This is a genomic window from Pseudonocardia sp. CA-107938 (genome assembly GCF_050936315.1).
In the GTDB taxonomy this organism is placed as follows: Bacteria; Actinomycetota; Actinomycetes; order Mycobacteriales; family Pseudonocardiaceae; genus Pseudonocardia.
Genome location: NZ_JBNJNA010000002.1, coordinates 111003 through 218071 on the forward strand (window position 1 = coordinate 111003; position 107069 = coordinate 218071).

At 73.0% G+C, this 107069-nt stretch carries 126 protein-coding genes, 1 pseudogene and 1 riboswitch (2 of these 128 cut by a window edge); of the genes and pseudogenes, 64 read left to right on the top strand and 63 right to left on the bottom strand.

What is annotated here, in order from left to right; all coding sequences use genetic code 11:
• The 3 genes in view from ACQEVB_RS33305 to nadD are tightly spaced (at most 13 nt apart) and all read left to right on the top strand, a layout consistent with a single transcriptional unit that may run on beyond the window.
• Window positions 1-544, top strand: the 3' portion of a protein-coding gene (locus ACQEVB_RS33305; protein WP_432981111.1) for a TetR/AcrR family transcriptional regulator. Its footprint begins 29 nt before the window's first position; the window shows 544 of its 573 coding nt (coding positions 30-573); the start codon falls outside the window, past its left edge; it ends in the stop codon at window positions 542-544.
• Window positions 545-554: 10 nt separating this feature from the next.
• Window positions 555-1175: an alpha-ketoglutarate-dependent dioxygenase AlkB gene (locus ACQEVB_RS33310; RefSeq protein ID WP_432981114.1), complete on the top strand. Its 621-nt coding sequence runs from the start codon at window positions 555-557 to the stop codon at window positions 1173-1175.
• Window positions 1176-1188: 13 nt separating this feature from the next.
• Window positions 1189-1797 (top strand): nicotinate-nucleotide adenylyltransferase, encoded by a 609-nt coding sequence (nadD, locus tag ACQEVB_RS33315; RefSeq protein WP_432981117.1) that lies wholly within the window; start codon window positions 1189-1191, stop codon window positions 1795-1797.
• Between the two features lie 4 nt (window positions 1798-1801).
• Here the strand turns inward: nadD and ACQEVB_RS33320 are convergent, their stop codons facing one another.
• Together ACQEVB_RS33320 and ACQEVB_RS33325 are read right to left on the bottom strand one after the other, a co-directional pair.
• The gene (locus ACQEVB_RS33320; protein ID WP_432981120.1) at window positions 1802-2470 is read right to left on the bottom strand and encodes a class I SAM-dependent methyltransferase; all 669 of its coding nucleotides are present in this window, start codon (window positions 2468-2470) and stop codon (window positions 1802-1804) included.
• A 13-nt stretch (window positions 2471-2483) separates the two neighbouring features.
• On the bottom strand, window positions 2484-2885 hold the full coding sequence (locus ACQEVB_RS33325; protein ID WP_432981123.1) for a hypothetical protein: 402 nt from the start codon (window positions 2883-2885) through the stop codon (window positions 2484-2486).
• Between the two features lie 186 nt (window positions 2886-3071).
• Between ACQEVB_RS33325 and ACQEVB_RS33330 the strand changes: the two genes are divergently transcribed.
• A complete protein-coding gene (locus ACQEVB_RS33330) occupies window positions 3072-4244 on the top strand; it encodes a sensor histidine kinase (RefSeq protein ID WP_432981126.1) in 1173 nt (390 codons plus the stop codon).
• Window positions 4241-4876, top strand: coding sequence for a response regulator (locus ACQEVB_RS33335; RefSeq protein WP_432981129.1), 636 nt, complete (start codon window positions 4241-4243; stop codon window positions 4874-4876). The genes ACQEVB_RS33330 and ACQEVB_RS33335 overlap by 4 nt, the downstream gene beginning before the upstream one ends.
• A 1-nt stretch (window position 4877) precedes the next feature.
• Here ACQEVB_RS33335 and ACQEVB_RS33340 read toward each other — a convergent pair whose 3' ends face one another.
• Window positions 4878-5231, bottom strand: coding sequence for a VOC family protein (locus tag ACQEVB_RS33340; protein WP_432981132.1), 354 nt, complete (start codon window positions 5229-5231; stop codon window positions 4878-4880).
• A 93-nt stretch (window positions 5232-5324) separates the two neighbouring features.
• Here ACQEVB_RS33340 and rsfS point away from each other — a divergent pair, with 93 nt between their 5' ends.
• The 6 genes from rsfS (at window position 5325) to ACQEVB_RS33370 (ending at window position 11938) form a co-directional block, all read left to right on the top strand.
• Window positions 5325-5705 (top strand): ribosome silencing factor, encoded by a 381-nt coding sequence (rsfS, locus tag ACQEVB_RS33345; RefSeq protein WP_432981135.1) that lies wholly within the window; start codon window positions 5325-5327, stop codon window positions 5703-5705.
• Entirely contained in the window at window positions 5702-6319 is a 618-nt protein-coding gene (locus ACQEVB_RS33350) for a histidine phosphatase family protein (protein ID WP_432981138.1), read from the top strand. Before rsfS ends, ACQEVB_RS33350 begins: the two co-directional genes overlap by 4 nt.
• A 7-nt stretch (window positions 6320-6326) precedes the next feature.
• Window positions 6327-7067 carry a diglucosylglycerate octanoyltransferase gene (octT, locus tag ACQEVB_RS33355; RefSeq protein WP_432981141.1) on the top strand — a complete coding sequence of 247 codons (741 nt, stop codon included), beginning with the start codon at window positions 6327-6329 and terminating at the stop codon, window positions 7065-7067.
• A 10-nt stretch (window positions 7068-7077) separates the two neighbouring features.
• A complete protein-coding gene (locus tag ACQEVB_RS33360; protein WP_432981144.1) occupies window positions 7078-7926 on the top strand; it encodes a DegV family protein in 849 nt (282 codons plus the stop codon).
• Window positions 7927-8133: 207 nt separating this feature from the next.
• Complete coding sequence (locus ACQEVB_RS33365; RefSeq protein ID WP_432981147.1) at window positions 8134-9006, top strand: ComEA family DNA-binding protein; 873 nt, start codon at window positions 8134-8136, stop codon at window positions 9004-9006.
• Between the two features lie 541 nt (window positions 9007-9547).
• On the top strand, window positions 9548-11938 hold the full coding sequence (locus ACQEVB_RS33370; protein ID WP_432981150.1) for a DNA internalization-related competence protein ComEC/Rec2: 2391 nt from the start codon (window positions 9548-9550) through the stop codon (window positions 11936-11938).
• 26 nt (window positions 11939-11964) lie between these two features.
• On the opposite strand, the gene thrC is transcribed toward ACQEVB_RS33370, so the two are convergent.
• Window positions 11965-13233: a threonine synthase gene (gene thrC, locus ACQEVB_RS33375; protein WP_432981153.1), complete on the bottom strand. Its 1269-nt coding sequence runs from the start codon at window positions 13231-13233 to the stop codon at window positions 11965-11967.
• Window positions 13234-13240: 7 nt separating this feature from the next.
• Window positions 13241-13357, bottom strand: a riboswitch (SAM riboswitch).
• Window positions 13358-13468: 111 nt separating this feature from the next.
• On the opposite strand from thrC, the gene holA reads away from it, so the two are divergent.
• Window positions 13469-14428: a DNA polymerase III subunit delta gene (gene holA / locus ACQEVB_RS33380; RefSeq protein ID WP_432981156.1), complete on the top strand. Its 960-nt coding sequence runs from the start codon at window positions 13469-13471 to the stop codon at window positions 14426-14428.
• A 73-nt stretch (window positions 14429-14501) separates the two neighbouring features.
• Here the strand turns inward: holA and rpsT are convergent, their stop codons facing one another.
• Complete coding sequence (rpsT, locus tag ACQEVB_RS33385) at window positions 14502-14765, bottom strand: 30S ribosomal protein S20 (protein ID WP_432981159.1); 264 nt, start codon at window positions 14763-14765, stop codon at window positions 14502-14504.
• 269 nt (window positions 14766-15034) lie between these two features.
• Between rpsT and ACQEVB_RS33390 the strand changes: the two are divergent.
• The 3 genes and pseudogenes from ACQEVB_RS33390 (at window position 15035) to ACQEVB_RS33400 (ending at window position 18466) form a co-directional block, all read left to right on the top strand.
• Window positions 15035-16674: pseudogene (locus ACQEVB_RS33390) on the top strand (circularly permuted type 2 ATP-grasp protein).
• Window positions 16674-17618: an alpha-E domain-containing protein gene (locus ACQEVB_RS33395; protein ID WP_432981162.1), complete on the top strand. Its 945-nt coding sequence runs from the start codon at window positions 16674-16676 to the stop codon at window positions 17616-17618. Before ACQEVB_RS33390 ends, ACQEVB_RS33395 begins: the two are co-directional and overlap by 1 nt.
• A 2-nt stretch (window positions 17619-17620) precedes the next feature.
• Window positions 17621-18466 (top strand): transglutaminase family protein, encoded by an 846-nt coding sequence (locus ACQEVB_RS33400; RefSeq protein WP_432981164.1) that lies wholly within the window; start codon window positions 17621-17623, stop codon window positions 18464-18466.
• Between the two features lie 45 nt (window positions 18467-18511).
• Here ACQEVB_RS33400 and ACQEVB_RS33405 read toward each other — a convergent pair whose 3' ends face one another.
• From ACQEVB_RS33405 to ACQEVB_RS33415, 3 genes are all read right to left on the bottom strand, one after another.
• Window positions 18512-20416 carry a GGDEF domain-containing protein gene (locus ACQEVB_RS33405; RefSeq protein ID WP_432981167.1) on the bottom strand — a complete coding sequence of 635 codons (1905 nt, stop codon included), beginning with the start codon at window positions 20414-20416 and terminating at the stop codon, window positions 18512-18514.
• Between the two features lie 412 nt (window positions 20417-20828).
• Window positions 20829-21020, bottom strand: coding sequence for a hypothetical protein (locus ACQEVB_RS33410; RefSeq protein ID WP_432981170.1), 192 nt, complete (start codon window positions 21018-21020; stop codon window positions 20829-20831).
• Between the two features lie 4 nt (window positions 21021-21024).
• Entirely contained in the window at window positions 21025-21930 is a 906-nt protein-coding gene (locus ACQEVB_RS33415; protein WP_432981173.1) for an SPFH domain-containing protein, read from the bottom strand.
• Between the two features lie 139 nt (window positions 21931-22069).
• On the opposite strand from ACQEVB_RS33415, the gene lepA reads away from it, so the two are divergent.
• Together lepA and ACQEVB_RS33425 are read left to right on the top strand one after the other, a co-directional pair.
• A complete protein-coding gene (gene lepA / locus ACQEVB_RS33420; RefSeq protein WP_432981176.1) occupies window positions 22070-23917 on the top strand; it encodes a translation elongation factor 4 in 1848 nt (615 codons plus the stop codon).
• A complete protein-coding gene (locus tag ACQEVB_RS33425) occupies window positions 23917-24666 on the top strand; it encodes a class I SAM-dependent methyltransferase (protein ID WP_432981179.1) in 750 nt (249 codons plus the stop codon). Before lepA ends, ACQEVB_RS33425 begins: the two co-directional genes overlap by 1 nt.
• A 6-nt stretch (window positions 24667-24672) precedes the next feature.
• Here the strand turns inward: ACQEVB_RS33425 and ACQEVB_RS33430 are convergent, their stop codons facing one another.
• Window positions 24673-25368: a nucleotidyltransferase domain-containing protein gene (locus tag ACQEVB_RS33430; RefSeq protein ID WP_432981182.1), complete on the bottom strand. Its 696-nt coding sequence runs from the start codon at window positions 25366-25368 to the stop codon at window positions 24673-24675.
• Window positions 25369-25482: 114 nt separating this feature from the next.
• On the opposite strand from ACQEVB_RS33430, the gene ACQEVB_RS33435 reads away from it, so the two are divergent.
• From ACQEVB_RS33435 to ACQEVB_RS33445, 3 genes are read left to right on the top strand one after another with little or no spacing between them, the layout of a single operon-like run.
• Window positions 25483-26046: a Uma2 family endonuclease gene (locus tag ACQEVB_RS33435; protein WP_432981185.1), complete on the top strand. Its 564-nt coding sequence runs from the start codon at window positions 25483-25485 to the stop codon at window positions 26044-26046.
• A 40-nt stretch (window positions 26047-26086) separates the two neighbouring features.
• Entirely contained in the window at window positions 26087-26476 is a 390-nt protein-coding gene (locus tag ACQEVB_RS33440) for a hypothetical protein (RefSeq protein WP_432981187.1), read from the top strand.
• Window positions 26477-26518: 42 nt separating this feature from the next.
• Window positions 26519-27187: an MOSC domain-containing protein gene (locus ACQEVB_RS33445; RefSeq protein WP_432981189.1), complete on the top strand. Its 669-nt coding sequence runs from the start codon at window positions 26519-26521 to the stop codon at window positions 27185-27187.
• Between the two features lie 65 nt (window positions 27188-27252).
• Here ACQEVB_RS33445 and ACQEVB_RS33450 read toward each other — a convergent pair whose 3' ends face one another.
• Together ACQEVB_RS33450 and ACQEVB_RS33455 are read right to left on the bottom strand one after the other, a co-directional pair.
• Window positions 27253-27639: a MarR family winged helix-turn-helix transcriptional regulator gene (locus ACQEVB_RS33450; RefSeq protein ID WP_432981192.1), complete on the bottom strand. Its 387-nt coding sequence runs from the start codon at window positions 27637-27639 to the stop codon at window positions 27253-27255.
• Window positions 27640-27808: 169 nt separating this feature from the next.
• The gene (locus tag ACQEVB_RS33455; RefSeq protein WP_432981195.1) at window positions 27809-28774 is read right to left on the bottom strand and encodes a zinc-binding dehydrogenase; all 966 of its coding nucleotides are present in this window, start codon (window positions 28772-28774) and stop codon (window positions 27809-27811) included.
• Window positions 28775-28817: 43 nt separating this feature from the next.
• Between ACQEVB_RS33455 and ACQEVB_RS33460 the strand changes: the two genes are divergently transcribed.
• Genes ACQEVB_RS33460 through ACQEVB_RS33470 form a run of 3 tightly spaced genes read left to right on the top strand, consistent with a single transcriptional unit; the run spans window position 28818 to window position 29895 of the window.
• On the top strand, window positions 28818-29030 hold the full coding sequence (locus tag ACQEVB_RS33460; RefSeq protein WP_432981198.1) for a hypothetical protein: 213 nt from the start codon (window positions 28818-28820) through the stop codon (window positions 29028-29030).
• A complete protein-coding gene (locus ACQEVB_RS33465) occupies window positions 29030-29506 on the top strand; it encodes a ribonuclease domain-containing protein (protein ID WP_432981201.1) in 477 nt (158 codons plus the stop codon). The genes ACQEVB_RS33460 and ACQEVB_RS33465 overlap by 1 nt, the downstream gene beginning before the upstream one ends.
• A gap of 11 nt (window positions 29507-29517) precedes the next feature.
• Complete coding sequence (locus ACQEVB_RS33470) at window positions 29518-29895, top strand: barstar family protein (protein ID WP_432981204.1); 378 nt, start codon at window positions 29518-29520, stop codon at window positions 29893-29895.
• A 17-nt stretch (window positions 29896-29912) separates the two neighbouring features.
• Here ACQEVB_RS33470 and ACQEVB_RS33475 read toward each other — a convergent pair whose 3' ends face one another.
• Window positions 29913-30479 (bottom strand): GNAT family N-acetyltransferase, encoded by a 567-nt coding sequence (locus ACQEVB_RS33475; protein WP_432981207.1) that lies wholly within the window; start codon window positions 30477-30479, stop codon window positions 29913-29915.
• Between the two features lie 58 nt (window positions 30480-30537).
• Window positions 30538-30984 carry a carboxymuconolactone decarboxylase family protein gene (locus ACQEVB_RS33480; RefSeq protein WP_432981210.1) on the bottom strand — a complete coding sequence of 149 codons (447 nt, stop codon included), beginning with the start codon at window positions 30982-30984 and terminating at the stop codon, window positions 30538-30540.
• Window positions 30985-31073: 89 nt separating this feature from the next.
• Between ACQEVB_RS33480 and ACQEVB_RS33485 the strand changes: the two genes are divergently transcribed.
• The gene (locus ACQEVB_RS33485; RefSeq protein WP_432981213.1) at window positions 31074-31946 is read left to right on the top strand and encodes a sigma-70 family RNA polymerase sigma factor; all 873 of its coding nucleotides are present in this window, start codon (window positions 31074-31076) and stop codon (window positions 31944-31946) included.
• On the opposite strand, the gene ACQEVB_RS33490 is transcribed toward ACQEVB_RS33485, so the two are convergent.
• On the bottom strand, window positions 31939-32502 hold the full coding sequence (locus ACQEVB_RS33490) for a TetR/AcrR family transcriptional regulator (protein WP_432981216.1): 564 nt from the start codon (window positions 32500-32502) through the stop codon (window positions 31939-31941). The two genes, ACQEVB_RS33485 and ACQEVB_RS33490, sit on opposite strands and share 8 nt — an antisense overlap.
• Before the next feature lie 54 nt (window positions 32503-32556).
• Between ACQEVB_RS33490 and qcrB the strand changes: the two genes are divergently transcribed.
• Window positions 32557-34068, top strand: a complete 1512-nt coding sequence (qcrB, locus tag ACQEVB_RS33495) for a cytochrome bc1 complex cytochrome b subunit (RefSeq protein ID WP_432981219.1) — start codon at window positions 32557-32559, stop codon at window positions 34066-34068.
• 128 nt (window positions 34069-34196) lie between these two features.
• On the opposite strand, the gene ACQEVB_RS33500 is transcribed toward qcrB, so the two are convergent.
• Window positions 34197-35036 carry an NAD-dependent protein deacetylase gene (locus tag ACQEVB_RS33500; protein WP_432981222.1) on the bottom strand — a complete coding sequence of 280 codons (840 nt, stop codon included), beginning with the start codon at window positions 35034-35036 and terminating at the stop codon, window positions 34197-34199.
• 52 nt (window positions 35037-35088) lie between these two features.
• On the opposite strand from ACQEVB_RS33500, the gene ACQEVB_RS33505 reads away from it, so the two are divergent.
• The 5 genes from ACQEVB_RS33505 (at window position 35089) to ACQEVB_RS33525 (ending at window position 37719) form a co-directional block, all read left to right on the top strand.
• Complete coding sequence (locus tag ACQEVB_RS33505) at window positions 35089-35652, top strand: TetR/AcrR family transcriptional regulator (RefSeq protein WP_432981225.1); 564 nt, start codon at window positions 35089-35091, stop codon at window positions 35650-35652.
• Window positions 35649-36227 (top strand): hypothetical protein, encoded by a 579-nt coding sequence (locus ACQEVB_RS33510; RefSeq protein WP_432981228.1) that lies wholly within the window; start codon window positions 35649-35651, stop codon window positions 36225-36227. The genes ACQEVB_RS33505 and ACQEVB_RS33510 overlap by 4 nt, the downstream gene beginning before the upstream one ends.
• Window positions 36206-36799, top strand: coding sequence for a TIGR03086 family metal-binding protein (locus ACQEVB_RS33515; RefSeq protein WP_432981231.1), 594 nt, complete (start codon window positions 36206-36208; stop codon window positions 36797-36799). The genes ACQEVB_RS33510 and ACQEVB_RS33515 overlap by 22 nt, the downstream gene beginning before the upstream one ends.
• A 64-nt stretch (window positions 36800-36863) precedes the next feature.
• Window positions 36864-37187: a DMT family transporter gene (locus tag ACQEVB_RS33520; RefSeq protein ID WP_432981234.1), complete on the top strand. Its 324-nt coding sequence runs from the start codon at window positions 36864-36866 to the stop codon at window positions 37185-37187.
• Window positions 37180-37719, top strand: a complete 540-nt coding sequence (locus ACQEVB_RS33525; protein WP_432981237.1) for a TetR/AcrR family transcriptional regulator — start codon at window positions 37180-37182, stop codon at window positions 37717-37719. Before ACQEVB_RS33520 ends, ACQEVB_RS33525 begins: the two co-directional genes overlap by 8 nt.
• Here the strand turns inward: ACQEVB_RS33525 and ACQEVB_RS33530 are convergent.
• The 3 genes from ACQEVB_RS33530 to ACQEVB_RS33540 all read right to left on the bottom strand — a co-directional run bounded on the left by ACQEVB_RS33530 (window position 37709) and on the right by ACQEVB_RS33540 (window position 41311).
• A complete protein-coding gene (locus tag ACQEVB_RS33530; protein ID WP_432981240.1) occupies window positions 37709-38485 on the bottom strand; it encodes an enoyl-CoA hydratase-related protein in 777 nt (258 codons plus the stop codon). The two genes, ACQEVB_RS33525 and ACQEVB_RS33530, sit on opposite strands and share 11 nt — an antisense overlap.
• Window positions 38486-38494: 9 nt before the next feature.
• Window positions 38495-40390: an ABC transporter ATP-binding protein gene (locus ACQEVB_RS33535; protein WP_432981243.1), complete on the bottom strand. Its 1896-nt coding sequence runs from the start codon at window positions 40388-40390 to the stop codon at window positions 38495-38497.
• Between the two features lie 123 nt (window positions 40391-40513).
• Complete coding sequence (locus tag ACQEVB_RS33540; RefSeq protein ID WP_432981246.1) at window positions 40514-41311, bottom strand: helix-turn-helix domain-containing protein; 798 nt, start codon at window positions 41309-41311, stop codon at window positions 40514-40516.
• 88 nt (window positions 41312-41399) lie between these two features.
• On the opposite strand from ACQEVB_RS33540, the gene ACQEVB_RS33545 reads away from it, so the two are divergent.
• Together ACQEVB_RS33545 and ACQEVB_RS33550 are read left to right on the top strand one after the other, a co-directional pair.
• Window positions 41400-41792, top strand: coding sequence for a PaaI family thioesterase (locus ACQEVB_RS33545; protein ID WP_432981249.1), 393 nt, complete (start codon window positions 41400-41402; stop codon window positions 41790-41792).
• A 178-nt stretch (window positions 41793-41970) separates the two neighbouring features.
• Window positions 41971-42696 (top strand): DUF2382 domain-containing protein, encoded by a 726-nt coding sequence (locus ACQEVB_RS33550; RefSeq protein ID WP_432981252.1) that lies wholly within the window; start codon window positions 41971-41973, stop codon window positions 42694-42696.
• Window positions 42697-42724: 28 nt separating this feature from the next.
• Here ACQEVB_RS33550 and ACQEVB_RS33555 read toward each other — a convergent pair whose 3' ends face one another.
• Both ACQEVB_RS33555 and ACQEVB_RS33560 read right to left on the bottom strand, forming a co-directional pair.
• Entirely contained in the window at window positions 42725-44263 is a 1539-nt protein-coding gene (locus tag ACQEVB_RS33555; protein ID WP_432981255.1) for a 5-oxoprolinase/urea amidolyase family protein, read from the bottom strand.
• Entirely contained in the window at window positions 44263-45024 is a 762-nt protein-coding gene (locus ACQEVB_RS33560) for a LamB/YcsF family protein (RefSeq protein ID WP_432981258.1), read from the bottom strand. Before ACQEVB_RS33560 ends, ACQEVB_RS33555 begins: the two co-directional genes overlap by 1 nt.
• Window positions 45025-45129: 105 nt before the next feature.
• Between ACQEVB_RS33560 and ACQEVB_RS33565 the strand changes: the two genes are divergently transcribed.
• The gene (locus ACQEVB_RS33565) at window positions 45130-45831 is read left to right on the top strand and encodes a GntR family transcriptional regulator (protein ID WP_432981261.1); all 702 of its coding nucleotides are present in this window, start codon (window positions 45130-45132) and stop codon (window positions 45829-45831) included.
• 83 nt (window positions 45832-45914) lie between these two features.
• On the opposite strand, the gene ACQEVB_RS33570 is transcribed toward ACQEVB_RS33565, so the two are convergent.
• Window positions 45915-46349, bottom strand: coding sequence for an Hsp20/alpha crystallin family protein (locus tag ACQEVB_RS33570; protein ID WP_432981264.1), 435 nt, complete (start codon window positions 46347-46349; stop codon window positions 45915-45917).
• Window positions 46350-46451: 102 nt separating this feature from the next.
• On the opposite strand from ACQEVB_RS33570, the gene ACQEVB_RS33575 reads away from it, so the two are divergent.
• Both ACQEVB_RS33575 and ACQEVB_RS33580 read left to right on the top strand, forming a co-directional pair.
• Window positions 46452-47255 (top strand): N-formylglutamate amidohydrolase, encoded by an 804-nt coding sequence (locus ACQEVB_RS33575; protein WP_432981267.1) that lies wholly within the window; start codon window positions 46452-46454, stop codon window positions 47253-47255.
• 116 nt (window positions 47256-47371) lie between these two features.
• Window positions 47372-49255, top strand: a complete 1884-nt coding sequence (locus tag ACQEVB_RS33580; protein WP_432981270.1) for an FAD/NAD(P)-binding protein — start codon at window positions 47372-47374, stop codon at window positions 49253-49255.
• Here ACQEVB_RS33580 and ACQEVB_RS33585 read toward each other — a convergent pair.
• Entirely contained in the window at window positions 49252-50070 is an 819-nt protein-coding gene (locus ACQEVB_RS33585; protein ID WP_432981273.1) for an LLM class F420-dependent oxidoreductase, read from the bottom strand. The two genes, ACQEVB_RS33580 and ACQEVB_RS33585, sit on opposite strands and share 4 nt — an antisense overlap.
• An 86-nt stretch (window positions 50071-50156) precedes the next feature.
• Between ACQEVB_RS33585 and ACQEVB_RS33590 the strand changes: the two genes are divergently transcribed.
• Window positions 50157-50510, top strand: a complete 354-nt coding sequence (locus ACQEVB_RS33590) for a hypothetical protein (RefSeq protein ID WP_432981276.1) — start codon at window positions 50157-50159, stop codon at window positions 50508-50510.
• Here the strand turns inward: ACQEVB_RS33590 and ACQEVB_RS33595 are convergent.
• From ACQEVB_RS33595 to ACQEVB_RS33625, 7 genes are all read right to left on the bottom strand, one after another.
• Window positions 50491-51339: a class I SAM-dependent methyltransferase gene (locus tag ACQEVB_RS33595; RefSeq protein ID WP_432981279.1), complete on the bottom strand. Its 849-nt coding sequence runs from the start codon at window positions 51337-51339 to the stop codon at window positions 50491-50493. The genes ACQEVB_RS33590 and ACQEVB_RS33595 overlap by 20 nt on opposite strands.
• Window positions 51340-51379: 40 nt before the next feature.
• On the bottom strand, window positions 51380-52483 hold the full coding sequence (locus ACQEVB_RS33600; RefSeq protein WP_432981282.1) for a YeiH family protein: 1104 nt from the start codon (window positions 52481-52483) through the stop codon (window positions 51380-51382).
• The gene (locus ACQEVB_RS33605) at window positions 52480-52617 is read right to left on the bottom strand and encodes a hypothetical protein (protein WP_432981285.1); all 138 of its coding nucleotides are present in this window, start codon (window positions 52615-52617) and stop codon (window positions 52480-52482) included. Before ACQEVB_RS33605 ends, ACQEVB_RS33600 begins: the two co-directional genes overlap by 4 nt.
• A gap of 111 nt (window positions 52618-52728) precedes the next feature.
• Window positions 52729-53607 carry an ABC transporter permease gene (locus ACQEVB_RS33610; RefSeq protein WP_432981288.1) on the bottom strand — a complete coding sequence of 293 codons (879 nt, stop codon included), beginning with the start codon at window positions 53605-53607 and terminating at the stop codon, window positions 52729-52731.
• The gene (locus tag ACQEVB_RS33615; RefSeq protein ID WP_432981291.1) at window positions 53597-54373 is read right to left on the bottom strand and encodes an ABC transporter ATP-binding protein; all 777 of its coding nucleotides are present in this window, start codon (window positions 54371-54373) and stop codon (window positions 53597-53599) included. The genes ACQEVB_RS33610 and ACQEVB_RS33615 overlap by 11 nt, the downstream gene beginning before the upstream one ends.
• Before the next feature lie 7 nt (window positions 54374-54380).
• Window positions 54381-55451 carry an ABC transporter substrate-binding protein gene (locus ACQEVB_RS33620; protein ID WP_432981294.1) on the bottom strand — a complete coding sequence of 357 codons (1071 nt, stop codon included), beginning with the start codon at window positions 55449-55451 and terminating at the stop codon, window positions 54381-54383.
• A 645-nt stretch (window positions 55452-56096) separates the two neighbouring features.
• Window positions 56097-56693 (bottom strand): TetR/AcrR family transcriptional regulator, encoded by a 597-nt coding sequence (locus ACQEVB_RS33625; RefSeq protein WP_432981297.1) that lies wholly within the window; start codon window positions 56691-56693, stop codon window positions 56097-56099.
• A 109-nt stretch (window positions 56694-56802) separates the two neighbouring features.
• Here ACQEVB_RS33625 and ACQEVB_RS33630 point away from each other — a divergent pair, with 109 nt between their 5' ends.
• Both ACQEVB_RS33630 and ACQEVB_RS33635 read left to right on the top strand, forming a co-directional pair.
• On the top strand, window positions 56803-58341 hold the full coding sequence (locus tag ACQEVB_RS33630; RefSeq protein ID WP_432981300.1) for an FAD-dependent monooxygenase: 1539 nt from the start codon (window positions 56803-56805) through the stop codon (window positions 58339-58341).
• Window positions 58338-59564, top strand: coding sequence for a cytochrome P450 family protein (locus ACQEVB_RS33635; RefSeq protein WP_432981303.1), 1227 nt, complete (start codon window positions 58338-58340; stop codon window positions 59562-59564). Before ACQEVB_RS33630 ends, ACQEVB_RS33635 begins: the two co-directional genes overlap by 4 nt.
• A gap of 244 nt (window positions 59565-59808) precedes the next feature.
• Here the strand turns inward: ACQEVB_RS33635 and ACQEVB_RS33640 are convergent, their stop codons facing one another.
• From ACQEVB_RS33640 to ACQEVB_RS33675, 8 genes are all read right to left on the bottom strand, one after another.
• Window positions 59809-60225 carry a DUF998 domain-containing protein gene (locus ACQEVB_RS33640; protein WP_432981306.1) on the bottom strand — a complete coding sequence of 139 codons (417 nt, stop codon included), beginning with the start codon at window positions 60223-60225 and terminating at the stop codon, window positions 59809-59811.
• Window positions 60226-60471: 246 nt separating this feature from the next.
• Window positions 60472-61182 carry a sirohydrochlorin chelatase gene (locus tag ACQEVB_RS33645; RefSeq protein WP_432981309.1) on the bottom strand — a complete coding sequence of 237 codons (711 nt, stop codon included), beginning with the start codon at window positions 61180-61182 and terminating at the stop codon, window positions 60472-60474.
• A complete protein-coding gene (locus ACQEVB_RS33650; RefSeq protein WP_432981312.1) occupies window positions 61179-62438 on the bottom strand; it encodes a sulfate adenylyltransferase subunit 1 in 1260 nt (419 codons plus the stop codon). Before ACQEVB_RS33650 ends, ACQEVB_RS33645 begins: the two co-directional genes overlap by 4 nt.
• A 1-nt stretch (window position 62439) precedes the next feature.
• Window positions 62440-63387 (bottom strand): sulfate adenylyltransferase subunit CysD, encoded by a 948-nt coding sequence (cysD, locus tag ACQEVB_RS33655; RefSeq protein ID WP_432981315.1) that lies wholly within the window; start codon window positions 63385-63387, stop codon window positions 62440-62442.
• Window positions 63384-64085, bottom strand: coding sequence for a phosphoadenylyl-sulfate reductase (locus tag ACQEVB_RS33660; protein ID WP_432981318.1), 702 nt, complete (start codon window positions 64083-64085; stop codon window positions 63384-63386). The genes cysD and ACQEVB_RS33660 overlap by 4 nt, the downstream gene beginning before the upstream one ends.
• Window positions 64082-64228 carry an Insertion element protein gene (locus tag ACQEVB_RS33665; RefSeq protein ID WP_432981321.1) on the bottom strand — a complete coding sequence of 49 codons (147 nt, stop codon included), beginning with the start codon at window positions 64226-64228 and terminating at the stop codon, window positions 64082-64084. The genes ACQEVB_RS33660 and ACQEVB_RS33665 overlap by 4 nt, the downstream gene beginning before the upstream one ends.
• Window positions 64225-65889, bottom strand: coding sequence for a nitrite/sulfite reductase (locus ACQEVB_RS33670; RefSeq protein WP_432981324.1), 1665 nt, complete (start codon window positions 65887-65889; stop codon window positions 64225-64227). Before ACQEVB_RS33670 ends, ACQEVB_RS33665 begins: the two co-directional genes overlap by 4 nt.
• A gap of 87 nt (window positions 65890-65976) precedes the next feature.
• Window positions 65977-66063 (bottom strand): putative leader peptide, encoded by an 87-nt coding sequence (locus ACQEVB_RS33675; RefSeq protein ID WP_432985420.1) that lies wholly within the window; start codon window positions 66061-66063, stop codon window positions 65977-65979.
• A 94-nt stretch (window positions 66064-66157) separates the two neighbouring features.
• Here ACQEVB_RS33675 and ACQEVB_RS33680 point away from each other — a divergent pair, with 94 nt between their 5' ends.
• From ACQEVB_RS33680 to hemW, 4 genes are all read left to right on the top strand, one after another.
• Window positions 66158-66919, top strand: coding sequence for a VOC family protein (locus tag ACQEVB_RS33680; RefSeq protein ID WP_432981327.1), 762 nt, complete (start codon window positions 66158-66160; stop codon window positions 66917-66919).
• The gene (locus ACQEVB_RS33685) at window positions 66919-67551 is read left to right on the top strand and encodes a nitroreductase family protein (RefSeq protein ID WP_432981330.1); all 633 of its coding nucleotides are present in this window, start codon (window positions 66919-66921) and stop codon (window positions 67549-67551) included. Before ACQEVB_RS33680 ends, ACQEVB_RS33685 begins: the two co-directional genes overlap by 1 nt.
• A 71-nt stretch (window positions 67552-67622) precedes the next feature.
• The gene (locus ACQEVB_RS33690; RefSeq protein ID WP_432981333.1) at window positions 67623-68192 is read left to right on the top strand and encodes a L,D-transpeptidase; all 570 of its coding nucleotides are present in this window, start codon (window positions 67623-67625) and stop codon (window positions 68190-68192) included.
• 184 nt (window positions 68193-68376) lie between these two features.
• Window positions 68377-69516, top strand: coding sequence for a radical SAM family heme chaperone HemW (gene hemW, locus ACQEVB_RS33695; protein ID WP_432981336.1), 1140 nt, complete (start codon window positions 68377-68379; stop codon window positions 69514-69516).
• Between the two features lie 105 nt (window positions 69517-69621).
• Here the strand turns inward: hemW and ACQEVB_RS33700 are convergent, their stop codons facing one another.
• Genes ACQEVB_RS33700 through ACQEVB_RS33710 form a run of 3 tightly spaced genes read right to left on the bottom strand, consistent with a single transcriptional unit; the run spans window position 69622 to window position 70953 of the window.
• Entirely contained in the window at window positions 69622-70227 is a 606-nt protein-coding gene (locus ACQEVB_RS33700) for a hypothetical protein (RefSeq protein WP_432981339.1), read from the bottom strand.
• 28 nt (window positions 70228-70255) lie between these two features.
• On the bottom strand, window positions 70256-70393 hold the full coding sequence (locus ACQEVB_RS33705; RefSeq protein WP_432981342.1) for a hypothetical protein: 138 nt from the start codon (window positions 70391-70393) through the stop codon (window positions 70256-70258).
• On the bottom strand, window positions 70390-70953 hold the full coding sequence (locus ACQEVB_RS33710; protein ID WP_432981345.1) for a hypothetical protein: 564 nt from the start codon (window positions 70951-70953) through the stop codon (window positions 70390-70392). Before ACQEVB_RS33710 ends, ACQEVB_RS33705 begins: the two co-directional genes overlap by 4 nt.
• A 59-nt stretch (window positions 70954-71012) precedes the next feature.
• Between ACQEVB_RS33710 and hrcA the strand changes: the two genes are divergently transcribed.
• The 4 genes from hrcA to ACQEVB_RS33730 all read left to right on the top strand — a co-directional run bounded on the left by hrcA (window position 71013) and on the right by ACQEVB_RS33730 (window position 75220).
• Window positions 71013-72050 carry a heat-inducible transcriptional repressor HrcA gene (gene hrcA / locus ACQEVB_RS33715; protein ID WP_432981348.1) on the top strand — a complete coding sequence of 346 codons (1038 nt, stop codon included), beginning with the start codon at window positions 71013-71015 and terminating at the stop codon, window positions 72048-72050.
• A gap of 51 nt (window positions 72051-72101) precedes the next feature.
• On the top strand, window positions 72102-73250 hold the full coding sequence (dnaJ, locus tag ACQEVB_RS33720; protein WP_432985423.1) for a molecular chaperone DnaJ: 1149 nt from the start codon (window positions 72102-72104) through the stop codon (window positions 73248-73250).
• Between the two features lie 16 nt (window positions 73251-73266).
• Complete coding sequence (locus ACQEVB_RS33725) at window positions 73267-74004, top strand: 16S rRNA (uracil(1498)-N(3))-methyltransferase (RefSeq protein WP_432981351.1); 738 nt, start codon at window positions 73267-73269, stop codon at window positions 74002-74004.
• A gap of 439 nt (window positions 74005-74443) precedes the next feature.
• Window positions 74444-75220, top strand: coding sequence for an alpha/beta hydrolase family protein (locus ACQEVB_RS33730; RefSeq protein ID WP_432981354.1), 777 nt, complete (start codon window positions 74444-74446; stop codon window positions 75218-75220).
• A 2-nt stretch (window positions 75221-75222) separates the two neighbouring features.
• Here the strand turns inward: ACQEVB_RS33730 and ACQEVB_RS33735 are convergent, their stop codons facing one another.
• Window positions 75223-75540, bottom strand: coding sequence for a hypothetical protein (locus ACQEVB_RS33735; protein WP_432981357.1), 318 nt, complete (start codon window positions 75538-75540; stop codon window positions 75223-75225).
• A gap of 109 nt (window positions 75541-75649) precedes the next feature.
• On the opposite strand from ACQEVB_RS33735, the gene ACQEVB_RS33740 reads away from it, so the two are divergent.
• Complete coding sequence (locus ACQEVB_RS33740) at window positions 75650-76183, top strand: isochorismatase family protein (RefSeq protein ID WP_432981360.1); 534 nt, start codon at window positions 75650-75652, stop codon at window positions 76181-76183.
• Here the strand turns inward: ACQEVB_RS33740 and ACQEVB_RS33745 are convergent.
• Window positions 76173-76715 carry a CGNR zinc finger domain-containing protein gene (locus ACQEVB_RS33745; RefSeq protein WP_432981363.1) on the bottom strand — a complete coding sequence of 181 codons (543 nt, stop codon included), beginning with the start codon at window positions 76713-76715 and terminating at the stop codon, window positions 76173-76175. The genes ACQEVB_RS33740 and ACQEVB_RS33745 overlap by 11 nt on opposite strands.
• Before the next feature lie 80 nt (window positions 76716-76795).
• Between ACQEVB_RS33745 and ACQEVB_RS33750 the strand changes: the two genes are divergently transcribed.
• The 4 genes from ACQEVB_RS33750 to ACQEVB_RS33765 all read left to right on the top strand — a co-directional run bounded on the left by ACQEVB_RS33750 (window position 76796) and on the right by ACQEVB_RS33765 (window position 81442).
• Window positions 76796-78001, top strand: coding sequence for an MFS transporter (locus tag ACQEVB_RS33750; protein ID WP_432981366.1), 1206 nt, complete (start codon window positions 76796-76798; stop codon window positions 77999-78001).
• Window positions 78002-78078: 77 nt separating this feature from the next.
• Window positions 78079-79110: a PhoH family protein gene (locus ACQEVB_RS33755; protein WP_432981369.1), complete on the top strand. Its 1032-nt coding sequence runs from the start codon at window positions 78079-78081 to the stop codon at window positions 79108-79110.
• A 106-nt stretch (window positions 79111-79216) separates the two neighbouring features.
• Window positions 79217-80797: an alpha/beta hydrolase gene (locus ACQEVB_RS33760; protein WP_432981372.1), complete on the top strand. Its 1581-nt coding sequence runs from the start codon at window positions 79217-79219 to the stop codon at window positions 80795-80797.
• 63 nt (window positions 80798-80860) lie between these two features.
• The gene (locus ACQEVB_RS33765; RefSeq protein ID WP_432981375.1) at window positions 80861-81442 is read left to right on the top strand and encodes a hypothetical protein; all 582 of its coding nucleotides are present in this window, start codon (window positions 80861-80863) and stop codon (window positions 81440-81442) included.
• Between the two features lie 84 nt (window positions 81443-81526).
• Here ACQEVB_RS33765 and ACQEVB_RS33770 read toward each other — a convergent pair whose 3' ends face one another.
• From ACQEVB_RS33770 to ACQEVB_RS33785, 4 genes are all read right to left on the bottom strand, one after another.
• On the bottom strand, window positions 81527-82378 hold the full coding sequence (locus tag ACQEVB_RS33770) for an alpha/beta fold hydrolase (RefSeq protein ID WP_432981378.1): 852 nt from the start codon (window positions 82376-82378) through the stop codon (window positions 81527-81529).
• Window positions 82379-82407: 29 nt separating this feature from the next.
• Complete coding sequence (locus ACQEVB_RS33775; protein WP_432981381.1) at window positions 82408-83064, bottom strand: phosphotransferase; 657 nt, start codon at window positions 83062-83064, stop codon at window positions 82408-82410.
• 5 nt (window positions 83065-83069) lie between these two features.
• The gene (locus tag ACQEVB_RS33780; protein WP_432981384.1) at window positions 83070-84299 is read right to left on the bottom strand and encodes a D-arabinono-1,4-lactone oxidase; all 1230 of its coding nucleotides are present in this window, start codon (window positions 84297-84299) and stop codon (window positions 83070-83072) included.
• Window positions 84300-84458: 159 nt separating this feature from the next.
• Complete coding sequence (locus ACQEVB_RS33785; RefSeq protein ID WP_432981387.1) at window positions 84459-85112, bottom strand: TetR/AcrR family transcriptional regulator; 654 nt, start codon at window positions 85110-85112, stop codon at window positions 84459-84461.
• A 57-nt stretch (window positions 85113-85169) separates the two neighbouring features.
• Between ACQEVB_RS33785 and ACQEVB_RS33790 the strand changes: the two genes are divergently transcribed.
• From ACQEVB_RS33790 to ACQEVB_RS33815, 6 genes are all read left to right on the top strand, one after another.
• Window positions 85170-86102 (top strand): nuclear transport factor 2 family protein, encoded by a 933-nt coding sequence (locus ACQEVB_RS33790; protein WP_432981390.1) that lies wholly within the window; start codon window positions 85170-85172, stop codon window positions 86100-86102.
• A gap of 344 nt (window positions 86103-86446) precedes the next feature.
• On the top strand, window positions 86447-86983 hold the full coding sequence (gene ybeY, locus ACQEVB_RS33795) for an rRNA maturation RNase YbeY (protein ID WP_432981394.1): 537 nt from the start codon (window positions 86447-86449) through the stop codon (window positions 86981-86983).
• A 16-nt stretch (window positions 86984-86999) separates the two neighbouring features.
• Window positions 87000-88361 carry a hemolysin family protein gene (locus ACQEVB_RS33800; RefSeq protein WP_432981397.1) on the top strand — a complete coding sequence of 454 codons (1362 nt, stop codon included), beginning with the start codon at window positions 87000-87002 and terminating at the stop codon, window positions 88359-88361.
• 12 nt (window positions 88362-88373) lie between these two features.
• Window positions 88374-89594: an L-2-hydroxyglutarate oxidase gene (gene lhgO, locus ACQEVB_RS33805; RefSeq protein WP_432981400.1), complete on the top strand. Its 1221-nt coding sequence runs from the start codon at window positions 88374-88376 to the stop codon at window positions 89592-89594.
• Window positions 89594-90508, top strand: a complete 915-nt coding sequence (gene era / locus ACQEVB_RS33810) for a GTPase Era (RefSeq protein ID WP_432981403.1) — start codon at window positions 89594-89596, stop codon at window positions 90506-90508. The genes lhgO and era overlap by 1 nt, the downstream gene beginning before the upstream one ends.
• Window positions 90508-91467 carry a hypothetical protein gene (locus ACQEVB_RS33815; protein ID WP_432981406.1) on the top strand — a complete coding sequence of 320 codons (960 nt, stop codon included), beginning with the start codon at window positions 90508-90510 and terminating at the stop codon, window positions 91465-91467. The genes era and ACQEVB_RS33815 overlap by 1 nt, the downstream gene beginning before the upstream one ends.
• A gap of 266 nt (window positions 91468-91733) precedes the next feature.
• Here the strand turns inward: ACQEVB_RS33815 and ACQEVB_RS33820 are convergent, their stop codons facing one another.
• The 3 genes from ACQEVB_RS33820 to ACQEVB_RS33830 form a co-directional block, all read right to left on the bottom strand.
• Entirely contained in the window at window positions 91734-91883 is a 150-nt protein-coding gene (locus ACQEVB_RS33820; RefSeq protein ID WP_432981409.1) for a hypothetical protein, read from the bottom strand.
• A 169-nt stretch (window positions 91884-92052) separates the two neighbouring features.
• Window positions 92053-92808: a HugZ family protein gene (locus ACQEVB_RS33825; RefSeq protein ID WP_432985426.1), complete on the bottom strand. Its 756-nt coding sequence runs from the start codon at window positions 92806-92808 to the stop codon at window positions 92053-92055.
• A 2-nt stretch (window positions 92809-92810) separates the two neighbouring features.
• Complete coding sequence (locus ACQEVB_RS33830; RefSeq protein ID WP_432981412.1) at window positions 92811-93458, bottom strand: DUF4190 domain-containing protein; 648 nt, start codon at window positions 93456-93458, stop codon at window positions 92811-92813.
• A gap of 72 nt (window positions 93459-93530) precedes the next feature.
• Between ACQEVB_RS33830 and recO the strand changes: the two genes are divergently transcribed.
• Window positions 93531-94274, top strand: coding sequence for a DNA repair protein RecO (recO, locus tag ACQEVB_RS33835; RefSeq protein WP_432981415.1), 744 nt, complete (start codon window positions 93531-93533; stop codon window positions 94272-94274).
• Between the two features lies 1 nt (window position 94275).
• Here the strand turns inward: recO and ACQEVB_RS33840 are convergent, their stop codons facing one another.
• From ACQEVB_RS33840 to ACQEVB_RS33850, 3 genes are read right to left on the bottom strand one after another with little or no spacing between them, the layout of a single operon-like run.
• Window positions 94276-94686: a type II toxin-antitoxin system VapC family toxin gene (locus ACQEVB_RS33840; RefSeq protein ID WP_432981418.1), complete on the bottom strand. Its 411-nt coding sequence runs from the start codon at window positions 94684-94686 to the stop codon at window positions 94276-94278.
• On the bottom strand, window positions 94683-94919 hold the full coding sequence (locus tag ACQEVB_RS33845) for a FitA-like ribbon-helix-helix domain-containing protein (protein ID WP_432981421.1): 237 nt from the start codon (window positions 94917-94919) through the stop codon (window positions 94683-94685). The genes ACQEVB_RS33840 and ACQEVB_RS33845 overlap by 4 nt, the downstream gene beginning before the upstream one ends.
• 18 nt (window positions 94920-94937) lie before the next feature.
• Complete coding sequence (locus ACQEVB_RS33850) at window positions 94938-95528, bottom strand: DedA family protein (protein ID WP_432981424.1); 591 nt, start codon at window positions 95526-95528, stop codon at window positions 94938-94940.
• 101 nt (window positions 95529-95629) lie between these two features.
• On the opposite strand from ACQEVB_RS33850, the gene ACQEVB_RS33855 reads away from it, so the two are divergent.
• Both ACQEVB_RS33855 and ACQEVB_RS33860 read left to right on the top strand, forming a co-directional pair.
• Window positions 95630-96415, top strand: coding sequence for an isoprenyl transferase (locus tag ACQEVB_RS33855; protein ID WP_432981427.1), 786 nt, complete (start codon window positions 95630-95632; stop codon window positions 96413-96415).
• A gap of 11 nt (window positions 96416-96426) precedes the next feature.
• Window positions 96427-96810 (top strand): hypothetical protein, encoded by a 384-nt coding sequence (locus ACQEVB_RS33860; protein ID WP_432985429.1) that lies wholly within the window; start codon window positions 96427-96429, stop codon window positions 96808-96810.
• Here ACQEVB_RS33860 and ACQEVB_RS33865 read toward each other — a convergent pair.
• Genes ACQEVB_RS33865 through ACQEVB_RS33875 form a run of 3 tightly spaced genes read right to left on the bottom strand, consistent with a single transcriptional unit; the run spans window position 96794 to window position 98195 of the window.
• Window positions 96794-97384: a hypothetical protein gene (locus ACQEVB_RS33865; RefSeq protein WP_432981430.1), complete on the bottom strand. Its 591-nt coding sequence runs from the start codon at window positions 97382-97384 to the stop codon at window positions 96794-96796. The genes ACQEVB_RS33860 and ACQEVB_RS33865 overlap by 17 nt on opposite strands.
• A gap of 11 nt (window positions 97385-97395) precedes the next feature.
• The gene (locus ACQEVB_RS33870; protein ID WP_432981433.1) at window positions 97396-97827 is read right to left on the bottom strand and encodes a Fur family transcriptional regulator; all 432 of its coding nucleotides are present in this window, start codon (window positions 97825-97827) and stop codon (window positions 97396-97398) included.
• Window positions 97824-98195 carry an ArsR/SmtB family transcription factor gene (locus ACQEVB_RS33875; RefSeq protein WP_432981436.1) on the bottom strand — a complete coding sequence of 124 codons (372 nt, stop codon included), beginning with the start codon at window positions 98193-98195 and terminating at the stop codon, window positions 97824-97826. The genes ACQEVB_RS33870 and ACQEVB_RS33875 overlap by 4 nt, the downstream gene beginning before the upstream one ends.
• Window positions 98196-98304: 109 nt before the next feature.
• Here ACQEVB_RS33875 and ACQEVB_RS33880 point away from each other — a divergent pair, with 109 nt between their 5' ends.
• Complete coding sequence (locus tag ACQEVB_RS33880) at window positions 98305-98634, top strand: antibiotic biosynthesis monooxygenase family protein (RefSeq protein WP_432981438.1); 330 nt, start codon at window positions 98305-98307, stop codon at window positions 98632-98634.
• A 67-nt stretch (window positions 98635-98701) separates the two neighbouring features.
• Window positions 98702-99343 carry a hypothetical protein gene (locus ACQEVB_RS33885; RefSeq protein ID WP_432981441.1) on the top strand — a complete coding sequence of 214 codons (642 nt, stop codon included), beginning with the start codon at window positions 98702-98704 and terminating at the stop codon, window positions 99341-99343.
• A 76-nt stretch (window positions 99344-99419) separates the two neighbouring features.
• On the opposite strand, the gene ACQEVB_RS33890 is transcribed toward ACQEVB_RS33885, so the two are convergent.
• Window positions 99420-100070, bottom strand: a complete 651-nt coding sequence (locus tag ACQEVB_RS33890; protein ID WP_432981444.1) for an SRPBCC family protein — start codon at window positions 100068-100070, stop codon at window positions 99420-99422.
• Window positions 100063-100398, bottom strand: coding sequence for an ArsR/SmtB family transcription factor (locus ACQEVB_RS33895; protein WP_432981447.1), 336 nt, complete (start codon window positions 100396-100398; stop codon window positions 100063-100065). Before ACQEVB_RS33895 ends, ACQEVB_RS33890 begins: the two co-directional genes overlap by 8 nt.
• Window positions 100399-100530: 132 nt before the next feature.
• Between ACQEVB_RS33895 and ACQEVB_RS33900 the strand changes: the two genes are divergently transcribed.
• On the top strand, window positions 100531-101928 hold the full coding sequence (locus ACQEVB_RS33900; RefSeq protein ID WP_432981450.1) for a glycine--tRNA ligase: 1398 nt from the start codon (window positions 100531-100533) through the stop codon (window positions 101926-101928).
• A 3-nt stretch (window positions 101929-101931) separates the two neighbouring features.
• On the opposite strand, the gene ACQEVB_RS33905 is transcribed toward ACQEVB_RS33900, so the two are convergent.
• From ACQEVB_RS33905 to ACQEVB_RS33930, 6 genes are read right to left on the bottom strand one after another with little or no spacing between them, the layout of a single operon-like run.
• Complete coding sequence (locus ACQEVB_RS33905; RefSeq protein ID WP_432981453.1) at window positions 101932-102504, bottom strand: DUF3558 domain-containing protein; 573 nt, start codon at window positions 102502-102504, stop codon at window positions 101932-101934.
• Window positions 102489-102929 carry a hypothetical protein gene (locus ACQEVB_RS33910; protein ID WP_432981456.1) on the bottom strand — a complete coding sequence of 147 codons (441 nt, stop codon included), beginning with the start codon at window positions 102927-102929 and terminating at the stop codon, window positions 102489-102491. The genes ACQEVB_RS33905 and ACQEVB_RS33910 overlap by 16 nt, the downstream gene beginning before the upstream one ends.
• A 55-nt stretch (window positions 102930-102984) precedes the next feature.
• On the bottom strand, window positions 102985-103605 hold the full coding sequence (locus ACQEVB_RS33915) for a maleylpyruvate isomerase family mycothiol-dependent enzyme (RefSeq protein WP_432981459.1): 621 nt from the start codon (window positions 103603-103605) through the stop codon (window positions 102985-102987).
• 37 nt (window positions 103606-103642) lie between these two features.
• Window positions 103643-103843 carry a hypothetical protein gene (locus ACQEVB_RS33920; RefSeq protein WP_432981462.1) on the bottom strand — a complete coding sequence of 67 codons (201 nt, stop codon included), beginning with the start codon at window positions 103841-103843 and terminating at the stop codon, window positions 103643-103645.
• A gap of 54 nt (window positions 103844-103897) precedes the next feature.
• On the bottom strand, window positions 103898-104896 hold the full coding sequence (locus tag ACQEVB_RS33925) for a hemolysin family protein (protein ID WP_432981465.1): 999 nt from the start codon (window positions 104894-104896) through the stop codon (window positions 103898-103900).
• Window positions 104893-106197 carry a hemolysin family protein gene (locus tag ACQEVB_RS33930; protein WP_432981468.1) on the bottom strand — a complete coding sequence of 435 codons (1305 nt, stop codon included), beginning with the start codon at window positions 106195-106197 and terminating at the stop codon, window positions 104893-104895. The genes ACQEVB_RS33925 and ACQEVB_RS33930 overlap by 4 nt, the downstream gene beginning before the upstream one ends.
• Window positions 106198-106362: 165 nt before the next feature.
• Here ACQEVB_RS33930 and ACQEVB_RS33935 point away from each other — a divergent pair, with 165 nt between their 5' ends.
• Window positions 106363-107069: the 5' portion of a sensor histidine kinase gene (locus ACQEVB_RS33935; RefSeq protein WP_432981471.1), read on the top strand. Its footprint extends 406 nt past the window's final position; the window shows 707 of its 1113 coding nt (coding positions 1-707); its start codon is at window positions 106363-106365; its stop codon lies beyond the right edge, outside the window.

Below are 107069 nucleotides of genomic sequence, written 5' to 3' on the forward strand. Positions count from 1 at the left end.
CCGCGACCGGATCCTCGCCGCGGCCGAGGAACTGTTCGCCGAGCGCGGGTTCGAGGCCACGCCGATCTCGCGCATCGCCGACCGGGCCGGGGTCCCCAAGGGGCTGGTGCACTACTACTTCACCCGCAAGCCCGACCTGCTGGAGGCGCTGGTCCACCGGCTGCCCGACGAACGGGTCCCGCTCGACGAGGTCGTCGTCGCCGGTGACGTCGTGGAGAGCCTGCGCCGGCTCGTCGCCGTGCTCGACGCGACCCTCGACTCGTCGGCGGTGCTCTCCCACCTGCTCTGGCGCGAGGCCGACACCCACCCGGCCGTCCTGGCTGCCCTGCAGGCCCGCTTCGAGCGGTTCGTGACCGTGATCGGGGAGGTCATGTCGGCTGCCCTGCCCAGGTGTCGGGCCGACGTCGACAGTGCGGCGCGCCTGCTCGCCTCGGCCCTGTCCTACCGGCACTCCGTGGCTCGTCACGAGGGCGACGATCCGGCGATCGACCGCGAGCTGCGCTTCCTCGCGACAGGGCTCGAACTTTCGTTCGAATCGAGCTAGTCTCGGTGAGGTGACCTCCGACCTCGCGTGGCAGCCGTCGCTGCTCGACGGCGCGGGCACCGTGGGTTTCGACCCGACGATGCGCTGGCTGCGTCGCCGCCACCTCGGCGACGGCGCATGGCTCGACGTGGTGCCGGGCTGGTGCACCGGTGCCGATCTGCTGTTCGCACGGCTGCTCGACGACACGCCGTGGAAGGGGCCGCGCGAGGTGCGGATGTACGACCGCATGGTCGCGGAACCCCGGCGCACGCACCGCTGGCACGCCGGGTCGGGTCCGGCCGCGCCCGACCCGCTGCCGGCCATGGCCGCCGTGCTCGGGGAGCGGTACGGCGTCGCGTTCACCCAGATCGGCGCCAACCTCTACCGCGACGGTGCCGACAGCGTCGCCTGGCACGGCGACCGGGTGGCCCGCGAGCTGCCGGAGGCGGTGGTGGCGCTGGTGTCGCTCGGCGCGGTGCGGCCGTTCCGGCTGCGACCCACCGGCGGCGGCCCGAGCGTCGGGCTGCTCCCCGGCCCGGGCGACCTGCTCGTGATGGGCGGCAGCTGCCAGCGCACGTGGCAGCACAGCGTGCCGAAGACCCGGGTCGCGGCACCGCGGATCAGCATCCAGTTCCGGCACGTCTACCAGTAGATACGCTGCACGGATGCAGCAGGCGAGCACGCGACGCAAGGTCGGCGTGATGGGCGGCACCTTCGATCCCATCCACCACGGCCACCTCGTCGCGGCCAGCGAGGTCGCCGACCGCTTCGGGCTCGAGGAAGTGATCTTCGTGCCGACGGGTCAGCCGTGGCAGAAGCTCGACCACGAGGTGACACCGGCCGAGGACCGCTACCTCATGACCGTCGTGGCCACCGCGTCCAACCCCCGGTTCTCCGTGAGCCGCGTCGACATCGACCGCGACGGGCCCACCTACACCGCCGACACGCTCACCGACCTGCACGCGCAGCTGCCGGGCTCCGAGCTGTACTTCATCACCGGCGCCGACGCGCTCGCGCAGATCCTGTCCTGGCACAAGGTCGACGAGCTGTTCGCGATGGCGCACTTCATCGGCGTCACCCGGCCCGGCTACGAACTCGGCGACGATCACCTGCCGGCCGGGTCGGTGACACTCGTGGAGGTGCCGGCCATGGCGATCTCGTCCACCGACTGCCGCGGACGCGTGGCTCAGGGGCGGCCCGTCTGGTACCTCGTGCCGGACGGGGTCGTGCAGTACATCTCCAAGCGGCACCTGTACGAGAAGCCGGAGGGCTGACCGTTCACTTCGTCCAGGCGATGGTGTGGCGGAAGCCGATGCTGTGTCGCATCGTGGCCCCGGGCATGACGTCGACGACGATCCTGCGCAGCTCGTCGAACGGCACGGTCGGGTCCCGCACTGGGAACGGCGGCGGCTGCGGCCCGCCGGTGCTCGGCCAGGGGTGCTTGACGAAGCCGATGACGGGGTTGCTGATGATCGACGCGAGGTCCCACGCGTGGTCCCGGACGGTCCGGGGCGGGGCGAGCCCGACGGCGAGGAACCGGCCGCCGGGCGCGAGGAGCCGGCGCACCTCCCGCAGGGCGGGCCCGACGTCGAGGTGGTGCAGGACGGCGATCATGGTCACGAGGTCGTACGGGCCGTCGGCTGCGGTCCACGCGCCGTCCTCGACGGTGACGTTGGGCAGCCCTGCGCACCGCGCAGCGGCGGTCTCCCGCATCGTCGGGTCGGCGTCGTTCCCGTGCACGGCGGCGAAGCGCGGGGACAGCGCCGCCAGCAGCTCGCCCCGGCCGCACCCGACGTCGAGTGCCGCGCGGCGCCGTGCGGGGAGGTTCGCCAGGATCCAGCTGTGGAAGTGGTCGTTGTGGCTCCACGGGTGGCGCGCGTTGAGGCGCGCCATCGCCGTGGCCGCGCGCCCGCTGGCCAGCGTGCCCGCCAGCCGTCGCAACGCCACGGCCACATTCTGGTCAGCGGGCGAACAGCGCCCGCACCGACGTCCGGTTCACCAGGAGCACGACCCCGGCCAGCAGCACCCCGCACAGAGTCTGTTCGATCCGCAGCCAGACCGGGAACGCCCCGGGGATCGCGACGATCACGACGATCGCCACCAGCATGATCGCGCTGACGAGCCGCAGCCGCAGGAACCCGCGGGCCGACCCACCGGCCGCCTGCGCGGCGAACAGCACCGTCAGCAGGGCGCTGACGAGCACGATCGAAGCCCGCACCCACGCGGCGTCCGTGGCGACGGCCGCGTCGTCGCGCATCACCACCAGCACCGCGACGGCCACCGCGGACAGCGCGGCGTAGGCGGCGAGCAGCATCCGCGCACCCCGCAGGGCCGTGCGCGTGGACTCGGTCCGAACAGTCATGGCGTCCTCCCCGATCTCGGCGATCCAACGCGTCGATCGTCGGCGCGGGGAGGTGCGACGCGCATCGGAGCACGGATGGAACCCGACGGTGTCGACCCTGGTCGGAGACCTCCGACCAGGGTCGGACGTGGCGCGTCCGACCGCAGGGCGATGCCGCCGGGTGTACCGCGGTCGTATCGTCGCGCCATGGGGGTCGAGCGGGATGCCGAGGCGGCGCTCGACGGTTTGCGTAGCTCGGGCGCGCACTGGCGCACGTTCGACCGGTGGCTGCGCCTGCTCGCACCGCTGTTGCTGCTGCCGTTCGTCGGCGCCGCAGCGGTGACGGTGCCGCGGCCGGGCACGTCGGGGACGGGGTTGGTCGTCACGATCGCCGTCGTCGCGTTCGTCGTGGGTGTGCTCGGTGCTGAGATCGCCGCCGGACGCGGTGGGCCGGCCTTCGCGGTCGCCACCCTCGCCCAGCTGGCGGCGGCGGCCGTGCTCACCTGGCTGCAGCCCGGAGGTCCTGGGGTCGTCGGGCTGGTCGTGGCCGTGGTCTACCTGGCCCGTCTCGTACCGAGCAGCGCCGCGATCCCGCTCGTCGTCACGGGCTTCGCCGTCGTCGTCGTCCTGGCCTGGGTCACCGGCCGCGGCGACCTGGGTGCCGTCGCCGTCCTGGTGGCCGCGTTCGGGCTCCTGATCCTCGCCTTCCGGCTCAACGCGGCGAACCGGCGCGCCGAGCAGCTGCTCGCCGACCTCACCGAGTCGCAGGCCGAACGGGAGCGGGCCGCGGGCCTGGCCGAGCGCCAACGGCTCGCCCGGGAGATGCACGACGTGCTCGCCCACTCGCTGTCCGGGCTGATGCTCCAGCTCGAAGGGGCGCGCATGCTCGCCGCCGCCGATCCCACCGATCCGCGGCTGCCCGCAGCGCTGGATCAGGCCCACCACCTGGGGCGGGCCGGGCTGACCGAGGCCCGGCGGGCCATCGGCATGCTCCGCGACGACGAGCTGCCAGGGCCGGACCGGATCGCTGCCCTCGCTGCCGACTTCGAGCGCGACCACGGAATCCCGTGCCGCCTCACCGTCACCGGCGAGGAGCACCTCCTCGGATCCGAGGCCCGGCTCGCGCTCTACCGGGTCGCGCAGGAGGCGCTCACCAACGTCGGCCGGCATGCGCGACCCGAGCGGGTCGAGCTGCACCTGTACCACGGACCGGACCGGACCCGGCTCACCGTCACCGACATCGGCGCGCCACCTGCGGACGCAGGCCCGGGCGGCTACGGCCTGACCGGCATGCGGGAACGGGCCGAGCTGCTCGGCGGCACCCTCTCCGCAGGCGCCACGGCGGACGGGTTCCGCGTCGAGCTGGTGGTGCCGGCATGACGATCCGCGTGCTCGTCGCCGACGACCAGCGCGTCGTCCGCGAAGGCCTCACGATGGTGCTCGGACTGCTGCCCGACGTCGAGGTCGTCGGCGCGGCGCCCGACGGAGAGGCGGCCATCGCGATGGCTGCCGAGCTGCGTCCCGACGTGGTGCTCATGGACCTGCGCATGCCGCGCTGCGACGGCGTCGAGGCCACCCGCCGGCTGCGCGCCGAGCAGCCCGACGTGCGGGTCGTCGTCCTCACCACGTACTCGGACGACCGCTCCGTGCTGGACGCACTGCGTGCCGGCGCGCGCGGCTACCTCACCAAGGACGCCGGTGGTGCCGAGATCCACCAGGCGCTGCGCCACGTCCTCGACGACCGCGCGGCCATCGACCCCGCCGTCGCCCACCACCTCGTCGACGCCGTGGTGGAGTCGCGGCCGCCGCAGCCCGGCCCGGACGGGCTGACCCCGCGCGAGGTTGAGGTGCTCGGGCTCGTCGCGAAGGGCCTGAGCAACGCCGAGATCGCGCACCGGCTCGTGCTGAGCGAGGCCACGGTGAAGAGCCACCTGACCCACCTGCTCGCCAAGACCGGCGCGCGGGACCGAGCCCAGGCCGTCGCCTACGCCTACCGGCAGGGGCTCGCCTGAGTCACAGGTCGTAGGCCACCGGGTGGCGCGGCTGGTAGAGCGCCAGGCGGCCGCAGCCCGGGATCATCAGGTGGGTCAGCCGGCCGAACCCGGCCTCGACGACGCTGGTGAACTCCACGCCCTTCGCCGTCAGCTCCGCCATCGTCGCCGCGAGGTCGTCGCACATCAGGTACAGCTCGTGTGCGCCGGCGGCGTCCGGGGCTGCCGGATGGAAGGCCAGCTCCGCGGGTGGAGAGCGGAAGATCAGCCAGCCGTCGCCTGCGTCGACGTGCGGGAGGCCGAGCACGTCGGAGAAGAACGCACGCGCTCGCGGTGCGTCCGAGGCGAACACCACGGCGTGCAGACCGATGATCATCGTGACCTCCTCCGACCCGACCTGCGGGACGCCGACGTGGGGCTGGGAGGATAGCGGTCGAACAGCAGGAGGATCACCGATGGCGGTAACAGCGTGACGGCGAGCAGCGAGGCTCTGCAGATGGCACGGGTGGCGGTGGCGGCAGCCGCCGACAAGCTCGCCCAGGACATCGTGGCGCTCGACGTGTCCGACCAGCTCGTGATCACCGACTGCTTCGTGATCGCGTCGGCCCCGAACGAGCGGCAGGTCCAGGCCATCGTCGACGAGGTCGAGGAGAAGCTGCGGCTGCACGGCGCCAAGCCCACCCGCCGCGAGGGCACCCGCGAAGGTCGCTGGGTGCTGCTCGACTTCGTCGACCTCGTCGTGCACGTCCAGCACAGCGAGGAACGCGGCTTCTACGGCCTGGACCGGCTGTGGAAGGACTGCCCACGGCTCGACTTCCCTGAGGCCCGCACCACCGCGGAGGGGTCATGACGATGCGCCGGCTCGTCCTGCTGCGGCACGGCCAGACCGAGCACAACGTGGCCGGTCGCATGCAGGGCCACGTCGACTCGGTGCTGACCGAGCTCGGCCGGGAGCAGGCAGCAGCGGTGGCCCCGACCGTCGCGGGCCTGCGCCCCGACCGGCTGGTCAGCTCCGACCTGTCCCGGGCCGTCGACACCGCGGAGCTGATCTCCGCCGCCACCGGGTTGCCCCTCAAGCTGGACCCGCGCCTGCGGGAGACCCACCTCGGGGAGTGGCAGGGCCTGACCGTCGACGACATCGAGGCGGCCTGGCCGGGCGCGATCGCGCACTGGCGGGCCGACCCCGAGTGGGCTCCGCCGGGTGGCGAGTCGCGGCTCGAGGTCGTGCGCCGGTCACGGCCCGTCGTCGAGGAGCTTGACGAGGAACTGGCCGGTGGGCCCGACACCACCGTCGTGCTCGTCGCGCACGGCGGGCTCATCGCCGGGCTGGTCTGCGGCCTCCTGGCCCTGCCGACCACCGCCTGGCCGTCCGTCGGCGGGATCGGCAACTGCAAGTGGGCCACCCTGGCGCGGCGCCCCGACCACCCCCGCTGGCGCCTCGCCGGCTACAACGTCGGCGTCTGACGCGCACGTGCCGGTGCTGCTCGTGCTCGGCGACTCGCTGGCCTTCCACGGACCCGAGCGCGGCGAGCCCGCCGACCACCCCCTGATCTGGCCGAACGTCGCCGCAGGCGCGCTCGGTGGCCGGGCCGAGCTCGTCGCCGGCATCGGCTGGACGGCACGGCACGCCTGGCACGCCGTCACCCACGACCCGCGGATCTGGGCCGCCGTGCCGCACGCCGACGCGCTCGTCCTCGGAGTCGGCGGCATGGACACGCTCCCGTCACCGCTCCCGACCGCGCTGCGCGAGCTCATCCCGACGCTGCGCCCCGACGCGCTGCGGCGCGCCGTCCGCACGGGGTACCTGGCGGCCCAGCCGCGGCTGGCCCGGGCGCTCGCCCACCTGCCGGGAGGCGGGCCGGTCGCGCTGCCGCCCCGGCTCACCGTCGCCTACCTGGACCGGTGCCGCCGGGCCGTCCTGGCACTGCGTCCCGACATCCCCGTCGTCGCGTTCCTGCCGCCGCTGCACCGCGCCGCCGCGTACGGCGGCGTCCACGTCGGCCGCCCGGCCGCCGACGCAGCCACGCGTGCCTGGGCCGCAGCGCACGGCGTCACCCTGCTCGACCTGCCCGAACTCGTCGGCGAGCACGTGCTCAGCGGTGCCGGCAACCCTGACGGCATGCACTGGGGATGGGCCGGGCACGCCGCCGTCGGCGCCGCGCTGGCGGACGTGTTGCGGACCTCATTGGATGTGCGGCAGGCGCACACCTAGGGTCGGGCTCGTGCCTGTTGCCGTGGTGACCGACTCGACCGCCTACCTGCCCCCCGGCGTCGCCGCCGCACGGGGCATCCGCACCGTCGCCCTCGAGGTGCGCCTCGGCGACCGCATCGGCCGCGAAGGCATCGAGATCGGCACTGCCGAGCTCACCGCCGCTCTCGCGGACCGCAAGCTCGACGCGCAGACCTCCCGACCGTCCCCGGCCGAGTTCGCCGCCTGCTACGAGCAGACGCTGCGCGCGGGCGCGGACTCGATCGTGTCCGTGCACCTGTCCTCCGAGCTCTCCGGCACGTGGGAGGCCGCCCGCATCGCCGCCGACCAGGTGGACCCGACCCGGATCCGCGTCGTCGACTCGCGGTCGGCGGCGATGGGGCTCGGCTTCGCCGTGCTCGCCGCCACCGACGCCGCCACGTCCGGGCAGAGCGGCGCCGCCGTCGAGTACGCGGCAGCGTCGGTCGCCAGGCGCTGCCAGGCGTTCTTCTGCGTCGACTCGCTCGACCGGCTCCGTCGCGGCGGAAGGATCGGTGCCGCGGCCGCGCTGCTCGGCACCGCGCTCGCCGTCAAACCACTCCTGCACGTCGAGGAAGGGCGGATCGTGCCGCTGGAGAAGGTGCGCACCACCGCACGGGCCACGCAGCGGCTCGTCGACCACGCGGTGGCCGCCGCAGGCGACGGTCCGGCCGACGTCGCCGTGCACCACCTCGCCGCCGCCGAGCGGGCCGATCAGGTCGCGCGGGCGCTGAGCGAGCGCATGACGACCTCCCGGCTGGTCGTCTCGGAGATCGGCGCGGTGATCGGCGCGCACGTCGGGCTGGGCGCGCTTGGCGTCGTCGTGGTGCCCAAGAACGGCTAGGAAACCGCAGTTCGCGGGCCACTCTCGGGGGATGCACACGCCACCGACAGTTCTGGCCCGCGGTGGCCGAGTTGTCCCCAACTCGTCGGTACATCCACAAGTTGATCAGGGGGTCTCCCGGCGGCGGGATTGCGGTCCTACCGTCGATGCGTGGCGATAGAGACGCAGGACACAGGCACCCGTGATCCCCGGGAGCGGCTGGCATCGATGCTGGGATCGGCAGTCGCCGACCCGTTCGGTGATCGGCTGCGAAGTCCCTACGACGAGCCTCCCGGTCGGCCGCCGCCCGCGCCCGACGATCCGGGTTCGGCATGGACGGCATGGGTCGAGGAGTCCGTCGGTGAGCGGTCCGCCGTCCCACCACCTCGGGCTGCGCCGGCCGCGTCCGGCCCCCGCGCCTGGCTGCCCGCAGCGCTGCGCGGCGCGCGGATCGATCCTGGACGCCGTGGCGCTGCCTTACTGGCGGTCGTCGCTGTTGCCGCCGCGCTGATCGCGGGCCTGTTCGTCTGGGGTGGGCGCCCGCGTACCGAACCCGTGGCGGCCCTGCCGGTGGTGTCGGTCGCCGAGACGCACAACTCCGGCTCCCCGCCGGCGTCCGGCGCACCGACGGCCACCCCGACACCGACCCCGGTCGTCGTCAGCGTCGTGGGCAAGGTCGTGCGGCCCGGGCTCGTGTCGATGACCGACGGTGCGCGGGTGGCCGACGTGCTCGCCGCGGCCGGCGGGTCGCAGCCCGGCGTCGACCTGAGCCAGCTCAACCTCGCCCGTCGGGTGGGCGACGGCGAGCAGATCGCCGTCGGCGTCCCGGCGGCGCCCGACGCGCAACCCGCCGCCGCGGCAGCGGTCGGTGGTGGCGGTCCGTCCGGCTCGGGTGGCTCTGCACCGTCCGGGCCGATCGACCTCAACAGCGCCGGCGTCGACCAGCTCGACACCCTGCCGGGCGTCGGTCCCGTCACCGCACAGCGGATCGTGGAGTGGCGTGGCCGCAACGGCCGGTTCGCCCGCATCGAGCAGCTGCGCGAGATCGACGGGATCGGCGAGCGCCGCTACGAGCAGCTCCGGGGACTGGTGCGGGTATGAGCGCCCAGCAGGGTCCGGTGCGGCGGCCTGTCCGCGGTTCGGGCGGCGAGCGCGCCGGCGGGGCAGATGGTCGAGGGTGGATCGGCGAGGCGAGCCGCAGCCCATCGCGGGCGTCGGTGCCCTCGCTGCCGGTGGCGGCTCCCGGCCGCACGCGGACAGGCGGTCAGGGGCGGGGCGCGATCCTGCCGCGGACGCATCCGTCGTCACCTGACGTGGGCGGCGCTCCTGCTGGCCTCCGCCCAGGAGCGGGCAGCGGTTGGTGTGCGACGTGGTCTCCGCTGCACGCCCTTGCGGGTGCCCGGCCGGGCACGGCATGTGCGGGCCCGGCGGGGGAGCGCGCCGAAAGGACCTCGCCGGGGCTCCAGTGGCGGTCGGGGTCTTCGCGGCCAGGTCGGCCGGTCCAGCGGGCGGAGTGGCTGGGCAGTGCCGTGGCTGACAGCCGTCAACGTCACGGCGGCCACGGACTGCCCGGTCGATCGCCGGTGCTGGCAGGCCCGTTCCCGAAGACGAGGTTCAGCCCCCTCTGCGTCGGAGGATGGTCGTGACCAGCGTTGCGGTGCTCACGAGAGCGGAGGGTGGGCATCCGGCCGATCTTCGGCTGGTGCCGGCGGGGTTGGCCGCGTGGCTGGTCGTCGTCGCGACGGTGGGGCCGGGGCCGGCCACAGGAACGGTCGTCGGCATCGCGACCGCCGTGCTGGCGGTGCTCGCAGCGGTCGGCGGCTGGTGGTTCGCGCGGCCGGTGCTGCTGGCGGTCGCCGGGTGTGCGGCCGCGGCCGCGGTGGTGGCGAGCGCGCACGGGTGGTCGGCGGGGCACCATCCCCTGCGGGCGCCGGCCGAGCGGGCGGCGGCTGCGGAGCTGCGGGTCGTGCTCCGCGACGATCCGCACATCATCCGCGGCGGGTTCCCGGGTGCGCCCCAGGTCGCGGTACCGGCCGAGCTGGTGGCCGCCGCTGTCGACGGCGAGCACTGGGCCCTCGGCGGACGTGTGCTCCTGCTCGCGCCGGCCGCGGAGTGGGCAGAGCTGCTGCCCGGTCAGGAGGTCGGTGCCGTCGGTCTCCTGGCGCCACCGGCCCGATCCGATCTCACCGTGGCCGTCCTGCGCGTGCGCGGCCCGCCGCACGCGGTGTCGGCGCCGCCGTGGTGGCAGTCGGCAGCAGGCGAGCTGCGCGCCGGCCTGCGCGAGGCGTCCTCAGCGGCCCTGTCCCCGGCCGCGGCCGGGCTGCTGCCCGGGCTCACGGTCGGCGACCGCAGCCGGCTCTCCGCCGAGGTCGACTCCGACTTCCGAGCCGCCGGGTTGACCCACCTCCTTGCGGTGTCCGGAGCCAACCTGGCGATCCTGACGGGTGCGCTGCTGTGGCTGCTCCGCCGGATGCGCGTCGATCCACGGGTGATCGCTGCCGTCGGTGCCCTCGTCGTGGCCGGCTTCGTGGTGCTGGCGCGGCCGTCGCCGAGCGTTCTGCGGGCTGCGGTGATGGCGGGTGTGGTGCTGCTGGCGCTCGGCCTCGGCCGGGCCCGGGCCGCGATGCCGGCGCTGGCCGTGGCCGTGCTGGTGCTGGTGATGTCCGATCCGGCCTTGGCCGTCGATGCCGGGTTCGCGCTCTCCATCACGGCGACGGCGGCGCTGGTGCTCGTCGCGCCCGGCTGGGCGGAGGCGCTGCGGCGCCGTCGGGTGCCTGCGCCGCTGGCCGAGGCGATCGCCGTCGCGGCGGCGGCCTGTGTGGCCACCGCGCCGTTGATGGCCGGGCTGAGCGGCACGGTGAACCCGGCGTCGGTCGTGGCGAACCTGCTGGTCGCCCCGGCCGTGCCGATCGCGACGGTGCTGGGGGTGCTGGCCGCGCTCGTGTCACCGGTCGCGCCTGTGGTCGCCCAGGTCGGTGCCTGGCTGGCCGGCCCGGCGATCGAGTGGATGATCGTCGTCGCCGACCGAACTGCCGCGCTCGACGGGTTCGCGGTCGGCTGGCCGGGTGGCACCGGCGGGGCGGTGCTACTGGCCGCCCTGCTGCTGGTGGTCGTGTGGCTGGCACGGCTGCGCCGGGTCCGGGTCCTGCTCGTGGCAGTGGTGCTCGGAGCCGCGTTGGTGCTGGTGCCGACCAGGTTCGTCCCGGTCGGCTGGCCACCGACGGGCTGGAGCATGGTGGCGTGCGACGTGGGCCAGGGCGACGCGCTGGTGCTCGCGACGGGCGAGCCGGGGTGGGCGGTCCTCGTCGACGCCGGACCCGACGAAGGTCTGGTCGATGCCTGCCTCTCCCGGCTGGGCGTGCAGGCGCTGGCGCTCGTGGTGCTCACACACCTGCACGCCGACCACGTCGGAGGCCTGGCGGGGGCCGTGCGCGACCGGCCCGTCGGTGCGGTGGCGGTGGGGCCGGGCCGCGAGCCGTTCTGGACGTTGCGTGCTGCGGCGCGCACGGCCGCGGCGGCCGAGGCCCCGTTCGCCGAGCTGCGACCCGGACAGCGCCTGGCGTGGCCGGCGCTGGTGCTCGACGTGCTCGGACCGCGGCACCCGGCCGCGGTCGTCGACCCCGACGACGGCACCGCCGTCAACGACACGTCCGTCGTGATGCGGGCGAGCACCCCGGCCGGCACCGTGCTCCTCACCGGTGACGCGGAGCTAGCCGGTCAGGCCGACCTGATCCGCTCCGGCGTCGACCTGCACGCCGACGTGCTCAAGCTCCCGCACCACGGATCGCGCAGCACGGGCATGCCGTTCCTGCAGGCGGTGCGCCCACGAGCCGTACTGGTCAGCGTCGGGGCCGGCAACAGCTACGGGCACCCCAACCGGGCGCTCCTGGCCGGTCTGGAGCAGGCCGGTGCCACCGTGCGCCGCACCGACGTCTCCGGCGACACCGCTGTGGTCGCCGGAGACCTGGGCGGCGACGGCTCCCGCCTCGGGCTCGTGAGCCGCGGCTCACCCCTGCCGGCGGCGCGGCGATGAACGCGCGCCGGCCCGGCAGGCGGCGATCAGCTGCGACCCTCCAGCGCCGCGCGCACGGCGGCGCTGGTCGCCGGCACCGTCGCGGTCGGGCCGACCTGCCCCGACACCGCGTCGAGGGTCTTGAGACCATCGCCGGTGATCAGCAGCACGGTCTCGGCGTCGGGATCGAGCTTGCCCGCTTCCACGAGCTTCTTGGTGGTGGCCACCGTGACCCCGCCTGCGGTCTCGGCGAACACGCCCTCGGTGCGGGCGAGCAGCCGGATCCCGGCCACCACCTCCTCGTCGCTCACGTCCTCCACCGCGCCGCCGGTGCGGCGCACCGCGTCGAGCACGTAGGGGCCGTCGGCGGGGTTGCCGATGGCGAGGGAGCGGGCGATGGTGTCGGGTCGCACGGGGGTGTGGACGTCGTGGCCCTCTCGGAACGCGGTGGCGACGGGCGAGCAGCCCGTCGCCTGGGCGCCGAAGATCGTGTAGGGGGTGGCCTCCACCAGGCCGAGCTTGCCGAACTCGGTGAAGCCCTTGTCCACCTTCGTCAGCTGCGAACCGGAGGCCACCGGGATCACGATCTGCTCGGGCAACCGCCACCCGAGCTGCTCGGCGACCTCGAAGCCGAGGGTCTTGGAGCCCTCGGCGTAGTAGGGCCGCACGTTGACGTTCACGAACGCCCAGTCCTCGTGCTCGGCCGCGAGCTCGGTGGCGAGCCGGTTTACGTCGTCGTAGTTGCCGTCCACGGCGAGGAGGGTGCCGTCGTACACGGCCGTGGTGAGCACCTTGGCCTGCTCGAGGGAGGAGGGCACGAGCACGACGGAGTCCCAGCCGGCGCGGGCGGCCGCGGCAGCCACGGCGTTGGCGAGGTTGCCGGTGGACGGGCAGCACAGCACGGTGAATCCGAGCTCGCGGGCGGCGGCGAGTGCGACGGCCACCACGCGGTCCTTGAAGGAGTGCGTCGGGTTGCCGGTGTCGTCCTTGATCCACAGGTTGCGGATGCCGAGCGCTGCGCCCAACCGGTCGGCCTTGATCAGCCTGGTGAGGCCGGGCTCGGTGTTGGGGTGCTGCTGCACGGTGGAGGGCACGGGCAGCAGTTGCTGGTAGCGCCAGATCGACTTCGGTCCGGCCTCGATGGAGGCGCGCGTCACGTCGCCGAAGTCGTAGGCGATCTCGAGCGGGCCGAAGCACTGGCTACAGGCGAACTCGGCGGCCAGCGGCGTCTGGTGGCCGCACTCGCGACACGACAGCGCCCGGGCAGGACCGAGATCGAAGGAGGTGGACGTGCCGAGGTCAGCCGTCAGCGACATGAGAGTCTCCTCATCTTTCCCGCCGTGGCGGGTCGGAATTGGCACCGTGCTCGCCGCGCTAGCGCGCGCGTCACCGGTTGCCGGGGCTTCAACGGGCCGTTCCCTCTGCCCCTCTGGATGAGCCATGTGAAGTTTGCCCACAACCGTACGTCATGCCGCGCCGCCTTCCCAAGCGGCGATCCAGGATCTGGGAGCCGCGTCACGGCGAGCGACGGGCATGCGCGAGCATGGGGCCATGGCTCTCGCACCTGTGCAGCTCGTCCTCGGCGAGGAGGAGCTGCTGGTCGAGCGGGCGGTCGAGGAGATCGTCGCCCAGGCCCGTGCCGCGGATCCGGCGGCGGAGCTGCGGCGTTACCGCACCACCGACCTGTCCCCGGGGGAACTGGCGGAGAGCCTGTCCCCGTCGCTGTTCGCGGAGGCGCGGGTGATCGTGCTGATGGCGGCGCACGAGGCGGGCAAGGACCTGGCTGCGGCGATCGTCACGCAGGCCGCCGATCCCGCGGAGGGGATCGTGCTGGTCGTGCAGCACGTCGGCGGTGCTCGCAACAAGGCGCTGGCCGACGCCCTGCGCAAGGGCGGCGCGGCCGTCACGACGTGCGAGAAGGTCACCCGGTACGAGGAGCGCGCCGACTTCGTGCGCAGCGAGGTCCGCCGCACCGGTGGCAAGATCGCGCCCGCGGCGGTGGGGGCGCTGATCGAGGCAGTCGGCAACGACCTGCGCGAGCTGGCGGCTGCGGCCGGCCAGCTTGTGGCCGACACGGGCGGCTCGGTCGACGAGAAGGCGGTGCGGCGCTATCACCGGGGGCGCGCGGAGGCGTCCGGGTTCGCGGTTGCCGACAAGGTGGTGGCGGGCGACCGGGCCGGCGCCCTGGAGGCGCTGCGCTGGGCGCAGGTGCTGGGGGTGCCGTCGGTGCTGGTCGCCGACGCACTGGCCGACGCGATGCGCACGCTGGCCAAGGTCGGGTCGGCCGGTCGCGGGGACCCCAACCGGCTCGCCGGCACGCTCGGCATGCCGCCGTGGAAGATCCGCAAGGCGCAGCAGCAGGTGCGCAGCTGGCGACCGGAGGCGCTGGCCGAGGCGTTCGCGGCAGCAGCCGAGGTCAACGCGGACGTGAAGGGCGTCGCCGCCGACGCCGACTACGCGCTGGAGCGGGCCGTGCTGCGCATGTGTGCTGCCCGGGAACGCCGCGCCTGAACCCGCGAACAGTCCGAACCACGACACGACAACGGCGCCGCCCCACGGGAGTGGACGGCGCCGTCGGGTGGGGTCAGGAGGAGCTGGCCGCCTGCTTGGCCATCGCCGACTTGCGGTTGGCGGCCTGGTTCTTGTGGATGACGCCCTTGCTGGCGGCCTTGTCCAGCGCGCGGGCGGCGGCCCGCTGCAGCTCGGTGGCCTTCTCGGTGTCGCCCGCGGCGACCGCCTCACGGAAGCGGCGCACGGCGGTGCGCACGGCGGAACGGACCGACTTGTTGCGCTGGCGGCGCTTCTCGTTGGTCTTGACCCGCTTGATCTGGGACTTGATGTTGGCCACGCGTTTGCCTCGAGTCTCTTCCTGCCGCTGGTTCGTTCGCTGGCTCCGGCGGCGGGGATGGTTCGTGCGAGCACGCCGGGCGCTCGGTCGTCCATGTTAACAGCGGGCTGCGGGGGCCTCGAAATCAGCCTGTCATCTGGTCTGCCGCGATCTCCTGGGTGAAGATGACCACCCGGTGCGCGGGCTGGGCGACCGGGCCGAACGTCGAGGAGGTCCTGTGCCGCGAGCGACCCAGAAGCCGGTCGAGAAGCAGTCGCCGTCCCGGCCGGCTGCCCAGAAGGGCGGTCAGCGGCAGAAGAGCAGCAAGAAGAGCAAGGTGGCCGATTCGGCGCTGTTCGAGGGCTACCTGAAGCCGGAGCGTCCGCACGCGGCGGCCTACGACGAGATGTTCTCCGCCGACGGGGAGATCCGCCCGCCGTACCGGGCGCTGCACGACGCGATCGCGCCGACGGCCGCGGCCGACCTCGCCGCCCGCTCGGAGGCGCTGGACCGGGCGTACGTCGACCAGGGCATCACGTTCTCGTTGTCGGGCCAGGAGCGGCCGTTCCCACTGGACATCGTGCCGCGGGTGATCTCGGCGAGCGAGTGGTCGAAGCTGTCGAAGGGGATCGTGCAGCGGGTCCGCGCGCTCGAGGCGTTCCTGGCCGACATCTACGGCGACGGCGAGATCGTGCGCGACGGGCTCGTCCCGCGCCGCCTGATCACCACGTGCGAGCACTTCCACCGGGCGGCGGCCGGGCTGTCGCCGCCGAACGGCGTGCGGATCCACGTCGCCGGGATCGACCTGGTGCGCGACGAGGAGGGCACCTTCCGGGTGCTGGAGGACAACCTGCGCAACCCGTCCGGGGTGTCGTACGTGATGGAGAACCGCCGCACGATGGCGCGGGTCTTCCCGGACCTGTTCAACCGGCAGCGCGTGCGCGCAGTGGCGGACTACTCGACGCACCTGCTGCGCGCGCTGCGCCGAGCCGCACCCGCGAACGCCGCCGACCCGACGGTGGTGGTGCTCACGCCGGGCGTCTACAACTCGGCGTACTTCGAGCACTCGCTGCTGGCCCGGCAGATGGGTGTGGAGCTGGTCGAGGGCCGCGACCTGTTCTGCCGCGACAACCTCGTCTACATGCGCACCACCCAGGGTGAGCAGCAGGTGGACGTGATCTACCGGCGGATCGACGACGAGTTCCTGGATCCGCTGCAGTTCAACCCGTCGTCGGTGCTGGGTGTCGCCGGCGTGCTCAACGCGGCGCGCGCCGGCAACGTGGTGATCGCGAACGCGGTGGGCAACGGGGTGGGCGACGACAAGCTCGTCTACACCTACGTGCCCGAGATGATCAGCTACTACCTGGGCGAGAAGCCGATCATCGCGAACGTCGACACGTTCCGCTGCTGGCTCGACGACGAGTGCCAGCACGTGCTGGATCGGCTCGACGAGCTGGTGCTCAAGCCGGTGGAGGGCTCGGGCGGCTACGGCATCCTGTTCGGTCCGAACGCGTCGGCCGAGCAGCTGAAGGAGGCGCGCCGCTCGATCCTGGACGATCCGCGCGGGTGGATCGCGCAACCGGTGGTGCAGCTGTCGACGGTGCCGACGAAGGTGGAGGACCGCCTGGTGCCGCGGCACGTGGACCTGCGCCCGTTCGCGGTGAACGACGGCGAGGACGTGTTCGTGCTGCCCGGTGGTCTGACCCGGGTGGCGTTGCCGGAGGGCAGCCTGGTGGTGAACTCCAGCCAGGGCGGTGGCAGCAAGGACACGTGGGTGCTGGCCGGACGCTCGGCCGAGGCCGAACGGGAGCTGGGTGAGGCCGGGCTGGCGACGTCGGCGCCGCCGAGCTCGCACGCCACCGAGCACGGCCCGGAGCTGACATTCCCCCAGCAACAGCAGCAGCAACAGCAGCAGGGGAGGGGTGCCTGATGCTGGCGCGCAACGCGGAGTCGCTGTACTGGATCGGTCGGTACGTGGAGCGGGCCGACGACACGGCCAGGATCCTCGACGTGTCCGTGCACCAGCTGCTGGAGGACGCGACGATCGACGCGGACCGCGCGGCCCGCACGCTGCTGTCGGTGCTGGGGGTGGCCGCGCCCGCCGACGAGGTGCTCGACGCTTGGTCGTTGACGGAGATCGTCGGCTACTCGGGGGAGCAGTCGGGGTCGATCGTGCGGTCGATGTCGAGTGCGCGGGAGAACGCGCGGGGCGCCCGCGAGGTGGTGAGCGCCGAGATGTGGGAGTGCCTGAACGCGACGTGGAACGCGCTGCCCGAGCGGCAGCGCTACGCCCGCTGGGCCGGCCCGCACGCGTTCTTCACCTACGTGGAGGACCGGGCAGCGATGTTCAACGGGCTGGCCGCGTCCACGATGAGCCGGGACGACAGCTGGCGGTTCTACCTGTTGGGACGCTCGGTGGAGCGGGTCGACATGGTGGTGCGGTTGCTGATGTCGCGGGTGTCGGACCGGGCGTCGTCGCCCGGCTGGTTGACGGTGCTGCGCAGCGCGGGCGCCGCCGACACCTACCTGCGCACGTACCGGGGCGCGCTGGACGCCGGACGGGTGGTGCAGTTCCTGCTGATGGACCGGTTGTTCCCGCGTTCGGTGTTCCACGCGCTGCGGCAGGCGGAGAGCTGCCTGGCGGAGCTGGACAGCCGCCCGTCGCAGCGGATCGGGGCGAAGGCCGAGGCGCAGCGGCTGCTCGGGCGGGCGCGCAGCGAGCTGGAGTTCCTCCGCCCGGAGGATCTGCTGGTGGACCTGTCGGCGCGGCTGGTGGGCCTGCAGACGTGCATCCGCGAGACCGGTGAGGCCGTGTCGCAGCAGTACTTCCACACGTCGCCGTGGGTGGCGTGGACCGCGCCGGAGGTGGTGTGAACGTGGCCGGCTGGCGGATCCGCATCGTGCACGCGACGGGCTACTCGTACGAGTCGCCGGTCGTCGAGTCGTACAACGAGGCGCGACTGACCCCGCGCAGTGACGCGCGGCAGAACGTGATCGTGAGCCGGGTCGAGACGTCCCCGGCCACCCGCGCCTACCGCTACACCGACTACTGGGGCACCGCGGTCACCGCGTTCGACCTGCACGCGCCGCACACCGAGCTGGTGGTGACGGCGACGTCGGTGGTGGAGACGGCCGACCCGTTGCCGGCGGTGCGCGCCGCGGGCTGGGACGAGCTGGCGGGCGACGACGTGCGCGACCGGTTCGCGGAGATGCTGGAGTTCACCGGCTACGTGGGCCAGGACCCGGAGCTGGCGAAGGCCGCGGCGGAGCTGTGCCGCGGACTCGATCCGGTGGAGTCGGTGCTCGCGGCGTGCCGGTGGGTGCGCGAGCAGCTCGACTACATCCCGGGCAGCACGGGCGTGCACACGTCGGCGTTGGAGGCCTGGCAGTCCCGCGCCGGGGTGTGCCAGGACTTCGTGCACCTGACCCTGCTGCTCCTGCGCGAGATGGGCATCCCGGCCCGGTACGTGTCGGGGTACCTGCTGCCGCGCAAGGACACCGAGGTGCGGCAGACGGTGCAGGGGGAGAGCCACGCCTGGATCGAGGCGTGGACGGGCGGCTGGTGGGGCTACGACCCGACCAACGACCTGGAGATCGGCCACCAGCACGTGTGGGTCGCGGTGGGCCGCGACTACGCGGACGTGCCGCCGCTCAAGGGCATCTTCTCCGGGCAGGCGGCGTCCGCGCTGGACGTCAGCGTGGACATGACCCGCCTGGCCTGACCTCCGGCGCACGACGGCGTGGCTGCCAGGCGGGCGGGGCGAGCGTCAGCCGAAGCGGCGGGCCCGGTCGGCGGGGCGGACGCGGCCGGGGTGGCGGTGGCGGGCACTGGGCGCGTCGGGGAGGCCGGCGCCGACGACGGTGTTGCCGCCGGCGTGCTTGGCCCGGTACATGGCGGCGTCGGCGGCGGCCAGCGCGATGGTGGGGTCGACGCCGAACGGTGCGGCGGCGACGCCGACGCTGAGGGTGACGCCGGCCGCGATGTCGTAGGGGAGCGCGGCCACGGCCTCCGTCGCCCTGGTCAGCGCGGAGACGGCGACGGGCAGTTGGGTGGCGGGCATGACGACGACGAACTCGTCGCCGCCGTAGCGGGCCACCATGTCCTGGCCGCGCCCGCCGGTGCGGAGCGCGGTGCGCAGGCAGGCGGCGATCTCGCGGAGCACGGTGTCGCCCGCGGCGTGCGACTGTGCGTCGTTGACGGTCTTGAACCCGTCGAGGTCGATCAGAGCGATCGTGCACGGCTGGCCGGACGGGCTGGAGGTGACCTCGGCGAGTCGCAGGTCCAGTGCCCGCCGGTTGGGCAGACCGGTCAGCGGGTCCTGCAGGGCCTGCGCGGCGACGGCGGACAGCTCGGAGAGCTCGTGGCCGTGTTCCCGCACGATGCGCTGGTGCTCGGTGTGGCTGCGCAGCGCGGTGAGCCGGGCCTCGCGCAGCGCCCACAGCTCGTTCTCCAGCGCAGCCGCGTAGCGGTGGGCGGCGGACCCGTCGGCGCCGGTGGCGGGGTGGTCGCCGTGCACGATCCGGTCGAGCGCGGCGACCTCCCGGTGCAGCGCCAGGTACAGCACCGACTCGCTGGTGGGTCCGCGGCCGTTCCCGCCCTGCAGGTCGTCGCGCAGCGCGACGAGGAGGGCGAGCGCGTCGTCGGCGCGGTTCGCGGCTTGCAGGCAGCGCGAGGTGGCGATGCCGAGGACGATCCGGTCGTCGTGGAAGTGCGCCTTGTCGTGCAGGGCGGTCAGCATGTCGAGCTGGTGCGGGCCGGGGTGGTGCAGGGCGAGCGCGGCGCCGATGATCGAGCACTCTTCGACGGCGGTCGGCGGGTCGCCGGCGGGCTCGGGATGCAGGGCGGTCGACCACAACGCGGCCGCGGTGCGGGCCGTCTGAGCTGCGCCGACGAACCGGGTGGCGGCGGCCGCGGCCCGGCCGGCCCGTTCCAGCCGCAGCGCCCACGACAGCTGCAGCCGCACCCGGTTCAGCTGGTTGATCAGCCGTTCCATCGGGGTGCCCCACGTGTCGGAGAGCGTGACGGCGCGGCGCGACACGTCGTCGGCGAGCTCGTGTGCTCCCAGCTTGAGCAGGACGATGACCAGGCCGTTGAGGGTGCGGGACAGCCGCCGGAACCAGTCGGCCGCGGCATCGTCGGGGAGGTCGTCCGGCGGCGAGTCGGCGACCTCGCCCAGTGTGGTGAGCGCGACGGCCGTGTCGACGAGTGCGTTGTCGCCGAAGCCGAACCGCATGGTGCGCAGCGCCCGGAAGACCGCCGCCTCGCCGAGCCGGACGGCGTCGCCGTCGCCCTCGGCGAGCCGACCGAACTCGCTGAGCTTCGCGTCGATGTCCGCGACGGCGACGGCGCCGTCGTCCTCGTCGTCGGGCACGAGCACGACGCTGATCGCGATGCGCAGCAGCTCGGCCAGCAGGGACGGCCGGTCGCGGGTGCAGGCGAGGAGGGCGTCGAGACCGCGACGGGCCTCGATGCGGCCGGTGTGCCCGGCACGCTGGTACCAGACGAGCATCCCCGACGCCCGGGAGCGGATCTCCGCGTCGGTGAGGTGGGGAGCGTCCTCCGCGCAGGTGCAGCGGGGTCCGCCGAGGATCAGCGGGCAGGGGCCGGCGGCGCGGGCACGGTTGCCAGGGCCTCGTGTCGGGCCTGCGGTCGATGGGTGTGTGGGTGTCACCCGTCGCCCCCTCGGATGGACGGTACGGCGTGGGCGTCGCCGGCGAGTGGCCGGTGACGGGACGCCGGCCCCCGACGACCCAGCGCAACATCTCGGTGCTCCATCGTGGCACGCCCACGGCCGATCGCGGGAGGGTGAATCAGGAATCCGTGCACAGTTCGAACCGTGGGTGATCTCACAGTTACCCCGTGTGGGTAGCTGCTTCGCCCGTCTCCTCGGTGCAGCGCGCCGACGACGTGCGCAGGCTCATGCAGTTCTACGGCCGTGCCGAGGGCAATGGCGCGCGACCTGTGTCGGGGTGGCTCCCACCGAAGTCGGTGTGCTCCTGCGCGACACGAAGGGTCACGGCGCCAGCCCTCGCGAAGATCAACTGACGACAATTTGCCCTTGATCACCGCCACCTCGCCCGGCCTCATCCCGGCGGGCGGCCCCGTGGGCGGGGGGACTTCGCGTCCTTCGGCAGCCGGCCGGCCTCGGCCAGTGCTTGGCGCAGCAGGAAGTCGATCTGGGCGTTGGTGCTGCGCAGCTCGTCGGCCGCCCACTTCGCGAGGGCGTCGTGGACGGCCGGGTCGAGCCGCAGCAGGAAGCTCTTGCGATCCGGCACCGGTTCAGTGGTAGAGCGAGCCGGTGTTGACGATCGGCTGGGTGGCGCGGTCGCCGCACAGCACGACGAGCAGGTTGGACACCATGGCGGCCTTACGTTCCTCGTCGAGGTCGACGATCTCGCGTTCGGACAGCTTGTCGAGCGCCATCTCGACCATGCCGACGGCGCCCTCGACGATCCGTCCGCGGGCCGCGACGACCGCCCCGGCCTGCTGGCGCTGCAGCATGGCGCCGGCGATCTCGGGCGCGTAGGCGAGGTGGGTGAGCCGCGACTCGATGATCCGCACGCCGGCCGACTCGACGCGCGCGGCGATCTCCGCGGAGAGCTCCGAGGTGATCTCGTCGGCGTTGCCGCGCAGGGAGAGGGTGTCGTCGGCGTGGGCGTCGTAGGCGTAGCTGGTGGCGATGTGCCGGATGGCGGTCTCGGTCTGGGTGTGCACGAAGTCGACGAACGAGTCGACCTCGAAGACGGCCCGTGCGGTGTCCTCCACCTGCCAGACGACGACGGCGGCGATCTCGATGGGGTTGCCGTCGAGGTCGTTGACCTTCAGGACGGCCGTCTCGTGGTTGCGGATCCGGGTGGACACGCGCCGCTTGGTGGTGAAGGGGTTGACCCAGTGCAGGCCCGGCCGGCGCACGGTGCCGGTGTAGGAGCCGACGAACTGCACGACCTTGGCCTCGCCCGGTGCGACCGTGAACAGCCCTCTGAGCAGGATCGCGCCGAGCACGGCGACCAGGATCCCCAGCACGGTGACCGCGGCGTCGCCCGTGGCGGCGAGAGCGATGCCGCCGGCGAGGACGGCGAGACCGCCGAGCAGGCCGAGGAACCCGTTGACCGAGCTGGCCCGCCGCTCCGCGACCGCGGGCTCTGGCATGTGGACGCCGCTGTCGGCGGCGGGGTGGACGGTCATCGCGCTCTCCTGTCTCGCTGGCCGATGATGTCACCACTATAGCAAAGTGATATCAGATTGTCGCGCGGCCAGGACCTGCGCGAAGCCCCTGGCCGGACATGGGACGATGGAGGTACCCGCATCCCGAGAAGGAATGTCCTTGACCTCGTTCGCCGACCAGACCTTCACCGATCCCGCGAAGATCCGGAACTTCTGCATCATCGCCCACATCGACCACGGCAAGTCGACGCTGGCCGACCGGATGTTGCAGCTCACGGGCGTCGTCGACGAGCGGCTCATGCGCGCGCAGTACCTCGACCGCATGGACATCGAGCGCGAGCGCGGCATCACGATCAAGGCCCAGAACGTGCGGTTGCCGTGGGAGGTCGGTGGCGAGCAGTACGTGCTGCACATGATCGACACGCCCGGCCACGTCGACTTCACCTACGAGGTCAGCCGCGCGCTGGAGGCGTGCGAGGGCGCGATCCTGCTGGTCGACGCCGCACAGGGGATCGAGGCGCAGACCCTGGCCAACCTGTACCTGGCCATGGAGAAGGACCTCACGATCATCCCGGTCCTCAACAAGATCGACCTGCCGGCGGCCGACCCCGACCGCTACGCCGCGGAGATCGCGCACATCGTCGGCTGCGAGGTCGACGACGTGCTGCGGGTGAGCGCGAAGACCGGGGTCGGGGTGGCCGACCTGCTCGACGAGGTCGTCGACCTGGTGCCGCCACCCGTCGGCGACGCCGACGCGCCCGCCCGCGCGATGATCTTCGACTCGGTCTACGACACCTACCGCGGCGTCGTCACCTACATCCGGGTGGTCGACGGGCGGATCGTGCCCCGCGAGCGGATCAGGATGATGTCCACGGGCGCGACCCACGAGCTGCTCGAGGTGGGCATCGTCTCGCCGGAACCGAAGCCGTCGAAGGGGCTGGGGGTCGGCGAGGTCGGCTACCTGATCACCGGGGTGAAGGACGTCCGGCAGTCGAAGGTCGGCGACACCGTCACCACCCTGCGGAACGGCGCCACCGAGGCGCTCACCGGCTACCGCGAGCCGCGGCCGATGGTCTACTCCGGGCTCTACCCCGTCGACGGCTCGCAGTACCCGGACCTGCGCGAGGCGCTGGACAAGCTGCAGCTCAACGACGCCGCGCTCACCTACGAGCCGGAGACGTCGGCGGCTCTGGGCTTCGGGTTCCGCTGCGGCTTCCTCGGCCTGCTGCACCTGGAGATCACCCGCGACCGGTTGGAGCGCGAGTACGGGCTCGACCTAATCTCCACCGCGCCCAACGTCGTCTACCGCGTCGTGAAGGACGACGGCACGGAGATGACCGTCACCAACCCGTCGGACTGGCCCAGCGGCAAGGTCGCCGAGGTCTACGAGCCCGTCGTCAAGGTCACGCTGATCGCGCCGTCCGAGTTCATCGGCGCGATCATGGAGCTGTGCCAGAGCCGGCGCGGCCAGCTCGGCGGCATGGACTACCTGTCGGAGACCCGTGTCGAGCTGCGCTACACGATGCCGCTCGGGGAGATCATCTTCGACTTCTTCGACTCGCTGAAGTCACGCACCCGCGGCTACGCCAGCCTCGACTACGAGGAGGCCGGCGAGCAGGCGGCCGACCTGGTCAAGGTCGACATCATGCTGCAGGGCGAGCCGGTGGACGCCTTCTCCGCGATCCGGCACAAGGACGACGCGTACTCCTACGGCAACATGATGGCCACGAAGCTGCGCGAGCTGATCCCGCGCCAGCAGTTCGAGGTGCCCATCCAGGCCGCGATCGGCTCGCGGATCATCGCCCGCGAGACCATCCGCGCGATGCGCAAGGACGTGCTCGCGAAGTGCTACGGCGGCGACATCACCCGCAAGCGCAAGCTCCTGGAGAAGCAGAAGGAGGGCAAGAAGCGCATGAAGACCATCGGCCGGGTCGACGTGCCGCAGGAGGCCTTCGTCGCTGCCCTCTCCACCGACGCGGCCGCGGCGGACCAGAACAAGAAGAAGTAGTGCCCGACCGCCACTTCACCGATCCGCGCCTGGTCGCGGTGTACGACGCCGTCGACGGCGAGCGCGTCGACCTCGATCCCTACGTAGCGATGGTCGAGGAGTTCGGGGCGCGCCGGGTGCTCGACATCGGCAGCGGCACCGGCGTGTTCGCCACCCGCCTCGCGGCCCGGGGGATCGACGTGGTCGGCGTCGATCCGGCGCCGGCGTCGGTGGCGTACGCGCGGGCCCGGCCCGGGGGCGACCGGGTGCGCTGGATCGAGGGCGACGCGACCGCGCTCCCGCAGTTCACCGTCGACATGGTGACGATGACGGGCAACGTGGCGCAGGCGATCGTCGACGACGAGGCGTGGCGCACGACCCTGCGTCGGTGCTGGTTGGCGCTGCACGACGACGGCCGACTGGTGTTCGAGACCCGCGACCCGGACGCGCGGGGCTGGGAGGACTGGACGCCCGAGGCGACCCGCCGGACCGTGCACGTCGACGGGATCGGCGAGGTCACGAGCTGGACCGAGCTGACCTCCGTGGAGCTGCCGCTCGTCTCGTTCCGCGGCACCTGGCGGTTCGCCGACGGCACGGAGCTGACCTCGGACTCCACCCTGTGCTTCCGCGACTACGACGAGGTGGTCGCGGAGCTGCAGGACGCGAGCTTCGTGGTCGAGGAGGTGCGCGACGCCCCGGACCGGCCCGGGCTGGAGCTCGTGATCGTCGCCCGGCCGGAGCGCGAGGGCGACTTCGACTACGACTGGTGACGCTGGTCAGCCGGGCTCGTAGTAGTGCCGTCGCACGGCCAGCAACCATGCCTCGACGGCGGTGACGTCGGGCTCGGCGGGCAGCACCGTCGGCTCCGTGCGGAACACCTCCTCGGCCTGCGCCAGCACCGGCTCCGCCGCGGACGGGTCGGCGGCGACCTGCTCGCCGAAGTCGAGGTAGGCCTGTGGGTCGACCACTCGCACCACCACCTCACCCGTGCGCCAGACGTGCGTGCCCTGCGTGATCAGCCGCCGCAGGTGCCGGGCGTGCTTCGCGATCCGCGACCGCGGCACGTCCGGGAACCGCCCGGCCGCGGTGAGGCGCTTGAACTGCTGGCCGGCGTAGCCGAGGTAGGCGTCGCGGTAGCGGGCCGCCGACCGGAACGCGTGCCGCAGCCCGACCACCTGCACGCCGAGCGGGGTGCGCTCGTCCCAGACGTCCAGCCACAACCGCTCGGTGACCGTCGGGTTCCCGGCCAGGCAGAGCGCCGCGAACTTGCCGGCCTCGTGCAGGACGACGTCGGGATCGTGGCGGGCGATGGTGGCGGCCTTGCCCGTCGGCAGGTGCAGGCCGTGGAACGCGACGGTCGGCGCGGCGTACACGCCGAGCCGGTCGATGTCGGATCCGGGCCGGTCCAGGCCGTACGCGGTCGAACCGACCACGCCGGCGAGCAGCACCTCGCGGACCCGCTCGTCGTTCATGGCGCCAGGATCCCCGGCGCGGCACCCATGAGCGATCGGTTTGCGGATCAACGGAACCGCCCGGCCGCGGGAGCCGTCTGTACCTCCCGACGGAACGAGGGGACCATGGGAGCCATGACGCAGCAGGTGTCGATCCCGTCCGGTCGCCCGTTCACGGTGGCGGACCTGGAGGCGATGCCCGATGACGGCAACCGGTACGAGCTCATCGACGGTGCGCTCATCGTGAGCCCCGCACCGAACTGGGGACACCAGGAGATGTGCGGGGCGGTCTACGTCCTCCTGCGGGCGCACTGCCCGCGGGATCTGCGGGTGATGATCGCGCCGTTCGCAGTCCAGACCGCGTACGACAGCGAGGTCCAGCCCGACGTGCTGGTGGCCCGCTTCGCCGACCTGCGCTCGAAGCACCTGCCGGTGGCGCCGCTGCTGGCGGTGGAGGTCCTGTCGCGGAGCACCGCGCTGCTGGATCGCAACACGAAGAAGGCGCACTACGCGCGGATGGGCGTGCCGTCGTACTGGCTGCTCGATCCCACCGAGCCCGGCTCGCTCACGGTGTTCGCGCTGCGCGACGGGCAGTACGCGGAGATCGCGCACCTCGTCGGCGACGAGGAGTTCCTGGCCGTCGACCCGTTCCCGGTCACGGTGGTGCCGGCCCGGCTCCTGGACGGCACCCGCCCCTGAACCGCCCCCGAACCGCCCGCGCGTGCGTCACGATGGGGTGGTGAACGCCGACACGATCCTGCCGCCGATCGGTCCCGCGTCGCCGGGCCAGACCACGTTGGCCGCCGCGGTGCTCCTGATCGTCCTGGTCATCGGGTTCTTCACCGGCCGCGCGAAGAACCGGTTCGGTCTCCTGCTCGGCGGGTTGATCGCGCTGGTGGTGGCCGGGGTGGCGCTCACCGCGCTGGCCGGCGTCCGGTTCGCGGACCGGGCCGCGTGGTTCGGTGCCCTGCTGCCGCTGACGGTGCCGCTGCTCGTCGCGTTCCTCGCGGGCTGGCTGGGTGCGCGGGCCGGCTGGTTCGCCCGGCTCGCCATCCTGCTGGTGGCCGTGCTCGTGCTGGCCGCGTTCCCGTACGCGGCGGTCACGGCGCGGATGGCGGCGGTCGGCTGAAATCACGCCTGGCGCCGCGGTTCGCGATGGCAGGCTGAGGGCATGCCCGCACAGTCCGGCACGGTCGTTGCCGTCAACCTCGCCGTCGTCCGCACCGACGAGTTCACGCGCGTGAAGAGCGGTCGCTCCGGCATCGACAAGCGCCCGGTCGACCACCCGGTCCTGCTCGACGTGCTCGGCGTCGAGGGCGACACGATCTGCGACACCGCCAACCACGGCGGCGCCGACCAGGCCGTCTACGCGTACTCGACCGTCGACCTGGCGTTCTGGGCGGCCGAGCTGGGCCAGGAGTTCACCCCGGGCGGGGTCGGCGAGAACCTCACCCTCGATGGCATCGACTGCTCGGGCGCGGTCGTGGGCGAGCGCTGGCGCATCGGAGACGCGGAGGAGGGTCCGATCCTGCAGGTGCGCGGCCCGCGCATCCCGTGCCGGGTGTTCGCCGGGTTCCGGCAGACGCCCGACCTGGTCAAGCGCTTCCTCGCCGCCGGCCGGCCCGGCAGCTACCTCGCCGTCGATCGGCCGGGGTACGTGCGGGCGGGCGACAGTGTGACCGTGCTCGACGTACCCGAGCACGGCACCACGGTCGCGGACGTCATGGCCGCCTACGCCGGCGACCGGACCCGGCTGGAGAAGCTGACCGCGGCGCGCGATCACCTCTCGGCGGAGAAGCGGGAGTGGTTCGACCGGATCGTGGCCCGGCTGTCGGCCTGAACCAGGCCCGACATGACGGGGCCGGCTGCCCACGAGGGGTCAGCCGGCCAGGGGACTGCTCGGGTTCAGCTCGCGGTGGCGAGCACTTCGAGGAGCTCCGCGAGGTGCGCCCGTTCCGTGGTGGCGGGGGCGCCGATGACGGCTCCGGCGTCGCGTTCGACGCGGCCGCAGACGCGCTCGACGACGGCCCGGCCGTCGGCGGCGAGGTGCACGAGCACCCGTCGCCGGTCGAGGGGGTCGGTACGGCGGAAGGCGAGCTGCGCGGCGACCAGGCGGTCGACCACGCGGGTGGCGGTGGGAGCGGGCAGCGCGGTGTGCGAAGCGATCTCGCCCATGCTGCGACCGCCGCCGCGGGCGAGCATCAACAGCACTCGCCAGCCGTCGCGGCTCACCCCCTCGGCACCGGTGACGGGGGTCAGTGCGGTCGCGACTGCGCGGTCCAGACGGTCCAACAGATCGACGAGACCTGCGACGCGCGGCGCCGGGATGGGTAGCGTTCCCGGCGCCATTCGACTAGGTGGCTCAGACACGGTCACACACTGTACGTCGTCTCCAGTTCGCAAAGGATGGCGAACTGGAACAAAACCGAGACGAACGGCGTCTTGACAGCGCCGAACGGTCTCAGCGCGTGAGTACGATCTTGCCAGCAGTGTGACCTTCGACCATTGCGCGGAAGCCGTCGGCGGCCTTCTCCATGGGCAGCTCGAGCCCGATCTCAGGCCGGATGCCGCTCGTCACGACGAACGCGAGCAGGTCCACGAGCTCCGCGCGCGTGCCCATCGTGGAGCCCACGACGCGCATCTGCTGGAAGAAGATCCTGGCCAGATCCTCCTTAGGGCCGAACCCGCTCGTTGCGCCGCACGTCACGACGATCCCGCCGGGTTTGAGCGACTTGAGCGAGTGCGCCCACGTGGCCTCGCCCACACTGTCCATCACCGCATCGACGCGCTCGGGCAACCGCTCGCCGGACGCGAACGTCGCGTGCGCGCCGAGCCGCTCCGCGAGCGCGCGCTTCTCGTCGTCACGCCCCGTGACCCACATCCGCAACCCGGCCGCCCGGCCGAGCTGGACGAGCGCCGTCGACACCCCGCCCGACGCGCCCTGCACGAGCACCGTCTGCCCGGGGCGCACGCCGGAGCGGGTGAACAGCATCCGGTACGCCGTGAGCCACGCCGTGCCCATGACGGCGGCCTGCGCGGTGGAGAGCCCGTCCGGGATCGGCACGACGTTGCGCCGCGGCACGACGACGGTGTCGGCCATCGTGCCCTGCAGCTTCTCGGTGAGCAGGGTGCGCTTCGGGTCGAGCGTCTCGTCGCCGCGCCAGTCCGGGTCGCCGACCACCGGGTAGAGCGCGACCGGGGTGCCGTCGTCGAGCGTGCCGGCGCCGTCGCAGCCCAGGATCATCGGGAACTGCTCGGCCTTGATGCCGACGCCGCGCAGCGTGAACACGTCGTGCATGTTGAGGCTCGCCGCGGCCACGGTGACCGCGACGTACCCGTCCGGGACCTGCGGATCGGGGCGCTCGCCCACGACCAGGCCGTCGAGCGGGGCGTCCGGGTTCGGTGCGGAGGCGTAGACGGCGAACATGCTCGCGAATGTAGTGCTTCGGCGCCCGGTCTACTGTGTGGGCGTGATCAGGGCCCTCGTCGACTGGTGGGACTCGGTCGAGCTGTGGCTCACCCAGCTCGCGTTCCCGCTGCAGGTGCTGCTGGCCGCGGTGGTGCTGCTGCCGCTGTGCTGGTTCGCCGCTGCCGGCGCCGACCGGCTCCTCGACGGGGTCACCGATCTCGTGCTGGCCAAGGTGCGCGGCCGCCGCTCGACCCCGCCGGAGGGCCGGTCCTGATGCTCGGGACGAGGGCCGTCCGGATCGTCGCCGGGCTGCTCGCCGTCCTGCTGGTGCTCGCCGGCATCGCCTACCTCGTCCGGCCGGCCGGCGGGGCGCCCGCGCAGCAGGTGCAGCCGGCCGCCTGCGCGGTCCGCGCCGATCCCGTGCCCGGTGCCGCCGAGTCCGGGCTGCCGGTGCAGCCGCTGTGTGCCCTCCCGGCCGAGGTCGCGCGCACGTGGCAGCTGATCGCGGCCGACGGCCCGTTCCCCTACGAGCGGGACGGGATCGTCTTCAACAACCGCGAACGGCTCCTGCCCCAGCGGCCGAGCGGCTGGTACCACGAGTACACGGTCCCGACGCCGGGGTCGAAGGACCGCGGCGCGCGCCGGCTGGTCACCGGTGGGTCACCCGGCCCGGACCGGCAGGTCTTCTACTCCGGCGACCACTACCGCAGCTTCGTCGTCGTCGACGTGACGGCGGGAGCGACGTCGTGAGGGGTGGGGTCGTGCGCACGTCGATGGACGCGAGCGCGGCGGCGGCCGAGGCACGGTCCCGCGGAGCGGTCGTCGGGGTCGTCGGGCCGGCTGCCCGTCCGGGGGACCTCCTCACGCAGATCGGCCGGGAGCTGCAGTTCCCCGACTACTACGGGCACAACCTCGACGCGCTCGAGGAGTGCCTGGCCGACCTGTCGTGGCTGCCCGACGGCGAGGTCGTGCTGGTCTGGGACGGCGCCGACGACCTGCGCCGCGCCGACCCGACCGGCCACGCCGCGCTGCTGGAGGTGCTCACCGCGGCGGTCGAGGAGCGCGCCGGGACCCACCGCCCGCTCCAGGTGGTGCTCCCCAGCCCACCGGCGAACGCGACGAGAACGACCTTGCCGTGATCAACAGGGCTTGTTGATCACGACAAGGTCGTTCTCGACGGGGCGGTGTGCGGCCGGCGGTCGCGCGCGAGCATCACGAAGAGGGCGACGTCGTGGTACTCGCCGTCCTCGTGGAAGCGCTCGTGGAAGGTGCCCTCGCGCCAGAAGCCGAGCCGGCGCAGCATCCTGATCGACGCCGCGTTGACGTCGTTCGTGTGCGCCTCCACCCGGTTGAGGCGCAGGTCCGCGAAGCCGTGGTCGAGCACGGCGCGCATCGCCTCGGACATCAGCCCCCGGCCCCACAGCTGCCGCGCCAGGTCGTATCCGATCGCGGCGCGGGCGTGTGCGGCGACGACCTCGTTGTAGCCGAGCAGGCCGCGCACGGTGTCGTCGCCGCGCAGGGTGAGCCCCCAGTGCCGGGCGCCGATCGTGCGGTGCTCGGCGGCCAGCCGTTCGATCAGTTCGGCGGCCTGCGCCGGCTCGGTCAGCGGCGGGTCGTTCCACCGCTGCTCCACCGGGTCGCTGCGGAAGGCGTAGAGCGCGTCCGCGTCCGCTGCCGCCAGCGGGCGCAGCACCAGCCGTTCGGTCTCCAGCACGGGGATCACGGCGGGAGTGTGGACCGGCGCTCCGACCGCGTTCCACGGCGGGGCGCCGGTCGATCTCCTACCACTTCTGGCCGGACGGCTGGCGCGTGGCGCAGTTGAGCCGGTTCCACACGTTGATGCCGGCGATCGACAGGAGCAGGGCGGACAGCCCCTTCTCGTCGTAGACGTCGGCGGCGGCGTCCCACACCGCGTCCGGGACGGCGTCGGGGTTGTCCGCGATCCGGGTCACGCTCTCCGCGAGCGCCAGCGCGGCGCGCTCGGCGTCGGAGAAGCGCGGCGACTCGCGCCACGCCCCGACGGCCCAGATCTTCTCGTCGGGCTCGCCGGCCTCCTTCATCTCGCGGGCGTGCATCTCCACGCAGACGCTGCAGCCGTTGATCTGGCTCGCGCGCAGGTGCATCAGGTGGTGGGTGGTGGCCGGCACGGTGGTGACCGTCATGATCGCCTTGTGGAGGTTCTGCAGCGCCTTCATCGCGTCGGGAAGGACGAAGACGGGGCTGGTCATGCGAGCCTGCATCGGGATCTCCTGTGGTGTCACACCCGGCGTCTCCGGGCGGTCATGGAGGTGACCCGCCGCGACGGAAGGATGTGACAGTGCAGGACGAAGATTTCTGGCTGGATCGCTTCGAGGAGCATCGGCCCAGGTTGCGGGCCGTCGCCTACCGCATGCTCGGCTCGCACGCCGAGGCCGACGACGCCCTGCAGGAGACCTGGCTGCGCATCTCCCGCGCGTCCGGGCGGGAGGTGGAGAACGTCGCCGGCTGGTTGACCACGATCGTCTCGCGGCAGTGCCTCAACATGCTGCGGGCGCGCAGCACCCGCCGCGAGGAGGCGCTCGACACGCACGTGCCCGACCCCGTCGTCAGCGACGGCCCGGCGGGCGACCCGGCCGAGCAGAACGCGCTCGCCGACACCGTCGGCATCGCGCTGCTGGTGGTGCTCGACTCGCTGGAGCCGGCAGAGCGGCTCGCCTTCGTGCTGCACGACATGTTCGGGCTGCCGTTCGAGGACATCGCACCGCTGGTGGAGCGCACCCCGGCGGCGGCCCGGCAGCTCGCCAGCCGCGCGCGGCGGCGGGTGCAGGGCCGGTCACTGGACGGGCGGCCGGACCCGGTGCGGCAGCGCGCGGTCGTCGACGCGTGGGCGGCCGCGTCGCGCGCAGGCGACTTCGAGGGCCTGCTCTCACTGCTGCACCCCGACGCCGTGCTACGCGTGGACGCCGGGGCCGGTTCGCCGCTCAGCAGGCTCGTGCGCGGGGCCGCGCAGATCGCGGGGTCGGCGGTCGCGTTCCGCCGGATCGGTGCCGTCGACGCCCGGATCGCACTGGTCAACGGGTTGCCCGGCATCGTGACCTCGATGCACGGCCGGGTCGTGTCGGTGCTCGCCTTCACGGTGGTGGACGGGCTGGTCACCGAGATCGACATCCTGAACGACCGGGAGCGGCTGGCCGCGCTCGGGATCAGCTGAGCATCCCGTCGAGGAACTCGCGGAAGACGGCGGTGAGCTCGTCGATGCTCATCGCCGGCTCCGCGGCGACGCAGACGTGGAAGACCAGGCCGTCCACGAACGCGTTCAGCTGTCGGGCGTGCCGGTCTGGTGCGGTCGACCCGATGGTCGTCAGCACGTCGTGAGCTGCCCGCCGCAGGGCGGCGCCCGCCCGGTTCATCTCCTGCTGCAGCTCGGGTCGACGGACGGCCTCCATGGCGAGCTCGTAGCGCGCGATCATGCGGGTCCGGTCGCTCATGAGCAGGGCGTCGACGGCCTCGGCGAGCAGCCGCGCGAGGTCGGCCGTCCGGGTGGGGAGGCGGTCGGTGATCGCGCCGAAGGCGGCGGCGTTGAGATCGATGAACCGCTCGACCGTCAGCGTCAGGAGCGCTGCGCGGGTGCGCGCGATGTTCGACGTCGAACCGGTCGGGAGGCCGGCCCGGTGGTCGACCGCGCGGTGGGTGAGCGCGCGGCTGCCCTGCTCGCCGAGCACGGCGATGGCCGCGTCGGCGATCACCTGCGCCCGCTCCGTCAGCACCGGGGAACCCTACCGGGCTCGCCGCGGTCAAACTACAGATGTAGTCTGCTGGTCATGGGGACGATCGACGAGCTGGACCAGCGGTTCCACCCGGCCGCGGGGATGCGCAGGCAGTTCAACAAGGTCTTCCCCACCCACTGGTCGTTCATGCTGGACGAGGTCGCGCTCTACAGCTTCATCGTGCTGCTGCTCACCGGGGTGTTCCTCGGGTTGTTCTTCGACCCCTCGATGGCCGAGGTCAAGTACGAAGGCTCGTTCGACAACCTGCGCGACGTGTGGATGAGCCGCGCCTACGCGTCGACCCTGCACATCTCGTTCGACGTGCGCGGCGGGCTGTTCATCCGCCAGGTGCACCACTGGGCAGCGCTGCTGTTCATGGGCGCGATGGTCGCCCACATGCTGCGCACGTTCTTCACCGGCGCGTTCCGCAAGCCGCGCGAGACCAACTGGGTGCTCGGCGTGCTGCTGCTGTTCATCGGGTTCTTCGCCGGGTTCACCGGCTACTCGCTGCCCGACGACCTGCTGTCCGGCACCGGCCTGCGGATCGCGTCCGGGTTCACGCTCTCCGTCCCCGTCGTCGGCACGTGGGCGCACCACATGCTCTTCGGCGGGGAGTTCCCGGGCACGGAGGTCATCCCGCGGCTCTACATCATCCATGTGCTGCTCCTGCCGGGCATCCTGCTCGCGCTGATCGCCGCGCACGTCGGGCTCGTCTGGTACCAGAAGCACACCCAGTTCCCCGGCGCCGGTCGCACCGAGCAGAACGTCGTCGGGGTGCGGATCCTCCCTGCGTTCGCGGCCAAGGGTGGTGCGTTCTTCGCCGTCACCGTCGGGGTGATCGCGCTCATGGCCGGGCTGCTGCAGATCAACTCGATCTGGAACTTCGGTCCCTACGTGGCCGGCCACATCTCCGCCGGGTCCCAGCCCGACTGGTACGTGCTGTTCAGCGACGGCATGCTGCGGATCTTCCCGGCCTGGGACGTCACGATCGGCGACTACTCGATCCCCAGCGCGTTCTGGGCGAGCCCGCTGTTCCTGCCGCTCATCCACGTGCTGCTGGGCGCGTACCCGTGGATCGAGCGGCGGCTCACGGGTGATCGCGAGCGGCACAACCTGCTGCAACGGCCGCGCGACGCACCCGTCCGCACGTCGCTCGGGGTGATGGCGGTGACGTTCTACGTCGTGCTGGCGCTCTCGGCGACGAACGACTGGATCGCCTACTTCTTCGACGTCTCCCTCAACGCCACGACGTGGGCCGGCCGCATCGGCGTGCTCGTGGCGCCGCCCCTGGCGTACTGGGTGACCTACCGGGTCTGCCTCGGCCTGCAGCGCGCCGACCGGGACGTCCTGGAGCACGGCATCGAGACCGGCGTCATCAAGCGGCTCCCGCACGGCGCGTTCATCGAGGTGCACCAGCCGCTGGCGGACCGCCCCCTGACGTACCAGGGTGCCCCGGTGCCGAAGCGCATGAACCAGCTCGGCGCGGGCGGCCGAGCAGTCCCCGGCTCGCTTCTCTCGCCGGACCCGCCGGCGGAGACGTCAGCCCTGGAACGGTCCCACCGGTGACGCTGGGTCACCCACAGCACCCCGGGGTACGCGTCGAGAACGAACTTACGGTGATCAACAGGCCCTGTTGATCACCACAAGTTCGTTCTCGACGGAAAACCTGGGCCCGGGGTGACCGAGGGTGAGGGTCAACCGAGGTGGGCGGCCAGCTGCTCCAGGGTTTCCGAGCAGCCGGCGTCCACCCGCAACGTGGCGAGGGGGTCGCCGCGGGTCTCGCCCCGGTTGACGATCACGACGGGCGTGCCCTGCTTCGCCGCGTGCCGCACGAACCGCAGGCCCGACATCACCGTCAACGACGAGCCGGCCACCAGCAGCGCGCCGCCCGCGGCGCCGACGTCCTCGACGAGCGCGTACGAGCGCGCCACCCGCTCCTTCGGCACGTTCTCGCCGAAGAAGACGACGTCCGGTTTGAGCACGCCGCCGCAGTCGAGGCACGGCGCGGTACGGAAGCCGTCGGTCGCCTCCAGCACCGCGTCGCCGTCGGGGGCGGCCTCGATGGCCGCGCCCGCCGCCTCGACGAAGCCGGGGTTGAGCGCCGTCAGCCGCTCCTGCAGCCGCGCCCGCGAACCGGTGCGCCGGCAGCCGAGGCAGACGACCGCGTCGATGCGGCCGTGGAGATCGACGACGGTGCGCTGGCCGGCGGCACCGTGCAGCCCGTCGACGTTCTGGGTGATCACCCCGCGCAGCCGCCCGGTCCGTTCCAGCTCGACGAGCGCGCGATGCCCGGCGTTCGGCTCCGCGTGTGCCATCCGGGCCCAGCCGACGTGGCTGCGCGCCCAGTAGCGGCGCTGCGCCACCGGCCCCGACACGAACTCCTGGTACGTCATCGGCGTGCGCCGGGGTGATCCCGGGCCGCGGTAGTCGGGGATGCCCGAGTCGGTGGAGAGGCCCGCCCCGGTCAACGCCACCAGCGGACGACCGGCCAGCACCCCGAGTGCCGCGTCGACCGGTTCCTCCAGCACCTGCACCGTTCCAGGCTAACCCTGGCGGCGTGAAACTAATGCTGTTAGTATTTCACCTATGGTTGTTCGAGCGGGGTTGACCACGGCGAAGGTCGTGGACATCGCCCTGGAGGTGATCGACGAGCACGGCCTCGACGGGCTGACGCTCGCGATCGTCGCCAAGCGCGCCGGGGTCGCCACGCCGTCGCTCTACAACCACGTGGCGAGCCTCGGCGAGCTGCGTGGCCACGTGGGCGTGCGCCTGCTGGACGAGATGACCGGCCGGTTCACGGCAGCCGTGCTCGGGCTCTCGGGCGACGCGGCCGTCGAGGCGCTCGCGCACGAGTACCGCGCCTACGTCCAGGAGCACCCGAAGCGCTACGCGGCCATGCCCATGGACCCGATGCACGACCCGCTCCAGCAGGCCGCCGGCACGCAGCTCGTGCAGGTCATGCTCGCGACGCTGCGCGGCTACGGCCTGACCGGCTCGGCGGCCATCCATGCCACCCGTCGCCTGCGGGTGATCGTGCACGGGTTCGCGTCGATCGAGTCCGGCGGCGGGTTCGGCCTCCCCGAAGGCCTCGACGACACCTACGACCAGCTCATCCGCATGTACCTCGACGATCTCAGGAGAACGACGTGAGAATCCCCTTGGCCGCCGCCGGGCTGCTCTTCCTGCTCTACCCCGCCCTCCGGCCGTGGGAGGACGAGTCGACCCCGGCCGGCGCCGCTGCCGCGATGGGGTCGCAGGCGTGGGTCTGGTCCCACCTGTTCGCCATGATCGGGTTCATCCTGGTGCCGATCGCGCTGCTGGGCATCCGCCGGGCCGCCGCCGTCACGTTCTGGGTGGGCGCCGGGCTGACGCTGCCGTACTACGGCGCCGAGGACTTCGCGCTCCACGAGATCGCCGCGCAGCCCAACCTGGTCCAGCTGGCCGAGGCCGTGCGCTACAACCCGGTCGCCGTCACGACCTTCGCGCTCGGGCTGGTGACCATGGCCGTCGCCGGGATCATGGTCGCGCTGGCCGAGCGGACGGCGGCGGCGTGGGTGTTCGCCGCCGGGTTCGCGCTGTTCCTGCCGCAGTTCTTCGCCCCGCCGGCGTTCCGGATCGCGCACGGGGTGCTCGTGCTGGTCGGGTGCGTGTGGCTGGCGCGTTCGTCCAATCCACGCGGCTCCCGTCGCGACAGCATGGACACATGGATCACGCAGACCACATGAAGGACAGCGTCGAGGTCGCCGTGGCCGCCATCCGCGCGGCCGACCCGGCCCGCTTCGACGACCCGACACCCTGCACGGAGTTCACGCTCGGCAAGGTCGTCAACCACCTCGCGTTCGGTCTCCTGCTGGCCGAGCTGGCCGGGCGCAAGCAGGAGTGGGACGCCGACTGGGACCCGAACGGCACCGCTCCGTACCTGGTCGGACATCCCGAGTCCGAGTGGGCCCGGCTCGCCGCCGAGCAGGGCGAGCGGGTCGTCCGGGCCTGGGCGGAGCCGACGGCGTGGGACGGCGACGCGCCGTTCGGTGGCGCCACGATGCCGGCGCCGGCGGTCGGCTCGATGATGACCGCCGAGTTCGTCCTGCACGGCTGGGACGTGGCCCGTGGCGCGGGCGCGCGGCTCGCCGAGGTGTCGCCCGATCTCGCGGCGACGGTGCTGGAGGGTGTGCGCGCGATCGCCCCGATGGGCCGCGACGGCGGCTGGTTCGGCGCGGAGGTGCCGGTCGGCGCCGACGCGACCACGCTGGACCGGGCGCTGGCCGAGTCGGGCCGCGACCCGGGCTGGACGGCCTGACCCTGGAAGTTGAGCGATCGCTCCAGTAGTATGTGGAGCGATCGCTCAACAAGGGAGTGGCCTCGTGTGGTTCTGGCTGTTCGGCGCGATCGCCGCGGAGGTCTTCGGCACGATCTCCCTCCGCTTCGCCGAAGGCTTCACCCGGCCGCTCCCGTCGGTGTTCGTCGTGCTCGGGTACGGGTTCGCGTTCTTCGCTCTGTCCCAGGCGCTGGTACGCGGCATGCCGGTCGGCGTCGCGTACGGCACGTGGTCGGCGCTGGGGGTGCTGCTCGTGGCCGGCATCGGTGCCGCGTTCCTCGGGGAGTCGCTGACCTGGGTGCAGGTGGGCGGTCTCGTGCTCGTCGTCGCCGGAGTCCTGGCGTTGGAGCTGGGCGCGCAACATGCCTGAGGTCGACGGCCGACGCCGGCGCGGCCAGGAACGCCGCCGCGCCCTGCTCGACGCGGCACTGGCCGTCATCGGCCGGGACGGGCTCGCGGCCGTGTCGCAGCGCTCCGTCGCCGCGGAGGCCGGGGTGCCGCCCAGCGCCGTGTACTACTACTTCGCCACGCTCGACGACCTCGTCGACGCCGCACTGGTCGAGGTGAACGACCGGTGCATCACCGAGCTGCGGGACGCCGCCACCGCTGCCGATCCGGTGCGCGCGGTCGCCGCGGCCACCGTCGACGCCGGCCGGCGCACCCGCGGCGAGGCGCTGGCCGAACTGGAGCTGTGGCTGCTGGCCGCCCGCACCCCGCGGCACGCCCCGGAGCTGCAGCGATGGGACGCCGAGCTGGAAGCGGTCGCGGCCGCCCTCACCGACGACCCCGTCGCCGTCGACGCCGTGACCGCCGCGCTGACCGGCTACTACTGGCAGGCCGCGACCGGCGACGGGTACGACGTCGACCGACTGGAGGCGATCCTGCGGCGGCTCACTCGGTGAGCACGGCCCAGGCCGGGGGGCGCTTCTCCGCGAACGCGCGGATCCCCTCCTGGCCCTCCTCGCCCGCGAAGTGCGCGGCCGACAGCTCCAGCATCGCGGCGAAGCGCTCCGCCATCGGCGCGGACCGGTCGCCGCGCAGCATCTCCTTCGTCGCCGCCAGCGCCCCCGGGGCGCCGAGCCGGAACATCTCGGCGTAGCGGGCGACCTCCGCGTCGAGCCCGTCGGCCGGCACGGCGCTGTTGACCAGCCCGATCTCCGCGGCCCGCACGCCGTCGAACGTCTCGCCGGTGAGGAACAGCTCGTGCCCGGCCCGTGGCGACAGGCGCGGCAGCACCACCACCGAGATCACCGCCGGCACCACACCGATCCGCACCTCCGTGAACGCGAACGTGGCGTCCTGCGCCGCCACGGCCACGTCGCAGGCCGCGATGATCCCGACCCCGCCGGCCCGCGCCGGCCCGGCCACCCGCGCGACGACGGGGGTGGGTGACTCCCAGATCAGCTGCAGGATCCGCGGCACCTCGGTGATGCCCTGCTGCTGAGCACTCGCCCCGCGGGACTCCTTGAGGTCCATCCCCGAGCAGAACACCCGACCCGTGTGCGTCAGCACGATCACCCGGGCGGCCGGGTCCGCGATCGCCGACTCCAGGTGCGCCAGCAGCTCCCGGCGCAGCTGCGCCGACAGCGCGTTGCGGTTGTCGGGGGAGTCGAGGGTGATCGTCGCGACGCCCGCGGCGACGTCGAGGTGGACCAGTTCGGAGCTCACGCGAGGAACCTACCCGTCCCCGTAGGCCCGGGCCTGCAGGTCGAACAGCTCCGCGTAGAGCCCGCCACGCGCCATCAGCTCCGCGTGGCGGCCCTGCTCGACGAGCTTGCCGTGGTCGAGAACCAGGATCTGGTCGGCGGTGCGCACGTTCGCCAGCCGGTGGGTGACGAGGATCGTGATCCGACCGGCCGTGGTCGACGAGGCCGCGGCGAGCCCGCGCAGCGACGTGAACACGGCGTGCTCGGCGCGGGCGTCCAGCGCCGCGGTGGGCTCGTCGGCCACGACGACGGGGGCGTCGCGGTAGAGCCCGCGCGCCACGGCGATGCGCTGCCACTGCCCGCCGGACAGGTCGTGCCCGTCCTGAAACTCCCGCGACAGCACGGTCGTCCAGCCCGCCGGCAGGTCGGCGACGACGGTGTCGGCGCCCGAGCGCTCAGCTGCGGCCGCCAGCCGGGTGCCGTCGTCGGGATCGTCGATGCGGCCGATCCGCACGTTGTTCTCCGCGGTCATCGGCCAGCGCAGCGGGTCCTGCAGGACGACGGCGACCCGCTCGTGCAGCACCGGTTCGGCGATCGTGCGGGTGTCGTGCCCGTCCCAGGAGACGCTGCCGGTGGTGGGCAGGTACAGGCCGGTGACCAGCTTCGCGAGCGTGGACTTGCCCGAGCCGTTCTCGCCCACCAGCGCGATCGTCTCGCCGCGGCGCAGCGTGACCGAGATGCCGTCGACGGCGGGCTCGTCCTTGCCGTGGTAGTGGAAGGTGACGTCGGTGAGCGCGATCGTCTCCGGGCCGAGGTCCGTGGGGATCGCCTCGGCCGGACGCCGGCGCGCGGCGGCGTCGACGAGGCAGTCGCGCAGCATGCCGATGAAGAAGCTCGACTCGAACAGGTGGTTGGCCTGGAAGATCATCCGGCCGGTGGCCTGGGTCGCGGTGCGCATGGCGACCACGGCGGTGCCGGCGAGTGCCAGCGGGAGCACCTCCAGGTAGAGCAGGACGGCCAGCAGGGCGAACGCCAGTCCGGCGCCGATCCCGCCGAGGGCGCGGCCGACCAGGCGCACGACCGTCTGCGCGCGCTCCAGCCGGACCTCCTCCGCGGCGACGGCGTCATTGATGCGCCGGTGCTCGGCGATCAGGATCGACTGCGCGGTGAAGGCACGCACCTCGGCAGCCGGGTCGCGCTGCATGATCAGCGCGCCGGTGATGTTCCGCCGGCGCCATCGCGAGTTGTTGCGCAGCACCGAGTCGAACATCATCCGGGCCGACCGGACGGACGCCCAGCCCTGCGGGATCGTCGCCAGCAGCACCGCCGGGGCCAGCAGGGGGTGGAGCAGCCCGGCCGTGACCACGGCCGCGGTCGCCGACACCACCTGCGAGATCAGGTCGGACGTGTCCTCCGCGGCGCTGCGCAGCCGGTTCGGCCCCTGCACCGACGCGCGATCGACGAGCTCGGCGAAGTCGGCGTCGTCGAACGCGGCGAGCTCGACCCCGATGACGGCGGCGTGCACCTCGTCGTGCGCCTGCTGCTCGATGCGCGGCACCAGCGAGCCCTGCACCGCTCCGATCGCCGCGTCGAGCAGGCCGCGGCCGGCCAGCGCCGCCACCACGACCGCGACGGCCGGCAACGCGGCGACCACCCGCTCCGGCGTGGGACCGGCCTGCAGGAGCCGCGTGAACACGTCGGCGGTGGCGAGCAGCCCGAACGCCGTCACGACGCCGGCGGCCAGCTGCAGCACCGCGACGGCCACGGTGAGCCCGGGCGCGGCCCGCCACGCCCATCCCGCGACGTAGCGCGCCGTGCGCGGCGCGGCAGCGGCCACCGCGAGCGGGCTGGCCGAGGCCGTGTTGACGTAGCCCTCCGCCCATTTCGGCGTCCGCAGGTCGTCGACACCGATCAGCGGAGCAGCCACACGTCGAGTATGCGGCCGGACACCGACAGTTCGGGGGCGGTTGAGTGACCTCGCAGAGGTTGAGGCGTCGTCGCAGAGGTTCGAACTCCTGCGAGGACGACCTCGCCTCTGCGAAGTGCCCTCCTAGCCGAACCGCCGCCGGAGGTAGCGCGCGGTGGCGTCGTCGGCGGCGAAGAACGTCTCCACGGCGACCTCGTCGAGCGTCACGTCCAGCGGGGCACCGAGCACCGAGATCGTCGAGAAGAACGTCAGCGGCCCGTCGGGATGGCGCAGGCGCAGGGGCAGCACGATCCGGTCCCGCGGGTGGGCGTTCGGGTCGATGCCGGCGTCGCGGCAGTACCCGACCAGCTCCGCGAGCAGTGCCCGCAGGCCCGTCGTCGCTGCCCGCTCGGCCTGCCGGCGCAGCCTCGCCAGCAGGTGCGCGGCGTACTCGGCCAGGTCCTCGACGTGCGGGGCGAGGCCGCGCGGGTGCAGGCTCGCGCGCAGCACGTTCGGCGTGCCGGAGAGCAGCGCAGGATCCACCAGCTCGACGAACACGGCCGCTGCCCGGTTGGCCGACACCATGTTCCACGAGCCGTCCACCAGCACCGCCGGGTTGGGCTCGTGGCCGGTGAGGATCTGGTCGAGCGAGCGCCGCACGTCCGACAGCTCGTCGTCGGCGAGGCCGTGCTCGGTGTAGGCCGGCGCGTAGCCGGCCGCGATCATCAGCTCGTTGCGGCCACGCAGCGGCACGTCCAGCTCCTCCGACAGGTGCAGCACCATCTCCCGGCTCGGCCGCGACCGGCCCGTCTCCAGGAACGACAGGTGCCGCGCCGACACGGCTGCGGCCAGGCCCAGGTCGAGCTGGGTCAGCCGGCGGCGCTGCCGCCACTCGCGCAGCAGCGGACCGAACGCTGTGCCGGGCAGGGTCGCGGTCGTCATGGCGGCGACGTTATCCGTGGGTGGTGCGCCGCTCCATGACCTCGGAGGTCATGGACGGGCGTCGCTCCCGCCCGCCACCATGATCGGCATGGACGATCTGCACGCCGCGATGCCCTTCACCCAGCTCCTCGGTGCCACCACGGTGGCCGTCTCGAAAGAGGAGGTGCGGCTGCGGCTGGACTGGGACGCGACGCGCACGACCGCGGGCGGCGCGCTGCACGGCGGCGCGCTGATGGGGCTCGCCGACGCCGGTGGCGGTCTGTGCGCGTTCCTCAACCTGCCCGAGGGCGCGGTCGGCACCGCCACCATCAGCTCGGCCACCAACTTCCTCCGCGGCGTCCGCGACGGCCACGTCGAGGCGGTGTCCCGACCGCTGCAGGTGGGCCGCACCGTGATCGTCGTCGACACGGAGATCACCGACGCGAGCGGCCGGCTCGTCGCCCGCGTGACGCAGACGCAGGCGGTGCAGCGGCCCACCTGAGGACACCGACGGGTGATCGTGCCGACCCCGACCTGATCACGGGCTGGTCGCCGCCTCGGCCGTGTGGGCGAGGTGTGATCACTCGATCCGAGCGTGCCGGCCCGGCACCGGCATGGCTGCGGCCGGGAAGGTGAACTCCCTCGGTGTCCGCTCATCAGCGAGCCGAGGAGAGCACAGCATGATCACCCAGGACATGATCCAGGACGTCGTCGGTGCCCAGGCGATCGGTCGGGACGGCCAGAAGATCGGCCGGGTCGGCCAGGTCTACGTCGACGAGCAGAACGGGGCGCCGAAGTGGGCCACCGTCAACACGGGTCTGTTCGGCATGAACGAGACGTTCGTCCCGCTGGATCACGCCGACGTGCGCGACCACGACCTGCGGCTCGCCGTGACGAAGGACCAGGTGAAGGAGGCACCCCGGGTCGACGACGCGGGCGACCACCTCGCCGAGTCCGAGCAGAGCCGGCTGGAGCGCTACTACGCCGCGTGGACCGGCGGCGAGGCCTTCGGGGACGGGCGCCGGGGCCGCGACGACGGCATGACCCGCTCCGAGGAACGCCTGCGCGTGGGCACCGAGCGCACCGAGACCGGCCGGGTGCGGCTGCGCAAGTACGTCGTCACCGAGAACCAACAGGTGACGGTGCCGGTCAGCCACGAGGAGGTCCGCGTCGAGCGCGAACCGATCCGCGACGGCGAGCACCGGGGCCGGATCGGTGACGAGCAGCAGGAGGTCACCCTGCACGCCGAACGGCCGGTGGTCGACAAGGACGTCGAGGCCGTGGAGCGCGTGCGGCTGGGCACCGAGACCGTCACCGAGGACCGCACCGTCTCCGAGGAGGTGCGCAAGGAGCGCATCGAGGTCGACGACCCGCAGGACCGGATCCGGAAGGACCGGCGCACCTGACGGACGGGGCCCCGCGGCTGTCCGCCCGCTACGGGGCCTCGTCGACGAGCTGGAAGCGCACCTGCTGGCCGGGCCGCACCTGCGCGGCCCGGTCCACGTCGGCGTCGACGACGACGGCGACGACCGGGTAGCCGCCCGTCACGGGGTGGTCGGCGAGGAACAGGACCGGTTCCCCGCCGGGCGGCACCTGGATCGCTCCGCGCACCATGCCCTCGCTGGGCAGCTCCTCGTCGCGGCAGCGGGTGAGGTCGCCACCGGCGAGCCGCATGCCCACGCGGTCGCTGCGGTCGGAGACCGTCCAGGTGGAGCCGTGCAGCCGGCCGGGGTCGCGCACCCAGTCCGCGCGCGGACCGAGCACCGCGCGCAGGGTGACGGTGCCGCCGGGCGGCGGGGCGACCGGGACCACGTCGAGGAGGGGGTGGTCGGCAGGCTCCGGCCCGATCGGCAGCACCGCGCCGGGTGCGAGCGGGGCCGGGCCGAACCCGGCCAGCACATCGGTGGAGCGCGACCCGAGCACCGGGGCGACCGCCACCCCGCCGCGGACGGCCAGGTAGGTGCGCAGACCGGTGGGCGGTGTGCCCAGCCGCAGGGTCTGGCCGGCGCGCAGCCGCACGAGGGAGTGGTGGCCGACCGGTCGCCCGTCGACGGTCGCCGGGGCCGCCGCGCCGGTCAGCGCCACCAGCAGCGGGGCCCGCAGGTCGGCGCCCGCCCGGACGGCCAGCCCGCCGAACGTCACCTCGATCGCGGCGGCGTCCTCGGGATTGGCGACGATGCGGTTGGCCAGCCGCATCGCGCAGCGGTCGGCTGCTCCGGAGGCACCGACCCCGGTCGCGGCGTGCCCGGGTCGGCCGAGGTCCTGGACCAGCGCCTGCGCGCCGGTGGCCAGCACCTCCAGCACGCGCGGGCCCTCGATCGCCGTCTCCGGTCCATCGTGCGGCTCCGGTCGGCCGGCCAGCTCGTCCACCTGCACGAACTGCACCTTCGCCCCCGGCTGCAGGAGCGCGGGCGGGTCGCGCTCGGCGTCCCACAGGGTCGCGTCGGTGCGTCCGATCAGCTGCCAGCCGCCCGGTGACTCGCGCGGGTAGATGCCGCTGAACTCCCCGGCCAGGCCGACCGCGCCGGCCGGTACGCGGGTCCGCGAGGTGTCGCGGCGGGCGACCGTGAGCCGCTCGTCGCCGCCCGCGAGGTAGGCGAAGCCGGGGGCGAACCCGCCGAAGCCGACGGTCCACGGCGTGCCGGTGTGCGCAGCGACGACCTCCGCAGGCGACAGCCCGGTCAGTCGGGCCACGTCGTCGAGGTCGGGCCCGTCGTAGACGACCGGGATCTCGACCGTCTCGCCGCTCTCGCGCGCGGCGGCGACGTCGACGGGCAGGTCGAGGACCAGCTTGCGCAGCTCGCGCAGGTCGGTGCCGGGCGCGGTGCGCAGTAGGACGGTGCGCGCCGCCGGCACCACGTCGACCACCCCGGTGAACCGGGCCTCGCGCACGGCCGCGGCCAGAGCCAGCACCTCGTCAAGCTTGCCCACCTCCACCAGGAGGCCGGCGTCGGCGCAGAGACGGGCGTCCATCACGGTCCCGCGAACGCGGTGACCTCGACGCCGGCGTCGCGCAGCTTCCCGCGCACCGCGGCCGCCATCGCGACGGCACCGGGGGAGTCGCCGTGCACGCACACGGAGTCGGCCTCGACGGCGACGTCCGTGCCGTCCACGCTGGTCACGACGCCCTCGGTGACCATGCGCAGCACCCGGTCGGCCACGACGTCGGGGTCCTCGAGCAGCGCGCCGGGTGCCGAGCGGGGCACGAGGGTGGCCGCGGAGGTGTAGCCGCGGTCGGCGAAGCACTCCCGCACCGTGCGCAGCCCGGCGGCCTCCGCGGCTTTCAGGAACGCGGAGCCGGGCAGGCCCAGCACCGGCAGCGTCGGGTCGTAGGCGACTATCGCGGCCACGACGGCGTCCGCCTGTGCCTCGTGGTGGACGATCGCGTTGTAGAGCGCCCCGTGCGGCTTGACGTAGCGGACGGCGGTGCCGGTCACGCGGCACATGCCGTCGAGGGCGCCCAGCTGGTAGACGATGTCGTCGGTGAGGTCGCCGGCCGGCATGTCGATGAACCGGCGGCCGAACCCGGCCAGGTCGCGGTAGCCGACCTGGGCGCCGACGACGACCCCCCGCTCGGCGGCGGCCGCGCAGGTGCGGCGCAGCGTGCTCGCGTCGCCGGCGTGGAAGCCGCACGCGACGTTGGCCGAGCTGACCAGCGCCAGCATCGCCTCGTCGTCGCCGAGCCGCCAGCGGCCGAAGGACTCTCCGAGATCGGAGTTCAGGTCGATCCGCATCAGCTCTGCTCCCCGCGTCGGTGATGAAAGCGTTCCGGCGAGCATAAGGATTGTTGAACAATCCTACAAGAGGGCATGTGAACGGCGAGGACTACCATCGACCTCGTGACCGTCGTCGAACCCGCCTCCGGATCCATCGCGCAGCTCGGTCAGGCCAGGTCCGCGGTCACCGGCAGCACCACGGCCGAGCGCGCCGCCAACGCGGTCCGCGAAGAGGTCGTCGAAGGCCGGCTCCGGCCCGGCACCAGACTGCCCGACACCGAGCTGGCCGAAGCGCTCGGGGTCTCCCGCAACACCATGCGCGAGGCCATGAGCCAGCTCGTCACCGAACGGGTGCTCGTGCGCCACCCCAACCGCGGCGTCTACGTCGCCACCCCCGAGGTGGACGACGTCCGCGACGTCTACCGCGCGCGCCGGCTCATCGAACGCGCCGCCCTGCGCTGGGGGCAGGACCTCGACGCCGTCCGGCTGGCCGCGCTGCGCGCCGCCGTGACCGAAGGGCAGGAGGCCGTCGCCGCCGGCGACTGGACCGGCGTCGCCAGCGCCAACCAGCACTTCCACCGCGCCCTCGTCGGGCTCGCCGGCAGCCCGCGGCTGGAGCAGCAGATGGCCCTGCTGCTCGCCGAGATGCGGTTGATCTTCCACCGCATGCCCGGGGTGCGGGAGTTCCACGAGCCGTTCGTCGGCGGCAACGACGGCATCTGCTCACTGCTGGAGGCCGGCGACCGTGAAGGGGCCGAGCGGGCCCTGATGGACTACTTCGACGAGGCCGAGGCGCAGCTGCTGGAGTCGTACGCGCGGCTGTAGTCGCGCGGGACCGGATCGCAGCAAAGCCACTTCCGCGCAGGTTCCTGCACGGAAGTGGCTCTGCTGCAACGACGGGGTCGGCCTTACGCGGCCGGCCGCTCCTGCGCCGGCTGCTCCCCTGACGTCACCGCGATGCGCGTCGCCGTGCTCGGGCGGGCGTGCGCGCCGGCCACGCGGACGGACAGGACGCCGGCGTCGTAGCTCGCCGTGACTGCGTCAGCGGTGACGTGCGTGGGCAGCGCGAACGACCGCGCGAAGGACCCGTAGCGGACCTCGCGCAGGATGCGCCCGGACTGCTCGTCGGACCGCTCGTCACGGCGCTCGCCGCGGACGACGAGGCGGCCGCGGTCGATCTCGACCGTGACGTCCTTCTCGACGTCGACGCCAGGGACCTCCAGGCGCACGACGGCGTCGTCGCCGTCGCGCACGACCTCGGCGGCCGGGGTGAACCGGGCGGGGACGAGGCGGTCGAACTCGGCGAACGGGTCGCGCCGGGTCCACAGGGAGAGGGTGCTCATGATGACTCCACTGGTGCTCGGGGGTCGGTGCCTCCGACCCGACACCTTCCTCAACATGAGCGTGGTCCGCTCAATTCCCTTCAGTCCCCTAGACTGCGATCCGTGCTCGTCCCCGGCGATCCCCGCAGCCCCGTCCTGCTGCACGTGCCGCACGCGGGCACCGAGGTCCCCGGCTGGGTCCGCGACCACCTCCTGCTCGACGACGCAGAGCTCGCCACCGAGCTGGCAGCGCTCACCGACCACCGGACCGACGCACTGGCCGCCGCGGCCGCCGACGCCGCACGGGTGCGGCCGTTCGTTCTGGTCAACCCGATCTCCCGGTTCGTCGTCGACGTCGAGCGCTTCCCGGACGAGCGCGAGGAGATGGCCGCGGTCGGCATGGCCGCCGTCTACACGCACGGCACCCGCGGGCAGCGCATCCGCGCCGACGACCCAGCGCACCACGCGGCCCTGCGCGCCGCCTTCTACGAGCCGTGGGCCGCTGCGGTGCGCCACGCCGTGGCCGACCGGCTGGCCGCGGTCGGGCGGGCCGTGCTGGTGGACGTGCACTCCTACCCGCGCGCGCCGCTGCCCTACGAGCTGCACGCCGACGGCCCGCGCCCGCCGGTGTGCCTCGGCACCGACGCGTTCCACACCCCGCCGGAGCTGCTCGCCGCCGCCCGCGCCGCGTTCGGCGCCGGCACGACCCTGGACTCCCCGTTCTCCGGCGTCTACGTGCCGCTCGCGCACCTCCACCGCGAGCCGCGGGTGCACGCGATCATGGTCGAGATCCGCCGGGACGGGTACCTGGTCGAGCCCGCCGGCCCCGCAACGGACGGGTTCACCGCGCTGGCCGGCGCGCTCACGCGGCTCGTCGACACGATGACGGCGCTCACTCCACTCGTGGACGGCGGATCTCCGGGTTAGAGTCGAGTGGATGGGTACGCAGCTCACGCGGAGATGGCACGTCGATCTCTGCCGTACCCACGCAGCTCTCGCACCGACCGGCTGACCGTGCCCGTCGTGCGTCGAGAGGACCTGCCATGCCCGCCATCGCCGTGATCGGCGCGGGGCCCCGCGGTACCGGCATCGTGGAGCGCCTGGCGGCCAACCTCCCCGAGCTGGGTGGCGGCCCGCTCGACGTGCACCTGATCGACCCGTACCCGCCGGGTGCCGGCCGGATCTGGCGGCACGCGCAGTCACCGTTGCTGGCCATGAACTCGATGGCCGCCGACGTCACGATGTACACCGACGAGTCGGTGGTGTGCGAGGGCCCGATCCGGCCCGGACCGTCGTTCTGGGACTGGGCGCGCGAGCACGCCGACCCCGACACGTTCGAGCCGGAGCTGGCCGCCGAGCTGCGCGCGGTCACGGCGTCGACGTTCCCGAGCCGGCGCCTGCAGAGCCGCTACCTCGAGTGGGTGCTGGCCGACCTGCTCGCGCACCTGCCCGACGGCATGCGCGTCCACCTGCACCGGACGAGCGCCGTCGGCCTGGACGAGGACGGGCCGCTGCAGGTCGTGCGGCTGGCCGAGGGGCGTCCGCTGCTCGTGGACGCCGTCGTGCTCGCCTCCGGCCACCTCGACGCGGGTCCGACCCCGGACGAGGCGGCGCTGGTCGCGCACGCCGAGCAGCACGGGTTGACCTACCTGCCGCCCGAGCAGACCACCGACTCCGACCTGTCCGTGCTCGCGCCCGGCGAGACGGTGCTGGTGCGGGGTACCGGGCTGGCGTTCATCGACCTGCTGGTGCTGCTGTACGAGGGTCGCGGCGGGCGCTTCGAGCCCGACGGCGACGGCCTGCGCTACGTGCCGTCCGGTGCGGAGCCGTACCTGGTGGCCGGCTCGCCGCGCGGCATGCCGTACCACGCGAAGACGCACTACGACCTGCGCGCGGGCCTGCCCCCGCTGCCGCGGTTCCTCGGGGACGCGCAGGTCTCCGCGCTGGTCGACGCCAGTGCGCCGATCGACCTCCGCCGCGACGTGTGGCCGCTGATGGCCAAGGAGATCGCGTGGGGCTGGTACCACGAGCTGTTCCGCGGCCACCCCGAGCGGGTGCGGCTGCCCTGGGCCGCGTTCGCCGCCGCGTTCGCCGATGCCGACTGGGACTCGCCGGAGCTGCTGGCGCTCGTCGAGCGCAGCGTGCCGGACCCGGTCGACCGCCTCGACCTCCCCGGCCTGCACCACCCGCTCGACGGAGTCACCGCGCCCGATCTCGACGCGCTGCAGCCGATCGTCCGTGGGCTGATCGCCGAGGACCTGCGCCAGCACGTCGACGAGGCGCACACACCGCACCTGGGTGCGTTCGTGGCGATGCTGTCGGTGTACTCGGCCACGGCCCGGATCGTGGCGTCCGGCCTGCTCACGCCGCAGTCCGAGGCCGAGGACCTGGGCTGGTGGCAGGGCTTCTTCAACGGCGTCGCGAGCGGGCCGCCCGGTTTCCGCGTGCGCGAGATGCTCGCCCTGTCCGAGGCCGGATACCTGACGTTCCTCGGCGCCGGCATGACCGTCGTCGCCGCTCCTGACGGGTTCCGCGCCACCAGCGCCACCCTGCCCGACGCCCCGCCGGTGCACGCGCGAGCGCTGGTCGACGCGCGGCTGCAGGAGTCGAGCGCCGCGCGCAGCACCGATCCGCTGCTCGCGAGCCTGCTGGCGGCGGGCGACGTCGTCGAGGCCGTCATCACCGACGTCGACGGCACGGTGCTGCGCAACACCGGCCAGATCCGCACCCGCCCGACCGACGGCGCCCTGCTCGACGCGGCCGGCCGTGTGCATCCTCGCCGGTTCGCGGTCGGCCCGCACACCACGGTCAAGCTGCCCGGCGCGTTCACCCGGCCGGGCACGAACTCGCTGTCGTTCCGGCACAACGACGCGCTGGCCAGGGCCGTGCTGCAGGCCGTCGTGGACACGGCCCGGGCTGCCGCCTAAGCAGGGGCGTGGCGCTCCAGCCAGCGGCGCAGCCACGGCAGGTCCGCGTCCGGGCGCGGGGCGACGATCAGGCGGTCGACGCCCGCCCGCGTGTACGCCGCCACGGCGTCGTCGTCGAGCGGCAGGCTGGGCGTCACGCTGATCTGCGGCAGCGGGGCCATCGCCCTGCGCAGGCCGGCGACCTGCTCGACCACCTCGTCGGGGGAGAGGCGGAAGCCGTACCAGCCCTGCGCGAACCGGGCCGTCCGCCGCCACGCCGCCGGGCTCTCCCCGCCGATCACCACCGGCAGCGGGCGCTGGACGGGTCGCGGGTGCGCGTCGACCCCGGAGAAGCTGACGAACGGACCGTCGGCGTGCGGCTTCTCGTCCTCCCACAGCGAGCGCATCGCGGCGAGGTAGGCGTCGGTGCGCGCACCCCGTTCCGCCATGGGGACGCCGATGGCGGTCAGCTCCGGCTCCAGGTAACCGGCTCCGACACCGACGACCAGCCGTCCGCGCGACAGCACGTCGAGCGTGGCGAGCTGCTTGGCCAGCACCAGCGGGTTGCGCTGCGGCAGCACCAGCACGCCCGTGCCCAGCAGCACCCGCTCGGTGCGGGCGGCGAGGTGGGCGAGGAGCACGAGGGGGTCGGCGATCGGGTCCTCCGGCTCCATCGGCGACGGGCGTACCCGCGGGCTCGGCAGCACCACGTGCTCGGCGGCCCACACCGAGTCGTAGCCGAGCTCCTCGGCCCGGACGGCGATCTCGACGGCGGCCGCCGGGTCGGTGGCGATCGTGTGGTTGTGCAGGAAGATCCCGCGGCTGGGCGTGCTCACCCGGCCACGGTACGGTCGACCAGGACATTCCGGCTGCGCTGATCCGGAACAGCAGCCATTCCGTCCGCGCATGGCACCATCGGTGCGTGACCGTTCCCAGCCTCGACGGGCGCACCTTCGTCGGCGTCACCAACAGCGGTGACGGCGAGGTCGGCGCCGCCACCGTCTTCGACTACCACGAGCAGGCCGACCTCGTGTGGGCCGAGTACGCCGGCGGCGGCATCCGGCTCGGTCGCCTCGCCGGCACCCGCAGCGGCGACGCGCTCGACTTCCGCTACGTGCACGTCTCCGCCGACGGCAGCACGAGCAGCGGGCACTGCGCGGCCCGGCTCGAGCTGCTGCCCGACGGCCGGGTGCGCTCCCACGAGACGTGGGAGTGGGAGTCGCGGCCCGGCGCCGGCGCGAGCGTCGTGGAGGAGATCAGCCCCGACGCGCGGTGACCACCCGCACGAACCCGTCCAGGACCACGTGCCCCTCCCCGTCGAGGTGTTCGGTGAAGCGCGTGGTCATCGCGGCGACGGCGGCTGCCCGGGCGTCGGTGTCGAGCGGCTCGACGGCGATCCGGGCAGGTCCGAATCCGGTGGCCGCCTCGGCGGCCGCGGCGGCGTCCAACCCGCCGCCGTACAGCATGGGCAGCACGTGCTCGGCGTGCCGCACGTCCCGCCAGCCGGCGTCCTCCAGCAGGCGCGCGGTCGCCGCTGGGTCGGAGAGGGAGAACGGCCCGCCGTCGGGAGCGAGACCGTCGGGTTCCGACACACCGCGGGCGGCGAGCACGCCGAGCACCGCCTGCAGCGGCACCTCGAACAGCGGTGACGCCGGACGCGGGCCCCACACGGCCATCGTCAGCCGTCCGCCCGGGCGCGTGGCCTCGGCGAGGTGGGCGAACGCCGCAGCCGGGTCGGCGAAGAACATCACGCCGAACCGGGAGAGCACCACGTCGTAGGCCGCCGCGGGTGGGGTCCACGTGGTGACGTCGGCGGTGACCCAGTCCGTCGACGCACCCGGGATCGGGTTGGCGGCCGCCGCGGCGAGCAGCTCGGGGGAGATGTCGATGCCGGTCACCCGGCCCGTGGGCCCGACGGCGGCCGCGGCCTGCCGGGTGGTCGGGCCGGTGCCGCAGCCGACGTCGAGCACCCGCTCACCGGGCTGCAGATCCGCGGCGGCGAAGAGCACGTCGGACACAGGGGCCAGCTGCCGTTCCAGGCCGGCGGCCTCCCGCAGCCACCGCGCGGCGCGCTCACCGGTCCAGTTCTCGTCGATCGAGGTCACTCCGCCGACCTTACGAGGGGCCGGCGGAGTGAGCCCCCGATCAGGTGCCGAAACCGGAGAACAGCAGCACGGCGAGCCCGAGCCCGACGGCGAGGTTCACCACCGTCGCGCTCGCGAACACTCCGACCGGTCGCCAGCCCGCCTCCTTGAGCGGCGCCACCCGGAACTCGAGTCCGATCGACACGAACGCGAGGGTCAGGAACAGGGTGCGCAGGTCGTTCACGTGCGTGATCAGCGGTTTGGCCGCCGCCGACCCGACGACGCTCGTGAACACCGTCGCGATGATCGACGCGGCGAGGAAGCCGAGCACGAACTTGGGGAACCGTTCCCAGAGCTCGCGTCCGCGGCCCTTCGTCGCGTCGGCCCGCTGCTCGACGCGCAGCGCGAACCACGCCGTCAGCGCCACCGCCACCACGCCGAGCAGCGCGTTCTGCGTCGTCTTGACGATGGTGGCGATCTGCAGCGCCTGCTCGCCGACGATGGCACCGGCCGCGGTCACGGCGGCGGTGGTGTCGATGTTGCCGCCCACCCACGCGCCGCCGACGGCCTGCGAGAGGCCCAGCGCGTCGACGGCCAGCGGCAGCAGGAAGATCGACGGCAGCGCGAAGAGCACGACCATGCTGGCGGTGTAGGCGAGCTGCTCCTTCTTGGCCTGCACGGCGCCCGCAGCGGCGATGGCGGCGCTCACCCCGCAGATCGACACGGCGGACGCGAGCAGGGCGCGCAGCTTGTCGTCGAGCCCGAGGCGGCCGCCGAGCCACCACGTGAAGCCGAAGACGATCGAGATCAGCAGCAGTGCCTGGACGATCGCCGGCCCGGCGGCGCTCACGATCACCGCGAAGTTGATCGACGCGCCGAGCAGCACCAGGCCGGTCTTGATGAAGAACTCGGTGCGGAAGCCGCCGGCGAGCCGGTCGCGCAGGCCCAGCTGGGTGAGCACGACGTTGCCGAGCAGGCCGAGCACGATCGCGTACACGGGGTACTCGATGACGGCGGCGATGCCGCCGAAGCCGGTGCCCTTCGTCCAGGCGGGCACGCCTTTGTCGAGTACGCGGACCAGCGCGCCGAGGACGATCACGACGGCGATGCCGCCGATCGCCCAGGTGGTGGTCGAAGTGGGCTCGTCGGTGGTCGTGTCGGTCACGGGATCAGCCATCCCGGGATCACGCCGGCGAGCACCAGCACGAGCAGGGCGAGGCCGACGATCGTCGCCAGCCAGTCCTCGTTGAGAGCGGTGCGGCGGGCAGCACCGATCGCGGGGTCGTCAGGGGAGGACACCGGAACTCCGTTCCTGGAGGGGGAGGGGGACGGGGCGGTGTCAGTGACAGAACTCGTCGTACGCGTGCGGCCGCCGCGACGGCCAGAACCCCTCCAGGTTCGCGCCCACAGCTACTGGGCGAGCCCGCGGATGCGCAGCACCCGGCGTTCGATCGGGCGGAAGATGAGCAGCTCGATGCCGATGCCCACGATCAGGATGAGGAAGATCGCGGCGATCACGCCCGGCATGTCGGAGAAGTCGCTGCCTTCCTTCAGGTAGGCGCCGAGGCCGTAGCCGAGCAGCGGACCAGCCGCGATGATCTCCGCGGCCATCAGCGACCGCCAGGAGAACGCCCAGCCCTGCTTGCAGCCGGCCAGGTAGCCGGGCAGCGCCGCGGGCAGCAGGATGTGCCGGGCGTGCTGCAGCCCGCCCGCCCCCAGCACCGTGCCGACCCGGGGCAGGATCGGCGGGATCTGGTCGATGCCGGCCACCAGCCCGTTCGCGATCGACGGGATCGAGCCGGCCAGCACCACGAAGTAGATCGTCGCGTCGGTGAGGCCGAACCACAGCACCGCGGCCGGCACCCAGGCGACCGACGGCAGACTCTGCAGGCCCGACAGCAACGGCCCGATGGCCGCCCGCACCACGGACACCCTGGCCACGAGCAGGCCGAGCGGGGTGGCGATGACCAGCGCGACCGCGAACCCGATGAACGCGCGGCTGATCGACGTCCAGAGGATCGACCACACGCGCCCGTCGGCGACCGTGGAGGCGAACTCGTCCCACACCGCGATGGGCGCGGGCACCTTGAACTCGCTGGTGACGGCGGAGGCCCAGATCAGCTGCCAGACGACGACGAACAGCACGAGCGCCACCACCGGCGGCACCCAGCTGGCCAGCACCTTGCGCCACCACGGTGTGGCGACGACGGTCGGCGTGTCGAGCGCGTCGAGGCCGGCTACGGCGGCCGCATCCGTATCGGCCTGCTGCTTCTCCAGGTCAAGCGGCATGGCTCGTGATCACCTCACGCAGCCGTCCGGTGATCTCGTCGTGCAGGTCGTCGCGGTCGTCGCCGACCGTCCACTCCCGCACGACGGTGCCGGGCCGCGACGACAGCAGCACCACGCGCTGCGCGAGCCGCACCGCCTCCCGAACGTCGTGCGTGACGAACAGGACGGTGATGCCGGTGGCTCGCCACACCCGCAGCAGCTCGCTCTGCAGGACGTCGCGGGTGATGGCGTCGAGGGCCGCGAACGGCTCGTCCATCAGCAGCAGCCCGGCCTCGTCGGTGGTGGTGCTGGTGGCAGCAGCCAGCGACCGGGCCAGCGCCACGCGCTGGCGCATGCCGCCCGACAGCTCGTGGGGCCGCTTGTCGGCCAGGCCGGACAGGCGCACCAGGTCCAGCAGCTCCGCGGCGCGCTCGCGCCGCTCCCGCCGTCCGACGCCGGCCAGGCGCAGCGGCAGCTCCACGTTGCGGCCCGAGGTGAGCCACGGCAGCAGCGCCGCCTCCTGGAACATCACCGACGGGCGGCCGGTGCGCACCGCCACCGAGCCGGACGTCGGCTCGTCGAGCCCGGCGACCAGGTTGAGCAGGGTCGACTTGCCGCACCCCGAAGCGCCCAGCAGGCAGACGAACTCGCCCGGCGCGACCGACAGGTCGATGTCGCGCAGCGCGGTGACGGCCGACGGGCCGGTGCCGAACGTCTTGTGCACCCCGTCGAGGGTGACGACGGGGGCGTGGCGCACGGTGCTGGGACGCTCCAGGGTGGCGGTCATCGGATCCTCATCCCTGCTTGTCGAGGCCCGCGGCGTCCACCGCGGGCTGGCCGGCGGCCTGCCGCACCTTGTTGAGGATGGTCAGGTCGACGAACCCGCTGAGGTTCGCCTCCTTGGGCTGGGCGCCCGCGGTGACGCTGTCCTTCGACAGCTGCGGGAACGTCGCGGCGAGCGGGTCGCTCGAGAACGACAGCTCGGTGAACGCGCGGTCCAGCACCGTCGGCGCCAGCGACGACCCGGTGAACTTCTTGATCGCGTCGTTGGTGGCGGTCTTGGCGCCCGCCGGGTCCTTCGTGGCGAAGTCGATCGCCTTCTGCTCGCCGCGCAGCAGCGCCTCGATGGTGTCCGGGTGCTGCTGCAGGTACTCGGTGCGCACGATCAGCACCGTCGTGGGGAACTGCCCGTTCGGCCACAGCGACTTCTCGTCGACCAGCACCTTCGCCCCGGCGTCCACCAACCGCGAGCTCCACGGCTCGGGCAGCCAGCCGCCGGCGATGCCGCCGGACTTGTAGAGGTCGAGCGTGCGCGGGTTGTCGAGGTTCTGGACGGTGACCTTGTCCGGCCCCTCGCCGATCTCGAGCTTGTTGTCCTTCAGCCACTTCTTGAGGGCGACGTCCTGCGTGTTGCCCGCCTGCGGCGTCGCGACGATCTTGCCCTTGAGCTGCTCGGGCGAGGTGATGTCGGGCTTCGTGACCAGCTGGGCGCCACCGGACGTCGAGCCGGCGACCAGGCGGACCGCCTGCCCGTTCGACTTCGCGAACGCGTTGATCGCCGGGCTGGAGCCGATGAAGCCGGCGTCGAGCGAACCGCCGAGCAGCGCGGCGACCTCCTCCGGGCCGGCGTTGAACTGCTGTGACGTCAGCTTCGTGGAGCCCAGCTCCTGGGCGAAGAAGCCCTTCGCGTCCCCGATCAGGGCGGGGGCGTGGGTGATGTTGGGGAAGTAGCCGAGCCGCAGCTCGGCGGCCGGGCCGGCTGCGGCCTGCTGGGGGGCGGGCGTCTCGGCGGCGCGGGAGCAGCCGGCCAGAGCGGCGGCGGCGATGAGGGCGACGGCGAGCAGACTTCGGGTGCGCGAGCGCATGGGGGGACCTCGACGAGTGGGGGGAGACGCGGACGCTGAGGGCGCAGTTCAGCGACAGAACTCGTCGAACGCGAGGCCACGGCGCGACGGCCAGAACCGCTCGAGATCGGTGACGAGCACGCGGAACCGTCGCGCATGGGCGCGCGCCAGGCTCGGAGCGGTCGTCACTCCACCATCGTGCGGAACGCGGACGGCGAGGACAACCCGCCGCCCGCGGTGCGAGACGGCCGGGAAATGTCCGTACTTCTGCGGATCCGCAGGTCAGGGCCAAGGCGGGCAGGTGCGGTGACGCAGCTCTCGCCCCGATTCACCGAACGGCCCAACGGCCATAGGTCCGTACAGCCCCCGCCCCCGGCGAGTCCTGCGTTCCGCCGCGCGAGTCGCGCGCCCCGCCCCGGCGAGTCCTGCGTTCCGCGGGGCGAGTTGCGCGATCGGCCAGGCACGCCCGTGCCGCGCCTGTCGCCGCGGAACGCGCGACTCGCGCCGCGGAACGCGAGACTCGCCGCGCAGGCGTGGCCGCCGGGGAGGCCGGGGCGTTGCGTCGTGTAGCGCCGTCGCGGACAGGAGACGTCAGGGCGAGCCGAACGGTGAGACGAAACGCGGGGAGACCGCCGGTCCCCGCCGGGAACGTCTCCTGCCGGGCGGTCAGCCAGATGCGCCGACGATGGGCAGGATCGCGCCGTCGACGAAGTCGGTGATGTCCTGTTCGGACGGTGCGGTGCCCTGCTGCAGGTAGTGCTGCAGCATGAGGCCGGTCGCCGCCAGTACGGGGATGAGGGAGACCGCGCCGACCGCGATCTCGCCGCGGGCTGCGGCCTGGTGGAGCGCGTCGAGCATCAGCCGCTGCCGTGGCTTGAAGATCGTGTCCACGACCACGCCGGCGATCTGCGGGTGGCGCGTTCGTTCGCCCAGCAGGCTGCCGATCACCGGCCCGGCCGGCCCGGTGATCGACTCCCGGATGCTGCGCAGCATGACCAGGCAGTCGCCGCGGATGCTCCCCGTGTTCGGTGGTTCCACCGCGGCCGGCATGACGTTGTGCAGCGTGTCGAGGACGAGTTCCTCCTTGGTCGGCCAGTGCCGGTACACCGAGGTCTTGGCCGCGCCGGCATGCGCGGCGACGCCCTCGATGGTCATGCCCCCGTACCCGTGCTCGACGAGCTCCTCCAGCACGGCCGCGTAGACGGCCTGCCGCAGGGTTTCCCGATCGCGACGCTTGGGGCGGGCGCTGGTCGTCTCGGTCAATGCCCCTCCTCAACAGTGCGGTCCAGCATACAAGCGCCGTTTGCGTAGCTCGACACCTTCCGTTATCGTCGTCTTAGATACGAACTCGTAGCTAACGGCGGAGTCTGGAATGGTCAGTGACACCGAGGTGCTGGTGGTGGGCGGCGGTCTGGTCGGTCTGACGGCCGGCGCGCTGCTGGCTCGGCAAGGCGTCCGATGCCTGGTGGTCGAGCGGCACCAGGGCACGTCGATCCATCCGCGGTTTCGCGGGATCACCGCGCGATCCATGGAGATCTATCGCGGCATCGGTGTGGAACGGAGCATCCGCGATGTCGGCGACGTCGACGAAGCGCTGGGGCTGATCGCCAAGGTGAACACGCTCGCCGACGACGAGCTGGCCCTGGTCGAGCTGCCCAAGGAGGAGGCGGCCACCGGGATCAGCCCGACCGAACTGCTCGCCGTCGATCAGGACCAGCTCGAACCCATCCTGCTGGCACGAGCGCGGGAGCTGGGTGCCGAGGTCGTCTTCGACACCGAGCTCACCGGTTTCGACCAGGACGGTCGAGGCGTCACCGCGATGCTGATCGACCGGGCGACGGGCGCGAGGCGTACGGTCCGCGCGGCCTTCCTGTTGGCGGCGGACGGCGTGCGCAGCCCGGTCAGGGAGCAGCTCGGCATCGCCAGGCACGGGCCAGGCGTCTTCGCTCAGCGGATGAGCATGGTGTTCCGTGCCGATCTCAGCAAGGCGCTGCGCGGCCGGGTGTTCTTCTCCTGCCTCATCGAGAAGCTGGGCGCGCACCTCGTCCGCCGCCGTCCCGGCGTCTGGCAGCTCTCCGTCCCCTACGACCCGGACCGGGGCGAGGGACCGGACGACTTCCCCGAGCGGCGCTGCCTGGAGCTGCTGCGCACCGCGACCGGCATCCCCGATCTCGAGGCCGAGCTGATCAGCGTGCTCCCGTGGGAGCTGTCCGCGTTGATCGTCGAGAAGTACCGGCACGGCCGGATCTTCCTGGCCGGCGACGCCGCCCACGTCTGGCCGCCCTACGGCGGCCTGAACGGCAACACCGGTATCCAGGACGCGCACAACATCGTCTGGAAGCTCGCGGCCGTGCTGCACGGCCACGCCGGACCCGGCCTGCTCGACACCTACGAGGTCGAACGCAGACCCGTCGCCGAGCTCACCATGAAATGGGCGCTGCGCCGGATGCAGGAAGAGAGCGCGCCGGGCACGGTCGAATACTCCGAGGACTACTCCACGATCGGTTTCGGCTACCGCTACCACTCGGCCGCGATCCCCGGTGGCAAGCCCGGTGTGCTGACCGAGGATCCACGCCGTCCCTCCGGCGATCCCGGCACTCGCGCGGCGCACCTGACGCTCGCGGGCGAGCAGTTGTCCACACTGGACCTGTTCGGGCACACCCACGATCCTGTCCTACTGCTGGGCATCGCCGCGGACGGCTGGGCGCACGCGGCGAAGCAGCTCGGCGTGACCGCCCACCGCATCGGTCATGAGCGCTTCTCGGAGGCGTACGGCGTTGCCGACGATGGCGCCAGCCTGATCCGGCCCGACGGCTTCATCGCCTGGCGGAGCCGAACCGGTGCCGACGATCCAGAACACGAACTTCGCCAGGCCATCGGCCGGCTGTACCAATCCGAGGAGCACGCATGACCGCCCCAGCACTGTGGAGCCCCGAGTTCAGGGCCAACCCCTACCTCGGCTACGCGCAGCTGCGGGAAGCCGGTTCGGTGCACCGCATCGTCACGCCGATGGGCACCGAGTCGTGGCTGATCACCCGCTACGAGGACGCCCGCGCGGCCCTTGCCGATCCCCGCTTCGCCAAGGATCCCCGGTATGCGCCGCAGTGGCTGCGCGATCTCGGTGTCGTCGGCGACGACACCGGACCGACCGGCGTCAACATGCTCAACAGCGACCCACCTGACCACACCCGCCTGCGTCGTGTCGTCGGCAAGGCGTTCACGCCGCGGCGCGTCGAGTCGCTGCGTCCGCGAATCGAGAGCATCACCAACCTGCTGCTGGACGCCATGACCGGCGAGGCCGATCTCATCGCCGAGTTCGCCTTCCCCTTGCCGGTCACGGTGATCAGCGAACTACTCGGGGTGCCACCCGAGGACAAGGACAGCTTCCGGGCATGGACCACCGCCATGATCACACCGCCGCTCGCACCGGAGGACCGTCAGCTGCGGAACGAAGGAGTCGCGGCCATCCAGCGATACCTGGCCGACCTCACCGAGCAGCGCCGCGCCCACTTCGACCCCAGCCTGCCCCGCGACGCGCAACCTGACCTGCTCAGCGCGCTGCTGCTCGCCACTGACCAGGACGACACGCTGACCGAGCGCGAGCTGCAGGGCACACTCATGCTGCTGCTCACCGCCGGCCACGAGACCACCGTCAACCTCATCGGCAACGGCATGCTCGCGCTCCTGCGCCACCGCGACCAGCTCGACACCCTGCTGGCACAACCGGAGCTGCTCCCCTCGGCCATCGAGGAACTGCTCCGCTACGACGGCCCGGTGGAACGCGGCACGTTGCGCATCGCGCTCGAGGACGTCGAAATCGGCGGCACCACCATCCCGAAGGGCAGCGTGGTGTCGATCGCCCTCGCCGCCGCCGACCGGGACCCGAACCGCTTCCCCGGCGCCGATGACCTCGACATCACGCGCCGAGAGAACCAGCACCTCGCCTTCGGCCACGGGATCCACTTCTGCCTCGGCGCCCCGCTCGCCCGCCTCGAAGGACAGATCGCGTTCGGCGAGCTGCTCCGCCGATTCCCAGGCATCCAACTGGCCTGCCCGCCGAAAGAACTCCGCTGGCGCCCCAGCGCCGCCGGCATCTTCCGCGGCCTGCAAGCCCTTCCCGTCAAGCTCAGCTGACTGTCAGTCGGCATGGTCGCCGGGCCGGGGCGGTTCGTGGGCATGAACCGGGCTGGCGGCGAGCTGCGGGGCGGCGCCTGCGCGCCCGTTGCGCCAACTCGACGTCGCCGCACGCGCGAGGAGGCCATTGGCACCTGTCGCGAGCGGCAGGGATCACGAAGAGCCCCGCGTATCGAAAGGTGCCCGCGGGTTCGGTGGGCGCGGCAAAGGACCGACCTGCAACACAGGGCCCTCGCCCCGCGGCTCACAGCGCTGGCTGCGCCGGCTGCCGGAGGGCCCGAACGGCCAGCGCGGTCAGCCAGACGAGGAAGACCGCCCCTGTCAGGAGCGAGTACGCACGCCACCCGCCCCGCCGTGCGTACGCAAGATGATGCAACCAACGAGTAGTGCAACGGCGCCGATCATGCCAGCGCCCCACAGCGCGACGATGACGGCCCGCGCTCGCAAGGTACGGGCAAGGCCCCGCCGCGGCCGCGAGGCTGAGCGCACCGGTGATGAGGAACGTGGCCGTCTGCATCCAGCCACCCTCGCCCAGGGCGAGCGAGCTGATCGGATGGCGCAGCGGGCTGTAGCCCGCGCGGGTGGCGCCTTCGAGGAGCACCGCGACGATGAACAGCGGCCCTGCGACGACACCGGCGTACAGAAGTGCTTTCGCCCGCACGGCCGCGAGCGTAGGCGCGCGCACCGTCCGGTCATATCAGGAGATGCCCGGAGTGAGCCCCGCATCAGCGGCCCTGACGAGACGTCGTTTCCAGGAACGCCGCCGAGGCCGCTGAACCAGCAGATCCGGGAAACCCCGCGCGCTGTCTCGATCCCCTGCAAGGGGCCCGCGCCCTGCGTGCTCCTGCAGTGACGTCCGCGCCTGGCGGCCGAGATGGTGGCAGCGAGACTCGCGGGGCGGGCGGGGTCAGACTGCGGCGCGGGCTCCTGCGCTCCGGGTCAGCGCCTCCGTGTAGCGGGCGACCACCAGGTCCGCGACCGACGGATGGGCGCCCAGCGGCTCGGCCAGCACGGCGCCCGCGGCCTCCGCGGCGCAGGCGATGCGGTCGGGGAGCAGCCCGGGCGCCAGCACCCACTGCGCGACGGCGACGCGGCGCGCCCCACGGGCACGCAGCCGGGTGATCGCGTCCGTGACCGACGGCTCCGCGGTGGCGAACGCGGCGCGTGCACCGGACCATCCGAAGCGCCGCTGCCAGCCGGCCGCGACCGAGGCGACGACGGCGTTGGCGGGTGCGTGCGACGAGCCGACGCCGGCCACGACGACGCCCAGCTCGGGGTCGTCGAGCGACCCGACGGCCGCGGCGAGGCGGTCGAGCGCGGCCGCCTCGACGGCCGGCCCCAGCACGTCGGCGACGAGCACGCCGGGGCGGCCGGCGCGCGCGACCTCCCCGGGCACGTCGACGCGGGCGTGGAAGGCGTGTCCGAGCAGGAGCGGCACCACCACCGCCTCCCCGACGCCGCCCAGCACGTCGCGCAGCCGCGGCGCGGACAGGTCGAGGAACGCGGTGCGCACGTCGAGGCCGGGGTGCCGCTCGCGCACCACGTCCATCAGCGCGGCGACCGTGGCCGCCGAGCGCGGGTCGCGGCTGCCGTGCGCGACCCCGACGAGCGCTGTCATGCGACCTGCAGCGGCTGGCCGACGAGCCCGGCGGCCAGCGTGTTGCCCGTCGGCGGGTCGATGAGCAGGAAGCTCCCGGTGGCGCGGATCGCCGCGTACGCGTCGACGGGCAGCTGGTCGGCGGTCCGCAGTGCGACGCGGGCGATGTCGTTGATGCCGAGCTGCTCCGTGCCGTCCACCCAGGCGACGGTGTCGGTGTCGAGCTTCTCGCCGAGCGCACCCACGATGACCTGCGTGGTGCGGGTGCCGTGCTTGAGCAGCATCCGGGCGCCGGGGCGCAGCGGCTTGTCGGCGAGCCAGCACAGGGTGGCGTCCAGCTCGCTGGTGACGCCCGGGGCGTCCGCGGCCGCCGCGATCAGGTCGCCGCGGGAGATGTCGATGTCGTCGGCGAGCCGCACGGTGATCGACCGGCCGGCGCCGGCGGCGTCCAGCGGCCCGTCGGCGGTGTCGACCGAGGTCACCGTGGTCGGGATGCCGGCGGGCAGGACGACGACCGCGTCGCCGGGCGCGACCGTGCCGGCCGCGACCTGTCCGGCGTAGCCGCGGTAGTCGGTGGCGTGGTCCCTGATCACGTACTGCACGGGCAGCCGGAACGGCGCGTCCACCTCGGGCCCGGTGACGGGCACGGACTCCAGGTGCCCGAGCAGCGTCGGCCCCTCGTACCACGGGGTGCGCTCGGACCGCTCGACGACGTTGTCGCCGACCAGAGCCGACACCGGGATCGTGGTGACGGCCTCGTCGGGGAAACCGAGGGAGCGCGCCAGCCCGGCGAAGTCCTTGCCGATCGCGGTGAGCACGGCCTCGTCGTAGTCGACGAGGTCGATCTTGTTGATGGCCAGCACCAGCCGCGGCACCCGCAGCAGGGCGAGCACGGCGGCGTGCCGCCGGGTCTGCTCCACCACGCCGTACCGGGCGTCGACGAGCAGCACCGCGAGCTCCGCGGTGGACGCGCCGGTGACGGTGTTGCGCGTGTACTGGACGTGCCCGGGGGTGTCGGCGAGCACGAACTCGCGGGTCGGCGTGGAGAAGTACCGGTACGCGACGTCGATGGTGATGCCCTGCTCGCGTTCGGCGCGCAGGCCGTCGACCAGCAGCGACAGGTCCGGCGTCGAGAGGCCCTTGTCGACGGACGCCCGGGTGACGGCCTCGATCTGGTCGGCCAGCACCGACTTGGTGTCGTAGAGCAGCCGCCCGACGAGCGTCGACTTGCCGTCGTCGACGGAGCCGGCGGTGGCGAACCTCAGCAGGTCCTTCATGTCAGAAATAGCCCTCGCGCTTCCGGTCCTCCATGGCCGCCTCCGAGAGGCGGTCGTCGGCGCGGGTGGCGCCTCGTTCGGTCAGCCGCGACGCCGTGACCTCGGCGATGATCTCGTCGATGGTGGTCGCGGTGCTCTCCACGGCGCCCGTGCACGACCCGTCGCCGACGGTGCGGTAGCGCACCGACAGCTCCTGCAGCTCCTCGGTGCCGCGCGGCCCGCCCCACGGACCCTCGGCCAGCCACATCCCGTCGCGGCGGAACACCTCGCGACGGTGGGCGAAGTAGATCGACGGCAGCTCGATCCGTTCACGCTGGATGTAGCGCCAGACGTCGAGCTCGGTCCAGTTGGAGATCGGGAAGACCCGCACGTGCTCGCCGGGCGCGTGCCGGCCGTTGTAGAGGTTCCACAGCTCGGGGCGCTGCGAGCGCGGGTCCCAGCGACCGAACGCGTCGCGCAGGCTCATGATGCGTTCCTTGGCGCGGGCCCGTTCCTCGTCGCGACGGCCGCCGCCGAACACGGCGTCGAAGCGGTGCTCGACGATCGAGTCCAGCAGCGGGACGGTCTGCAACGGGTTGCGGGTGCCGTCGGGACGCTCGGTGAGCCGCCCGTCGTCGATCCAGTCCTGGACGTGCGCGACCTCCAGGCGCAGGCCCAGCCGTTCGACGAGCCGGTCTCGGAAGTCGATGACCTCGGGGTAGTTGTGCCCGGTGTCGACGTGCAGCAGCGGGAACGGCACCGGCGCCGGCGCGAACGCCTTCACCGCCAGGTGCACCAGCAGCGTGGAGTCCTTGCCGCCGGAGAAGAGGATCACCGGGCGGTCGAACTCGCCCGCCACCTCGCGGAAGATGTGGATGGCCTCGGATTCGAGCGCGTCGAGCGCGTCCACCACACCGGGGGACGGAAGGCCCGACGAAGGAGGGCCGGGGTGGGTGAGGTGAGCACTCATTGGACGTGCAACCCGCACTCGATCTTGCCGGTGCCGGCCCAGCGGCCGGACCGCGGATCCGCCCCCGGCGCCGGCTTGGCCGTGCACGGTGCGCACCCGATCGACGGGTAGCCCTCGCCGACCAGCGGGTTCACCAGGATCCCGTGCTCGGCGATGTAGTGCTCCATGTCGTCGTCGCTCCAGGCGGCGATCGGGTTGATCTTGACGAGGTCGAACTTCTCGTCATACGTGATCAAAGGGGTGTTCGCCCTGGTCGGAGCCTCGACGCGGCGCACGCCCGTGACCCACGCGTCGTACTTGGCGAGGGTCTCGGTCAGCGGCTCGACCTTGCGCATCGCGCAGCACAGGTTCGGGTCGCGCGCGAACAGGTCCTTGCCGAACTCCGCGTCCTGCTCGGCGACGCTCCGCTTCGGCGTCGCGTTCACCAGCGTGATGTCGTAGACGTGCTCGACGGCGTCGCGGGTGCCGATCGTCTCCGCGAAGTGGTAGCCGGTCTCCAGGAACAGCACCTCGACGCCCGGCGCCGCCTTGGCCGCCAGGTCGACGAGCACCGCGTCCTGCATGTTCGACGCGACGATCAGCTTGTCGAACGTGCCCGCAGCCCAGGCCAGCACGGCCTCAGCGGTGGCGTCGGGCCCGAGCTGCTCCGCGCCGCGCGCGGCCAGCTCCCGCAGGTCCGTCTTCGTTGCCAGGCTCATGAGGGAACTCCGATCCCGAGCATCTTCAAGGTGAAGGTCCGCAGGCAGGCGGCGCAGTACCAGGCGCCGTGCCCTGCCTCCGAGGGCCGCAGGTCCTCGTCCCCGCAGTACGGGCAGTAGAACGGGACGGCGCGCTCGCTCATTTGAGGCTGTCCTCGTCCGCCCGCAGCACCCACTGCGCGAACCGCTCGCCGTCCGTGCGCTGCTCGACGAACCGGCGCACGACCCGCTCGACGTAGTCGCCCAGCTCGGCGCTGGTGACCTTCAGCCCGCGCAGCTTCCGGCCGAACCCGGCGTCGAGCCCCAGGCCACCGCCGAGGTGCACCTGGAAGCCCTCGACCTGCTCGCCGTCGGCGTCGGTGACGATCTGGCCCTTGAGCCCGATGTCGGCCACCTGGGTGCGCGCGCACGCGTTGGGGCAGCCGTTGAGGTGGATGGAGATGGGTGCGTCCGGCGTGATGTCGGCGAGCCGCTTCTCCAGGTCCTCGACCAGCCGGATCGCCCGCTCCTTCGTCTCGACGATCGCGAGCTTGCAGAACTCGATGCCGGTGCACGCCATCGTCGAGCGCCGCCACGGCGACGGCTCGGCCTGCAGGCCGAGCTTGTTCATCTCGCCGACCAGCCACGCGACCTTCCGGTCCGGCACGTCCAGCACGACGATCTTCTGCTGCGGGGTGAGCCGCACCCGGCCCGACCCGGCCGCCTCGACGACGTCGGCGAGCTCGACGAGCGTGGTGCCCGAGACCCGGCCCGACGCCGGCGCGACGCCGATGTAGTTGCGCCCGTCCTTCTGCTTGTGGACGCCGACGTGGTCGATCGGCCGTTCCGGCGTCGCGGGCGCGGGCCCGTCGATCAGCTTGCGGCCCAGGTACTCGTCCTCCAGGACCTGGCGGAACTTCTCCACGCCCCAGTCGGCGACGAGGAACTTGATCCGCGCGCGGTGGCGCAGGCGCCGGTAGCCGTAGTCGCGGAAGATCGAGATGACGCCTTCCCAGACGTCCGGGACCTCGTCCAGCGGCACCCACGTGCCGAGCCGCTGCGCGATCTTCGGGTTGGTCGAGAGGCCGCCGCCGACCCACAGGTCGAAGCCCGGCCCGTGTTCCGGGTGCTCGACGCCGATGAACGAGATGTCGTTGACCTCGTGCGCGATGTCCTGCTGCCAGGAGATCGCCGTCTTGAACTTGCGCGGCAGGTTGGAGAACGCGGGGTTGCCGATGTAGCGCTCGAGGATCGTGTCGATGGCGGGCCGCGGGTCGAGCACCTCGTCCGACGAGATGCCGGCGACGGGCGAGCCGAGGATGACGCGCGGGGTGTCGCCGCAGGCCTCCGTCGTGATCATGCCGAGGCTCTCGAGCCGCTTCCAGATCGCCGGCATCGACTCGATCTCGATCCAGTGGTACTGGATGTTCTGCCGGTCGGTGATGTCGGCGGTGTCGCGGGCGTAGGTCTGGCTGATCTCGCCGAGCGCGCGCAGCTGCTCGGTGGTGAGCGCGCCGCCGTCGAGCCGGACGCGCAGCATGAAGTAGCGGTCGTCGAGCTCCTCGGGCTCCAGCACGGCGGTGCGGCCGCCCTCGATGCCGGGCCGGCGCTGGGTGTACAGCCCCCACCAGCGCATGCGCCCGCGGAGGTCGGCCGGGTCGATCGAGTCGAACCCGCGCTTGGCGTAGGTGTTCTCGATCCGCGCCCGGACGTTCAGCCCGTTGTCGTCCTTCTTGGTCCGCTCGTTCGGGTTGAGCGGCTCGCGGTGGCCGAGCTTCCACTGGCCTTCGCCGCGCTTGCGCTTGACGGGGGTGCTGGGGGGCAAGGTCGTGCCTCCGGTGTCGCGGCGCGCGGAAGCATGCCCACGGCACACTCCGGCGCCGGTGGTGGGGACGTGCGGGCCGGCGGGAGGTCAGCCGTGCAGACAGAGCGCGCTGTTCACGCGGAGGAGATCGACGTGCCGGCGCGCCACGAGCAGCAGCGGGTCCGGCAGCGTCATGCCCACCAGAGTGCCATCTGTCCGGTCAGCGATCCATCGGTGTCCGCATGCTGGGAGCAGCTTCACACGGTTGATCGTGGGTAGCGTCACACCCGTGCACGCTGCGACCCCGACCTGGACCACCTTGTTCATCGACTTCGAACCCGACGCCCACCAGCGCGGACTCGCGTTCTGGCGCGACGTCACCGGCTACGCGGTGTCGGCGACGCGGGGTGCCGACGACGAGTTCGTCACGCTCCAGCCGCCGGAGGGCGACGGGCACCTGCGGGTGCAGCGGCTCGGCTCCGGCGAGACCCGTCTGCACGTCGACGTGCACGTGGCCGACGTCGACGCCGCGGTGCCGGTCGCCGAGGAGCTCGGCGCGAAGCTCGTCGAGCGTCCCGCCGGGATGCCCTACGCGGTGCTGACCTCGCCGGGTGGCCTGACGTTCTGCCTGGTGCCGTCGGCGGAGCTGCGCCGGGCCGAGCCCGTTCGGTGGCCGGGCGGGCACGCGAGCATCGTCGACCAGCTCTGCCTCGACATCCCGCCCCGCCTCTACGACGCCGAGGTGACGTTCTGGAACCGGCTGACCGGCTGGACGCTCACCCGCCCGACGCCGTCCAACGAGTTCGGCCGCCTGCGCCGGCCCCCCGAGCAGCCGGTGCGCTTCCTGCTGCAGCGCCTCGAGGACGACCAGGACGCCGTCACCGCGCACCTCGACCTCGCCACCACCGACCGCGCGGCCGAGGTGGCGCGGCACGAGCGGCTCGGCGCGCGCGTCGTGCAGCGCACCGACCGGTGGACCGTGCTGGCCGACCCGACGGGCTGGTTCTACTGCGTCACCGACCGCGACCCGTACCTCAGGATGGTCCGCTGATGCGGCTCACCGAGCACCTGGAGGTCACGGACCACCTCCTGGCCACCACGCCCGCGGTGCGGCGCAAGCTCGACCTCGACCGGCCCGTCCCCGACGAGGTGCTGCTGGAGTGCCTGCGGCTCGCCGTGCGCGCGCCCACGGCCGGCGCCGAGCAGATGTGGCGCTGGCTCGTGGTGCGCGACCAGGAGCGCCGCACCGCGATCGGGGCGCTGTTCCGCGAGGTCGGCGAGCCGTACATGGCGGCGCGGGCGGCGACCGCGACACCGAGCGGGTGGGCGTCGGGACAGCACCTCGTCGACGTCATCGAGCAGGTGCCGGTGCTCGTGATCCCGTGCATGGTCGGCCGGCCGCCGGAGGGCAACGCCGCCCAGTCCGTCTTCTACGGCGGCATCTTCCCGGCCGTGTGGAGCTTCCAGCTCGCGCTGCGCGCCCGTGGGCTCGGCTCGACGCTCACCACCTACCACCTGGAACGCGAGCGCGAGGCCGCGCAGGTGCTGGGCATCCCCGACGACGTCACGCAGGTCGGCCTGCTGCCCGTCGCGTACACCACCGTCGACGACTTCCGCCCGCCTCGCCGCCAGGCCGTCGAGGAGCTCACCTACCTGGACGCCTGGGGTGCGCCGCTGGCGTGACACGCCGGAAACCGGACATTGCAGGCAACCTTCGCGATTCACCGACGTCTGACAGTTCGGACGCAGGGAACGTGGAGGGACGGGCGATCGTGGTGCGACGGGTCATCACCGGGGCAGGCATCGTGGCGGTGGCGGCTGCCGCCACCTTGATCGGCGGGCAGGCGATCGCCGAACCGGCGGCGCCCAGCTCCGCTGCGCAGGCGCACCAGGCGCTCCCGCTGGTCGACGGGACGCCGTGCACCGCGACCGCCCGTGCCTGCGTCGACCTCGACTCCGGCCGGGCCTGGCTGTTCCAGGACGGCGCGATCGTGCGCGGACCCGTCGCGGTCGGGCTGGGGGCGAAGGACAGGCCCACCCCGCCCGGGCACTCGCTGCGCGTCTACCTGAAGGACAAGGACCGGGTCAGCTCCGAGTCGTCCACGGACGGCGTGCCCGACCCGATGCCGTACGCCGTCTTCTTCAACGACGGTGGCATCGCCTTCCACGCCGGCCAGCCCGACACGTTCTCCAGCGGCTGCGTGAAGCTGCCCCTGGAGGACGCGAAGGCGTGGTTCGACCACCTGCAGGTCGGCGACCAGGTGCAGGTGCTGCGCGCGAGCGAGGAGCACGCAGAGCGCGGCCTCCCCGCCCCCGAGGCCTGACCGCACCTCCCGCGAGTCGCGGTTCTCGCGCGGGCGAGTCGTGGTTCCTGCGTCGGCGAGTCGCGGAGATCACGAGGGCGAGATGCGGATTCCGGACATCCCGGATCCGCAACTCGGGGTCACCAGAACCACGACTCGCCGGCGCGGAAACCACGACTCGCGGGGCGGCGTAGCCTGGACGACCGTGCCGTTCGGGATCTACGTCCACGTGCCGTTCTGCGCGGCGCGGTGCGGCTACTGCGACTTCAACACCTACACCGCGTCGGAGCTGGCCGGGTCCGGCGCGTCGCCGGACGGGTGGTTCGCGGCGGTGTGCCGGGAGCTCGACCGGGCCGTCGCGACGGTGGGGGAGCGGCCGGTCGACACCGTCTTCGTGGGCGGTGGCACCCCGTCGCTGCTGGGCCCGGAGCGGCTGGCGGCTGTGCTGGACGAGATCCGCGGCCGGTTCGGGCTGGCCGACGGGGCGGAGGTGACGACGGAGTCCAACCCGGAGTCGACGTCGCCGGAGTTCTTCGCGGGGCTCGTCGAGGGCGGGTTCACGCGGGTGTCGCTGGGCATGCAGTCCGCGGCGCCGCACGTGTTGGCCGTGCTGGACCGCCGGCACACCCCCGGACGCGCGGTGGCCGCCGCGCGGGAGGCCCGCGCCGCCGGGCTCGCGCACGTCAACCTCGACCTGATCTACGCGACCCCGGGTGAGACCGACGACGACCTGCGGGCCTCGCTCGACGCCGTGCTGGAGGCCGGGGTCGACCACGTCTCGGCGTACGCGCTGATCGTCGAGGACGGGACGGCGCTGGCCCGTCGGGTGGCCCGCGGCGAGCTCCCGGCGCCGGACGACGACGTGGCCGCCGCCCGCTACGAGATGATCGACGACCGGCTCGCCGAGGCGGGTCTGCGCTGGTACGAGGTGTCGAACTGGGCGAGCGACCCGGCGGCGGAGTGCCGGCACAACCTCGGCTACTGGCTCGACGGCGACTGGTGGGGCGTCGGCCCCGGCGCGCACTCGCACGTGGCCGGGCAGCGGTGGTGGAACGTGAAGCACCCGGCCCGGTACGCGGCGATGTTGGCCGCCGGAGAGGCGCCGGAGGCCGGCCGCGAGCAGCTCACGGCGGAGGAGCGGCACACCGAGCGCGTCATGCTGCGGCTGCGGCTCTCGTCGGGCCTGCCGCTCGCGCTGCTGGACGACGCCGCGCGCGCGGTGGCCGGAAGGGCGGTCGCCGACGGGCTGCTCGTCCGTTCCGGCGACGCGGTGGTGCTGACGAGGCGGGGCCGGCTCCTCGCGGACGCGGTGGTGCGGGACCTGCTCACGGCGGTGCCGGCCTGACCCTGGTGGGTCGATCATGGGCAAAACGTGGCCCTCGAAGATCAGCAAGCAACGGTTTGCCCATGATCAACGCAGGCTCCCCGGCCGTACTAGGCCGGCCGCGCCTCAGGACGCCAGGTATTCCGCCGCCGTCGTGACGCCCGGCCGGGCGCGGACGTCCAGCTCCCACCACGCCGCCGCGGCCGCGGCGTCCAGCGGGCCGCCCCACCAGCGCTGCGCCCGCTCGGCGAGCTCCGCGTAGGCCGCGGCGGACGGGAGGCGCAGGTGGGGCGTGGCCGCGTCCGGCAACGGGACGGCGCGCAGGAAGTCGCGTTCGGCGGCGAGGAGCGGCAGGTCGGTGGCGCGCAGTCCGTGCGGCACTGCGGCCACCGTGCAGGTAGTGCGGATCGCCGCAGTCACCGTCGACTGCCCGCGGGCGACGGCCGCCGCGACGCGGTGGTGACCGTCCTCGACGAACAGCAGCGCCCCGACCCGCACCAACCGCACCGGTGGCAGCCCTGCCGCGGGCAGGTCCGCGATCCGCTGCGCCGCACGGGTGGTGAGCGGCCGGAACCCGCGGTCGAACTGCCCGGGCCGCGCCACGGTGCCGACGACGGCCGCCACCGGCACGAGCGTCCGCGGCACCGGTGTGCCGGCGATCCGGTCGCAGCGCCCGGAGCGGGCGCCGGCCGCGGCCAGCACCTCGTGCAGCACGAGCGTCGGCTCGCTCATGACCGCTGCAACCGGCGGCCGTCCCCCGTCATTCCGGCAGGCGGCGGGCGTCGCAGCTCGGGCACGTCAGCGCGCACGCGATGGGGTCGCGGTAGCCGCACTCCGCGCAGGCCGGGCCGCTCGGCTCGTCCAGGAGCAGCCACTCCTCGGGATCCATCTCGGTCATCGCAGGTACGCCTGCCCGCGCGGCGAGAGCCGGTACCCGACCTCCAGGCTCTCGGTCAGGCCAAGCTCCTTGAGCTTCCGCACGTCCCGCTTGAACGGGAGCGTCTCCAGCCCCAGCCCGGCCGCCAGGTCGGGGGCCCGCACGGCGGGGTTCTCGGCGATCAGGTGCAGCACCGTCGACGTCCAGGGGCCGCGTCGCGACGCCGCGTCGAGCCGCGCCAGCCGGGCCGCGATCTCGGCCCGCTCCTCGTCGGTGATCTCGGCCCGTTCGCGCAGCGCCACCCGCGGATCGGCGCCGGCCAGCCGCACGCCGATCCGGTAGAGCCGGCCCTCGCCGACCTGCGCCGCCCGCAGCGCCGCGACGGTCGGGAAGCCGCCGGCCCGCGCATCGGCCGCGGTGAGCCGCGACACCGCCACCGGCTCCACCGTCGTGAACTCCAGCACCCCGACGGGCGTGCGCTGGGTGCCGCCGGGCCGCACCCGCGGCTTCTCCCAGCGTCGGAACAGCGCAGTGACCGAACCGGCGGCGATGGCGTCGAGCGTCGGCCTGCGGATCTGCACCGACACATCCTGCACGCCGACCCGCACCCGTTCCCAGCCCGTAGAATGAACACACGTACATGCACAGGGAGGGCTGGTTGAACGCCGACGAACGCCGCTTCGCCGTCCTGCGCGCGATCGTCGCCGACTACGTGGCGACCCAGGAGCCGGTGGGCTCCAAGATGATCGTCGATCGGCACAACCTCGGCGTCTCGAGCGCCACGGTGCGCAACGACATGGCCGTCCTGGAGGAGGACGGGCTCATCGCCCAGCCGCACACCAGTGCCGGCCGCGTGCCCACCGACAAGGGCTACCGCCTGTTCGTCGACCGGTTGGCGCAGGTCAAGCCGTTGTCGGCCGCCGAGCGACGGGCCGTGCAGAGCTTCCTCGACGGCGCCGTCGACCTCGACGACGTGCTGCGCCGCAGCGTGCGGCTGCTCGCGCAGCTGACCCGCCAGGTCGCGGTGGTGCAGTACCCCACGCTCACCCGCTCGACGGTGCGGCACTGCGAGGTCGTGGCGCTCACGCCGGCGCGGCTGATGCTCGTGCTGATCACCGACAGCGGCCGCGTCGACCAGCGCGTCGTCGACCTCGGCCAGGTGCTCTCCGACGACGACGTGGCGCAGGTGCGCACCCTGGTCAACGGGGCACTGACCGGGCGGCAGCTGGCGGCCGCGTCCGCTGCGGTGGCGGAGCTGCCCACCACCGGGCCCGCCTCCCTGCGCGAGGTGCTGACGGCCGTCTCCACCGTGCTCATCCAGACCCTGGTCGAGCACCCCGAGGAGCGGCTCGTCCTCGGCGGTACCGGCAACCTCACGCGCAGCGCGGCCGACTTCCCGGGTTCGCTTCGGCAGGTGCTGGAGGCGCTCGAGGAACAGGTCGTGGTGCTCAAGCTGTTGGCATCGGCGCAGGACCCGGGCACCGTCACCGTCCGCATCGGAGAGGAGAACGAGTCGGAGGACCTCCGGAGCACCTCGGTCATCTCGATCGGTTACGGGCCTGGCACGGTGGTCGGCGGCATGGGCGTCGTCGGCCCGACGAGGATGGACTACCCGGGCTCCATCGCGGCGGTGCATGCCGTCGCGCGATATGTGGGTGAGATCCTGGCCGGGCGCTAACTGTGTCGGCCGGGGCAGTACCGAGCGAGAAGGATCATGGGGAACACGCACGTGGCACGGGACTACTACGCGACGCTGGGCGTGGCATCGGACGCCGGACCCGACGAGATCAAGCGGGCCTACCGGCGACTCGCCCGCGAGCTGCACCCCGACGTCAACCCCGATCCGGGCGCGCAGGAGCGCTTCCGCGAGGTCAGCGTGGCGTACGAGGTGCTGTCCGACCCGGAGAAGCGGCGCATCGTCGACCTGGGCGGCGACCCGATGGGCGGCGCCGGCGGCACAGGTGGCGGGCAGGACCCGTTCAGCGCGTTCGGCTTCGGCGACATCATGGACGCCTTCTTCGGCGGCCAGGCCGGCCGCGGTCGCGGGCCGCGCAGCCGGGTGCAGCCGGGCGCCGACGCGCTGATCCGCATGCGGTTGACGCTGGAGGAGTGCGCCACCGGCGTCACCCGTGACCTGCAGGTCGACACGGCGGTGCTGTGCTCGGACTGCTCCGGTTCGGGTTGCGCGCCCGGCACCGACACGTCCACCTGCGACATCTGCAACGGCAGCGGCGAGGTGCAGAGCGTGCAGCGCTCGTTCCTCGGCCAGGTCGTCACGGCCCGTCCGTGCCCGAAGTGCCGGGGGTTCGGCGAGGTCATCGCCGACCCGTGCCGCAAGTGCGGCGGCGACGGGCGCGTGCGCCAGCGCCGCTCGGTGGCGGTGCGCATCCCGGCCGGCGTGGCCGACGGGATGCGGGTGCGGCTGGCCGGCCAGGGCGAGGTCGGCGCGGGCGGTGGCCCGGCCGGCGACCTGTACGTGGAGGTCGAGGAGGAGCCGCACGAGCTGTTCACGCGCGACGGCGCCGACCTGCACTGCACGGTCGAACTGCCGATGACCGCGGCCGCGCTCGGCGCCACCCTCCCGCTGCCGACGCTCGACGGCACGGAGGAGCTGCACGTCGAGCCCGGCACCCAGCACGGCACCGTGCGCACCCTGCGCGGCAAGGGCATGCCGCGGCTGCGCTCCACGGGCCGCGTCGACGGGTTCGGCGACCTCATGGTGCACGTCGACGTCACCGTGCCCACGAAGCTCGACGCCAAGCAGACCGACCTGCTGCGGCAGCTCGCCGCGCTGCGCGGTGAGGAGCAGCCCGATCTCGCGGCCGGCAGCCGCAACGGGCACGGACTCTTCTCCCGCTTGCGGGGGTTCAGCCGCTGAGGCTGGACGTCCGCCCGTGAGCACTGCGCCGCTGTTCCTCGTCGACGCGCTCCCCGACGGGGAGCACGCCGTGCTCGACGGGCCGGAGGGGCGGCACGCCGCTGCCGTGCGCCGGTTGCGGGCCGGTGAGCAGCTGCAGCTCGCGGACGGCCACGGTGGGCTCGTGCGGGCCGTCGTCACCACCGCCGGGCGCGACCACCTGGACCTCCGGGTGCTCGACCGGACCGTGCTGGACCCGCCCGCGCCGCGCGTGCTGCTGGCACAGGCACTGGTCAAGGGCGATCGCGGCGAGCTGGCGGTGGAGCTCGCCACCGAGGCCGGGGTGGACGGGATCCTGCCGTGGCGGGCTGCGCGCTGCGTGGCCCGCTGGGAGGACGGGCCGCGGGGTGCGAAGGCGCTCGCCCGCTGGCGGACCACCGTTCGGGAGGCGGCCAAGCAGGCGCGCCGGCCGTGGCTGCCGGAGGTCACCGAGCCCGTGTCGACGGAGGCGCTCGCGCGACGGGTGACCGGCGCGGCGGGCGCGCTGGTGCTGCACGAGTCGGCCACGACGGGCATCGCCGACGTCGAGCTGCCGGCCGCCGGTGAGCTGCTGCTCGTCGTGGGCCCGGAGGGCGGGATCACCGACGACGAGCTCGCCCGGTTCACGGCGGCCGGGGCGCGTCCCGTGCGCCTGGGCCCGGAGGTGCTGCGGGCGTCCACCGCGGCCGCTGTCGCTCTGGGGGCGCTCGGCGTGCGTACGCGACGCTGGACCTGATCAACGGGTTAGGTCTGCTCGTGTGAGCGCTCAGCTGAGCCCTCAACCTGGCTGTCGCACCGCAGGCGCGGCCGCTCGGGAGGTCGGCGCCGGTGGATGCGGTCCTCCGAGCACTGATGATGACCAAGCGTAGCGGCGCGTGCAGCTGCACGTGCCCGGGTGCACGTGCACGACACGCCGAAGCGGACACCGACATACGGGTGACCTACGCTGCCGCGACGGCCCGGGGTCGGTACTGTCTACTCGTTCCCGGCCTGCACAGGGCTCGGGAGAGGGCTGCGGACGCAAGTCCGTAGGGCCGCCGGGGAGTCCCCCTCGTCCGGCGGAAGCCACGTCGCGGTGGCCGTCCCCCCACGCCCACCGCGACGTGGCGATCCCTCTCGCTCGCATCCGGTACACCACGCTCCGTGTCGTACCTGGTTCCTGCGAAGATCGCCGTATGAGCCCCTTGCGGATCCCGTACGGCCCCGGCAGGAGCCACTTCGGCGAGCTGTCGCTGCCTGCCGGCGGGGCGCCGGTCCCGGGCACGGTCGTCGTGATCCACGGCGGCTTCTGGCGCTCGACGTACGGGTTAGAGCTGGGGCGCCCACTGGCCGCCGACCTCGTCGCCCGCGGCTGGGCGGCGTGGAACGTCGAGTACCGCCGGGTCGGTGGCGAAGCGGCCGAGGCCGGTGGCTGGACCGCCACCTTCGACGACGTCGCCGCCGCCGTCGACGCGCTGGCCGGCCCGGTGGCCGCCGCGGCGGACGGGCGGCTCGACCCGGACCGCGTGGTCGCCGTCGGGCACTCGGCCGGTGGCCACCTGGCCGCGTGGCTCGCGGCCCGCCCGGGGCTGCCCGCCGGCGCGCCCGGCGCGGAGCCGGTCGTGCGCCTGCGCGGCGCGGTCAGCCAGGCCGGTGTGCTCGACCTCGTCGACGGCGCGCGGCACGGCGTCGGCTCCGGGGCGATCGAGAACCTGATGGGCGGCGACCCGGACACCGTCCCGGACCGGTACGCCCTCGGCTCGCCGATCGCCCGCATCCCGATCGGGGTGCCGGTGGTGTGCGTGCACGGGACCGATGACGTCAACGTGCCGATCCGGCAGAGCGAGCGCTTCGCCGCGGCATCGGGTGCCGAGCTGGTGACCCTGCGCGACGTGGAGCACTTCGCGGTCATCGACCCTGCGACGCCGGCCTGGCGGGCCTGCCGGGACGCCGCAGAGCGCCTGTTGGCCTGAGCTCAGATGCCGGTCGGATCCGGCCCGTGGGCCGGGCGATACCCCAGCTCGCGCCGCACCTCGTCCACGGCGACCGGGCCCGCGTTGGGGTGCTCGGCGGGGTCGAACGCGGTGACCGGCTGGCACTCCGCGGGGATCGCGCCGACGTCCAGGCACGGGATGTCGGGGTGTGCCGAGTCGTTGCGTTCGGGCAGGTAGCCGGCCGTCTCGTGGCGCCAGCGAACGCCATGCCGGCACCAGACGTCCGCGACCCGCTCGCGCTGCGCCGGCGGCGTCCCGGCGGGGGCCGACGCGAGGAAGTGGGGCGGATGATCGGTCATCTGCGCATCGTGGCAGCGAACGCCATGATCGGCTCGTCCAGATGGCCTATTCGCCCGACTGGGTCGACCGGCGCGGGGCGCCGCCATCCGGCTCGCTACGCTCCGCGACGTGTTGCTCTCCGCCGCGGGCGCCGCGCTCCTGCTGGTCGACGTCCAGCAGCGCCTCGCGCCGGCGATCGAGGACGGGCCGGCCGTCGTCGCCAACGCCGTGCGGCTGGCCGAGGCGGCCCGCCTGCTGGAGGTGCCGACCTGCGCCACCGAGCAGTACCCGGACGGGCTCGGCCGGACGGTGCCGGAACTGGCCGAGCTGCCGCAGCACGTGCTGGCGAAGACCGCGTTCGCGGCCACGTCCGATCCCGGGTTCTCGACGTTGCTGCCCCCACGCACGTCGGAGATCGTGCTGGCGGGCCTGGAGGCGCACGTCTGCGTGCTGCAGACGGCGTTGGGGCTCGTCGCAGCCCGGCACCGGGTGCTCGTCGTGGCCGATGCCGTCGGATCGCGGAAGGCGGTCGACAAGGCCGTCGCGCTGGAGCGGTTGCAGCGCAACGGCGTCGAGGTCGTGACGACGGAGATGGTGCTGTTCGAGTGGCTGCGCGACAGCACGCACCCGCGGTTCCGCGAGGTGCTCCAGCTCATCCGGTGACCGCGCGCCGGCGCCGGTAGGCCGCCGCCTTCGCGCGGTCTCCGCAGCCGCGCATCCCGCACCAGCGTCGCCGCGCGCCGCGCGAGCGGTCGACGTACGAGCGGGTGCACGTCGCGTCCGCGCACCAGTGCAGGAGCGCGCGGTCCGGGCCCCCGAGCAGCTCGACGCAGTCGCGGGCCAGTGCGGCGAGCACGGCGTCGAGGTCGCCGGAGCGCTCGACGGCGAGATCGGGTCCCAGTGCGACGGACGGGGTCGGTCGCGCAGCCGCCTCGTTGACGACCGCGAGCGCATCGGGTGCCAGCGGTTCGCCGTCGATCACGGCGCTGATCAGCGTGAACGCCGCTTCGCGCACCTCGACGGCGCGCGCGAACCCGGCCGCGTCGACCGGTGATAGCCCGGGGCGCAGCCCGGACTCCCGCACCCACGCGTCGAGCTCGGTCGGGCCGGCGAGCTTGTCGGCGTACCGGGTGCGGCGCTCGGAGACGGTGGCGACGAAGTCGAGCACCGGGTGGTCGGCGATGAAGTCGAACATCTCGTCACCAGCTTGACAGGTGACGATCCGGCGGTCAAGGGTAGATGTCACCCGTTGAACCGGTGACGAAGGGACCCGAGATGCGACTCGTCCACTACGCCGTCGCGGCACTCGCCATCCGGCTGGCCGACATGGGCGCTCGCGTCGCGCTCACCCTGCTCGCCGTGGAGCGCGCCGGTGGTGCCGCCGCGGCCGGTGTGCTGGTGGCGGCGCTGCTCGTGCCGCACGTGGTCGCCGCGCCCGTCGCCGGGCTGCTGTCCGACCGGGCCCGGCGCCCGCAGCTGGTCACTGCTGCTGCCGCGCTCGTGCTGGCCGGTGCACTGACGGTCGCCGCGGTCGGGACCGGGGCACTGCCGCTCGCTGCGGTGGCCGGCGCGCTGCTGCTGGCGGGCTGCTCCGGGCCACTGCTCACCGGCGGGCTGACCAGCAGGCTCGGGGAGATCGTGCCGCCCGACCGGCTACCGCGGGCGTTCGGCGTCGATTCCGCGACCTACGGCGTCGCCGGGCTGGCCGGTCCGGCGCTGGCGGCGGCGGTCGCGGCCGTGTGGTCGGCCGCAGCAGCCACGGGCGTGCTGGCCGCGCTCGCTGTGCTGGGTGCCGTCGTCGTCGCGAGCCTGCCGATGCGGTCGGGCGCGCCGGACGGGTCGCCCGTCCGGCTGCGCGACGGGGCGGCGGCGATCACGCGGTCGCGGGGACTCTCCGTGGTGACCGCCACGACGACCGTCGGCGACGTGCCGACCGGCATGCTGCCCGTCGCCGCCGTGCTCGTCGCAGAGGCCGCGGGGTTCGGCGACGCCGCCGGATGGCTGGTCACGGCGGTGGCCGGCGGCGCGCTCGTCGGTTCGGTCGTGTGGACCATCCGTCCGGCCGGCGCCGACCGGGCCCTGCAGGTGCTGGCCCTCTCGCAGATCGCCACGGCGGTGCCGCTCGCCGTCGCGGCGCTCCTGCCGATGCACGTGGTGGCCGTCGGGGTGCTCTTCGCGCTGTCGGGGGTCGCGCAAGGCCCGCTCGTCGGCGCCATGTTCACCGCCCGTCAGGCCTACGCGCCGCCCGCCGTGCGCGGGCAGGTCTTCACGACCGCGGCCGGCCTGCGCACCACCGCGGAAGCGCTCGGGGCCGGTCTCGCCGGGCTGCTCGCCGGCTTCGGGCCGACCGTGGTGCTGGGCGTGGCGACGGCGTTCCCGCTCGTCGCCGCCGGTGGCGGGCTCGCCGGGCCGCGTCGCGCTCAGGTGTCGGACCAGGATTCGACGGACAAATCGCGGGGAACCGTCGGTGCACAGCGGTAAACTCGCCGCGTCCCGTACCTCGAAGAGCGGAAGCAGGCGCACCACCCTTGACCCGACCGGAATCCGTCCAGTCCCGCATGGCCGTTCCGGACGCCGCTCTGCTCGCGCTGCTGGGTTCGCGCGACGAGAGCCTGCGCGCTGCCGAGGATCTCCTCGACGCCGACGTGCACGTCCGCGGCAACGAGATCACGTTCACCGGGGAACCGGGCGACGTCGCGTTCGCCGAGCGGGTGTTCACCGAGCTCGTCACGCTCGCCGAGCGCGGCCAGCACGTCTCGGTCGACGCCGTGCGGCGCACCGTCGAGATGCTCGCCGGTGGCGACGCCGACGAGAGCGCCCGCATCGGGGAGTCGCCGGCGGAGGTGCTCTCGCTCGACATCCTGTCGCGGCGCGGCAAGACCATCCGGCCCAAGACGCTCAACCAGAAGCGCTACGTCGACGCGATCGACGCGCACACGATCGTCTTCGGCATCGGCCCCGCCGGCACCGGCAAGACCTACCTCGCCATGGCGAAGGCGGTGCAGGCGCTGCAGGCCAAGATGATCAACCGGATCATCCTCACCCGCCCCGCCGTCGAGGCGGGGGAGCGGCTGGGCTACCTGCCGGGCACCCTCTTCGAGAAGATCGACCCGTACCTGCGGCCGCTGTACGACGCGCTGCACGACATGCTCGACCCGGAGTCGATCCCGAAGCTCATGGCGGCGGGCACGATCGAGGTGGCGCCGCTGGCTTATATGCGTGGTCGGACCTTGAATGACGCCTTCATCATCCTCGACGAGGCGCAGAACACCACGCCCGAGCAGATGAAGATGTTCCTCACCCGGCTCGGGTTCGGCTCGAAGATCGTCGTCACCGGCGACGTCACGCAGGTCGACCTGCCCGGGGGCTCGCGGTCGGGGCTGTCGGTGGTCCGCGACATCCTGTTCGGCGTCGACGACGTCCACTTCGCCGAGCTGTCCTCGGCCGACGTGGTGCGCCACCGGCTGGTGGCCGACATCGTCGACGCGTACGCGCGCTGGGACGAGTCGGAGCGCCGCCCGGAGCTGCGTGCGGCCGCGCCGCGGAACGGCCCGCCGCAGGATCTGCGCCGCCGCCGCGGCCGTCGCTGAGCCGTTCTCTGCGCCGTTCGTCCGAGCGGGTTAGCCCGCGCGGCCGTTCGGGGGCGCGTCGGCGAGTGCGCTGCCACGGATCGTGCCGGCGGGGCAGGATCGGGTCGTGCGGATCCCCTGGCGTGCCCTGCTGTCGAGCGTGCTGGCCGTGGCGGTGCTCGTCGTGCCGTCCTCCACGACGGAGCCGCAGGTGCGACCGGTGGCCGTGCCCGTCGTGGCGCCCGAGGACGCAGCACTCGCGCCGTACCTCACCCAGAAGCTGACCTGGGGTTCCTGCGTGCCGCTCGCCGACACCGACGAGGAGCGGGCCACGTTCGCGGACCCGCGGTTCGACTGCGCGTTCCTCGCGGTCCCGCTGGACTACGCCCAGCCCGGCGGCAAGCAGGCGCGGATCGCGATGATGCGGGCGAAGGCGAGCGACCCCGCGCACCGCATCGGCACCGTGTTCACCGACCCCGGCGGGCCCGGTGGCTCGGGCGTCGAGTTCCTGCCCGGCTTCGCCTCCGACGTGGCCGCCACCCCCATCGGCCGGCGGTTCGACCAGATCGGGTTCGACCCGCGCGGCGTCGGCCGGAGCACCCCGACCATCGACTGCTCCACCACCGCGGAGATCGACGCCGAGCGCGCCGACCTCGACCTCGACCCGTCCCCGGCCGGGGTGGCGCAGACCGAGGCCGAGAACAAGGACTTCGCCCAGCGCTGCGCCCAGCGGGTCGGCCTCGACGTGCTGGAGAACGTCGGCACCCGCGACGTGGCCCGCGACCTGCGCATCGCGCACCGGGTGCTCGGCGACGACAAGCTCACCTACGTCGGGTACTCCTACGGCACCCACATCGGCGCCGAGTACGCCGCGCAGTTCCCGACCGACGTGCGCGCGCTCGTCCTCGACGGGGCGGTCAACCCGGCGCTCGGGCCCGTCGAGTCACGGGTGACGCAGTCGCGCGGCTTCCAGCGCGCGTTCGACAACTTCGCCAAGGCCTGCGCGGCCCAGGCGGGCTGCCCGCTCGGCACCGATCCGGCGCAGGCGTCGGCGAAGCTGCAGCAGATCCTCAAGCCACTCATCCAGCATCCGGTGCCGGCCGGGCCGGGCCGCACGCTCGGCTACTCGGACGCCATGACGGGCGTGTTCGCCGCCCTCTACTCCGAGGCCGCGTGGGGCTTCCTGGCGCGGGCGATCGCGCAGGTGGCGAGCGGGAACGGGGCGAACCTGCTGCGGCTCGCCGACTCCTACTACGAGCGCACCCCGCGCGGGGACTACTCCAACCTGCTCGAAGCCTTCCAGGCCATCAACTGCGTCGACTCCGAGGCGGTCACCGATCCCGCCGTCGCCCTCCAGATCAGCGCCGAGTCGTTGAAGCTCGCGCCGTTCACCGACGCGGGCTTCGGCCCGTCCCCGGCGCGGGAGCTGTGCGCGTTCTGGCCGGTGCCGCCCACCAGCAGGTCCGGGCCGGTCGTCGCCCCCGGGCTGCCCACCACGCTCGTCGTCTCCTCGACGGGCGACCCCGCCACCCCGTACGAGGACGGGGTGGCGCTCGCCCAGCAGCTGCGGGCGCGGCTCCTGACCGTCGATAACGACAGCCACACGATCAGCCTGCAGGGTGAGAACGCCTGCGCAGACGACATCGTCGTCCGGTACCTGGTGGATCTGCAGCTGCCCGCAGCCGATGCCACCTGCGCGCGCTCCTGACGGAGGATCCGCTTCCCCCTAACGGGCGAGATCCGGCACGGCCGATCGGGGTACTTGCCGCACATGACCTCGACGGTGGGACGACACGCGGACGCCCCGACGCTCCTCGACCGCATGGCCGACGTGCTCGACGGCGACGACGTCGTGCTCGCCGCACCCCTTCGCCAGGAGCGGCGACGGCTGCGCGCCGCGCAGCAACGGGCGGCTCGGGCGCGTCGGAGGGTGCAGGAGCTGCGGACGGCGAACCGGCAGATCGGGCTGCTGCGCTGGCGGCGGCTGCTGGTGACGATCCTCGCGCTCGGCGTGCTCACGGCCGTGTTCGTGCTGGCCGTGATGACGCTGCTGTTCCTGCTCCCCGGCCCGTTGCTGGTGCTGCCGGCGGCGCTCGTGCTCGCCGGGGTGGTGGAGGTGACCCGGCGGCTGCGCGGCCGCGCCGAAGCGGATCCCGTGCCGGATCTGGACGCGGCCACCGAGGAGGCGGCCGCCGCGGCGACGGCAGTGCGCCGCGCCCGGCGGCGGCTCTCGGCCGGCGCCCGCCGGCTCCGGGGCGAGGTCGCGCTGTGGTGTCGCCACCACGGTGTGCCCGCGGACGCGCGTGCCCTGCGCCGGCTGGCCCGGCAGGACGAGCGTCGCCGGGCGGCCTGAGCGCCGGGTACGCGTCGAGAACGACGTTGTGGTGATCGAACTGCCCTGTTGATCACCGTAGCGTCGTTCTCGACGGGGGTGGGGTCAGCGCGCGGTGTGTGCGAGTACGGCCGCTGCCACCTCCGCGTGTGCCCGGCGCGGCAGCTCGGCGCCCATCCCCTCGACGACCAGCAGGCGGGCGCCGGGGATCTCCGCGGCGAGGGCCTCCGCGTTGCCCACCGGGAAGAACGGGTCGGCGGCGCCGTGCACCACCAGCGTCGGCGCGGTGATCCGCGGGAGCCGTTCGCGCCAGCGCGGCGCGCAGTCCAGCTTCGCGAACACCGTGCTCAGCAGGCTGTTGCGGGCCGCGGCGGGATGCGGGCCGGTGCGGTCGAGCACTCTGGCCGCGCGGGCACGCGCCTCAGCGGGGTCGAACTGCGGCGAGCCGGAGAGCACACGGGCGGTGGCGACGGCACCGTCGAGGATCGACGTGCGGTCCATCCAGTCGACCGGCGGGGCGCTGCCGAAGTGGGCCATGATCTCCGGCGCGTGGTCGGGCAGGTCGTCGTCGACGGGGCCGGGCGCGACCGGCCGGGTGCCCATGAGCACGAGGGAGGCGACCCGGTCCGGGTGGTCCAGCGCCAGGACCTGCGCGACGAAGCCGCCGGTCCCGATGCCCATGACGTGAGCGCGGTCGATTCCGAGCCCGTCGAGCACGCCGACGGCGTCGGCGACGAGATCGCGCAGCGTGTAGCCGGGCGAGTCGGGGTCGACGGTGGTGGATCGGCCGGTGTCGCGCTGGTCGTAGCGGACGACGAAACGGCCGGTCAGCCGCTCGACGAAGGCGTCGTCCCAGGTGGCGACGGTGGTGCCGATCAGCAGCAGTGGGATGTCGGTCGGCGAGCCGGCGGTGTCGACGCACAGCTCGACGTCGCCGACGGGCAGCAGTCTCTCCATGCAGGGGTGACCGCCCGCGGGGGCAGAACTCATCGGGCGAGCAGAGCGGCCCGGACGAGCTCGCCGGCCGTGGGGAGGCGGGCCTTCTCGGCCGCGCCCAGGGTGCGGTTGGCCAGCCGTCGCCCGAGGGCCTCGTCGAGGCAGCGCAGCGGATCCCCGGATATACCGGCGGCCGTCAGCATGACCAGCTCACGCAGCGCCGCCTCCGCCCCCGGCGCCACGGCGACCTCGGCGACGACCAGGAGGGCGAGCGCGGCGTCCAGGTCGGGGTCGCCGTCGCCGGCGTTCGCCCAGTCGATCAGGACCGGTCCGGCCGCGCCGAGCAGCACGTTCTCGGGGTGCAGGTCGAGGTGGACGAGCTGCTGGCCGCGCAGGCCCGGCACGTGCCGCAGCCGGCCGAGCAGATCGGTCACGTGCCGGGCGACGTCGGCCAGGCCGAGCCGGCCGGCGTGGAACGCCGCGCGCAGGTCGGGGCCGGTGATGCGTTCCATCACGATGTCGCGGCCGTCGGCGTCGAACACGTGCGGGACGGGGATGCCGTGCGCGGCCGCGTGCCGCATGTAGGCGACCTCGCGGGCGACGCGGCCGGCGTCGATCTCGACGTGGTCGCGGCGCAGCACCCGTTCGGCGTCGATGCCGTAGACGTGTGCGGTGCGCCCGGAGGCCAGCGGTTCGCCAAGGTCCACGACGGTCAGTCCAGGTAGGCGTCGAGGTAGGCGTTGCGGAACTTCCCCGTGGGGTCGGCGCCACGCGCCAGCTCGGCCCAGTCGGCGAACCGCGGCCACAGTGCCCGCACCGCGTCCGCGGGCCGCGACGACACCTTCCCCCAGTGCGGGCGCGCGTCCAGTGGTGCCAGCGCGGCGTCGACCGCGGCCACCACGGGCGCGACGGCGGGGGTGTCCTCCCAGGTGAAGTGGAAGATCACGCTGTCGCGGCCGGCCGCGGGGGAGACCCACAGGTCGTCGGCGGCGACCGTGCGCACCTCGCACACCTGCAGCACGGACGCGATGGTGTCGCGGATCGCGTCGAGCGCGCGGAGTCCGGCGGCCGTGTGCGCGCGCGGCAGGAACCACTCCGACTGCAGCTCCTCACCGCTGCTCGGGGTGAACTCCAGCCGGAAGTGTGGCAGCCGCGCGTGCCACGGGCCGGGCTCGCCGAGCTGCTGCGTGCAGTGCTGCGGGTCGACGCCGCGCACCATGTGCCGCGGACCGTCCGCCGGCGTGGTGCCCAGCCAGCCGGGCTCGGGCACCGGGTCGCCGTCGCGCACCTTGACCCAGACCTGCTCGAAGCCCGCGCCCTCCCAGTAGCCGAACAGGCTGACGCTGTACGCGCCGGAGAGCGCCTCGTCGACGGCGTCGAGGTCGTGCAGGCCCTCGTACACCCACTGGCGCATGCCGAACGCCGGCTGGACGTCGAGCGTCACCGCGGTGACGACGCCGAGCGCGCCGAGGTTGACCACGGCGCCGGGGAAGTCGGGCTCGCCGCGCCGGTAGGTGCGCATTTCGCCGTCCGGGCCGACGATCTCGATCGCCCGGGCGTACGCGCCGAGCACCTGGTTGCGCTCGCCGGAGCCGTGGGTGCCGGTGGCACAGGCGCCGGCGACCGAGATGTGCGGCAGCGACCCCATGTTGGCCAGCGCGAACCCGGCCTCGTGCAGCGGCCCGACGAGCTCGCCGAACCGCATCCCCGCACCGACGGTCACGCAGCCGGCCGCCGCGTCGATCTCGATCCGCGGGGGCAGGCCGGCCACGGAGACGAGGTCGCCGACGGTGTCGGCGATGCGGTTGAACGAGTGCCCTGTGCCCACTGCGTGCACCCGGTCGCTGGCCGCGACCAGCTCCTGCAGCTGCGCGATCGACGTCGGGCGGTGGAAGCTGCGGGCGGAGTACACGACGTTGCCGGCCCAGTTCGCGGTGGTCACAACCGTCGAATCTAGTGCGGTGTGATCACCGCGGGACGACGCCGCTGCCCGGGTAGGTGGCCAGCGGTCCGACCTCACACAGCGCAAGGCCCCTTCACACATGTCCGGACATGTGTGAGGCGGCCCAACGATGTGTGACGTCCTTCGGCCGCCGCTGCCTCACACGTCGGCGGGCGGCGCCGCGCCCCTTTCGGCGAGCAGGCCCTGCACCATCCAGCCGAGGGCGCGGCCGAGGAGGGCGGAGTCGACGTGCTCGGGGTCGGCCAGCTTGTGCAGCGAGAACCCGTCGACCAGCGACTCGATGACCAGGGCGATGTCGGTCGGTGCTGCCGCGACGGAGATCCCGTAGGTCCGCTGGTACTGCTCGATGACCTCGGCCACGGCGGCGCGCAACTGCCGCAGCGACTCCGCGAACCGGGGTCGTAGGTCGGGCTCGCGGAGCGCGTGCGACCAGAACTCGACGAACAGCCGGAACAGGTCGGGGTCGCGCTGGAGGAACCGGATCCAGAAGTCGCCGGCCTCGGCGGGCGCGTCGCCGAGGTCGCCCGCGCCGCGCGCCTGGGCCCGGTACCCGTCCAGCAGTTGGGCGAAGTCGCGGTCCCACAAGGCGAGGAACACGCCCTCCTTCCCGCCGAAGTGCGAGTACAGCGCGCCGATCGTGCGGCCGGCCCGCTTGGCGATCTCGTAGATCGACGAGCTCTGGTAGCCGTGCTCGACGAACACCTCACGGGCGCTCTCCAGCAGCAGCTCCCGGGTCCGCCCGGCCGCGTCCGCGCGGGTCATCCGCCGCGGCACCTCGACCGGATCTGGCATAGCCCGGACTATACAAACCGTCTTGACATAGCTCAAGCTATATGAATAGCTGAAGCTATGTCAATCGCGAGCGCCGAGACCTGGGTCCGCGTCTTCACCGACGGTTGGCGCGCGCCGGCCGGCGCGGAGGAGCTCGTCAACCACTTCCGCCCCTGGCTGCAGCCGGACTACCGGTTCAGCCAGCCGCTCCTCCGCGCCGGCGTGGGCGTCGAGGAGTTCGGCGAGCGGTTCGCGAGACCGCTGTTCGCGCTGGTCCCCGACCTGCGGGTGACGGTGCAGGACTGGGCGGCGCGCGACGGCACGCTGTTCGTCGAGGTGCTGGTGGAGGGCACCCTCGGCGGGCGCCGGGTCGCCATGCCCGGCTGCGACCGGATCACCCTGCAGGACGGCCTGGCCGCTGCCCGCGTCAGCTACTGCAACCCCGCGCCGCTGCTGCGCGCGGCTCGCCCGCACACCCAGGTCGTGGCCGCGCGCTGCGGCCGTGCTCCTGGCCGAGCTCGTCCGGGGCCGTCGATGATCCCCGAGGACGCTCTGGCCTTCGTCGCCCGCGCCGAACTGGCCACCAACAGCAACGACGCCGGCTGGCCGCTCACCGAGGTCTACGCGCCGGACGTCCGACTGGAGATGATCGGCGACGGCGTGCACCAGGTCTCCGAAGGCATCGCCGAGGCCGGGCCGGCCGTGCGCGCCCTCTACGACTGGATCGCCGCCCACCACGGCCGGGTCACCAAGACCCTCATCGCCACCTCTGCAGACACGATCGTCAACGAGGTGGAGGGTCGCCTGTTCAACGGCCGGCACACGACCACGGGCACCGAGATCTGGCGCTTCGACGAGCACGGCAAGGTCGTGCACAACGTGATCCACACCGCGCTCGACGCCAGGCCACCGACCCACCCGGCGGCCGCCCTGCGGGCGCTCATCACGCACCCGCACGTGGCGATCACCTACCTCGCCGCGCAGCTGCGCGAGCGGCGCCGACAGCGGTGACCGACCTCGCATGGTTCGAGGCGTCGGCGCAGAGGTTCGAACTGCTGCGAGGACGACCTGACTTCTGCGAGGTGCCAGCGCCCCGTTCACGACGGGGTGGGCCTGGCGCAGCCACTGGTCGACGTACGCGCGGAAGTCGTCGTCGCCCTGCGGCAGCAGGTACGCCTTCTCGGCGTAGGTGAACGGGTGGTCCGGGTCGACCGCGCACGAGGACGACGAGGGCGATCCGTGAGCGCAGGGGCCCACCTCGGTCCTGTCAGGGAGCGGGTCGTCGTGATCGTGACACGCCGGCGCCTGAACGACCGCTGCGCGTGGCGGGGAGCAGCGCGACTATCCTCGTCGGCGTGTCCATCGAGGTCTGCAACGAGTCCGGCATCAGCGTCGACGAGTCGCTGATCGCCTCCGTCGCACGCTTCGCGCTGGACGCGATGCACGTGAGCCCGGCCGCGGAGCTGTCGATCCTCGCCGTCACCGAAGAAGCGATGAGCGAGCTGCACGAGCGCTGGATGGAGGAGCCGGGCCCCACCGACGTCATGTCGTTCCCGATGGACGACCTGGCCGACGAGTCCCGCCGGCCCGACGCGCCCGATCCCGGTCCGGCGCTGCTCGGCGACATCGTGCTCTGCCCTGAGTTCGCGAAGGCACAGGCCCGCGCGGCCGGGCACTCGCTGGCCGACGAGCTGCACCTGCTGACCGTGCACGGGGTGCTGCACCTGCTCGGCCACGACCACGCCGAACCCGACGAGGAGCGCGAGATGTTCGCGCTGCAGAACCAGCTGCTCACCCGCTGGCGCACCGCGCGCGAGCAGGAGGCGGCGGCTGAGGCGCAGCGCCGCAGCGACTCGGCCGTGCTGGGCGTCGTCGGGCTGGAAGACCATTGACCGCACGGTCGCGACGATGCCTCCCGACGCCGTCCCGCTGATCGTCATCGCGGTCCTGCTCGTGCCGCTGGCGGGCCTGTTCGCGGCGGCCGATGCGGCGCTCAACACGGTGTCGCGGGCGCGCGTCGACGCGCTGGTGCGGGCCGGCCGCCCGGGCGCGCGGGCGCTCTCGCGGGTGGTGGCCGACCGGCCGCGGCACGTGAACCTGCTGCTCCTGCTGCGGCTGGCGAGCGAGACCGCGGCCACCGTGCTGCTCACGGTCGCACTGGTCATGACGTTCACGACGGTGTGGGTGGGCGCGCTCACCGCCGCCGGGATCATGGTCGTGGTGTCGTACGTCCTGATCGGTGTGGGCCCGCGCACGCTCGGTCGTCAGCACCCGTACCGGCTCGGGATGCTGGTCGCGGCGCCGGTGCGCGCGCTGGCGACGCTGCTCGGCCCGTTGACGAAGCTCCTGATCCTGGTCGGCAACGCCATCACCCCCGGTCAGGGGTTCCGGCAGGGTCCGTTCTCGTCCGAGGTGGAGCTACGCGAGCTGGTCGACATGGCCAGCACCAGCGGCGTGGTCGACGAGGACGAGCGGCAGATGATCCACTCGGTGTTCGAGCTGGGCGACACGCTGGTCCGCGAGGTGATGGTGCCGCGACCGGACGTGATCTGGACCGAGCAGGACACCCCCGTCGACAAGGTGCTGAAGCTGGCCCTGCGCAGCGGGTACTCGCGCATCCCGGTGCTGGGCGAGTCGATCGACGACGTGATCGGCGTCGCGTACCTGAAGGACCTGGTGCAGGCGCAGGCCGAGCGGCCCGACGCGCCGCTGATCGCCGTCATGCGACCGGCGGTGTTCGTCCCCGACTCCAAGCGGGCCGACGAGCTGCTCAAGGAGATGCAGGCCGCGCGCAACCACATGGCGATCGTGGTCGACGAGTACGGTGGCACGGCCGGGGTCGTCACGATCGAGGACATCCTCGAGGAGATCGTCGGGGAGATCACCGACGAGTACGACACCGACGAGGTCCCCGACGTGCAGGAACTCGGCGACGGCGTCCGGCGGGTGTCGGCGCGGCTGCCGGTGGAGGACCTCGACGAGCTGTACCCGCCCGTCGACGCCGAACCCAGCCAGCTCGCCGAGGTGCTGGTCGCCGCCGACGTCGACACCGTCGGCGGGCTGCTCGCCCAGCAGCTGGGCAAGGTGCCGCTTCCCGGCGCGACCACCGAGGTCGCCGGGCTGCGCCTCACCGCGGAGGGTGGCAAGGACCCGCGCGGCCGGGTGCGCATCACGTCGGTCCTGATCGAACCGGTCGCGGCCCCCGAACCCGAGAACGAGAGCGACGCGGAGACTCCGCGTCATGAGGAGAGCGATGTCCGGCAAGCCTGAGAGCCAGCGGTCGTGAGGCCCACCCCGAGCTACGACGTGGTCGTGGTCGGCGGCGGCATCGTCGGCCTGGCCACGGCCTGGGCCGCGGTTCGCGCCGGCAAGTCCGTGGCGGTCGTGGAGCGCGAGCAGCGCCTCGCCGCGCACCAGACCGGCAACAACTCCAACGTCATCCACTCCGGCCTCTACTACGCCCCCGGCGGGCTCAAGGCGCGGCTGGCCGTGGCGGGTTGCGCGGAGACGAAGTCGTTCTGCCGCACGCACGACCTGCCCGTCGAGGAGACCGGCAAGCTGGTCGTCGCGACCGAGCCGGAGGAGCTGCCGCGGCTGGCCGAGCTGGCCCGTCGCGGCGCGGCCAACGGCGTCGAGGCGCACGAGCTCGACCAGGCCGGGATGCGCGCGCACGAGCCGCACGTGCGGGGCATCGCGGCGCTGTGGGTGCCGTCAACCGGCATCACGGACTTCCGGCGCGTCGCGGAGAAGCTCGGCGAGCTGGTGCAGGAGGCCGGCGGGGACATCTTCCTCGGCCGGCCCGTCCAGCAGGTGCTGCGACGGCGCCGCGACGTCGTCGTGCGCACCGGGCTCGGCGACCTCATCGGCTCACGGGTGGTGGTCTGCGCCGGCCTGCACTGCGACGAGCTGGCGCGAGCGTCGCGCATCGACCCGGGCATCCGCATCGTCCCGTTCCGGGGGGAGTACTCGGGCTTCTCCGCCCGCGCGGCCGAGCTGGTGAAGGGCCTGATCTACCCGGTGCCCGATCCGGCGTTCCCGTTCCTCGGGGTGCACGCCACGCGCGGCGTCGACGGGCACGTGCACGCCGGCCCGAACGCCGTGCTCGCGCTGGCCCGCGAGGGCTACTCGTGGCGCGACGTGGACGCGCGCGAGACCATGCGCACCCTCGTCTACCCGGGCATGGTGCGGGTGGCGGCGAAGCACTGGCGCTACGGGCTCGGCGAGATGCACCGTTCGCTCTCGAAGGCCGCGATGGCCCGGCAGATCCAGCGCATGCTGCCCGACGTGCGCGCCGAGGACCTCTCCCCGGCCGGCGCCGGCGTCCGCGCCCAGGCGGTGAAGGCCGACGGCACGCTCGTCGACGACTTCCTGCTGGTGTCCGACGGTCCGGTGCTGCACGTGCTCAACGCGCCCTCGCCCGCCGCCACGGCGGCCATGCCGATCGGTCGGGAGATCCTGCACCGCCTCACCGGCGACGTGCTCGCGCCCGTCGGAGCCGCCTGATGTTCCCGGACGTGCCGGAGGGCTACCGCTCCGGGTTCGCCTGCTTCGTCGGCCGGCCCAACGCGGGCAAGTCGACGCTCACCAACGCGCTGATCGGCGAGAAGATCGCGATCACGTCGAGCCGGCCGCAGACCACGCGGCACGCGATCCGCGGCATCCTGCACCGCGCCGACGCGCAGCTCGTCATCGTCGACACGCCGGGCCTGCACAAGCCGCGCACCCTGCTCGGCAGCCGGCTCAACGACATCGTCCGCGAGACGTGGGCAGAGGTCGACGTGATCGGCTTCTGCGTGCCCGCCGACGTGCCGGTGGGCCGCGGCGACGAGTTCATCGTGGGCGAGCTGCGGTCGGTCGCCGGGCGCACGCCGGTCGTCGGCATCGTCACCAAGACCGACCTCGCACGGCCGGAGCAGATCGCGGAGCGCCTCTCCGAGCTGGCCGGGCTGATGCCGTTCGCCGACATCGTGCCGTGCTCGGCCGTCGACGGGTTCCAGACCGACGTGCTGGCGAACCTGCTGGTCGGGCACCTGCCGGAGGGCCCGCCGCTCTACCCCGACGGCGAGCTGACCGACGAGCCGGAGGAGACGCTGGTCGCCGAGCTCATCCGGGAGGCCGCGCTGGAGGGCGTGCGCGACGAGCTGCCGCACTCCATCGCCGTCACCATCGACGAGATGATCCCGCGCGAGGGCCGCAAGGACGGCATGCTCGACGTCCACGCGACGGTGCACGTGGAGCGCGACAGCCAGAAGGGCATCGTCATCGGCAAGGGCGGGGCGCGGCTGCGCCAGGTCGGCTCCGACGCCCGCGGCCAGATCGAGAAGCTGCTCGGCACGAAGATCTACCTCGACCTGCACGTCAAGGTGTCCAAGGACTGGCAGCGCGACCCGCGGCAGCTGCGCAAGCTGGGGTTCTAGTGGACCGGGTCGTGTGGCGGCTGGAGATCCCCGCGGGCTGGGGGGAGCGCCTCGACCCGGCGTGGCTGCCCAACGAGGGCACCGACGGCTGGCGCGAGGTCTTCGCGGGTGAGGACTACGCCGCGCGGGTCTTCGCGTCCGGCGGTGCGGGGATCCCGTGGAAGGTGCTGGCGCAGGCGGCGGCCCGGCTGGCCGAGGTGCTGCAGCACTACCGGGCGCAGTGGCGCTGCGCGGAGGCGGTGGCGAGCGGGTGCCCGGTGGCGGCCGACGCGCACGTCGCCGCGATGGCCGTGCCGCGCGGGCTGCGGGCGCCACGCCGTACCCGGCCCGACGGCCCGTGGCGGGTGTGCGTGCTCGACGACGGCGTTCCGGCAACGGTCGCCGAGCACCTCTCGATCGACCTCGCCGAAGGTGCCGCCTGCGCGCACCGCACGGGGGCGGCCGACCAGGCGTGGTGGGCGGAACCGGTGGCCGCCGGCCCGGCGCCCGACCGTGCTGCCGCATCGGGCTGGCTCCCGATCGCGGACACCGAGCTGCGGCTGTCCGCGTTCGCCGCCGAGGAGGCCGTCGCCGACCTGACCGCAGCCGCTGCCACCGGGCACCTCGGCCCCGACGTGCTGGAGGTGCGGCTCGTCTGCACCCTCGGCGAGGCCGCCCACCACATGATCCGCGAGTACCGCACCCTCTTCGCCGCGGTGTGGACCGACCTCGAGGCGTGCGCGGAGGCTGCCACGCACGACGCCGACGCGTCGGCGCTGCTGGAGTCCCTCCCGCCCGCGCCCGAACGCGGCCCTGGCGGGCGCTGGCACCACATGCACCTCGTCGGAGGCCGGGCGAAGGTGGTCAACCGCCACCTCTCGCGGACCGCGGCCGCAGCCTCCGTCGCCGCGTCCCGAGCCATCGACGACACCACCGTGCGGTGGGCGGAGCCGGCGGCGCGCACGGCTGCCCGGGGGTGACTGGTCTCGGCTCGGCTCGGCTCGGCGTCTGGGGATTGCGGTGATCAAGGGCAAAATGTCGTCAGACGATCTTGAAGAGCGACCTTTTGCCCTTGATCACCGAACGGCCGTGCGGGGGAGGAGGGTGTCCCGGAAGGACCACGCCCGGTCGAGGGTGCTGGCGCTGGACGGGCCGTTGCGCGCCCTCCACGGCCGCTGTCGCGCCCGTGCCACGGGCGTGCCGACGGCGCCGTGGCCGTGCAGCCTGCTGTGGTTCGCGAGCCGCGCTACGGCACGGGGTGGGGGAAGGTGACCGGATTCCGGAGCCGCAGATGGGCTTCGACCTGGTCGACGCAGCCACGGTCTGCCCGACCGTCCTCGTCGAGCACACGCCGGGGCGACACAGCCGAGGGGCCGCGGTCCTGGTCGTCGATCATGGGCAAACCGTGGTCAGTCAATCTTCCGCAGCAACGTTCTGCCCATGATCGGCGCAGGCTGGCCAGATCCCGGCCGACCTGAGTCGATCAAGGGCAAAAGGTCGCTGGCGGGGCGTCCGGAACGACATTTTGCCCTTGATCACCGATCTGCGGCGCCAGGGAGAGCTGATCAGCCGGCGGCTGTCGGTGCTGCGTCCGTGGACCGCCCGCTGATCGCCCGCGCCTCCTGCACCATCGCCACGAGCGCCTTCCGGGCCTCGGTCGGCGTGGTGACCTGCTCGGCGAAGGGGAGGCGGACGCGGTGCTTGCCCGTCTCGTCGGTGGCGAGGAGGTCGAAGCCGTAGCGGTCGATGCCGGTCATGCGGGCCGCGGCGGTGGCCGGACGGTCGGCGAAGACCTGGCAGTACAGCACCATCGCCGCGCCGTGGTCGTCGTTCATGTGCCCGACGATCGCGTCGACGTGCGGCGCCAGCGGATCGGGTTCCGCCGCGGTGTAGGCGGCCGCGTCGACCCAGCTCATGCGGGCGAAGCCGCCGACGAACCGCACCGCGGTCACGTCCAGCCGGTAGATGCGGAAGCCGTGGTCGGTGCCCAGGCCGCCGGGGTGCACCTGCTGGTAGGTCGCCAGCGCGGCGGCCCGCTCGGGCTCGGGCACCTCCGTGACGGGGCCGATCACGGTGACGCGGGCCAGGTCCAGCGGGTCGCCCTTACCAGGTTCGGTCACCATCAGCGACGCCCGCGGGTCGGCCGCGAGGTTGTGGCTGTGCACGGCCAGGTCCGAGAGCAGCAGCAGCGGCCGTCCCTGCTCGTCGACGGCGGGCGCAACGACCGAGCCGAACGGGTAGCCGCCCTCGCCGAGGGTGGCGAGCATCCCGGTGCGGGCTGCAGCCAGGAGGGTGCGGCTGCGCTCGGCGTCGTCGGGCATCGTCACCGAATGCCACCCGCACTGCTGACCGCAGCGCCGATGAGGATCACGACGAACACGATGTACAGCACGATCAGCGCGGTGAAGATGCCGCCGACGATGATGCCGGCCAGCGCCAGCCCGTCGCCGCCCTCGCCGGTGCGCTTGATCTGGTTGCGGCCCATGAAGCCGAACACGACACCCAGCGGCGGGAACACGAACGCGAACACCAGCCCGAGGATGGCCATCGTGTTGGTGGGCGGGGCCGCGTACGGCTGCGGGTAGCCGTACCCGTACGGGTTGCCGTACTGGTCGTACCCCGGCTGCTGGCCGTACGCGGGCTGGGCGTAGCCCTGCTGCGCGTAGCCGGACTGGTCGTAGCCCGGCTGTTGTCCGTATCCGGGCTGGCCGTACTGCTGCTGGCCGCCGTACTGCTGCTGCCCGTACTGCTGTTGCCCGTACGGCTGCTGGCCGTAGGTCGGCTGCTCCCCGCCCGGCGTGTACGACGCGCCGTAGGGGCTGCCCTGCTCGTACGCGGCCGTCGCCGGCGGGGGCGGTGTGGCCGGCGAGTCCGGCTTCGACAGCGACACCTGGTCGGCCGGCTGTTCGGTGCCCGTCTTCTCCGGCCGGAACACAGCCGTCGGATCCTCGTCCGGTCGATCCTGCGCCATCTCTGAGCTCGTTCCCTAGTGCGGTCGGGTGTCCTACCGATCGTAGGGGGCCAGGCATCGTAGGCTGGCGGAATGGCCCTCTACCGTGACACCGGCGTGGTGTTGCGGGTGCAGAAGCTGGGGGAGGCCGACCGGATCGTCACCATGCTGACGGGCCGGCACGGCAAGGTCCGCACGGTCGCGAAGGGCGTGCGCCGCACCCGGTCCCGCTGGGGTGCGCGGCTGGAGCCGTTCAACCACGTCGACGTGCAGTGCTACACGGGCCGCTCGCTCGACATCGTCACGCAGGCGCAGACCGTCGACGCGTTCGGCGCCGGCATCGTCGGCGACTACGGCCGCTACACCGCGGGCTGCGCGATCCTGGAGACCGCCGACCGGATCGTCGCCGAGGAGGGCGAGCCGGCGCTGCGCGTGTACCTGCTGCTGGTGGGAGCGCTGCGCGCGCTGGCCGACGGGGAGCGCGACGCGTCGCTGGTGCTCGACGCGTTCCTGCTGCGGGCCATGAGCCACGCCGGCTGGGCGCCGGCGATCAACGACTGCGCGCGCTGCGCCGAGCCGGGGCCGCACCCGGCGTTCAACGTGGCCGCCGGTGGCGCGGTCTGCCCGTCGTGCCGGCCGCCGGGCTCGGTGCTGCCGTCACGGGAGACGTTCGGGCTGCTCGACGCGCTGCTGCACGGTGACTGGGCGACGGCGGACGCCGCCGCGCCGGCCGTCCGCCGCGACACGAGCGGGCTGGTGGCCGCGCACCTGCAGTGGCACATGGAACGCCAGCTGCGCTCGTTGCCGCTGGTGGAGCGGCGGCCCTCGCGGGCGTGAGTCATGCCCCGGGCGGGACGCGGATCTCGCACATCGGCCCGTTCGCCCCGGCCAGCCGGCGATCCAGCGTGATCAGCGGAGCGTCGAGAAGCTCCGCGAGCGCGACGTAGGCGGCGTCGTAGTAGGTCACGGCCCCGCGCAACTGCCATGCGCGCTCCACGAGGCGCGAGTGCGGCCAGTTGTCGATCGCCAGTGCGGCGAGGTTCTGGCGAGCCGCAGCAGCCTCGTCCTCGTCGAGTGAGCCCGTCAGCAGCTGGCGGCGCAGATTGTTCATGACCTCGTACGGCATGAGTGAGGGCGCAGCACGACGATGCCCCTGGATCTCCTCGACCACCCAGTCACCGGCGGCTCCACCTTCGAGGAACGCGACGATCGCCGAAGAGTCGACCACGACGACGCCATGTGTCGTCATCGACGGTCGGCGTCCTTGGCCTCGAGGATCTGCTGGATGGTGAGGCGGCCTCCGCCTCGGGCCCGGACCTTCGCCCGGATCGTGGCCAGATCGTCGTCCGGGTGCGGGCTCAGTGCGCTGTCGGCCAGCAGTTCCTGCAGGTACGCCTGCAGGGACTGACCCCGCCGGGCGGCGCGAGCGGCCAGTTCGTCGCGCACGTTCTCGGGCACGTCCCGGATGGTGATCGCAGGCATGCATGCACTTTAGCTGCATCAGTCGAGTTGTCGGGAACGGGCCATGCGACGCACCACGAACCACGCCAGCGCCAGCCCTGCGATCACGAGCAGCACCGTCGAGACGAGGCTCGCGTGCCGCTCCACCACCCCCCAGTTCGCGCCGAGCAGGTAGCCCGCCACCACGAACACGGTGTTCCAGATCAGGCTCCCCGCCGTCGTGAGCAGCGCGAACCGGCCGAGTGGCAGGCGCGTGGTGCCGGCGGGGATCGACACGAGCGAGCGCACCATCGGCACCATGCGTCCGAAGAACACCGCCCACGTGCCGTAGCGGCGGAACCAGGCGTCGGCCTTGTCGACGTCGTCGGCGCCGACGAGCGGGACGCGGTCGGCGATCACCCGCAACCGGTCGAGCCCGAGCCACGTGCCGAGCCCGTAGAGGACGAGGGCTCCGGTCAGCGAGCCGGCCGTCGACCACCCGATCGCGGCCACCACACTCATCTCACCGCGGGCCGCCGCGAACCCCGCGAGCGGCAGGAACACCTCGCTCGGCAGCGGCGGGAAGACGCTCTCCAGCGCGATCGCGACCCCGACGCCCGGCGCGCCGAGCGCGGCCATGAGCCTGACCACCCAGTCGATCATCGGCTACCGGTTCGTCGGATTTGTCCGGTCATGCTTCCAGGTGTACCCGATCCACGAAGTCGCAGGAGCGGTCCCCGTAGGGTGCGGGAGTGCCCCGGTTCGAGCCACCACCCCCGCACCCGGAGGGCGTCCGCCCCCCGGCGATCCCGCGTGACGCGGTCCCGAACCACGTCGCGCTCGTGATGGACGGCAACGGCCGCTGGGCGAACGCGCGCGGACTCTCCCGCATCGAGGGCCACAAGCGCGGCGAGGCCTCCCTGATGGACGTGGCGTGGGGGTGCCTGGACATCGGCGTGCGCTGGCTCTCGGCGTACGCGTTCTCCACGGAGAACTGGAAGCGCAGCCCGGAGGAGGTGCGCTTCCTGATGGGATTCAACCGCGACGTGATCCGGCGCCGCGTCGACGAGCTGCACGCGCGCGGGGTGCGGGTGCGCTGGGCCGGGCGGCGGCCGCGGCTGTGGCGCAGCGTGATCCGGGAGCTGGAGGTCGCGGAGGAGAAGACCCGCGACAACGACCTGCTCACGCTCACCATGTGCGTCAACTACGGCGGGCGCGCCGAGATCGCCGACGCCGTGCGGGCGATCGCGCAGGAGGTCGCGGACGGGCGGCTCAAGCCCGGCAAGATCGACGAGCGCACGATCGCGCGGCACCTCGACGAGCCCGACATGCCTGACGTCGACCTGTTCGTGCGCAGCTCCGGCGAGCAGCGCACGTCCAACTTCCTGCTGTGGCAGTCGGCCTACGCCGAGATGGTCTTCCTCGACACCCTGTTCCCCGACTTCGACCGGCGCCACATCTGGGAGGCGATCGAGATCTACGCCCGCCGCAACCGCCGCTTCGGCGGCGCACTCGACACCCCGGGAACCGCCTCGTGACGATCCCGGACATGCTCGGCGTCGCGCGCACCGCGTTGGAGCGCTACCACGACGTCACCGTCGACGACGACGGCGCGCTCACGTTCGCCCACGGCGGGGTGCTGTGCGTGGTGCAGGGGATGGAGCTGGAGGAGGGCCTGCCCGTCCTCAACCTGACGTGCGTGGTGGCGTGGGACCTCGATCCCGAGATCGACGTGCCCACCCGCGTCGCGATGGGCGCGGGCGAGGGCCTGTTCGGCACGCCGCGCGTCATCCGCGGCAAGCAGGGCTGGGACGTGACGCTGCGCTACGCGTTCCCTGCAGCGGGCCTCGACGACAAGGCGATGGGCACGCTGCTGATGCTGGTGGTCAGCAGCGCGTCGAGCATGCGGGCGGAGCTCACGGACGGTCCGTGAGGTGCACGAGCGGCAGCGCCGCCAGCTGGGCGGGGGAGAGCTGCCCGGCCGCGCCGAGCACGTCGTTCTGCGCCTGCTGCATGCGCGCGTCGACCAGCCCGGACAGGCCGTAGCAGACCCGGCCCAGCACCCGCACCGCCGACTCGTCGACGGCCGGGCTCGGCGCCGACACGATCGCCACGCCGTTGGGCCGACCGTCGTTGGACTGCGCCACCCCGACGGTCACCGACTCGCGCGGGTTGACGTGCCGCGACGCGTAGTGGTCACGCAGCTTCGTGAACATGCCGTGGAACCGCTCGACGTCGCCGTCGATCTCGAGCTCGGCCAGGTCGACCGTCGTGAGCACTGCGGCGCGGCCGGAGAAGCAGCGCGTGTAGCCGACGAGCGCACCCGTCCACAACGCCTCGACCAGTGCGTCGTCGCGCTGCCTTCCGCTGAGCGCCGTGACGAGGTGCTCGCAGCAGCGCAGCACGTACTGCAGGTCCTCGAAGACGGTGGCGAGCGCGGCCAGCTGCGCCGCCTCCGCACCCTCCATGCGGCGGACCGTGCTCGGACGGGTGTCGGTGTCGGCCACAGCGGCGGACGCTACCGCTGCTCGGACGCTCCCGATGTGTCGTTCTGAGACGCGCAGTCGCGGCACAGCCCGAAGATCTCCGCGGTGTGGCTGAGGTCGGAGAACCCGTGCTGCTCGGCGACCCGCTGCGCCCACGTCTCGACGGCGGGGCCGTCGACCTCCACCGTGAGCCCGCAGGAGCGGCACACCAGGTGGTGGTGGTGATCGGCCGTGGTGCAGCGCCGGTACACGGCCTCGCCGGAACCGGTGCGCAGCACGTCCACCTCGCCGGCGTCGGCCAGCGTCTGCAGCGTGCGGTACACGGTGGTCAGGCCGATGCCGTCGCCGCTGCGGCGCAGCTCCTCGTGGATCTCCTGGGCGGAGCGGAAGTCGGGCAGCGTGTCGAGCATCGCCGACACCGCGGCCCGCTGCCGCGTGGACCGCTGGGCCTTGGCGGTGGTCATCCCTCCTCCACGTGCTCGACGGCGTCGACGACGATGTGCGCGAGGTGGTCGTCCACGAGCGAGTAGACCACCTCCCGACCGTGCCGGTCGCCGCGCACCACGCCAGCCGACTTGAGCACCCGCAGGTGCTGGCTGATCAGCGGCTGGGTGACGCCCAGCGCGTCGACGAGGTCGTGCACGCAGCGGCTGGACTCCAGCAGCTGCAGGACGATCGCGATCCGCACCGGCGCGGCCAGTGCGCGCAGCAGGTCGCCGGCCGCGCTCAGCGTGGCCGGGGTGCGGACGGGGGCCGGGGCGGCGGTCAGGTGTTCACCGGTGTGCGGTTCGTCGTGCTGCTCGTCCCGTGCGGCGCCCGCGACGATCGACATCGGTCCATCCCGTCCCCGGAGCGGCGGCCACGCCTCCGGTGTGTTCGTGCCGTGCGTCGATGTTCGGGCCGCCCGTCCATCGTAGGCGTGCCGGCGACATACTCGGGCGATGCTGCTCGTGTGCCGCTTCGCCGTCACTCCTGATGACGTGCCGGAGTTCCGGCAGCGCGCCCGCACGGCCCTGGAACTGCTCAGCGCGCAGCCGGGGTGCCTCGGCGGCGAGCTGGGCCGCGCGATCGAGGACCAGGGGCGCTGGACGCTCACCGTCCGCTTCGCCTCCGTCGACGCCTACCGTCGCGCGCTGAGCCCGTTCCCCGTGCGCGAGCACGTCGTGCCGCTGCTTGCGCAGGCGCTGGCCGACGAGCCGGCCACCTTCGAGACGCTCGTCGCGGCGCACGACGGCACCGTGACCGAGCACGAGAGCCTCCTGGCCGAGTGACCTCTGTGTGAAGTGGCCCACCTCGGGGTACCCCGGGGAGGTCACCGAGCACCGGAGGGAACCGTCCATGTCGACCGCATCGGATGCGACGCCGAACGCAGCGCGCCCCCTCGACCCCACAGGCCCGACCCGCGCCGAACGGCGCGTCGCCGAGCAGCCCACGACCGTCATGCCCGACCGGCGCACCACCGTCGCCCGTCAGCGGCTGGCCTTCGGCGGGATCAGGTGGGGTTCGGCGTTCTTCGGCTGGCTCACCGCCATGGGCACGGCCGTCCTGCTGACGGCTGTCGCCGCCGCCATCGGCGGCCTCGCCGGCCTGACCACCCCCGCGGCGCTCACCGGCTACGGCATCACGGCCGGCATCGTCGTGCTGGCCGTTCTGTTCGTCGCCTACCTCGCCGGCGGCTACGTCGCCGGGCGCATGGCCCGGTTCGACGGCGTCAAGCAGGGCTTCGCCGTGTGGCTGTGGTCGCTGATCGTCGCCGCCGTCGTCACGCTGCTGGGCCTGGCCACCGGCCTGCGCTTCACCGACCCGTCGATGGCCAACGGGCTGCCGGCGCTCCCGACCCTCCCCGAGGCGTTCACGGCCGCCGCCGTCGTCGCTGGCCTGCTCGCCCTCGGCGCGGCCCTCCTGGGCGCCCTGCTCGGCGGGCTGGCCGGCATGCGCTACCACCGCCGCATCGACCGCGCGGGCTTCGAGGAAACCTGACGTCACACACCCCGCGGCCACCGCACACAGGGTGCAACCTGTGTGCGGTGGCCGCGCGCTGTGTGAGGTCTGCGGGTCAGGCCGGTTCCGGCTGTCCCGTGTAGAACGCCGTGGTGCGGGCGGCGGCCGCGAGCGCGTCCTCGGCCGGCCAGCCCTCGGCGATCCACGCCTGCGCCCAGCCCGCGCTGGCGGCGCTGATGAACGCGACGCCCTCCGGCGATCCCGTCCACGCCTCGGCCGCGGCGGGATCGACGCTCTCGCCGGTCTCGATGTGCCGGGCGAGCCCGCTGCTCAGCGCGAGGTCCCAGCCCACGCCGACCGCACCCGGCCCGTACTGCGCCCACCGCGCGTCGTCGTTCACGTGGGCGACGTGCTCCAGGGTGAGGCGCGCGCCGTCCCCCTCCGGGGTCAGGGTCACCTCGATCCAGCTGACGTCGCCGCCGTACTCCCAGGTGGCGGCGAACGAGTGCGGCGCGTCGCATCGCTCGACGGTGCCGCCGGCGTTGCCGGCCAGCTGGTACTTCCCACCCACGGCGAGCTCGCCCTCGACCGGCAGGAACCAGCGCGGCAGCCGGCGCGGGTTGGTGCAGGCGTCCCACAGGTCGTCGACGGTGGTGGGGTAGGCGCGGCTGATCGTGGCGACCTTCGCCTCGCCGGCCTCCAGGGTGCGGGTGCCGAGCGTGCGGCGGACGTCGCTCACGCCGCCCGCAACGGTGGGTTCAGGCATCTCGTCTCCGTTCTCGCTTGCCGCGGGCGATCTCGGTCGCCAACGCGTCGAGGTGAGGGGTCCAGAAGTGGCGGAAGCGGTCGAGCCAGGCGTCGACCTCCCGCAGCGCCTCGGGTGCCACGGCGTAGATGCGCCGGGTGCCCTCGGCCTGCACGCTCGCGAAACCGTTCTCGCGCAGCACCTTGAGGTGTTGGGAGACCGCGGGCTGGGAGATCCCGAACTCCTCCCGGATCACCGCAGACACCGCGCCGGAGGTCAGCTCGCCGTCGCCGAGGAGCTCCAGGATGCGGCGCCGGACGGGATCACCCAGTACGTCGAACGCGTGCACGGACCGAGAGTAGAAGTGTCAGCTTATATAAGTCAAGCGTGAGATAGCGGGGGAACTGGGCGACGGTCGCCGTCGGGCCCTCGGTAGGCTGGTAGCTCTTCTCCTCCCGTCCGCAGTCCTGGAGCGTTCCCCGTGGCCAGCAAGCCCTCTTCCGGCAAGATCGAGAAAATCGTCGCGCTCGCCAAGCGGCGCGGATTCGTCTTCGCGTCGGGCGAGATCTACGGCGGAACCCGGTCTGCCTGGGACTACGGCCCCCTCGGCGTCGAGCTCAAGGAGAACGTCAAGCGGCAGTGGTGGAAGTTCATGGTCACCGGCCGCGAGGACGTCGTCGGCCTCGACAGCTCGGTGATCCTGCCCCGCCAGGTGTGGGTGGCGTCCGGTCACGTCGGCACGTTCAACGACCCGCTCGTCGAGTGCCTCTCCTGCCACAAGCGGTTCCGCGCCGACCAGCTCGCCGAGGAGTACACCGAGCGCACCGGCAAGGCCGCGAGCGAGGACGACCTCTCCGACGTCCCGTGCCCCCACTGCGGCACCCGCGGCCAGTACACCGCGCCGCAGGACTTCAACATGATGCTCGAGACCTACCTCGGCCCGGTGAAGTCCGAGGAAGGCCTCGCCTACCTGCGCCCCGAGACCGCGCAGGGCATCTTCATCAACTTCCTCAACGTGCAGACCACCGCGCGCCGCAAGCCGCCGTTCGGCATCGGCCAGATCGGCAAGAGCTTCCGCAACGAGATCACCCCGGGCAACTTCATCTTCCGCACCCGCGAGTTCGAGCAGATGGAGATGGAGTACTTCGTCGAGCCCGGCAGCGACGAGGAACTGCACCAGTACTGGATCGACCAGCGCACCGAGTGGTACGTCGACCTGGGCATCTCCCGCGACAACCTGCGCCACTACGAGCACCCCAAGGAGAAGCTCTCCCACTACTCGAAGCGCACCGTCGACATCGAGTACCGGTTTGAGTTCACCGGCCAGGAATGGGGCGAGCTGGAAGGCATCGCCAACCGCACCGACTTCGACCTGACGGCGCACTCCAACCACTCCGGCGTCGACCTGTCGTCCCTCGACCAGGCCACCAACACCCGCTACCGCCCCTACGTCATCGAACCCGCCGCTGGCGTGGGCCGCTCGATGATGGCGTTCCTCATCGAGGCCTACGACGAGGAGGAGGTGCCCACCGCGAAGGGCGGCACCGACACCCGCGTCGTGCTTCACCTCGACCGGCGGCTCGCACCCGTCAAGGTCGCGGTGCTGCCGCTGTCGCGCAACGCCGAGCTCTCGCCGAAGGCCCGCGAGCTGGCCGCCACCCTGCGCAAGCACTGGAACGTCGACTTCGACGACGCCGGCGCCATCGGCCGCCGCTACCGCCGCCAGGACGAGATCGGCACCCCGTTCTGCGTCACCGTCGACTTCGACACCCTCACCGACGACGCCGTCACCATCCGCGAACGCGACAGCATGGCGCAGGAACGCATCCCCCTCGCCGAAGTCGAAGGCTGGCTGGCGGCGCGGCTGATCGGCTGCTGAGGGTCAGGGGCCGAGGTTCTGCACCACCATCTCGGCCACCGGGCGGGCCTTCTGGCAGGCCAGGTCGTGGGTCATGCGTTGGGAGCCGCTGTAGGTGAAGCTGACCTGCAGAGATTGTCCCGGCCTGACATCGAGGAGGATGGAGCATTCCTTCTCGAAGTCGGTGATGCTGCTGCGCGCGATCACTGCACGGTAGCGACCGACCATGAACTCCCCGCCGACGGCGTTCATGGCGTCGATACCGATGTTCCCGCCTGAGACCAGGTAGGAGCCGACGGGTTCCGACAGATAGTGAGTCCAGACGCAGGATCGTGTTCCGGACGGCGAGGTTCCGGGCCGGGGACCCTTCACCTCGAGACTCTGCGCCTGGGCAGGGCTGATCGCTGTACAGAAGTCGAATGTGGTCATGTCGATTGACCGGGTGCCTGGCATCGCGGGCTCGGCGGCCGGCGGTCCGGGCGTCACTGGCGGATTGCTCGGTGCCGGCGAGCCCGCAACGCCGGCGGAGCAACCGGTCACGATCAGCGCAGCGGTGATTGCTCCCATGAAGGGCGCCCGCCTCATGTCCTTTCCCACGGGCGGAGGAATGTACCCAGCGTCGCATTGATCGCGGCGACGGACGCCACCTGAGCTTGTGGCGTCATCGCCGCGATCTCATCGTCGGTGTAGTGGTATGCCTTTGCGGCTGCTTCGAGTTTGGTGGCCATGTCGAGCAGCTCGTTCACATGCTGGTGACACTCGCCGATCAACCGCGACACGCGTTCGGGGAACGCAATCGCCGCATCAGCCGAGACGGGATCGCCGCCGTACAGATGGGACTTGTACCCGAGGTCTTGGCCCTCTTGATCAAGGGTCGCCTTGAGCTCCTCGTACTCCTCCAGGATCGCCTTCCGCACGTACAGCACGTTCTCCGCGTCCACCCGGAGCCCCGCGGCGTCGGCGTGGGCCTTGGCCACCGCGGCGTCGACCATCCCCGCCGCGTCGCCTTCGTAGCTCCCCATGGCCTCAGCGTAGAAGCCGGGGCGGCGCGGCGGGGGCGGTTCGGGAGAACCGGTGTCAGCCGCCGAACCGCTCCGCGCCGGGGCCGGTGAGGGTTCCGGCGGGGAGGTGCCGTCCGCAGGTCAGGAGCAGGAGGTCGCGGGCACGGCCCTGGACGAGGGTGCCGTCACCGAAGGTCCAGTCGGTGTCGGTCGCTTCCAGCCGTACGCCGTCGAGGTCGACGCCGAAGTAGCGGGCCGACTTCACCGACAGCCCGCCGAGCACCATGACGACCCGCTCGACGGACGTGTCGTCGGCGCGGCCGAGCGGGACCGACACGTCCAATCCGTGGATGACGTCGTGCGACAGGGCGCCGAGCGGGCCGCCTCCGGGCGGGGTCCACGGGTGGTCGATGTTGGCGCGCAGCACGTCGACGAGCTGGGCAGGGGAGAGCGCCGCCGCGTCGGCCTTGGCCCGGCGGTCGGACATGCGGTTGAAGTTGCCGCGCGAGCGCGCCATCTCCAGCACGAAGCGGGGCAGCGAGTAGCGGTAGGGCATCGTCGTGTGCGCCAGCACCTCGTGCACGTGCCAGCCGGCGCACAGGCTCGCCGTCCGCCACTGCTCCGGGGTGAGGGAGGCGTACAGGTCAACCAGTGCGCGCCGCTCTGCGGCCACGGCGGATCTGATCTCGTCGGTCACGACGATGACGACCAGCCTCGGCCGCCGATCTCATCGCTCAGCCGCGGTAGGCGAGCAGTTGCACGCCCAGCTCGCTCTCCGCGCGCTGGACGGCGGCGACCTGTTCGGCGGTCAGCGGGGCGTACGGGTACTGCGGCGTGTACGCGACGAGCGGGCAGCCCAGCTGCTCCTCCAGCGTGCGCACCTTCTGCAACGCGTCCGCGTCGAGCTGGGCGGGACGCAGGATGGGGGCGGTCATCGGCGCAGGGTAGGGCCTCCGGCGGCCACGAGCAGGGTGGTTCGCCCGAAGGGGCTACCTCGCGGGCAGGAGCCGGTCGAGCAGGTCCTGCAACGTGACGAAGCCGGTGGGCTCCGCGCCGCCCGCCGCGACGAGCGCGAGGTGGTTGCGTTCCTCGCGCATGGCGCGGAGGGCGTCGTGGACGGGCTGGTCGGCAGCGAGGACGGGCAGGGGCCGGCGCAGGTCCGCGGCGGTGGTGCCGGCGGGGACGGCGAGCGCGTCGCGGACGTGCACGAACCCGGTCGGACGCCCGTCGCCGTCGACGACGAACAACCGCAGGTGCCCGCTCGCGCGCGCCACGGCCCGGATGTCCGCCGGCGTGGCGGTCGCCGACACGGAGGCCATGCCGGCGCGCGGCCGGGCCAGCTCCTGCAGGGGTGCGGCGTCCAGTTCCAGCGCGGTCACGAGCTGGTCGTGGCGCGCCTCGTCGAGCGCGCCGGCGGTGGCGGAGTGGTCGACGAGCTGGCGCAGGTCGTCGCGGTTGCGGCCGCCCGCGAGCTCGTTGACGGGTTCGACGCCGACGAGCCGCAGCAGGCCGTTGGCCAGCGCGTTGAGCCCCACGAGCAGCGGACGGGTGAGCACCATGAACCCGCGAATGGGCAGCGCGAGCAGCGTGGCCGAGCGCTCCGGGTGCGCGATCGCCCACGACTTCGGCGCCATCTCGCCGACCACCAGGTGCACGAACGTCACGACGAGCAGCGACAGCAGGAACGCGACGATCGTCGCGGCGGGCTCCCCGAGACCGCCGAACAGCGGTTCCAGCAGTGCCTCGACCGCAGGCTTGCCGACCGCGCCGAGCCCGACGGTGCACAGCGTGATGCCGAGCTGGGAACCGGCGAGCAGCAGCGACAGGTCCTGGGCGCTGCGCAGCGCGGCACGGGCCGATGCGCTCGTCGCGGCGGCCTCCTCCAGCCGGTGCCGCCGCGCCGCGACCAGCGCGAACTCGATCGCGACGAAGAACGCCGACAGCGCGACCAGCGCCGCGGAGACGATGAGGGCCCACGTGGTGGTCACGACTGCTCCCAGGCGAGCCGGACGGTGGCCGGCACCCGCCGGTCCACCGCGGTGACGGTGACGGTGAGGACCCGCCCGTGGACGGGCACCGCGACCGCGTCGCCGACCTGCGGCAGCCGCTGCAGGTGCGCGATCACGAGCCCGCCGATCGTGCGGTACTCCCCGGCGGGCAGGTCCGCGTCGATCAGCCGCTCCACCTCCTCGACGGACAGCGTGCCCGGCGCCGTCCACTCGCCGTCGCCGACGGCGGTGCGGTCGGTGCCGGCCGCGTCGTGCTCGTCGGTGATCTCGCCGACCAGCTCCTCTGCGATGTCCTCGACGGTGATCACCCCGGCCATCCCGCCGTACTCGTCGACGACGACGGCGAGCTCCTCGCCGGCCGCGCGCAGCTCGTCCAGCACTGCGGGCAGCGGCAGGCTGGCCGGAACCAGCACCGGCCGCCGGGCGATGTCGCTGACCTGGAGCCCGTCCGCGTCGGGCCGCTCCTCGGCGGCCAGCACGTCGCGCAGGCAGACCACGCCGACGACGTCCTCGGGCGTGGCGCCGAGCACGGGGAGCCGCGAGTGCCCCGACGCCAGCACGCCGACGAGCTCGGCGAGGGTGGCGCCCGCCCGCACGGTGGTGACCCGCGGGCGGGGGATCATCGCGGCCGCGGCGGTGCGGTCGGTGAAGTCGAGCACGCGGTCGAGCAGCACGGAGAGGTCGTCGTCGAGGTCGCCGCTGCCGCGGGACTCGTCGATGATCGCCTCCAGGTCGCGCGGGGTGGCGGCGTGCTCGACGTCGTGCACGGGCTCGATGCGCAGAGCGCGCAGCAGCAGGTTCGAGGCCGCGTCGAAGATCCGGATCAGCCAGCCGAACGTCGCCAGGTAGAGCGACGTGGACAGGGCCAGCGCGCGGGCCACCGGCTCGGGTCGGGCGATCGCGAGGTTCTTGGGGGCCAGCTCGCCGATCACCATCTGCACGACGGTGACGATCACGAGGGCCAGTGCGGCACCCACCGCCACCCCGGCGCCGGAGCCGCCGAGCAGCTCACCCACCCCGTCGCCGATCAGCGGTTCCGCGACGTAGCCGGCCAGCAGACCGGTGACGGTGATGCCGAGCTGGGCGCCCGACAGCATGAAGGAGGTGCGCCGGGTGACGCCGAGCGCGCGGTCGGCCGTGGCGTCACCCGCCGCGGCCCGCGCCTTCAGCCGCGACCGGTCGACGGCCATGTAGCCGAACTCCTGGGCGACGAACCAGCCGGTGAACACGGTGATCACCAGCACGACGAGGACGCCGAGCAGGATCGAGAGCAGGGTCATGCGGTCCGCCCGTCGTGGGCGGTGCCGGTACTGCAGGCGGGGTCCATCGGCTCCGTTCCTCGGAAGTTCCTCGACCGTGCAACGAGTCGATGATCCTCCAGGTTCCGTCTCCTGTCCTGACGGACGTCATGGGTGGGCCGCGTGACCTGCACCTATCGTGGATCCATGGCCGAACCTGGTCCGGACTTCCGCCACCTGACCCGCCCCCGGTGGTACGTCGTCGCCGGCGGTTGGGCGCTTGTGCTGACCGTTCCCACGATCGTCGCGGCCACCTCGATGCATCCCCAGTGGCAGCGCGTGCTGCTCACGCTCGGCGTGCTCGCGTACGCGCTGCTGTACGTGTTCGGGCTGTACGAGGCGATGTTCCGGGACCGGACGGGCTGGTGGTCGGCCGGGCTGGTGCTCGCGATGGGGGCGCTGTGGACGACCATGGCGGTCGAGGGCACCGGGGTGATCGCGCTCAGCTTCCTCGTCGTGTCGGTGCTGGCCGTGCTGCCGAAGCGGTGGGGCGGGCTCGCGGCCGTGCTCACCGCCGTGGCCGCCGCCGGGTTCGTCTGGCTGGTGCGCGGCACGCTGGAACTCGGTGACCTCATCGGGATGGCGGCGATCACGATGGCCCAGATCGGGATGTTCGGGCTCATCCGCATCAACTCCGAGCTGCGCGCGGCCCGCGAGGAACTGGCCCGGCTCGCCGTCACCGCGGAACGCGAGCGGATGGCCCGCGACCTGCACGACGTGCTCGGGCACAGCCTCACCACCATCACCGTCAAGGCCGCGCTGGCCCGGCGGCTGCTCGAGCACGGCGAGCACGACCGGGCCGCCGTCGAGGTCACCGACGTCGAGACGCTGGGGCGGCAGGCGCTCGCCGACGT

Bases quoted from the DNA above. Each gene is read 5' to 3' on its own strand.
- nadD (WP_432981117.1), top strand. From the start codon at position 1,189: ATGCAGCAGGCGAGCACGCGACGCAAGGTCGGCGTGATGGGCGGCACC.
- ACQEVB_RS33325 (WP_432981123.1), bottom strand. From the start codon at position 2,885: ATGACTGTTCGGACCGAGTCCACGCGCACGGCCCTGCGGGGTGCGCGG.
- ACQEVB_RS33330 (WP_432981126.1), top strand. From the start codon at position 3,072: ATGGGGGTCGAGCGGGATGCCGAGGCGGCGCTCGACGGTTTGCGTAGC.
- ACQEVB_RS33335 (WP_432981129.1), top strand. From the start codon at position 4,241: ATGACGATCCGCGTGCTCGTCGCCGACGACCAGCGCGTCGTCCGCGAA.
- ACQEVB_RS33340 (WP_432981132.1), bottom strand. From the start codon at position 5,231: ATGATCATCGGTCTGCACGCCGTGGTGTTCGCCTCGGACGCACCGCGA.
- ACQEVB_RS33350 (WP_432981138.1), top strand. From the start codon at position 5,702: ATGACGATGCGCCGGCTCGTCCTGCTGCGGCACGGCCAGACCGAGCAC.
- ACQEVB_RS33365 (WP_432981147.1), top strand. From the start codon at position 8,134: ATGCTGGGATCGGCAGTCGCCGACCCGTTCGGTGATCGGCTGCGAAGT.
- thrC (WP_432981153.1), bottom strand. From the start codon at position 13,233: ATGTCGCTGACGGCTGACCTCGGCACGTCCACCTCCTTCGATCTCGGT.
- holA (WP_432981156.1), top strand. From the start codon at position 13,469: ATGGCTCTCGCACCTGTGCAGCTCGTCCTCGGCGAGGAGGAGCTGCTG.
- ACQEVB_RS33395 (WP_432981162.1), top strand. From the start codon at position 16,674: ATGCTGGCGCGCAACGCGGAGTCGCTGTACTGGATCGGTCGGTACGTG.
- ACQEVB_RS33415 (WP_432981173.1), bottom strand. From the start codon at position 21,930: ATGACCGTCCACCCCGCCGCCGACAGCGGCGTCCACATGCCAGAGCCC.
- ACQEVB_RS33430 (WP_432981182.1), bottom strand. From the start codon at position 25,368: ATGAACGACGAGCGGGTCCGCGAGGTGCTGCTCGCCGGCGTGGTCGGT.
- ACQEVB_RS33435 (WP_432981185.1), top strand. From the start codon at position 25,483: ATGACGCAGCAGGTGTCGATCCCGTCCGGTCGCCCGTTCACGGTGGCG.
- ACQEVB_RS33445 (WP_432981189.1), top strand. From the start codon at position 26,519: ATGCCCGCACAGTCCGGCACGGTCGTTGCCGTCAACCTCGCCGTCGTC.
- ACQEVB_RS33455 (WP_432981195.1), bottom strand. From the start codon at position 28,774: ATGTTCGCCGTCTACGCCTCCGCACCGAACCCGGACGCCCCGCTCGAC.
- ACQEVB_RS33465 (WP_432981201.1), top strand. From the start codon at position 29,030: ATGCTCGGGACGAGGGCCGTCCGGATCGTCGCCGGGCTGCTCGCCGTC.
- ACQEVB_RS33480 (WP_432981210.1), bottom strand. From the start codon at position 30,984: ATGACCAGCCCCGTCTTCGTCCTTCCCGACGCGATGAAGGCGCTGCAG.
- qcrB (WP_432981219.1), top strand. From the start codon at position 32,557: ATGGGGACGATCGACGAGCTGGACCAGCGGTTCCACCCGGCCGCGGGG.
- ACQEVB_RS33505 (WP_432981225.1), top strand. From the start codon at position 35,089: ATGGTTGTTCGAGCGGGGTTGACCACGGCGAAGGTCGTGGACATCGCC.
- ACQEVB_RS33515 (WP_432981231.1), top strand. From the start codon at position 36,206: ATGGATCACGCAGACCACATGAAGGACAGCGTCGAGGTCGCCGTGGCC.
- ACQEVB_RS33525 (WP_432981237.1), top strand. From the start codon at position 37,180: ATGCCTGAGGTCGACGGCCGACGCCGGCGCGGCCAGGAACGCCGCCGC.
- ACQEVB_RS33540 (WP_432981246.1), bottom strand. From the start codon at position 41,311: ATGACGACCGCGACCCTGCCCGGCACAGCGTTCGGTCCGCTGCTGCGC.
- ACQEVB_RS33545 (WP_432981249.1), top strand. From the start codon at position 41,400: ATGGACGATCTGCACGCCGCGATGCCCTTCACCCAGCTCCTCGGTGCC.
- ACQEVB_RS33550 (WP_432981252.1), top strand. From the start codon at position 41,971: ATGATCACCCAGGACATGATCCAGGACGTCGTCGGTGCCCAGGCGATC.
- ACQEVB_RS33555 (WP_432981255.1), bottom strand. From the start codon at position 44,263: ATGGACGCCCGTCTCTGCGCCGACGCCGGCCTCCTGGTGGAGGTGGGC.
- ACQEVB_RS33560 (WP_432981258.1), bottom strand. From the start codon at position 45,024: ATGCGGATCGACCTGAACTCCGATCTCGGAGAGTCCTTCGGCCGCTGG.
- ACQEVB_RS33570 (WP_432981264.1), bottom strand. From the start codon at position 46,349: ATGAGCACCCTCTCCCTGTGGACCCGGCGCGACCCGTTCGCCGAGTTC.
- ACQEVB_RS33580 (WP_432981270.1), top strand. From the start codon at position 47,372: ATGCCCGCCATCGCCGTGATCGGCGCGGGGCCCCGCGGTACCGGCATC.
- ACQEVB_RS33610 (WP_432981288.1), bottom strand. From the start codon at position 53,607: ATGCCGCTTGACCTGGAGAAGCAGCAGGCCGATACGGATGCGGCCGCC.
- ACQEVB_RS33615 (WP_432981291.1), bottom strand. From the start codon at position 54,373: ATGACCGCCACCCTGGAGCGTCCCAGCACCGTGCGCCACGCCCCCGTC.
- ACQEVB_RS33620 (WP_432981294.1), bottom strand. From the start codon at position 55,451: ATGCGCTCGCGCACCCGAAGTCTGCTCGCCGTCGCCCTCATCGCCGCC.
- ACQEVB_RS33630 (WP_432981300.1), top strand. From the start codon at position 56,803: ATGGTCAGTGACACCGAGGTGCTGGTGGTGGGCGGCGGTCTGGTCGGT.
- ACQEVB_RS33635 (WP_432981303.1), top strand. From the start codon at position 58,338: ATGACCGCCCCAGCACTGTGGAGCCCCGAGTTCAGGGCCAACCCCTAC.
- ACQEVB_RS33645 (WP_432981309.1), bottom strand. From the start codon at position 61,182: ATGACAGCGCTCGTCGGGGTCGCGCACGGCAGCCGCGACCCGCGCTCG.
- ACQEVB_RS33650 (WP_432981312.1), bottom strand. From the start codon at position 62,438: ATGAAGGACCTGCTGAGGTTCGCCACCGCCGGCTCCGTCGACGACGGC.
- cysD (WP_432981315.1), bottom strand. From the start codon at position 63,387: ATGAGTGCTCACCTCACCCACCCCGGCCCTCCTTCGTCGGGCCTTCCG.
- ACQEVB_RS33660 (WP_432981318.1), bottom strand. From the start codon at position 64,085: ATGAGCCTGGCAACGAAGACGGACCTGCGGGAGCTGGCCGCGCGCGGC.
- ACQEVB_RS33665 (WP_432981321.1), bottom strand. From the start codon at position 64,228: ATGAGCGAGCGCGCCGTCCCGTTCTACTGCCCGTACTGCGGGGACGAG.
- ACQEVB_RS33675 (WP_432985420.1), bottom strand. From the start codon at position 66,063: ATGACGCTGCCGGACCCGCTGCTGCTCGTGGCGCGCCGGCACGTCGAT.
- ACQEVB_RS33685 (WP_432981330.1), top strand. From the start codon at position 66,919: ATGCGGCTCACCGAGCACCTGGAGGTCACGGACCACCTCCTGGCCACC.
- ACQEVB_RS33700 (WP_432981339.1), bottom strand. From the start codon at position 70,227: ATGAGCGAGCCGACGCTCGTGCTGCACGAGGTGCTGGCCGCGGCCGGC.
- ACQEVB_RS33705 (WP_432981342.1), bottom strand. From the start codon at position 70,393: ATGACCGAGATGGATCCCGAGGAGTGGCTGCTCCTGGACGAGCCGAGC.
- hrcA (WP_432981348.1), top strand. From the start codon at position 71,013: ATGCACAGGGAGGGCTGGTTGAACGCCGACGAACGCCGCTTCGCCGTC.
- ACQEVB_RS33730 (WP_432981354.1), top strand. From the start codon at position 74,444: ATGAGCCCCTTGCGGATCCCGTACGGCCCCGGCAGGAGCCACTTCGGC.
- ACQEVB_RS33735 (WP_432981357.1), bottom strand. From the start codon at position 75,540: ATGACCGATCATCCGCCCCACTTCCTCGCGTCGGCCCCCGCCGGGACG.
- ACQEVB_RS33745 (WP_432981363.1), bottom strand. From the start codon at position 76,715: ATGTTCGACTTCATCGCCGACCACCCGGTGCTCGACTTCGTCGCCACC.
- ACQEVB_RS33750 (WP_432981366.1), top strand. From the start codon at position 76,796: ATGCGACTCGTCCACTACGCCGTCGCGGCACTCGCCATCCGGCTGGCC.
- ACQEVB_RS33755 (WP_432981369.1), top strand. From the start codon at position 78,079: ATGGCCGTTCCGGACGCCGCTCTGCTCGCGCTGCTGGGTTCGCGCGAC.
- ACQEVB_RS33765 (WP_432981375.1), top strand. From the start codon at position 80,861: ATGACCTCGACGGTGGGACGACACGCGGACGCCCCGACGCTCCTCGAC.
- ACQEVB_RS33770 (WP_432981378.1), bottom strand. From the start codon at position 82,378: ATGGAGAGACTGCTGCCCGTCGGCGACGTCGAGCTGTGCGTCGACACC.
- ACQEVB_RS33785 (WP_432981387.1), bottom strand. From the start codon at position 85,112: ATGCCAGATCCGGTCGAGGTGCCGCGGCGGATGACCCGCGCGGACGCG.
- ACQEVB_RS33790 (WP_432981390.1), top strand. From the start codon at position 85,170: ATGTCAATCGCGAGCGCCGAGACCTGGGTCCGCGTCTTCACCGACGGT.
- ACQEVB_RS33800 (WP_432981397.1), top strand. From the start codon at position 87,000: ATGCCTCCCGACGCCGTCCCGCTGATCGTCATCGCGGTCCTGCTCGTG.
- era (WP_432981403.1), top strand. From the start codon at position 89,594: ATGTTCCCGGACGTGCCGGAGGGCTACCGCTCCGGGTTCGCCTGCTTC.
- ACQEVB_RS33820 (WP_432981409.1), bottom strand. From the start codon at position 91,883: ATGATCGACGACCAGGACCGCGGCCCCTCGGCTGTGTCGCCCCGGCGT.
- ACQEVB_RS33825 (WP_432985426.1), bottom strand. From the start codon at position 92,808: ATGCCCGACGACGCCGAGCGCAGCCGCACCCTCCTGGCTGCAGCCCGC.
- ACQEVB_RS33830 (WP_432981412.1), bottom strand. From the start codon at position 93,458: ATGGCGCAGGATCGACCGGACGAGGATCCGACGGCTGTGTTCCGGCCG.
- recO (WP_432981415.1), top strand. From the start codon at position 93,531: ATGGCCCTCTACCGTGACACCGGCGTGGTGTTGCGGGTGCAGAAGCTG.
- ACQEVB_RS33840 (WP_432981418.1), bottom strand. From the start codon at position 94,686: ATGACGACACATGGCGTCGTCGTGGTCGACTCTTCGGCGATCGTCGCG.
- ACQEVB_RS33845 (WP_432981421.1), bottom strand. From the start codon at position 94,919: ATGCCTGCGATCACCATCCGGGACGTGCCCGAGAACGTGCGCGACGAA.
- ACQEVB_RS33860 (WP_432985429.1), top strand. From the start codon at position 96,427: ATGCTCGGCGTCGCGCGCACCGCGTTGGAGCGCTACCACGACGTCACC.
- ACQEVB_RS33870 (WP_432981433.1), bottom strand. From the start codon at position 97,827: ATGACCACCGCCAAGGCCCAGCGGTCCACGCGGCAGCGGGCCGCGGTG.
- ACQEVB_RS33875 (WP_432981436.1), bottom strand. From the start codon at position 98,195: ATGTCGATCGTCGCGGGCGCCGCACGGGACGAGCAGCACGACGAACCG.
- ACQEVB_RS33880 (WP_432981438.1), top strand. From the start codon at position 98,305: ATGCTGCTCGTGTGCCGCTTCGCCGTCACTCCTGATGACGTGCCGGAG.
- ACQEVB_RS33885 (WP_432981441.1), top strand. From the start codon at position 98,702: ATGTCGACCGCATCGGATGCGACGCCGAACGCAGCGCGCCCCCTCGAC.
- ACQEVB_RS33890 (WP_432981444.1), bottom strand. From the start codon at position 100,070: ATGCCTGAACCCACCGTTGCGGGCGGCGTGAGCGACGTCCGCCGCACG.
- ACQEVB_RS33910 (WP_432981456.1), bottom strand. From the start codon at position 102,929: ATGGGGAGCTACGAAGGCGACGCGGCGGGGATGGTCGACGCCGCGGTG.
- ACQEVB_RS33920 (WP_432981462.1), bottom strand. From the start codon at position 103,843: ATGACCGCCCCCATCCTGCGTCCCGCCCAGCTCGACGCGGACGCGTTG.
- ACQEVB_RS33930 (WP_432981468.1), bottom strand. From the start codon at position 106,197: ATGACCCTGCTCTCGATCCTGCTCGGCGTCCTCGTCGTGCTGGTGATC.